Here is a 99210-nt window from a genome sequence, read left to right as displayed (position 1 = left end):
ACGGCGCTTCAAAGGTCGGGAATCCCGCTCACCTGCACGAACTTTGCGCCAGACCCAGTTTTGCGTGCCGATTGACACACCGAGCGGCTGGCCGAGGCCGGTGTCGAGCCGTCCGTGGGCAGTGTCGGTGATTCCTATGACAACGCTCTCGCCGAGACGATCAACGGCCTCTACAAGACCGAGGTGATTCACCGGCGCGGGCCGTGGCGCTCGTTCGAGGCCGTCGAGTTCGCTACCCTCGAATGGGTCGACTGGTTCAACAATCGCCGGCTACTGGAGCCCATCGGCAACATCCCGCCGGCCGAAGCCGAGGAACGCTACTACGCCATGCCGGAGCAATCCGCAGTGGCCGCCTGACTCAAACGAAACTGCCTCCGGGAAACTCGGCGCGGTTCATGTGAAGGGTAACCGCGGCCTGAGAACAGCGGAACTTCCCCACATAGGACGTTGTCGGTGAGAACAGTGTGGATCTGGTACGGCACCGCTTCGACAAGGGCATCCAGGAAGGCCGTGGCGGTCTTCGTGCTGGCTCTCTCCTCCAACCGCACGAATGCGAACTTGCTTGTTCGATCAATGGCAACGAACAGGTTCAGCTTGCCCTCTTCCGTTCGCACCTCAGCAATATCGATGTGGAAGTAGCCGATCGGATAGCTTTTGAACCGCTTCTTCGGCTCCCCCTTCGTCTCCGGCAGGCGGCTGATGCCGTGACGCTGGTAGAGCCGATGAAGGGCCGAGCGCGATAGATGCGGGATCGTCGCTTGAAGAGCATAGAGGCAGTCGTCCAGCGGCAGCAGCGTGTGGCGCCGGAACGCGACGCACATCGCTTCCTCTTCCGGCGACAGGACCGAGGATCGGACTTCCTTCGGCCCCATGCGCGCATCCTCGACGGACGTACGCTTGCGCCACTTTCGAACGGTCTTCTCATTGAGGCTGTATTGCGCCGCTGGCTCCGCGACCGAAGCTTGCGATCGCTGTATCGCTGCTCGGACCGCGTGCGTGGTCGTGGCGCTGCCGTGAAGTACTTGTCCCATAGTGCGTCCCGCTCCTCCTGCGATGGCATCATTCGATCACACCGTGGGACTAAACACCTAGCCGCGCGGCAGGGCGGCGGGGAACACGACCTCGGGCGGCGCGCCGGGCGCGGCCGGGCGCTCCGGCGGGTCGGCGGCGATGGCTTCGGCAAAGGCGGCGAGGCGTTCGGGCGAGGCGTGCTCGACGGCCGCGTGTCCGGCGGCGAGCGCGCGGAACAGGTCGCGGGCGCGCCCGGCGTGATGGCCACAGCCGGCGGCGCTGCCCTCGCGCGCCTTCACCCCGGCGGCGGCGAGCGCGATCAGGCCGCGGTAGAGCCGTTCGGCCGGGCTGTCGCGTTTCAGCCCGCGCCACAGCCCCTCCCAGGCCTCGTGCGCCTCCCAGTAATAGCCGCGGTCGAACAGATCGGCGGCATGCGTCCGCACCGCCGCGGCCGGCCGGCCGTCGAGCCCGGCGACATGGCCGTCCCCGGGATGCGGATGCCGCCCCGGCACGTAGGCATAGGGCGGTAGCGGCGGTTCGGAGTCGGGTGGTCGGGACATGCCGCCACTCTGCGCCGCCGGGAGCTTGCGGGCAACGGCGGCTGCCCCCTCACCCAGCTTCGGCTAGGCTCGCATGCGCTCGCCAAGCCTGCGCACCCCTCTCCCCCTTTCAGGGGGCGAGGGAAGAGAAGAAGCGCCGTGACAGAAAGCCCCCTCTCCCGCGTGAGTGGGAGAGGGAGGGGCCCAACCCGCAGGGTTGGGAGGGTGAGGGTGGCCGCGCCTACACCGTCACCGGCACGGTGCGGTTGAGGAATTCGATGACCGCGTCGGCGAAGATGTCGTTGCGGTCGCCGGCGACCATGTGGGCGGCGTTGTCCACGTTAACGTATTCGGCATGCGGGCACTGCTGCAGGAAGCTCTGCGCGCCCTCCTCGCTCAGCACGTTCGACAGGCCGCCGCGCACCAGCAGGGTCGGCAGGGTCAGGTTGTCGGCGGCCTCGGCCAGGCGCCGGCGATAGTCGTCGAAGGCGTTGCGGTTGGCGCGCCAGGCCGGGTCCCAGTGCCAGCGGTACTTGCCGTTCTCGGCCAGCCGCACGTTCTTGGCCAGGCCGTCCAGCTTGCGCGGCTGCGGCCGGTGCGGCTGGTAGCTGGCGATCGCCTCGGCGACCTCTTCCAGGCTGTCGAAGCCCTCGGGCTTCTGGTCCATGAAGTCCTGGATGTGCTGCGCGCCCTCGGGCTCGATGCGCGGCGCCATGTCGACCAGCACCAGCGCCGCCGCCTCCATGTGGCCCTCGCCCAGCGCCACCAGGCTGGTGCCGCCGCCCATGGAGGCGCCGACCAGCACCGGCCTGCCGCCGCCCAGCGCTGCCACCACGCGGCGCAGGTCCTCGACCATGAAGTCGGCGCCATAGGCGCCGTCCTGCCCCCAGCCGGAATCGCCATGGCCGCGGGCGTCGAAGGCGACGGCGTGATAGCCGGCCTTGCCCAGGGTCTCGCCGGCGCCCTTCCAGGCATGGCGGGTCTGGCCGCCGCCGTGCTGCAGCACCACCAGCGGGCCGTTCGGGTCGCCCCAGGTGTCGCCGGCGATCGGTACGCCGCCGGCGTCTTCCCAGACATGCTTCGGTTTCGGGGTTCCGGGCAGCCGCCGGCCTGCACTCATCGCTGCACTCCTTCATGCCTGATGGCCCGCCCGGCCCGGCCGCGACAGGGGCCCCGTATGTCCGGGGCTCGCTTTCAGCCGACATTTCCCAAGTGGCCTGCCATTTGACGGCAACATTGTCTGACGCGAGGCCCCCGGATCAAGCATTTTCACCCCCGAGCGGTGTCTGCGGTTGCGAAAACACCCCGAACCAGTCGGATGGAGCCGCGAATCTCTACTGTGGTGGCGCGGCGGACCTGTTTTTCAGCGCCCCAGACAAGCGGGTCACATGGGCCAGCAGGCGTGACTGGAGGTGGTCTGCGCCCCTGAATGGTCCTCGATTTGAGATTGGCCTGTTCCTCGAAATGCACTCCGGCTGCCTGCTGCCGCCGGATAGCGGAGTTTTTTGGCTCTGGTCGCGGTGCCGGCCGGTATCGCCACCGTGCCAGTTTCACGGACTGGACTTGCTCCGCGCCGCAAGCATGCATGGTGTCGGGATTGGCCACGCGAGACGTGCGTGGTCGGCCCGGCTCGGCGCCCGCATCGCGGTCCGGGCTTCTCCTGGTGACAGCGCCGGCATCGGGCCGGCGCGGAACGAAGCTACGGAGACCGACCATGACCAGACTCAACGACAGGCAGACTGCGGTTCTTGGTAACGCCGCGGGCCGGCCGGACGGCTATATTCTGCCGCTCCCGGAACACGTCCAGATGAAAGGCGGCGGGCTCGCCGCAATGCTGAAGGCCCTGGAGCGCAGCGGCCTAGTACAGCGCTCAGACGACGTCTGGACCATCACCGAGGACGGTCGGGCGGCCGTCGGCGGCAGCAAGGATGAGAAGACCGAGCCGCAGGTTGCGACCGAGGACCCGGATGCGAGCGGCGGCGATAGCGTCGCGGCGCCGCTCTTCCGGCCGGGCACGCGGCAGGCGCAGCTGCTGGACCTGCTGCAGCGGGAGGAGGGCGCCGACATCGACGAGATGGTGCATCTCACCGGCTGGCAGCCGCACAGCGTGCGGGCCGTGCTGACGGGCTTCCGCAAACGCGGCGTCGAGGTGACCCGCACGAAGGAAGGCAACGGCGTCAGCGTCTACCGCGCCTTCGCGCCGACGAACGCCGTCGATGCCGTCGGCTGAGGAAGCGGCGACGATGCGAGGGAAACGAGCAAAGGGGGCAGGCGGCGACGATCCGGTCGCCGCCTGTCGCATCCGAACCGGCACCGGCGACGGGGTTCCCGGCGAGATTTCACGGCCGGTCTCGGCGCCGGCGCCAGCCGTGGCGGATGTGGACGACCGGGTTCGGGAGATGACACGGGAACAGCTGGTCGTCTTCTGGCAGCGTCGCTGGCGACGGCCACCGCCGAAGGGAATCAGCCGGCGGTTGCTCGAGTGCAACGCCGCCTGGCTGATCCAGGCCGAAGGGCAGGGCGGGGTCGGCGCCGCCACGCGGCGTCGGTTGAACGAACTTGCCGAGGCCGGCGACGACGACGGGGCGAACGAGGCAGCCATGAAACCCGGCAGCAGGCCGAAGGTCCCGCGCCGGCCCCTGCGAGCGGGGAGCCGCCTGATCCGGCAGTGGCAGGGGCGAACCCACGTCGTCGACGTGGTCGACGATGGCTTCAGCTATGACGGCCGGAACTTTAGCTCGCTGACGGCGATCGCCTTCGAGATTACCGGCGCCCGTTGGTCGGGACCGCGGTTCTTCGGTCTCAATCGACGGAAGACGCAGTCCGGCGCCGAGCGAAGTACAAGAGAAACGCAAGCGGCCGCGCCGGGTGCGAACTCGGACCCTTCCGATTCCTGCGTCGAGGATGGTTCGGATGTCTGAGCGCCAGCAGAACGGCGCTACGGGCTCAAGAGCGCAGCAGATGAAAGGAAGGGCTGGCTCCGCCGCCCGCAGCGGGGCATCCGGCCGGATGGTCCGCTGCGCCATCTACACGAGGAAGTCGACGGAGGAGGGGTTGGACCAGGCCTTCAACTCGCTGGATGCCCAGCGGGAGGCCTGCGCCGCCTATATCCGCAGCCAGCAGCACGAGGGCTGGAAGGAACTCCCCGACCGCTACGACGATGGCGGCTTCTCCGGCGGTTCGATGGATCGTCCTGCACTGGTCGCATTGCTTGACGACATCCGAGCCGGCCGCATCGACACGGTGGTGGTCTACAAGGTGGACCGGCTGACCCGCTCGCTCGCCGACTTCGCCAAGATCGTCGAACTCTTCGAGGGTCAGGGCGTCTCCTTCGTCTCGGTGACCCAGCAGTTCAACACCACAACCTCCATGGGTCGGCTGACGCTGAACGTGCTGCTCTCCTTCGCCCAGTTCGAGCGCGAGGTCACCGCCGAGCGCATCCGCGACAAGATTGCCGCCTCCCGCAAGAAGGGCATGTGGATGGGCGGCAGCCTGCCGGTGGGCTACCGCGCCGAGGAGCGGCAACTGGTCGTCGACGAAGCGCAGGCACAGCTCGTTCGACGCATCTTCGCCCTCTATCTCGAACTGGGCTCGGTGAGGGACGTCCAGCAGGTCCTGGACGCGGAAGGCATCCGCACGCCGCAGCGGAAGAGCAGGGCGGGCAGGAACCATGGCGGCCGGCCCTTCAGCCGGGGCAACCTCTATTCGATCCTCGGCAATCCCGTCTACATCGGTCGGGTCCGCCATCGCGGCGAGGTCTTCGACGGCCGGCACGAGGCCATCATCGACCGCGAAACCTGGACCCGCGTCCAGAAGCAACTGGCCCATCAGGCACGGCGCAAGCGGGACACCGGCGGAGGGGCCAGCCAGCACCTGTTCGCCGGGCTTCTGTTCGATGAAGACGGCGAGCCGCTCTACGCGACCCAGGCCAGCAAACAGGGTCGGCGCTATCGCTACTACACGTCGAAGGCGCTGGTGGAGGGCAGGGAGGACGCAGCCGGGTCCGGCAAGGGCTGGCGCATTGCGGCGCCCGCCTTCGAGAAGCTGGTGGTCGAACAGCTGCAGGCCCTGCTTCGCGACCCCATCCGCCTGATGGACCTTCTGAAGGACAACTCTCGCGACAACACGCGTCTCACCGACCTCATCGACCGGGCCGCGGAGATGGCCAACCAATTCGACCCCGGGCAGCCAGAACCCGCCGGTGAACATATTCGCCAACTGGTCCGACGCATCGAAATCCGCGACGGCATACTCGGCCTGGTACTCGACCGGGCGACACTGGATGAACAGGACGAGCCTGGGCCGGAGGAGCTCTCGATCGAACTGCCGGTTCGGGTCGCCCGCCGCGGTGTCGAAAGCCGCATCGTGCTCGCTGATAACGAAACCAACACTGGGACGCCCGATGCGGCGCTGGTGCGGCTGATTACCCGCGCCCATCGCTGGAACAACATGCTGGCGACCGGCCAGGCGGGCTCGCTTCAGGAGCTATCGGCCAAGTCAGGCATCGACCGCAGCGAGATCGGTCGCGTGCTGCAACTGGCCTGGCTCGCCCCCGACATCACCGAGGCCATCCTCGATGGCCATCAGCCCTCCGAGCTCACGGCGCATCGCCTGAAACGGATGGCCGGCCTGCCGCTCGGCTGGACCGAGCAGCGGAAGGCGCTGGGCTTCGCCTGATCAAGCACCCCGGCGACCGCCTCCGGTAAAACCATCTGTCCGCGACTCCAGAACCATGTGTCCGGCTGCAACCGTCCGCCGGCAAAATGATGGTGGGGCTGCCCAAATGGCCCAAAAGAGACGCTCGCCGAAACGGGCGGGAAAAGCGCCCGAAATACTGTCTCTCGTGGCAGGCATTCGTCGCGTCAGCGCCGACAAGTCCCGGGAAGCCGGCGTTCCGGGGCCCGGCTATCGGGGCTGGCGATTTTTGAAGACTAGTTGGTCGGGGAGAGAGGATTCGAACCTCCGGCCCCCGCCTCCCGAAGACGGTGCTCTACCAGGCTGAGCTACTCCCCGACCGGTGCCTGCGCGCCCGCTTTGGCGCGCCGGGAGGCGAGCGGCTGTATAGCGGCTGCCCGCCGCCCCCGCAAGGCCTCAATACGCCCGTTCGATGGTGAAATCGATGGCGTCGATCATCGCGCTCTTCAGCGCGCCGTCGGAGAAGATTCCCAGCGCGTCGCGGGCCCTGGCGCCATAGTGGCGCGCGCGTTCGATGGTGTCGGTCAGCGCATTGTGGCGCGCCATCAGATCCAGCGCATGCTCCAGGTCGCCGTCGTCCTGCTCCAGCTTCTCCAGGCAGCGCCGCCAGAAGACCCGATCCTCCTCCGCGCCGCGGCGGAAGGCCAGCAGGACGGGCAGGGTGATCTTGCCCTCCTTGAAGTCGTCGCCGATGGACTTGCCCAGGGTCGCCTTGTGCGCCGAATAGTCGAGGGCGTCGTCGACGAGCTGGAAGGCGACGCCCAGATTGCGGCCGTAGGAATCGAGCGCCTCGACCTCCGGCCGGCCGGCATCGGCCACCACGCCGCCCACGCGCGCGGCGGCGGCGAACAGGGCCGCGGTCTTCGACGAGATCACGTCCAGATAGGCGTCTTCGGTGGTCTCCGTGTCGTTGGTGGTGATCAGCTGCATCACTTCGCCCTCGGCGATGACGGCCGATGCGCGCGAGAGGATGCCCAGCACCTCCAGCGAGCCGTCGGCGACCATCAGCTCGAAGGCGCGGGAGAACAGGAAGTCGCCGACCAGCACGCTCGCCTGGTTGCCGAAGACGGCGTTGGCGGTGGCGTTGCCGCGCCGGAGATCGCTTTCGTCCACGACATCGTCATGGAGCAGTGTGGCGGTGTGGATGAACTCGACGCAGGCGGCCAGGGCCACGTGCCGCTCCTCGCGGTAGCCGCAGAGCTGCGCCGCGGCCAGCGTCAGCATGGGCCTGAGACGCTTGCCGCCGGCGGCGATGATGTGGCTGGCGAGTTGCGGGATCAGCGCCACGTCCGACTGCATCTTGTCGAGAATGACGGCATTGACCTTTTCCATGTCGCCGCCGACGAACTGGCGCAGGGCCTCGAGACCCTTGCGCGGGTTTTCCTGATCGCCTTTCAGCGGTACGACATTCGACAAGTCGGCTGCTCCGGGTGCGGATTGCTGTTGCGCAGGGTGCCGACAATAGATTTCGCCCGGGGCCGGTCAAGCGCCCCCGGCGGGACCACTTGTCGCTTGGCCGCGGGGAAAGGGACGGGAACACCGCCATGAAGGAGATCTTCCGCAGCAACGATCCCGTGCAACTGTCCTTCGCCGAAGCGGTACTGAAGGCGGAAGGGATCGAGGCGATCATCCTGGACCAGCACATGAGCGTGATGGAAGGCTCGCTCGGCGTCCTGCCCCGGCGGCTGATGGTGGCGGATGCCGACGCGCATCCGGCGCGGCGGCTGCTGGAAGATGCCGGCGCGCTCTGATTCAGATGGACGATTGGACTGATGACCGGGTGCTGGAGGGGCGGATCGTGCTGCGCCAGCCGCGCCAGGGCTTCCGCAGCGGCGCCGACGCCCTGCTGCTCGCCGCCGCATGCGATCCGCCGGACGGGGGGCGGGCGCTGGAGCTGGGCTGCGGGACGGGTATGCCGATGCTGGCCCTTGGCTGGCGGCGGCCGGACGTGCGGGTCGTCGGCCTGGAGCGGGATCCGGCGACGGCGGCGCTGGCTGCGTTCAACGTCAGGCGCAACCTGCTCTCGCGACGGCTTTCCGTGGTCTGCGGCGACGTCGCGTCCGCGCCGTTCGCCGCCGGCGCGTTCGATCTGGTGCTGGCCAATCCGCCCTATTTCGTCGAGGGCCGACACCGCCGTTCGCCGAACGTGGAGCGGGATCGGGCGCGGGCGGAGACCACCGCCGGTCTGGCGCAATGGGTCGCCGCCGCCGCCACGGCCCTCCGTTCCGGCGGCCAGTGCGTCTTCATCCTCAGGAGCGAGCGGCTGGCGGAATACCTGGCCGCGCTGCCGGCCGGTTTCGGGGCCGAGGTGCTGCCGTTGCTTGGCCGTCCGGGCCGGCCGGCGAAGCGGGTTCTGGCACGCGCCGGCGCGGGGCTGACCGGGGTGAACCAACTCGAAGGACTGGCCCTGCACCGCGCCGACGGGTCGGAGACCGCGCTGGCGCCGGCGCTTTTTCGCCATGGCGCGCCGATCCGCTGGCATTCCGCCTTGTATCGCGGTGCCACACGGATACATAGGCCCTCATGAACGAAGAGAAGCCGAAGATATACAGAGATCCAGGCGCGTGGCTGAAGTACCAGCGCGGCCGGCCCGTGGTCTCCGTGCTGCGTCTGGAGGGCGTCATCGCCACCGGCCGCGGCGGCCCACTGCGTCCCGGTTCGCTGAACCTCGCCGCGCTCAATTCCCAGATCGAGCAGGCCTTCAAGCCGAAGCGGCTTTCGGCTGTCGCGCTGCAGATCAACAGCCCCGGCGGTTCGCCGGTGCAGTCGGCGCTGATCGCCGACGCGGTGCGCCGCAAGGCCGTGAAGAAGGGCGTGCCGGTGCTCGCCTTCGCCGAGGACGTCGCCGCCTCGGGCGGCTACTGGCTGATGACGGCGGGTGACGAGCTCTATGTCCATCCGGCGTCGATCGTCGGTTCGATCGGCGTCATCTACGCCTTCTTCGGCTTCCAGGAACTGATGCAGCGCCACGGCGTGGAGCGCCGTATTCACACCGCCGGCGAGCGCAAGGTGATGCTCGACCCCTTCAGCCCGGAGCGGGAGGAGGACGTCGAGCGGCTGGGCCGCATGCAGGAACAGATCCACCAGCAGTTCATCGACCAGGTGAAGGCGCGCCGCTCCGACAAGCTGAACCGCCGCCGCTACAAGGAAATCTTCTCCGGCGACGTCTTCGTCGGCGAGGAGGCGGTGCGTCTCGGGCTGGTGGACGGCCTTGGCGTGATGGACCAGGTGCTGCGCGAGAAGTTCGGCGAGCATCTCATCCTCAAGCGCATCTCGGTGAAGAGTTCGCCGCTGCGCCGCCTGCTGGGCGGCGCCCGGCGCGACATCGCCGCCGATGCCCTCGCCAGCATCGACGACCGGCTCGCCTGGAACCGGTTCGGGCTTTAGACCTTCTCAGCCTCGGACCAGGCCGTCGAGGCGGCGGTCGCGCCGCACCCCGGGCAGCACGCGTTCGCCGAGCGCCGCCGAGGCGTAGCCAAGATGGTCGTGCAGCAGCGCCCGGAAAAGGTTACGCAGGTCGATCGTGGGCCGCAGGTCGCGGCCCTGGATCAGGTCACGCGGGGCGAGACCCGGCCACTCGCTGACGATCCGGCCGCCGTTCACGGCGCCGCCGAACAGGAAGGCCGCGCCGCCGACGCCATGATCGGTGCCCTGATTGCCGTTGATCCGCACCGTGCGTCCGAACTCGGTGACGACCAGCACGGCGGTGTGCCGCCAGACCGGCTGCAGGCCGCCGACCAGAAGCTCCAGCCCCGCCTCCAGTTCGGCCAGCTTGCGCTCCAGGCGATTGGCCGCGTTGGTGTGGGTATCCCAGCCGGTGTCGTCCATTGCCACAATGCGTGGGCCGTCCGCCGTGCTCATCAGTTCCGCCGCGCCCTTCATCAGCGGCTCCAGCCGCCTGCGCGACTGACGCGTGCCCTCGATCCCTTGGTCGAGGCCGGCGGTCATGGGCTGCTGCTCCAGGGCGCTTGCGATGTGCGGGGCCAGCAGCGGGTCTTCCCGCCATAGCGCCGCGATCCGCGCGAGCGTGGATTCGTCGGCCTGTGGCAGGGCATTGGGCGCCCAGGAGCCGACGGTCACCCGGCCGCGCAGCACCAGCGGCGGGCGGATGCCGACGCCCATGGCGTAGCCCGCCGGCGCGCCGCGCTCGGCGACGGCCCGGTTGAGCCAGCCGTCGGCGCTGCCGCTCGGGCCGTCCAGACCCGATTCCAGTACGTTCTGCGCGTCGAAGTGCGACCGTTCCCGGTATGGCGTACCGACGGCGTGAAAGCCGATCAGTTCCTTCCGAGCCCACAACCGAGCCAGCGTCGGCAGGGCGGGGTGAAGGCGGAAGAAGCCGTCGAGCGGCAGGGTCGCCGTCTCGGGCGCACGGCGGACGGCGAAATGCGGGTCGCCCAGCGGCGGCAGCACCGCCAGTCCGTCCATGCCGCCGCGCAGGATGATCACCAGCAGCCGCCGCTCGTCGGCGCCGGCAAAGGCGGGCAGGGTGGGCGTCAGGCCCGCGGCGAGCGTGAGCCCGGACGAGGCGAGAAGGTGGCGGCGCGTGAGGTCCGTCATGCTCACCGCCTCTGGAACGCGGGCGCGGCGAACAGGATCGCCAGCGCCTGCGCCTCGCTCTCGGCCAGCGCGACGCTGACCGCCATGTCCCGGGGCAGCAGCGGTCCCAGCGCGTCGCCGGCTGTCCGCTCCGGCTTCAGCCAGCCGGTCATCCGCTCGCCAAGCGCGCCGGCGTACTCGATGCGGCGCATGGCCTGGTCGGCGCTGAGCCAGGCATCGGCGCGGTCGGGCCAGCCCTTCGGCGTCGGCGCCGACCATGGCGCCTGGCCGAAAAGTTCCAGCGCGCTGACCACCCACTTGTTGACCTTGCGGATGCCCGTGGCGCGCAGGCTGGAGATCAGCAGGTCGTTTGGCGTCTTCAGCTTGGTGAGCGGCGTCCAGGCGCTGCGCAGGCCGATCAGGCCGCGATACACGGTCGGCAGGTCGCCGCCGCTTTCTGACCAGACGCGGACGAGGTAGTCGAGGTCGGCCGGATCCGGCCGATCCGCGACGAAATGACGGAGCAGCCGGGCGCAGACATGGCGCGCGGTCGCCGGATGCCGGGCCAGATCGCGCAGCGCCGCTTCGGCCTGACCGGCGCCGTCGTCGGCATAGCGCCGTCCGAGCAGCGTCTTCGCGCCCGGCTGATGGGCGCGGGCATAGAACCAGAACGCGCCGGGTTGCCGTTCCCGGTCGGGCCGGCCGACGCTCCAGCCGGTCAGCATCAACGCCAGCGCTTCGACGTCGGCCTGGCTGTAGCCGCCGTCCGCGCCCAGGGTGTGAAGCTCCAGGATTTCGCGAGCCAGGTTCTCGTTCATGCCCTTGCCAAGGCGGCGGCCGGCCTCGGAGCGCGGACCGATCGAGAGCACATTGTCGAGGTAGAAGATCATGCCCGGATGACGCACCGCCGCCACCAGCAGATCCTCGAACCGGCCCATGATGTGAGGCCGGATCGCTTCCCGTTCGAAACCGCCGGCCAGGCCCAACAGGACCGCCTTGCGCGCCGAGACGGTGAAATGGTTCGACCAGAAATGGACCAGCCGTTCGCGGAAGGGCGTGTCCGTCAGTACCGCCGCACGGGTGCGCAGCATCGCCTCCTGCAGGAACAGCATGCGGAAATCGTTCTTGAACAGGCGGATGACGCCTGGGTTGCCGCCGCTGCGCCGGGCGCGCATGAAACGGCTCAGCATCGCCGCGCTCTGCGGCAGGCCGGTGAGCGGCTCCGGCGTTGCGGAATCCGGCGCGAGTTCGGCCAGCAGGCTGCCCTGAGGGTCGCCCGCGCGCCGTTCGATCTCGCCGGGCCGCGGGCCGTATCCGAACCGGATGGCCGCGACCGCGCCCATGGGCATTGTCATGGATTCAACCCCTCACGCCTGCGGGCGATTGAATCCCAACGGCTTTGCGATGTCGACAGTGCGATGCCTGCCGACGAGGCGGTGGAATCGAAACGGGGCGGCAACCTTCCGGCTGCCGCCCCCGATCACATCCATTGCAGCCGCCGCGGTTCGCCTCAGGCCGCGTCGCCGGAGCGGTTCACCTCGACCTGCGGTTTCGAGGCCCGGACCGGCGGAATCTGGTCGTCGGCCAGTTCCGGCATGTATTTCTTCCGCTTCATCGCGGCCTCGATGTAAGGCTTCAGTTCCTCGGCCTTCCGGGCCAGACGTTCCGACGCCTGGTCCTTGAAGTCCGGCAGCACCTCGTCGGCGAACATGTTCAGCGACCGGCAGATCTCGTCGTGGGTGTTCCGGCCGGCCTGCTGCAGGAAGATGATCTGGTCGACGCCCGCATCCTCGTAGTTGCGGATGTGGGCGCGGAAGTCGTCCGGCGTGCCGATGCCCGGCGCGTGCATCAGGTCGCGGCCCTTCTTCGCGGCGTCGATCATCTCCTCGCTGCCGACCTTGCGCTCGGCCTGGAAGTCCTCCCAGATCCGGGTGCGGCCGGGGATCGTGTCCTCGGCGATCAGCTTGCGCATGGCGTAGGAGAAGAACTCGAAACCCTCCTGGCCCTTGCGGATCGCCTCGCCGCGGTCATGGTCCAGCGAGAAGGCGCTGACCATCGCGATGTTGGCGTTGACCGCGTGGCCCAGCGGCACGCACTGATCGGACTTGATGATGTCGTAGTAGATGTCGGCCCAGGTCTTCGCTTCGTCCGGATCGACGAAGGAGAATGCCAGCGCGCCGATACCGTTCTGCGCCGCGACCTTGATGGTGTCGCGGTTGGTGCAGGCCATCCACATGGGCGGATGCGGCTTCTGCAGCGGCTTCGGCACCACATTGCGGCAGGGGAAGGAGAAGTTCTCGCTCTCGTAGCCGGGATAGGGCGTCATCACCATCATGTTGGCGACCTGCTCGGCGGCCTCCAGCGACATGGCGCGCTTCTTCTTGGCCGGAATGCCGAAGCCGTGCAGTTCCAGCCGCGTGGCGCCCTCGCCGATGCCGAACTGCGCGCGCCCGCTGGAGACCAGATCCAGCGAGGCGATGCCTTCGGCCGTGCGGGCCGGATGATTGTAGTTCGGGATCACCTGGCGGATGCCGTGGCCCAGCTTGATGTTCTTTGTCCGCCCCGCGGCGGCGGTCAGGAAGACCTCCGGCGAAGCGCAGTGGGAATACTCCTCCAGGAAGTGATGCTCGACGGCCCACGCGTAGTCGATGCCCAGCCGGTCGGCGAGTTCGACCTGCTCCAGCGCTTCCTGGAACAGCCTGTGCTCGTCGCCCTCGTTCCATGGCTTGGGCAGTTGCAGTTCGTAGAAAACCCCGAATTCCATTGTCTCTCCTCCCGGTACGTTTGAATGCGTTGGACGCGAGGGTATCAATCTTGACCCGACGGTAGAAGCGCGTGCTTGCAGTCGCGTCCGGCGGGAACCAATCTTGGCCAAACGGGAGGGACGCAAATGACCGATCGACCCAGGGCGCTGCTCTTCGATGTCTTCGGCACGGTGGTGGACTGGCGCGGCTCGATCGCTGCGGAAATCGACCTGATGACGGCGGCGCGGGGCTGGGGCGTCAGCGGCCACGACTTCGCGCTCGCCTGGCGCAATCTCTATCAGCCGGCCATGGCGCGCATCCGCGACGGCGGCCGCGGCTTCGTGAAGCTTGATGTGCTCCACCGCGAGAACTTGGAGCAGGTGCTGAAGGATTTCGGCATCGACGACATGACCGGGGCGGAGAAGGCCGAACTGAACCGGGTCTGGCACCGGCTCGACCCCTGGCCCGACGCCGTGGGCGGGCTGAACCGCCTCAAGAGCCGCTTCATCCTGGCGACCTGTTCCAACGGCAACATTTCCCTGATGGTGAACATGGCCAGGCGCGCCGGGCTGCCATGGGACGTGATCCTGGGCGCGGAGGTTGCGCGAGCCTACAAGCCGCAGCGCGAGGCCTATCTGAACTCCGCCGCCGCTCTGGATCTGGAGCCGGGCGAATGCTGCATGGTTGCCGCCCATAACGACGATCTCGCCGCGGCGCAGTCCTTCGGGCTGAAGACCGCCTATGTCGAAAGGCGCAGCGAGTTCGATGCCGGCGGCACCGAGCCCCGGCCGGCCACCGGCGACTGGGACTGGATCGCTGCCGACTTCCGCGACCTGGCCGATCAGCTCGACTGCTGAGCGCTCAGCCGCCGCTCTCGGCGATCACCGCGCAGGCAATGCGGGCCCCCGCGGCGCCCGATGGCTGGCTCTCGTAATCATCGGGACCTGAATGGATCATCAGGGCCGAACCGTCCCGGTCGAGCAGTGCGCCGTCGCCGGATTCCGTCAGTTGCACGCGGCTGTTCAGGACCTCGACGTTCAGGACGCCGTCGCTGCCGACATGCACGTTCGGCATGTCGCCCGGGTGCGGGCCGTCGTCGGCGTGAAAACCGTGGCTGGCGCCGTCGGCCAGATGGCCGCCGGCGGTCTTGAAGCCAGCGGCGGGCTCGCACTTGCCGGTCTCGTGAATGTGGAAGCCATGGGCGCCGGCCGGCAGCCGCTGGGCCTTCGCCGTCAACAGGACGCCGCCCGAGACCGGTTTCACGGTGATCTGGCCGATTCGCTGACCGTCGCCGTTCACGAGGTCGGCAGTGCGCGCCTCGTTGGCGGCCGCCGGCGACGCCGCCAGCAGGATGCCCGCCGACAGGCCGATGAGCGTGCCTTTCAGGTTCATGATTGTCGCTCCACGTCGATCTGGATCATGCAGCCGGGCCGCCGCGGCATTCGGGTGACCCGGTTCCCCGAGCACGTGGCGACGCGGTTTCCGGGCCGCAAGGCGTGACCTCAGACGACGCCGTAGACCACCGCCAGCAACACGGCGCCAAGCGCCAGTCGGTAGATCACGAAGGGGGCATAGCCCGACCGCCTGAGCCAGGCCATCATCAGAGCGATGGCGGGCAGGGCGGTCAGGAACGCCAGGCCCATGGCCATCAGCACGCCGCGGCCCAGCGACAGGTCGCCGCTCTCGTAGATCTCCTTCAGGCTGTGGCCGCCTGCGGCCAGGATCGCCGGGATCGAGAGCAGGAGCGAGAACCGTGCCGCTTCGGCCCGCTCGAAGCCGAGCAGGCGCCCCGCCATCATTGTCATGCCGGCGCGGCTGGCGCCCGGCACAAGCGCGATGACCTGAAACAGTCCGATCATGAGCGCGCTGCCCCAGCCCATGTGCTCCATCTTGCGGATGGTCATGCCGACGCCGTCGGCCAGCCAGAGCAGCAGGCCGAAGACGATGGTCGCCCAGGCGACCATTTCCAGGGAGCGGAACATCGCCGTGCGATCGAGCCACACCAGCACGCCGCCGGCCACGATGATCGGAATCGTGCCGACCAGAAGGTTCAGGAACAGGCGGCTGTTCGCGGTGTTGCGCAGCGCCAGCGCCTGGAAGAATCCGCCGATCACGCGGCCCACCTCCCGCCAGCAGTAGATGATGACCGCGGCAAGCGTGCCGACATGGACCGCCGCGTCCACCTTCACGCCCTGGTCGGGCCAGCCCAGCAGGTTCGACGTCAGATACAGGTGGCCCGAAGAGCTGATCGGCAGGAACTCGGTGATCCCCTGGACCAGGGCGATGATGATGAGTTGAAGGTCGGTCAACGCTTCGATCCCGCGGTCGATTGCCTGAGATGGCCGGAACGTGTCTTATCAGAGCGCCACTGAATGGCGAAGGTCTTTGCGCGGCGGAATCGGCGATCCTGGATGACGACCCTCTATCACTACTGGCTGTCGCAGGGGAGCCGGTTCATCCGGCTGCTGCTGGCGGAGAAGGGAATCGGATTCGATCTCGCCCTGACGAAGCCGTGGGCGCCGGGCGAGAGCTTCCTGTCGCTGAATCCGTCGGGCTGGCCGCCGGTGCTGGCTCCGGGGGGCGGCGTACCGGCGCTGGCGGACGCCCGCGCCATCGCCGAGTATATCGACGAACGTCACCCTCAGCCGGTCATGCTCGGCCAGAACGCCGTCGCCCGCGCCGAAGTGCGCCGGCTGGTGGGCTGGTTCGACTACAAGTTCGCCGTCGAGGTTTCCGACACGCTGCTGTTCGAGCGGCACTACCGCGGGATGATCCGCGCCGGGGCGCCGGATCCGACGGCGATCCGGACCGCGCGCACGAACATCCGTTTCCATCTCGACTATATCGGCCACCTCTCGGAGCGGCGGCGCTGGCTTGCCGGCGACGAGATGAGTCTTGCGGACCTCATGGCGGCGGCACATCTGTCGGTCGTCGACTATCTGGGCGAGGCGCCCTGGGACGAATTTCAGGAGGCGCGGCAGTGGTACAGCCGAATGAAGTCCCGGCCGTCGTTCCGTCCGCTGCTGGCGGACCGCGTCGCGGGGCTGGCGCCGCCGGCGCATTATGACGATCTCGATTTCTGATCCGGCTGGCCTGAAGGCGGCGATCCGGACGCGCGCGCTCGACCTGGGCTTTGCCGAGACCGGCGTCACCGCGCCCGCCGGAATCGCCCTGGCGGGCGAGCGCCTGGACGCGTTCCTGGCGGCCGGCCGGCAGGGCGACATGGACTGGATGGCCGAGCGCGCCGCCTGGCGCCGCGACCCGGCGGCGCTGTGGCCGGCGGCGCGGTCGATCGTGATGCTGGCGACGAACTACGGACCCGACCACGATCCGCTGGCCTTGCTGGACCATCCCGGGCGCGGCGCGGTTTCGGCCTATGCCGCGCGCCGGGACTATCACGATGTGGTCAAAAAGCGCCTGAAGGCCCTCGGCCGCTGGCTTGTCGATGAAACAGGTTGCGAAATCAAGGTGTTCGTGGATACGGCGCCCGTGATGGAGAAGCCCCTGGCCGCCGCGGCAGGCCTCGGCTGGCAGGGCAAGCACACCAATCTGGTCAGCCGCAGCGCCGGCTCCTGGACCTTTCTCGGCGCCATCTTCACGACCATCGACCTGCCGCCGGACGAAGCAGGGGGAGACCATTGCGGCGCCTGCCGGCGGTGCCTCGACGTCTGCCCGACCGACGCCTTTCCCGCGCCCTATCAACTCGACGCGAACCGCTGCATCGCCTATCTGACCGTGGAGCACCGCGGGCCGATCCCGCATGAATTCCGTGCGGCGATCGGTAACCGGATCTTCGGCTGCGACGACTGCCTGGCCATCTGTCCGTGGAACAAGTTCGCGAAGGTTTCCCGAGACGACCGGCTGGCGATGCGGGAGGAGATCCTGAATGCGCCGCTGGCGGAGCTGCTGGAACTCGACGACGCCGCCTTCCGGCGCATGTTCGCGCAGACGCCTGTCAAGCGGCTCGGGCGGGACCGCTTCCTGCGCAATGTCCTGATCGCAGCGGGCAATGCCGGCGACGAGTCGCTGTCGACACGTGTAGAGGTTCTGCTGGACGACGCTTCGCCGCTGGTGCGCGGCGCGGCGGTCTGGGCGCTGTCCCGTATCGGCGGTCCGGGTCGCCTGGCCGCCGCCCGCGCCCGTTGCGAACCCGTCGAGCGTGACGCCGACGTTCTGGCGGAGTGGTCGCGGCTCTAGTCGCCGTGTTCCAGCTCGAGTTCTTCGAGCAGGCGGCGCGCTGACTCGGCCCAGGAGGCTTCGGGATCGCGGGCGACCAGGCCGGTCAGGTCGTCGCGCGCCCCGTCCATGTCGCCGCCGCGGGCCCGCGCCCGAGCGCGCTCCATGATGGCGTGCGGATTGTCCGGCGCCAGCGCCAGGGCGGTGGCGGTGTCCTCCTCGGCGCCGGCGAAATTGCCGCTGCTCCGCCGGATCATGGCGCGCACGGCATAGGCCTCGACCATCAGGTCGTTGAGCTGGATGGCGCGGCTCGCCGACTGCTCTGCGGGCCCGAAGCGGTCCTGTCCGGCCAGCAGCAGCGCGCGGTCCAGATGGAGCGCAGGGTTCTCGGGCTGCCATGCCAGCGCCTGCTCCAGCGCCCTGAGCGCCTTGTCCTCGGCCTGGCCCAGCGTCCACATGGCCGCAGCCTGGCCCATGACCTCCGCAGCGGCGCGGCTGTCGGATTTGGCCAGTTCGTCGGCCAGCGTCTGCAGCTGGGCGCCGGCGATCCGGTGCTGGCCATTGGCGGCATAGGCCACCGCGGTGCAGTGCCTTGCGGGAACCCCGCCGCCGACGTCGCGCCATTGTAATGCGGACTGGAGCCCCTTCTCGGCGTCGGCCCTGACGGCTTCGAGGCAGCGGGTGTAGCTGTCGACCTGCTGCGCCAGTGAGGACGCGAAGGGCAGGGCGAGTGCGGCGAGGATGGCGATTGTGCGAAGCATCGGAAACCGATAGCGAAGAGGGGAACCCCTCGCAACAACCGGCGGAGGCCGCCTTGCACATATTTTCCTTCGGCCACGGCTATTCGGCGCGCGCCTTGCGCCGGCGTCTGCCCGGTGTGCGCTGGAGCGCGACGGCGCGGACGGCGGAAAGCCGCAAGGAACTGGAAGCCGAGGGCATCGCGGCATGGGACTTCGACGGCGCCGCGCCGCTGGCCGGCGACGCCCTGGACGGCGTCACGCACATCCTGGCCTCGGTTCCGCCCGACGGGGAAGGCGACCCGGTCGTTCGCTGTTGCGCCGAACAGATCAGGGCCTGCGCCGGGCTGCGCTGGATCGGCTATCTGTCGACCACCGGCGTCTATGGCGATCGCCAGGGCGGCTGGGTCGACGAGCGCAGCGAACTGCGTCCGGCAGGTGAGCGCGGCGCGCGGCGGGTGCAGGCGGAACTGGACTGGCTGGGCCTTTCGGGCGGCATCGACGGGCCGGCGGTGCAGATCTTCCGGCTGGCCGGCATCTACGGGCCGGGCCGGAGCCAGTTCAATGCCCTGCGCGATGGCAGCTCGCGCCGGATCGTCAAGCCGGGTCAGGTGTTTTCGCGCATACATATCGATGACATAGCGGCCGTTCTTGAGGCATCGATTGAACAACCGCGCGATGGCGGCGTCTACAATGTCTGCGATGACATGGCCGCCCCGCCCCAGGACGTGGTGGCATTCGCGGCGGAACTTCTGGGGATGGATCCGCCGCCCGAAGTGCCTTTCGAAGAGGCGGAGATGAGCCCGATGGTGCGCAGCTTCTACGGGGAAAGCAAGAAGGTCCGCAATGACCTGATCAAGCAGGAGCTTGGCGTGAAGCTTCGTTATCCGACCTACCGCGAGGGGTTGCCGGCGGTACTGGCTGCGGAGCAGCGATCAGACTGAGATCGCGGCCGCCAGCTCGTCGACCGTGGCGCAGAGCAGGGCGATGTCGCCCGGCTCGGACAGGCGGTGATCGCCCGATTTCGAGAAGCTGATGCGGACATCCTGGCTGCGGATCTGCCGCGCGATGTCCAGCGAGCGCTGCCAGGGCACGTCCGGGTCGGCCATGCCGTGCAGCAGCCGCACGGGCTGGGCGATCTCGACCGGTTCTTCGGCCATCACGAAATTCGCCTCGCCATCCTCGATCAGGCGCCGGGTGATGACATAGCCCGTCGGGTCGTAGTCGGAAGCAATGCGGACCCGGCCGGTCTCGCGGCATTCGGCCTGCTGTTCCGGGGTAAGTTTGTCCCACATGCCGGGCGTGAAGTCGGGCGCGGCGGCAATGCCGACCATGGCCGCGACCCGTTCGGGCTGCGCGAGGGCGAGCTTCATCGCGATCCATCCGCCCATGGAGGAGCCGACGACGATCTGCGGTCCGCTGGTCAGTTCGTCCAGCACGGCGGCGGCATCCTCGGCCCAGCGGGTGATGCAGCCCTTTGCGGCGAAGTCTCCGCTGCTTTCGCCGTGGCCGAGATAGTCGAAGCGTACGAAAGCCCGGCCGCGGGCCCGGCAATGCGCTTCGAGGGCCGTCGCCTTGGTGCCAGTCATGTCCGACATGAAACCCCCGCAGAACAACACGCCGGGGTTATTCCCATTCAGTTTGTGATAGGCGATGCTCTCGCCGTCGGGCCTCGCCAGTCGACCGGGCGCGCGTTCGTTCATCGGATTGGGGCCGTTGTCATGTTGCTGTCAGAGTGCCGGGACCGAAGCATGTCCGGGAATCCGCCGCAAGGCCCGAGCGATGACTGACCCCGGCCTGACGGTCCTCCAGGTGCTGCCGGCGTTGGAGACCGGCGGCGTCGAGCGCGGCACAGTGGACATGGCTGAGGCGCTGGTCGCTGCGGGTCACCGTGCGCTGGTCGTGTCCACAGGCGGCTCGATGGTCCGCCAGTTGACGCGCGTGGGCGCCGAGCACGTGGAACTGCCCGTGCGCTCCAAGAACCCGCTGGCGATATGGCGCAACATCGAACGGCTGGCCCGCCTGATCGAGACCGAGAACGTGGATCTGGTGCACGCCCGCTCCCGCGCGCCGGCCTGGAGCGCGATGTACGCGGCGCGGCGCACGAACAGACGCTTCGTGACCACGGTCCATGGCGCCTATGGTGTCGGCAACCGTTTCAAGCGCGCCTACAACAGCGTGATGGTGCGCGGCGACCGGGTCATCGCGATTTCGGAGTTCATCCGCGACTATGTCATCGAACGGTACCCGGAATCGAAACCCGCGCGCGTCGTGGTGATCCCGCGTGGCGTCGATCTGGACCTGTTTCATCCGGGCGACGTGCCGGCGGCGCGGCTGATCCAGCTCTCGGAACTGTGGTCCCTGCCCGACGGGGCGCCAGTGATCCTGCTGCCGGGCCGGCTGACCCGGCTGAAGGGACAGCCCGTGCTGATCGAGGCCCTGTCGCTGATCGCCAACCGGGACGCGGTGGCGGTCTTCGTCGGCGGCGATCTGGGCCGCGACGCCTACAAGGCGGAGCTGCGGCAGATGGCGGAACGCTTCGGGGTTGCCGACCGGGTCTGGTTCGTCGGCGCCTGCCGCGACATGCCCGCGGCCTATTCGATCGCCAGCGTGGTGGTCTCGGCCTCGACCCAGCCCGAGGGCTTCGGCCGCATCGCCGTCGAGGCGCAGGCCATGGGGCGGCCGGTGATCGTCACCGATCATGGCGGCAGCCGAGAGACCGTGGCGCCCGGCGAGACCGGCTGGCGCGTGCCGCCGGGCGACGCGCGCGCCATGGCCACCGCCCTGGACGAGGCGCTGGCGATGAACCAGCCCGAACGGGACGCACTGGCCGCACGCGCAGTCGCGCACGTCAAGGCCAACTACACCAAGGAACTGATGTGCCGCCGGACCCTGGACCTCTACCGGGACCTGCTCGCGCAGCGGGATTAGGCGCCGCATCGCCGGCGAGAAGGGAGCACTCGATGAGCGTGAACAGGCAGGTGGTCATCCGTGAACTGCCGCAGGGCGAGTTGAAGCCGGAGCATTTCGAACGCCGCGAAGGCGAAATGCCCTCCATCGCCGAGGGCGAGGTCCTGGTGAAGACGATCCTGATGTCGATCGACGCCGCGAACCGGGCCTGGATGCAGGGCGCGACCTACCGCGATGCGGTGAAGGCAGGCGATGTCATGCACACCTACGCCATCGGCGAGGTGGTCGAATCGAAGGCGGACTCGCTCGCCGCCGGCGATATCGTGGCGACGGAATCCGGCTGGGCCGAATACGCCGCGGTCCGCGCCGGCGCAGCCGAGAAGCTGCCGGCCCTGCGGCCGCTCTCGCATCTGCTGTCGGTCTACGGGATAGCGGGCAAGACCGCCTATCACGGGCTGGTGGGCGTCGGCCGGCCGAAGGCGGGCGAGACCGTTGTCGTCTCCGCCGCCGCCGGATCGGTCGGCATCTTTGTGGGCCAGATCGCGAAGGCGCTCGGGTGCCGGGCGGTGGGCATCGCCGGCGGCAGGGAGAAATGCGACTGGGTGGTCGACGAATTGGGCTTCGACGCCTGCGTCGACTACCGCGCCGGCAACCTGTTCCGCGAGTTGAAGGCGGCCTGTCCGGATGGCGTGGACATCTATTTCGACAATGTCGGCGGACAGATCCTGGAGACCGTCCTGTTCCAGATGAACGAAAAGGGCAGGGTGGTCTGCTGCGGCGCGGTGAGCCAGTACGACACCACGTCGCCCAGCGGGCCGCGCAACCTGCCCGGCCTGGTTGTGGTGAAGCGCCTGCGCATGGAGGGCTTCATCGTCATGGACTTCGCCGACGATGACGACAGCGCGCTGGCCGATCTCCGCCGGTGGGTCGAGGCGGGGAAGGTGAAGGTGGTCGAGGACGTCGTCGACGGCCTGGAGAACGCACCGGGCGCGCTCATCGGCCTGCTGGCCGGCGAGAACCGCGGCAAGCGCATGGTGCGGGTCGCGCCGGACCCGGTCTAGATTCAGTCGTCGCGGCGGATATGCCGCGTCAGCCGCCGCTCCAGCCGGTCCCAGACAAGACGCAGCGCCTCGACGATCGCCAGGTAGAACAGCGCCGCCCAGATATAGGTCTGGAAGTCGTAGGTGCGCGAGAAGGCGCGCCGGGTTTCCCCCATCAGGTCCAGCACGGTGATGATGGCGACGATGGCGGAGCCCTTGATCATCAGGATGATCTCGTTGCCATAGGGCCGGAGGGCCACGATCAGCGCCTGGGGCAGGATGATCTTGCGGAAGGTCGTCCAGCGCCGCAGGCCCAAGGACTGCGCCGCTTCCCACTGGCCCTTCGGCACGCTCTCGATGGCGCCGCGCAGGATCTCCGCCTGATAGGCGGCCGTGTTCAGCGTGAAGGTGAAGACCGCGCAGTTCCAGGGCTCGCGGAAAAATGTCCACAGACCGGCCTGCCGCAACTCGTCCACGAAGACGCCGGCGCCGTAGTAGACGAGGAAGATCTGCGCCAGCAGCGGCGTGCCGCGGAAGAAGTAGACATAGGCGAAGGCCGCCCAGCCGGCGGCGCGGTTCGGTGACATGCGCCCGAGCGCGACCGGCAGCGAAAGCATCGCACCCAGAACCACCGACAGGCCGACGAGCTGGACCGTCACCCAGAGGCCCGAGAGGTACTTCGGCGCATATCTGGCGAAAAAGTCCGTGTCCCAGCTGTCGACCAGAAACGCAATGATTCCAAGGCCCAGCAAGCCGAGCAGCGTGATGACGGCGTAGCCCAGAGCGCGTTCGCCGCGCGCTTGGCGTCGCCGGGGCGGCGGCGCAGGCCGGGGCGCGATGGTGTCGTTCGTCCAGGCGCCGCTCATGTCCGCTGCTCCGACCGCGTTGCCCAGCGGTGGATTCCGCCGATGGCGACGGAAGAGAGCAGCGCGAGAACGAGGTAGAGCAGGCACGCCGTGCCGAAGAACAGGAAGGCGTCCTTGGTCACGCGGGCCGCTATTCCCGTCTGGCGGATGATGTCGGAAAGCCCGATGACCGAGACCAGGGCGGTTTCCTTCAACAGAATCATCCACAGGTTCGTCAGGCCGGGCAGCGCAATCCGGATCAGTTGCGGCAGGATCACCAGCCGCATCGTCGTGACGCGCCCCAGGCCCAGCGCATAGGCCCCTTCGTACTGTCCCCGGGGTATGGCGCGAAAGGCCGACAGGAAGACTTCGGAGGCGAAGGCGGAAAAGACCATGCCCAGCGCCGCCATGCCGGCGACGAAACTGTTGATCTCGATCGCCGTCTCGGCGCCGAACAGGCGGGCCAGTTCCTGGATGCCGATCTGGGCGCCGTAGTAGACGAGGAACAGCGTCAGCAGCTCCGGCAGGCCGCGGAAGACGGTGGTGTAGATTCCGCCGGCCAGGCGGAGCGTCGCCTCGCTCGACTGACGCGCAAGGGCGACCAGGAATCCGAGCGCGAGGCCCAGAGGCAGCGTCGCCAGCGCGAGCGAGACAGTGACGCCGACACCGGAAAGGATCTCGTCGCCCCAGCCGTCGGCGCCGAAGGCGAGAAGCTCGAGCTTCTCAGGCATTCAGTCGAATGGCAGCGGGGAAAGGGAGGCGGGTCGGCCGGCCATGCCAGCCCCGACCCGCCTGCTCCGGTCTAACCGCCATAGGCGTCGAAGGTGAAGTACTTGTCGTTGATTTCCTTGTACCTGCCATTGGCTCGGATCGCCTTGATAGCGGCGTTGAAGCGCTCGGCCAGGTCGGTCTCGCCCTTGCGCACGGCGATGCCTGCGCCCTCGCCGTGGATCTCCGGTACCGGCTTGATGGTGCCCACGATCCTGCAGCAGGCGCCGTCCTCGCTGTTGACCCACTCCTCCAGCACCGTGACGTCGTCGGTCACGGCGTCGAGCCGGCCATTGGCGAGGTCCAGCTTGTACTCGTCGGCGGTCGGGTACATGCGCAGGTCGGAATCGGTGTAGGTCGCCTCGGCGTAGTTGGAATGCGTCGTCGAGGACTGGGCGCCGACGGTCTTGCCGGCAAGGGCCCGGGCGTCGACGCCGGTGATGTCGGAATCCTTCGGCACCGCGATGGCGGGCGGCGTGTTGTAGTACTTCTCGGTGAAGTCGACCTTCTTCCTGCGCTCGTCGGTGATCGACATGGAGGCGATAATGGCGTCGAACTTGCCTGCCTGCAGGGCCGGGATGATGCCGTCCCAGTCCTGGGTGACGAAGACGCATTCGACCTTCATCTCGTCACAGAGCGCATTGGCGATGTCGATGTCGAAGCCGACAAGCTTGCCGTCGGCAGTGAGGTTGTTGAACGGGGGGTAGGCGCCCTCCGTGCCGATGCGCAGGGGTTCGGCCTGGGACGCGCCGGCGGCGACCGTCATGGCGACGGCGGCGGCGGTGAGGGTCAGGAACCTTCTCATGTCTCGCAATTCCTTCGGGTTCGGGGTTGTCGGCGCGAGCCTCGGCGGTGCGCGCCATTGGCGGCTATCCCATGAACTTTCCGGCCCGTTGACAACCGAAATCCGCGATGACCTTGCGTCAGTGCCGGATCGCCCGGTCGATCAGGGCGATGAGCGCTTCGGCAAGGTCTGCGGCGTCGCGGTCGGTGACCAGCTTCAGGTTGCCCTCCGCGCCCAGCGAGAAGATGCCGTGCAGTCCCGCCCAGATCACGCGGGCGACCACCGCGGGCGGGTAGGGGAAGTCGCCGGGCAGCCGCGCGACCGCGCGCTCCACCACCGCCAGGCCGTCGTTGAGCTTGGCGACGTACCAGTCGGGCGCCGCCCCCGGGTCGGAAAGGGAGTAGTCGAAGACCGCCTGCCAGCGGTGCCGGTTCTGTTCCACGAAATCTCGGTAGATGGCCAGCAGGGCGCGAAGGTCGGGCTCGGCGCCGTTCCGTTCGGCCGCGGATAGGGCGGCCACCAGGTCGTCGATGGTGCCGGCGTTGACCCGCATCATCAGTTCGTCGGCGCTGTCGAAGACATTGTAGAGCGTGCCCGGCGAATAGCCGATGTCCCGGGCGATGCCCCGCAGCGTGACCTTGTCCAGCCCGGCGTTCTCGATCTTCGCGCGGGCGGCGGCGACCGCCATCGCCCGGATTTCGTCGTGGGTATGGTCGGACCTGCGCGCCATGGCGTGCCTCCGTTTCGGTTCCGGGGCGTTGTGTGCCACGCGCGGCGGAAAATTTCACGGAAAAAATATACAGTGTTCAAAAATATTATTGAACGTCGTTCAAAAATGCCTATCCTGTGTTTTGAACGCTGTTAAATATCCGGGGGGATATGATGAACCTTCAGCCGAACGACACCACGGGCCAGGCCGGTAGCACCGGTTCGGCCGAGACCTTCGAAGCCGGGCTGCGCAAGGCCGCCCGGCAGCCCGAGACCGCACAGGCCGACGTTCTGCGCCGGATCCTTGCGCGCAACGCGGAGACCGTCATGGGCCGCCGTCATGGCTTTGCCGGGATCGAGGACGCCGAGTCCTACCGCCGTGCGGTGCCGGTGCACGAGTTCCACGCCCTGCGTCCGATGATCGAGATGCAGCGCGCCTCCGGTCAGCCCGTGCTTTCGGCGGACCGCCCGGTCACCCACCTGCCGGCGTCCGGCGCCGTCCGGCGCTGCGACCGTGTTCCGCTTGTCGCCGGCGATCTGGCGTACAGGGCGCAGGCCCGCGAGGTGGCGCAACGGGCGCTGGCGCGGGAAAGCGGGTTCGCCACCGGCCGCGTGCTGGATCTCGGCGCACTCGCGGGGACGACGGGGGCGGATCACCTACCGGGCCTGAGTCAGATCCTCGACCTGGAAGCGCGCGCTTATATCCTCGCCTTGCTCTGGCTCGGCCATCGCGACGTCACCGGCATCGACGCCGGCCGTCTGGAGAGTCTGGACCTGCTGCAGGGTGTTCTCGGGCGCCATGGCGAGCGGCTGCTGGCGGATCTGGAAACCGGGGAGGTGAGCATCGCCGACCGTTTGCCGTCGGGCCTCGCCGCCGCCGCGCGCGATGCGATCGCGCCGGACGACGGGCGTATCGAAGAGCTGTCTCTGGTGATGGCGCAGGAAGGCGTTTTGAGCGTGGCGTCGGTCTGGCCGTCGCTGACGGTCGTCGCCGCCGATCTCACGGCCGACGATTCCGGGCGGCCGGCCTGGCTGCCCATCCGGGTGCGCATCGTCGACACCGGCTGCGAGCTGAGCGAGGTCCGGGCCACTGTCGCCATGGGCCTGGGCGAGACCTTCCTGCCCCTGCTCACCGAAGCCTATTTCGAGTTCGCCGAGGCCGATGCCGTGCACCCGACGCCGGCGGCGTTCCTGGGTCTCTACGAGATCCGCCCCGGGCAGGATTATCAGGTCTTCGTCACGACCATGTCCGGGCTATATCGTTACCGCCTGAAGGCCACGGTGCGGGTCGACGGCCATGTCGGCCGCTGCCCGACGCTGCGGGTGCGCCGTCACGATCTGCAGGCGAAGCTGGCGGAACAGGCGCGGCTGCAGGCATCACAGGCCAACGCCGCAGCCGGCGAGGCGCTGGACGCCGCCTTCGCCGATCCGCCGCGTTTCACCCTGCTGGGCGGGCCACGCAAGGGAACCTTCCGGCTGCTGCTGGAGCATCGCGCCGACGTAGAGCCGCGTCTGGCGGAGATCGCGGCCGCTGTCGACCGGCGGCTGCGCCGGGCGAGCCTGGCCTATGACACGGCGCGGGCGGGCGGGGCCGAGGCAGCCGTGACCGTCGGCTTCCGTGAGCGCCGGCCGGCATCGGCCCGCCAGAGCGCGCAGATGGACTGCAGCGCGGCCTAGAAATTCTCGACGAACGGCCTGAGTTCCACCTCCCAGGACCAGGCATTGCGCGGCTGGTCAAGCACGGCCAGGTAGGTTTGCGCGATCGCGTCGGGATCGAGGAAGGAGTCGGGTTTGCCCTCCGGCTCCTTCCGCGTGTCGGAGCGCACGCCGCCGTCGATGACGAAGTGGGCGACGTGGATGTTCTTCGGCGACAGTTCCCGCGCCAGCGACTGGCAGAGGCCGCGCAGGGCGAACTTGCCCATGGCGAAGCTCGACGAGTTGGGATAGCCTTTCACACTGGCTGAGGCGCCGGTGAAGAAGATCGCGCCATGCCCCTGATCCAGCATGCGTTTCGCCGCCTGCTGCGCCACCAGAAAGCCGCCGAAGCCGGAGATGCGGATGGCCTTTTCAACGTCGGCCGGGTCGAGCTCCGCGATGCCGCCGCGCGCCCGGCTGGAGGCGTTGTAGAGCACGAGATCGACACCGCCCATCTCCCGGTCCGCGGCCTGGAACAGCGCCGCGACCGAGGCCGGATCGCCGGCGTCGCAGCTTTCCGTCAGCGCCCCGGTTTCCCCGGCGAGGTCCGCCAGCTTGTCGGTATTCCGCGCCGCCAGCATGACCTGCGCCCCGCGCGCCGCGAGACCCTTTGCGAAGCTGGCCGAGATGCCCTTGCCCGCGCCGACGATCAGCGCCCGTTTCACATCCATGATTCCATCCCCTCGGAATTGCCGTCGGTTCGATGTATGGCACTGGCGCGGATAGTCACGCGCAGCCCGCCACTTGATCGCCCGCGCGGCCGGCGTAGGTTGAACGAAAGGCGTTCGGGAGGGCTTCGATGAACGACATGGCGAACCGCTGGCAGTTCTGGATCGACCGGGGCGGCACCTTCACCGACATCGTCGGCCGCAGGCCCGACGGCTCGGTGGTGACCCACAAGGTGCTCTCCGAGAATCCCGACCGCTACAAGGACGCCGCGCTGCAGGGCATCCGCGACCTGCTGGGCCTGGAGGCCGGCGATCCGATACCCGACGCCGGGATCGAGGCGGTGAAGATGGGCACTACGGTCGCCACCAACGCGCTGCTGGAGCGCAAGGGCGACCGCTGTCTGTTCATTACGAACAAGGGTTTCGCCGATGTTCTTCGCATCGGATATCAGAACAGGCCGAAGCTTTTCGCGCTGAAGATCGAGCTGCCGGAAATGCTCTACGAACGCGTCGCCGAGGTGCCGGGCCGCGTCGACACCAACGGCGAGGAACTGGAGCCGCTGGACGAGACGGCGGCGCGCCAGGCGCTGCAGGCCGCCTTCGACGACGGCATCCGCGCCGTCGCCATCGTCTTCATGCACGGCTTCCGCTTCACCGCCCACGAGGAACGGGTGGCCGAGATCGCCCGCGAGACCGGCTTCACCCAGGTCTCCACCAGCCACGGCACCAGCCCGCTGATGAAGATCGTCAGCCGCGGCGACACCACGGTGGTCGACGCCTATCTCTCGCCGATCCTGCGCCGCTATGTCGACCAGGTGGCGGGCGAACTGGGGGACGCGCGGCTGATGATCATGCAGTCCAACGGCGGGCTGACCGATGCGCGCCTGTTCCAGGGCAAGGACGCGATTCTGTCGGGCCCCGCGGGCGGGGTGGTGGGCATGGTCCGCACCGCGGCGATGGCCGGCTTCGACAAGGTCATCGGCTTCGACATGGGCGGCACCTCGACCGACGTCAGCCACTACAACGGCGAGTTCGAGCGCGCCTTCGAGACCGAGGTCGCGGGCGTTCGCATGCGCGCGCCGATGATGCTGATCCACACGGTCGCGGCCGGTGGCGGGTCGATCCTGCATTTCGAGGCCGGACGCTACCAGGTCGGCCCCGATTCGGCCGGCGCCCATCCCGGTCCCGCCTGCTACCGCAATGGCGGCCCGCTGGCGGTCACCGACTGCAATGTCATGCTGGGCAAGCTGCAGCCGGAGCAGTTCCCCGCCGTCTTCGGCCCGAACGGCGACGCGCCGCTGGACGCGGATGTCGTGCAGGAGAAGTTCGCCGCGCTGGCCGACCGCATCGCCCACGAGACCGGCGACCGGCGCAGCCCCGAACAGGTCGCCGCCGGTTTCCTCGACATCGCCGTCGAGAACATGGCCAACGCCATCAAGAAGATCTCGATCCAGCGCGGCTATGACGTCTCGAAATACGTCCTCAACTGCTTCGGCGGCGCGGGCGGGCAGCATGCCTGCCTGGTGGCCGACAAGCTGGGCATCGAGACCGTGCTGCTGCACCCCCATGCGGGCGTGCTTTCCGCCTATGGCATGGGCCTCGCCGACACCCGCGCGCTGCGCGAGAAGACGGTCGAGAAGCCGCTCGCGGCGGAGAACATGGAGGCCATCAAGGCGGTCCATGACGAACTGGCCGGGCAGGCGCGGCGGGAACTGCTGGACCAGGACGTGCCCGAGGCGAAGATCGAGGTCCATCTGGGCGCCCTGATCCGTTACGAGGGCTCCGACACGGCGCTCGCCATCGCCTTCGGCGGGCTGGAGGAGGTGCAGCGGCGCTTCGCCGAGGCCCACCGCCAGCAGTTCGGCTTCGAGAGCCCCGAGAAGACCGTCATCGTCGAGGCCGCCACCGTCGAGGCCGTGGCGCCGGGCGAGGTGATCGAGGACGCGGAATCGGAGACGGGCGAGGGCGCGCCCCAGGCGCTGGCCGAGATGCAGGCCTGGATGGACGGCGACTGGCGCCCAACCGGCGTCTTCGACCGGGAGGCGATGCAGCCGGGCGAGGCCATTGACGGCCCGGCGATCGTCACCGAGGCCACGGCGACCACCATCGTCGAGCCCGGCTGGCGGGCGGAGATGACCGGCAAGCGTCATCTGGTGCTGCGCCGCGTCGAGGCCCGCTCCGGTGCGCGCGCCATCGGCACCGAGGCCGACCCGGTGATGCTGGAGATCTTCAACAACCTGTTCATGAACATCGCCGAGCAGATGGGCGTGGTGCTGGAGCGCACGGCCTATTCGGTCAACATCAAGGAGCGGCTGGACTTCTCCTGCGCCCTGTTCGACGCGGACGGCGAGCTGATCGCCAACGCGCCCCACATGCCGGTCCACCTCGGCTCCATGTCCCAGAGCATCAAGACGGTGATCCGGGAGAACGCGGCCACCATGAAGCCCGGCGACGTCTACATGCTGAACGCGCCCTACAATGGCGGCACGCACCTGCCCGACGTGACCGTGATCGCCCCGGTCTACGACGAGGCGGAGACCGAGGTGCTGTTCTACACCGCCAGCCGCGGCCACCACGCCGACATCGGCGGCAAGACGCCGGGCTCCATGCCGCCGGATTCGAAGACGGTGGAGGAGGAGGGCGTGCTGCTGGACAACGTCCTGCTGGTCGACGGCGGCCGCTTCCGCGAAAGCGAAGTCGTCGAGATCCTGACCTCGGGCAGGTACCCCGCGCGCAACCCGAAGCAGAACCTGGCCGACCTCTCGGCGCAGATCGCCGCCTGCGAGAAGGGCGCGCGGGAGCTGAAAAGGATGGTCGACGATTTCGGCCTCGACGTCGTCCGCGCCTATATGGGCCACGTCCAGGACAACGCCGAGGAATCCGTCCGCCGCGTCATCGACGTGCTGACCGACGGCGCGTTCGAGTATCCGATGGACGACGGTTACGTCATCCGGGTGAAGGTGACCATCGACCGCGAAGACCGCTCGGCGGAGATCGACTTCGCCGGCACCTCGGAGATGCACCCGACCAACTACAACGCCCCCACCTCGGTCGCCATGGCGGCGGTGCTCTACGTCTTCCGCTGTCTGGTGGACTCCGATATCCCGCTGAACGGCGGCTGCCTGAAGCCGCTGCACGTGAAGATCCCGCAGAAGTCCATGCTGCGGCCCGAATACCCGGCCGCCGTGGTCGCCGGCAATGTCGAGACCAGCCAGTGCATCACCGACGCGCTGTTCGGCGCGCTGGGCGTCATGGCGGCGGCGCAGGGGACGATGAACAACTTCACCTTCGGCAATGACCGCTATCAGTACTACGAGACCATCTGCGGCGGCTCCGGCGCCGGTGCGGACTTCGACGGCACCGACGCGGTCCACACCCACATGACCAACACCCGCCTGACGGACCCGGAGGTGCTGGAGTTCCGCTTCCCCGTGATCCTGGAGGACTTCCACATCCGCCGCGGCTCCGGCGGCAAGGGCCGGCACAGGGGCGGCGACGGCACCTTCCGCCGGATGCGCTTCCGGGAGGCGATGACCGCCTCGCTGCTCGGCTCCCACCGCGTCGTGCCGCCCTTCGGCCTGGAAGGCGGCGACAACGGCGAGACGGGGCGCAACTGGGTCGAGCGCAAGGACGGCTCAACGGAGGAACTGGAAGGCCGCGCCATCGCCGAGCTCGAACCCGGCGACGCGATTGTCATCTCGACGCCGAGTGGGGGTGGGTTTGGCAAGCCGGCGTAGCCACATGGCCCGCTGGGGTTGGCTGGGCCGGCCAGCGGGCCTGCTGAATTCTTGCCGACCGCTGAAGTTTCTCCTCGCACCCCGGATCGGGGGTCGGGGCAGGCCCTGGACGGGGGTGACAGCCGGGGGCGTCGAGAGTACCTAATCGCGGACGCGACCAACGGACAGAGCCGCCATGAAATCCTTCGAACGTATCGTCGAGACCCTGCTCTATCAGAGCCGCTGGCTGCTGGCGCCGATCTATCTCGGTCTGTCGGTGCTGATGATCTTCCTTGTCGTGGTCTTCGTGAAGGACCTGATCCACATGGTCCCGCGCCTGCTGGAGATGTCGGAGACGGACGCCATCCTGGCGGCGCTGACCCTGATCGACCTGGCGCTGGTCGCCAGCCTGGTCGTCATGGTGGTGATCTCCGGCTACGAGAACTTCGTCAGCCGCATCGACATCGGGGAGGGCGGCGAACGTCTCGCCTGGGTCGGCAAGCTGGACGCCGGCACGCTGAAGCTGAAGGTCGCGTCGTCCATCGTTGCCATTTCCTCGATCCACCTGCTGAAGGCCTTCATGAACGTGAAGGAGACGCCGTCGGACAAGCTCATGTGGCTGGTGGTCATCCATCTGACCTTCGTCGTCTCGGCCCTGCTGATGGCCTTCATCGAGCGCTACCTCACCGTCCGCAAGGCGGAAGAGCCGCCGAAGACGCCCTGACGCCCGCGGCGCGACGCCGCCCTGCCTGAACGGAGCCGGCGGCGCTGCGGCCGATGTTCTTCGCCGGGCGTCTATTCCACAGGACAGAAGCGGCAAATCGTCCCTTCCATCGGCCTGACACATTCCTATGTCTGATTTCGGGCGTGGCGATGACGCGCCCGGGCGCGTCCGCAGGCACAAAGAAGAACCACGAGGGACACCATGCCAGACGATGCCACGGCCTTGCCGCACGGGGGTCCTGACCCGGAAACGGCGGCCATGACCCCTGAGCGCTACCGGGCCGTGCGGCAGCGGAGCGAGGCGCTGGCCGCGCCGCTCTCGCCGGAGGACCAGGTGGTGCAGGCGATGGAAGACGCCAGCCCCACCAAGTGGCATCTGGGCCATGTGAGCTGGTTCTTCGAGACCTTCGTGCTGCGCCCGCACGCGGCGGACTACCGCCCCTTTGACGAGCGCTATCACTACATCTTCAATTCCTATTACGAGGCCGAGGGCCCCCGGCAGCCCCGGCCGCAGCGGGGCATGCTGACGCGGCCGCCGCTGGACGAGGTCATGGCCTACCGCGCCCATGTGGACGAAGCCATGACGGCGCTGCTGGACCGTGCCAACGATCCGTCGGGCGCCGTCGCGGGACTGACGGAACTCGGCCTCAATCACGAGCAGCAGCATCAGGAGCTGTTGCTGACCGACGCGCTGAACCTGCTGTCGCGCAATCCGCTCAGGCCGGCCTATGCCGACGAGGGCGCGCCGCCCCTCGCCGATGCCGCCGCGCCGCCCGTGCGCTGGATCGCCTTCGACGGCGGCATCCGGGAGATCGGCCATGCGGGCGCCGGCTTCGCCTTCGACAATGAGGGGCCGCGCCACGAGGTGTTGCTGCGGCCCTTCCGCCTGGCCGACCGGCCGGTGACCTGCGGCGAGTGGCTCGATTTCATTGAGGACGGGGGCTACCGGCGGCCGGAACTGTGGCTGGCCGACGGCTGGGCCACGGTACAGGCCCAGGGCTGGAGCGCGCCGCTCTACTGGGAGCGTGACGCCGAGGGCGGCATCGGGGTCATGGGCCTTTACGGGCCGCGCCCCGTCGAACCCGCCGCGCCCGTGGCCCATCTCAGCTATTACGAGGCGGACGCTTTCGCCCGCTGGGCCGGCAAGCGCCTGCCCACCGAGGCCGAATGGGAGGTCGCGGCGGAAGGGCTCGTCCCGTCCAGGTCCGAACCCGGGGCCCTGCTGCCGCGTCCCGCCGCGGCGGGGGAGGGGCTCGTGCAGATGTTCGGCGGGGTCTGGGAATGGACCGCCAGCCCCTACAGCGCCTATCCCGGCTTCCGCCCGCCCGCCGGCGCGGTGGGCGAATACAACGGCAAGTTCATGGCCAACCAGTTCGTGCTGCGCGGCGGCTCCTGCATCACGCCGCCGGGGCATGTCCGCGCCAGCTACCGCAATTTCTTCTATCCCCATCAGCGCTGGCAGTTCTCCGGCCTGCGCCTCGCGGAGGACCTGCCATGAACATCGCCGCCGACACGCACCTTCGGGGTTTCCTCGACCTGGAGCCGGAACTGGAGGACTTCCGCACCGCCATCCTGGAGGGGCTGGCGGAACCGCGGAAGGCGACGGCCGCCAAGTTCTTCTACGACGAGGAAGGCTCGCGCCTGTTCGAGCGTATCTGCGAGCTGCAGGAATACTATCCGACCCGCACAGAGTGCGGCATCCTGCGCGACCATGCCGCCGAACTGCGCCGCCTGCTGCCCGAAGGCGCGACGGTGATCGAGTTCGGCAGCGGTTCCGCCGACAAGATCCGCCTGTTCGTGCAGGCGCTCGGGCGGCCGCAATGCTACGTGCCGATCGACATCTCGCGCGATCACCTGCTGGACAATGCCGGCGCCTTCGCGGCGGAGAACCCGGCGATCGAGGTGGTCGCGGTCTGCGCCGACTTCACCGATCCGGTGCGCCTGGACGAGGTCGTGCCGAAGGGCCCGCGCATCGGCTTCTTTCCCGGCTCCACCATCGGCAATCTGGAGCGCGAGGAGGCGGCCGAGTTCCTCCGGGGCGCGCGCCGGACTGTCGGGCAGGGCGGCTTCCTGGTGATCGGCGTCGACCTGAAGAAGGACCCGGCGATCCTGGAGGCGGCCTATGACGACGCCGAGGGCGTGACGGCGGCCTTCAACCTCAACCTGCTCCGGCGCATCAACCGGGAACTGGACGGCGATTTCGAACTCAACGCCTTCAGCCACCGTGCGCTCTGGAACGACGCCGAGGGCCGGATCGAGATGCATCTGGTCAGCGAACGCGACCAGGCCGTGGCCGTCGCCGGCCGGCGCTTCGACTTCCGCGAGGGCGAGACCCTGCACACGGAGAACTCCCACAAGTACGGGCTGGACGAATTCCGCACCATGGCGGAGGACGCCGGCTTACACGCGCGGCGCAGCCTGACGGACGCCAACGACCTGTTCAGCGTGCACGTCCTGGAAGCGGTGTAGCTGGAGCGTTCCAGAGATCGAATTCAATTACCTGACGCCCTTGGACTCGATCCAAGGGCCCAGCGGATTGAAGGACTGGGTCCTGGGGTCAAGCCCCCGGACGCCGGTCAGAACTCGGATGGATCGGAATCCGCCAGCAGGTGGCGAAGTTCCGCGGCGCAGTCCTCCAGCGGGGCGGGGGAGGCGGCGACGCGGGCGTGAATCTGCGCGCCGCCGATAGTCATCAGGATCGTCCGGGCCGTGGCCGGCGCGCGGTCCCCGGGCCAGCCATGGCGCAGGAGCATGGTCTCGACTTCCCGGCGCCAGCGCTCATGCGCTTCCCGGCCGACCGCGGTGATCGCCGCCGAGCCGGGCGCGTTCTCCAGCAGCACCGTGGTAATGGGACAGCCGTCGCGCCAGCCGGACTTCGCCATCCAGCCGGTCAGCTTCGCTACATAGCGGTCGACAAAATCCGCCGGATCCGCGGATTCCTCGGCGAGCGCCCTCAGCGTGAGCGTCACCCGCTTTGCCGCGGCCTCGATGGCGCGCGTGCCGATCTCTTCCTTGCCGCCCGGGAAGTAGTAGTAGAGCGAGCCGCGCGGCGCGCCGGCGGCGGCGAGTATCTCGTTCGTGCCGGTCGCGGCGTAGCCCTGGCGCCGGAACAGCTTCGCCGCTTCCGTCAGCAGGGCCATCTCGTGCTGCGCTCTCTTGCCCACTGCCTTGCTCCATCATTGCCGCGCGGACGCTAGCACTCTTCACATTTTATGTAGACCTGTCTAATAAATCTCTGCATCCTCCGGCTCGAACGGGAGGACAGAATGACCGATGTACCAGCGGGCTTTGCGCCGAACACGAGACGAAGCGGACTGACCGATCCGTGGGAGCCGATCTACATCCGCGAGACGTCCGAGGCGCTGATCATCGGGCTGCGGGCAACGGCGGCTCATTGCAATGCCCGGGGCTTTGTCCATGGCGGTCTGATCAGCGCGCTGGCCGACAACGCCATGGGCCACTCCATGCGGCTGCATCTGCCCGAAGGCGCGCGGCTGGTGACGGTGAACCTCTACCTCGACTATCTCGCCAGCGGCCAGCAGGGCCAGTGGCTCAGCTTCGAGACCGAATTCGTCCGGCCCGGCCGCACCCTGGCCTTTGCACAGTGCTTCGTCCGCGCCGACGGCGAGACGATCGCACGCGGCAACGCGACCTTCCGCGCCACGCGGCCGCGCACCGAAACGGCGGTCGCCTGATATGAATCTTTCGCCCTACAGCACCGGATTCCGCCCCGCGCTGGCCGCCGGCATCCACGCCATGCCGAGTTCGGCCTGGCTCGGCCTGCGCTGCATCGGCTTTGCCGACGGGCGGTCGGCCATCGAGATGCCGATCCGCTCCGACATCACCTTCGACGGGCGGATCGTGCAGGGCGCGGTTGTCGGCGTGCTGGCGGATTATGCTGCGGTCAGCGCCGCGACCGCGGCCTGTCCGGACGGCTGGCGGGCGTCGACGACGGGCTACAACGTCCACAATATCGCGCCGGCTGCGGGCGAGCGGCTGGTCGCCTTCGGACAGATCGCCGGCCGGTCGCGGACCAGCGCATCCAGCCGCGCGGACGTCTACGCTGTCACCGGCGACAAGTGGACACTGGCTGCGACCTGCCTCGCCACGTGCCGCCTGATCGAGCCGGCCTGATCAGCCAGTCCGTATCGGCTGCTGGCCGTAGGTCCTGAACTTTTCCAGCACCGCGTCCATCTCCCTGTCGGAGAGGATGGCCGGGCCGCCGAGCTGGCGGGCCAGGATGTACTGGGCGGCCAGGTTCTCGACCTCCCGGGCGAGCTTCAGCGCCTTGTCTACCGTCTCCCCCAGGGCGATGACGCCGTGATTGCCGAGCAGGCAGGCGCGGCGATCCTCAAGGGCCTTCAGCGCCGCGTCGGACAGTTCCTGCGTGCCGAAGGTACGGTATGGGGCACAGCGGATGTCGCGGCCGCCGGCGGCGGCGACCATGTAGTGGAAGGCGGGGATGCCCTCCCGCCGCGTCGCCAGCGCCGTCGCGTTCAGCGAATGGGTGTGGCAGATGCCGCCGGCGTCCGGCCGCGCCCGGTAGATGTCCAGGTGGAAGCGCCATTCGCTGGAAGGCTTCAGATCGCCCTTCCAGCGGCCGTCGAGATCCATGAAGACCATCATGCTCTCGTCCAGCGCATCGTAGGCCACGCCCGAGGGCGTGATCCGGAAGCCGTCGCCGTCGCGGGCCGAGAGATTGCCCGAGGTGCCGGGCGAGAGCCGCGCGGCTTCCATGGCCCGGCAGGCGGCCAGCAGCGCCCTGGCGGCGTCAGCCATTGTTCTTTTCCGGATAGAGCGAAAGCAGGCCTTCCTCGGTTGCCGGGGCGACGCCGCGCTCCGTGATAAGGCCGGTGACCAGCCGCGCGGGTGTCACGTCGAAGGCCGGATTGCCGGCCTTCGCGTTCTCCGGCAGCACGTCGATGGTGACGATTTCGCCCGATTCCGTCCGCCCCGAGATGCGGCCGACCTCGTCGGCGTGGCGCTCCTCGATCGGGATCTCGGCGACGCCGTCTGCGACCTGCCAGTCGATGGTGGGACCGGGCAGGGCGACGTAGAAGGGCACGCCGTTGTCCTTCGCCGCCAGCGCCTTCAGATAGGTCCCGATCTTGTTGCAGACATCGCCCCGGCGCGTCGTCCTGTCGGTCCCGGTGATCACCATGTCGACCTGGCCGTGCTGCATCAGGTGCCCGCCGGCATTGTCGACCACGACCGTCAGCGGCACGCCGTGGGCGCCCAGTTCCCAGGCCGTCAGCGACGCGCCCTGGTTGCGCGGCCGGGTCTCGTCCACCCAGACATGGACGTCGATGCCGTCGTCATGGGCCTTGTAGATCGGGCTCAGCGCCGTGCCCCAGTCGACGGTGGCCAGCCAGCCGGCATTGCAGTGGGTCAGGATGTTGACCGTCTCGCCGGGCTTCTTCGCCGCAATGCCGCGGATGATCTCCAGCCCGTGTTCGCCGATGGCCTCGTTCATCGCCGCATCCTCGTCGGCGAGATCGGCGGCGGCCGCGTAGGCGGCCCCGGCGCGTTCCTCGACGGAGCGGTTGTGCAGCGCGGCCCGCATGCGCTCCAGCGCCCAGAACAGGTTCACCGCCGTGGGGCGCGTCTTTCGCAGCATCTCGATGGCGGCGGCAAGATTGTCGTCCGAAGGGTCGGCGCGCATGGCCAGGGCGACGCCATAGGCGGCAGTCGCCCCGATCAGCGGCGCGCCGCGCACCAGCATGGCGCGGATGGCGTGCGCGGCTTCCTCGACGGTCGTCAGGTCCACGGTCTCGAAGGCGTGGGGCAGCTTCGTCTGGTCGATGATCGTCACCGCCCAGCCATTTCCGGCCAGCTGCACCGGCCGCCACGGAACGCCATTCACCAGCATGATCTCACCTGTCGGGTTCGAGCAGCACCTTGACCTGCGTGTTCGGCGTCTTGAGCGCCTCGAAGGCCTCGGAGAAGCCGTCGAAGCCGACCCGGTCGGTGATCAGCCCCGCCGCTTCGATCCGGCCCTGGTCCAGCATGTCGATGCACAGGCCGAATTCCTGGCGCAGATAGCAATAGGCGAAGATCAGGTCCAGTTCCTTGGTCACCGGCTTGACCGGCAGGATGTGGTCCAGGTGCATGCAGACGCCGACGACGACGACCTTCGCGTCGAAGGCGGCGTAGTCGATGGCGAGTTGCATGGAGCCCTTCACGCCGACGCAGTCGAAGACCACTTCGGGGCGGCCGCCGGCGATCGTCTTGTAGCGCTCGATCACGTTCTCCTTCGAGGCGTCGATGGCATCGGTCGCGCCGTACTTTGCGGCCATCTCCGCGCGGTTGGGGTTGAGGTCGGAGACGACGACGTGACGCGCGCCGAAATGCCGGCACCAGATCGCGGTGGCGAGACCGACGGGGCCCGCGCCGATGATCAGCACGCTCTCGCCCGGTTGCAGGCGGGCGCGCACCGCGGCGCGCAGGCCGACGGCCAGCGGTTCGATCAGTGCGCCGTCGCCCTTGCCGAAATGACCCGGCAGACGAAGGCTCTCCCTGGCGCCTACGCGGACATAGTCGGCGTAACCGCCCGGCACGTCCCCCAGGCCGATGCCGCGCGCGGTGCGGCAGCGCTTGACGTCGCCGGTCAGGCACTTGTCGCAGGTCCCGCAGCCGATGGTGGGCAGCGAGGCGACGCGGTCGCCTTCCTTCAGCGTGGTCTCGGTGCCCGGGCCGATGGCGACGATCTCGCCGCAGAACTCGTGGCCCATCACGGAATCGGGCTTCAGCGGCGGCATGCCGCCGGAGCCGTCATGATTGTCGGAGATGTGCAGGTCGGAGCCACAGATGCCGCAGGCCTCCACTTTCAGGATCAGTTCGCCAGCCTGCGGCGTCGGATCCTCGATGGCGCCGACCTCCAGTGGCCGGCCGGGTTCGCGGAAGATGGCTGCGCGCATGTACTTGTCCTCCCCAGGATGCGGGCGGCGAGTCTGCCGCCCGGCCGGGGTTCGCGCAACTCGGACCGTCAGGCCAGCAGGTTTTCGCCGCCGCGCGGCGTTGCCTCCGGCATGCCCCATTCGCGGCCCGCATGGGCCAGGGCGCAGAACAGGTAGTCCGCGTGCGACCAGCGCACGATCAGATCGAAGGACGGCCCGCCGTTCGTCTCGTCGTCCGCGCGCTGCAGGATCCAGGCGTTGCAGTGCCCGAAGACCGTGCCCCGGGCGTCGCCCTGAACGAAGCTGCGGGCGTGCATGTCCAGGGTCGTCAGCTTCATCAGCGCCTCGCGCGCCTTCGGCCCGGCGAACGCCAGCGTCGTATAGTAATCGGTGACGTTCGCCACCTGGTGATGCCGCCAGTCGAGCGCTGACGCGAGGCTTTCCGCCAGTTCGTGTTCCTTCCCCACCGCGCCGAGAACCAGAAACTCGTCCGGTGAGAGCCAGGCGGCCGTGATTCCGTCGGTATCGAGGAAACGGCAATTGCCGGGCGTATCGAGGCCGGCCACCGCTCTCAACGCCAGTTCGGCGTCGCCGGCGTGGGCGCGGAGGATCAGCTTCGCCTCGAAGGGCCGCTCCCGCAGACGGAGCAGTTGGTCGGCGGCCTCGAGCGGTTCGCGGTGGGCGAGGGGGGAGCGGCGGACCGGCGCGTTCATTGGCTGCTCTCCTTCTGCGCCAGGAAGTCGTGCCCGACGATCCTCGCCGGCATGGGTCTGTCGCCATCGCGAGAGATATAGACCGTCTCTCCCATGCGCCGGGAACCGGCCCTGACCACGGCGAGGGCGATCGAGCGTTTCAGGTTGGGGCTCATGTAGCTCGAGGTGACATGGCCGATCATCGGAATGGGCCGGGATTTCGGTTCCTCCGGCGTTTCGATGATCTGGGAGCCTTCCATGGCGACGAAGGCCGGGTCGTCCGTGAACAGACCGACGAGCTGCCGGCGGTCGTCGCGCGCCGTGTCCGGCCGGCTGAGCGAGCGCTTGCCGATGAAGTCGCCCTTCTTCCAGGCGATCGCCCAGGGCATGGCGAGATCCTGCGGCGTGTTCGTGCCGTCGGTTTCCTGGCCGACGATGATGAAGCCCTTTTCGGCGCGCAGCAGGTGCATCGTCTCCGTGCCGTAGGGGACGAGACCGTGGGGCTGGCCGGCCTCGATCAGCCGCTCCCACAGCCAGAGCCCGTATGTCGCCGGGATGTTGATCTCATAGGAGAGTTCGCCCGAGAACGAGATGCGGAAGACCCGGACCGGCACGCCCGCGGCGTTCCCCTCGCGCCAGGTCATGAAGGGGAAGGTCTCCGGATCGAGGTCGACGCCGTCGACCACCTGCCCGACGATCTTCTTCGCGTTCGGGCCGCAGACGGCGCACACCGCCCATTGCTCGGTGGTCGTCGTCAGCCAGACCTTCAGGTCCGGCCACTCGGTCTGCAGGTAATCCTCCAGCGTGCGCAGCACGCCGGCCGCGCCGCCCGTGGTCGTGGTCATGTGGAAATGATCGTCGGCGAGACAGGCCGTGACGCCGTCATCGACGATCATGCCGTCCTCGCCCAGCATCAGGCCATAGCGGCACGCGCCCACCGGCAGCTTCTTCCAGGCGTTGGTGTAGATGCGGTTGAGAAAGGTCCGGGCGTCCGGTCCCTTGATGTCGATCTTGCCCAGCGTCGAGGCGTCGAGCATGCCGGCGGTGGTCCGCGCGGCCAGCGCCTCCCGCTGTACAGCATCGTGGAAGCTCTCGCCCGTCTTCGGGTAGGCTCGGGCGCGCAGCCAGTCGCCGACCGGCTCGAACACCGCCTTGCGCTTGACGTGCCAGTCGTGCATCGGCGTCGTCCGCCGCGGCACGAAATGCGGGCCGACATGCTGGCCGGCCAGCGCGCCGATCGTCACCGGCCGATAGGGCTGGCGGAAGGTGGTGGTGCCGACCTCCGGAATGGTGATGCCGCGCGCCTCGGCCATGATCCCGAAGGCGTTGACGTTGGAGATCTTGCCCTGGTCGGTGCCCATGCCCTGGGTGGTGTAGCGCTTGGCATGCTCGACGCTGTCATAGCCTTCGGCAATGGCGAGCTTCAGGTCGGAGGCTTTCACGTCATCCTGCAGGTCGACGAAGGCCTCGGCCTTCACGCCCGACTTCAATCCCGGCACCTCCCAGAACGCCCTGACATTCAGGCTCTGGACATTGGTGGTTTCCACCTCCGGCTGCTTCTTCGGACGCACGGTGAAGCCGGCAGCGCGGGCCGCGTCGAGGCCGGCGCGTGCGCCTTCCGCCATCGCGTCCGCCAGGTCGAAGACACCGTTGCAGCCCCCGGCGGAGCGTTCCGCCTGCCAGGACCGGCCCGGCCGGAAGGACGTCAGCGTCTCGTCCCAGCGGAGCTGTCCGCGCGACTGGGCGAAGAGCGCCACATTGGGGTTCCAGCCGCCGGAGACCGCGACAAGGTCGCAGTCGATGCGGGAGACGGAGCCGCGTATCCGCCGCTGGCCGTCCAGTCCCGCGAGGCACGCGGCGTTGACACGATGGCGGCCGGTCGTCCCAACCACGGCGGTCGATGGATGGACGGCGATGCCCTTCTTCAGCGCGCCCAGCGCCAGCCGCTCATCGAGATCCCGCCGGAGGTCGACGATCCCGGCGATCTCCGCGCCGGCGTCATGCATGTCGAAGGCGGTCTGCCAGGCCGTGTCGTTGTTGGCGAAGATCAGAACGCGCTTGCCGGCCAGGACGCCATAGCGGTTGAGGAAGGTCCGCGCCGCGCCGGCCAGCATGATTCCGGGCCGGTCGTTCTCGTGGAACACCAGCGGGCGCTCCAGCGCGCCGGTGGCCAGCACGACCTGTTTCGCCCGCACCCGCCAGACCCGCTGACGGGGCAGGCGGCCGTCCCGTTCGCGGCGGGGCAGGTGGTCCTGCACCTTCTCGAGCAGGCCGACGAAATTCTGTGCGTAGTAGCCGAAGGCCGTGGTCCGCGTGAGGATGGTCACTTCCGGGTGGCTGCGAAGCTCCTCCAGGGCCGCCGACAGCCATTGGGACACGGGCCGGCCGTCGATCGCGACGCTCTCCGGCGCCGCCGACAGCAGGCTGCCGCCGGGATGGGGCGTGCTTTCGGCCAGAATTACCCGCGCGCCGGAGCGGGCGGCCGACAGCGCCGCCATCAGCCCCGCCGGTCCCGCGCCCGCGATCAGCACGTCGCAATGACGGTTCACCGCCTCGTAGCGGTCCGGATCGGGTCCCTCCGGCGCCCGGCCCAGGCCCGCGGCGCGGCGAATGAAGGGCTCGAAGCGCATCCAGCCCGGCCCGCCCATGAAGGTCTTGTAGTAGAATCCGGCCGGGAAGAAGCGGCTCAGCGCATCGTTGGCGGCGCCGATGTCGTATTTCAGGCTGGGCCAGGCGTTCTGCGCATCGGCGACCAGTCCGTCGTGAATCTCCTGGTCGGCGACCAGGACGTTCGGATCGGTCGCCGCGCCCTCGCCGAGCTGGACCATGGCCGCCGGGTCCTCGACGCCGGCGGCGACGATGCCGCGCGGGCGGTGATACTTGAAGCTTCGGGCGACCATGATCTCGCCATTGGCGAGCAGCGCCGACGCCATGGTATCGCCCTGATGGCCCAGATAGTCCTTGCCGGCGAAGCGGAAGCCGACATGGCGGGCGCGGTCGATCAGGCCGCGGCCATCGATGCGGTGCGACTGGCTCATGCGTCACCCGCACCGGTATCGCGCACCAGCTTCACTGCGTCGTTGCCGGACCCGATGGAAGCCTCCCCCGACGGCGTCCGCGGCAGGTCGGCCTTCACCTCGGGCGGTCGTTCTCCAATGCGATAGACGGCGTGGATCTGGTCGGTCGCCGTGTTGCGCAGCATGTTGAAGAACTTGCGGCATCCGGCCGCGTGCCACCAGCGCTCGGCGTAGAGGCCCTTGCCGTTCCTCCGCATGAAGACGTAGCCGGCCCATTCCGCGTCGGTGAGTTCGTCAGCGTTGGCGGGGCGCGCGATATGGGCTTCGCCGGCATAGGCGAATTCCGCCTGATCGCGCGGGCCGCAGTGGGGGCAATCGATCACGAACATGGGCGGTCGGGCTCCCTCAGTGCGCCACGGCGGCGGCGCCGTGCTCGGCGACAAGCGCGCCGGTGACGAAACGCTCCATGGCAAATGGTGCGGCGATGGCGTTGGGTTCGTCGCGGGCGATCAGGTCGGCGAAGACGTGGCCCGATCCGGGCGTCGCCTTCCAGCCGCCGGTGCCCCAGCCGCCGTTGACGTAGAACCCCTTCACCGGCGTCTTCGAGATGATCGGACTGGCGTCCGGGCAGACGTCGACGATCCCGCCCCATTGCCTCATCATCCGCAGGCGCGAGAACATCGGGAACAGCTCCATCAGCGAGGCCATCTGGTGCTCGATGATGTCGAGATTGCCGCGTTGGGTGTAGGAGAGCTGGGCGTCGATGCCGGCGCCGATGACCAGTTCGCCCTTGTCGGACTGGCTGCAGTAGACATGGACGGCGTTGGACATCACCACGCAGTTCAGTACCGGCTTGACGGGCTCCGAAACCAGCGCCTGCAGGGGGTGGCTTTCGATCGGCAGTCTCAGGTCGACCATCTTTGCGATCACCGAGGTATGGCCGGCGGTAACGGAGGCGACCTTGGGCGTGCGGATGGTCCCGCGCGTGGTCTCCACGCCCGTGACTTCGCCGCTCTCGGTCAGGATGTTCGTGACCTCGGTCTGCTGGATGATGTCCACGCCCATGGCGTCCGCGGCGCGGGCGTAGCCCCAGACCACGGCGTCATGACGGTTGACGCCGCCCGATCGCTGCAGGGTCGCGCCGAGCACGGGATAGCGGATGTCGGGGGAGATATTGATCGCCGGGCAGAAGCCCTTGACTTCCTTCGCGTCCAGCCATTCGGCCTCGACGCCGTTCAGCCGGTTGGACTCGACGCGGCGCTTGAGCTGCCGCATCTCGCCATCGTCATGGGCGAGGTTCAGAACGCCGCGATGGCTCATCATGATGTTGAAGTTCAGCTCCCGACCAAGCGTCTTCCACAGTCCGAAGGCGTGGTTGTAGAGCGCCGCACTCTCGTCGAAGAGATAGTTGGAACGGATGATCGTGGTGTTGCGCCCGGCGTTGCCGCCGCCGATCCAGCCCTTCTCGATCACGGCGATGTTCGTCATGCCATGCTCTCTGGCCAGATAGTAGGCGGTCGCCAGGCCGTGACCGCCGCCGCCGATGATGACGGCGTCATAGGACGGCTTCGGTTCCGGATGACGCCAGACCTTCCGCCAGCCGGTATGGCCGCGCAGACCCTCGCGCAGCAGCTCCAGGGCAGAATAGCGTTTCATGCGGCGCCCCCCGAACGCATTTGACCTTGTCCCAGCGAAACCGGTTCGGACGGTCCGCGCAAGGGCCGGCCGCGGCCCCGCGGACCCCGGAAGTCGCGGAGTTTCGCGGATCGGCCGCGAAGCGGGAGCGCGCGCCGCGACGCCGTCTTTTCCAGCCGCGACACCGGCCCTTCGCGCGGCCCTGAAGTGACGGTCGATATGGTTTTGTCACATGGCTGAAAAAAATGGGGAGACGCCGCCTTGAATTCTGAGCAAGATGCCCCGAATCCGAGGGCGCGGTATGCGGTTCTATGCCCTTGACGGTAAAACCATATCCCAGCCGCGCATGGCCGACGGTAGGACGCGAGTCGCCCGAATGGACCTGTCGATAATCCCCCACCGGATCGTCTTTTTCCTGGTCCCCAACTTCTCGATGATCGCCTTCGCCTCGGCGCTCGAGCCGCTGAGACTGACCAACCGAACCCTGGGCAAGACGGTCTATGAGTGGACCGTGGTTTCGGCGGACGGCGAGCCCGTCAAGGCGTCGAACGGGCTGGCGGTTGGTGTCGACCTGTCACTGGACCAGGCCCGTCACCGCCTGCTGGACGAGATCAAGCCGGAGATGGTTCTGGTCTGCTCCGGCGTGAAGGTGGAGAACTTCCGCAATGCGCAGTTCGAGGGCTGGCTCAGATCCATGCACCGTCGCGGCATCGCCGTGGGGGGCCTGTGCACCGGCGCCTGGCTGCTCGCCCAGGCGGACCTGCTCGAGGGAAAACGCTGCTCGATCCACTGGGAGACCCTGCCGGCCTTCGCGGAGAAATTTCCCATGGCGGAGGTGCACGCCGACCTCTGCGAGATCGACGATGGCATCTACACCTGCGCCGGCGGCACCGCCGCGCTCGACATGATGCTGCACGTGATCGAAGAGCATTTCGGCCAGTCAGTGATGACCAAGGTCTGCGAATACTGCCTGATCGACCGCATCCGGAACCAGCGCGACCGCCAGCGCCTGCCGCTGCAGGCGCGGCTGGGCCTGCATCACGCCAAGCTGCTGCTGATCATCGAACTGATGGAGGCGAACGTCTCCGAACCGCTGTCGCTGGCGGAGATCTCGGAATATGTCGGCCTCTCCCGGCGACAGGTCGAACGTCTGTTCCGCCGCCATCTCGGCCGCTCGCCCGCGCGCTACTATCTGGAAATCCGCATCGACCGGGCGCGGCACCTGCTGCTGCAGTCGAACATGCCGATCGTGGACGTCGCCATCGCCTGCGGCTTCGTCTCGGCGTCGCACTTCTCCAAGTGCTATCGCGAGATGTACGGGCGCTCGCCGCAGATGGAGCGGGCGCAGGCCGAGGCCTATCTCTGAGTGTGACGCAGGGTCGGTGCGCAGGCGCCAGGGGGGGTATTGCCATGGAACTCAGTCTCCAGAACCCGGTATTCGCGACATACGCTGTCGCCGCGGCACTGATGATCCTGAAGGCGGTGGCCATGTCCTGGCTGACTGTCGCGCGGATGATGCAGGTCAAGGGCGGTTTCCGCGCACCTGAAGACATCAGGAAGACCCCGCTCAATCCCGACCCGGATCCGAAGCAGATCGAGCCCGACGAGCGGGTCGAGCGCATCCGGCGGATCCACCAGAACGACCTGGAAAACCTTCCGTTCTTCCTGGCGGCGGGGTTCCTCTACGTGCTCAGCGGACCGCCGCTGCTGCTCGCCCAGCTCCTGCTCTATGGCTATGTCGTCTCCAGGCTGCTGCATTTCGCGGCCTATCTGACGGCGCAGACCCATGACATGCGGGCGACGCTCTGGACGGTCGGCTCGCTGATCCTGATCTACATGACCGTGAGCGCCCTGCTGGCGGCGCTGGGAATCTGAGGCGGCGGTCTATCGCCGGAAGAGACGGCGCGAGACCACCGTGACCAGGGCCCATGCGGCATTGACTGCGAGACCGGTGACCAGCCCCGCGACCGGATCGCCGGTTGGTTGCATGTCCTTGAGCGGCAGGACGACGGCCACTGCGACCAGCGTCGGCGCCACCGCTCCGAACAGGGCGGTCAGCAGCCAGTAGCGCAGGCCCTTGCCGAACAGCGGCGAAACCAACCCAAGGACAATGCCCCAGACACCGCCCCAGAAGGCGGTCGAGACGAGTTGCGGGACGCCCAGAGGCTGGACCGGCTGCATCTGCCATGGCGCGAAGGGCGCGAAGCCGATGCCGTGCAGAACAGTGAGCAGTATCTGGTGTCCCAGTAGCGTGCCGATGACGCCGGCGACGAACCAGGCCGCAGTGAAGCCGATCAATGCCATTGTCTCTACGCGCCCTCATCACCTTTCGAGATCCAGTCGGGAAACCGGCCCGATGCCTCGTCGAACAGGGTATTCATGCGGCGCAATTGCTCCAGCGGCGCGAGCGTCGCGCGGATCATCGGATCCTCGGGCGCGGCCTGCGCCAGCTTCGAGCCGCCGATGTCGTCCGCCAGGCGTTGCAGCGCGCCGTCGATCTCGCCGCCGTCCAGGACGCCCTTGCGGCGGATCTCGCCAATCAGCGCCGCCACTGCCAGCAGCAGCCCCGCAATCTGTGCGTCGGTCACGTCGGTATCGCTCGTCATGCCGTTCTCCGCTTTGCAGCTCCTGGCACCGTATAGCCCGAATCGGCCCCCGGACCGAAAACTTCCCGTCGTTCACAGGCGCAGCATTTCCAGGTGCGGCACGCGTTCGCCGAACTTCTCCTCGTAGCCTTCGCCGGTGACGCGGAAGCCCAGACCCTCGTAGAAACCCCGCGCGTTCAGGGTAGAGCCGAGGCGTGCGATCTTGCCGCCGCCGTCCGCCGCATCGCGGTCGCAGGCGTCGAACAGCCTGCGCCCGATCCCGTTGCCCTGATGGTCGGGATCGACGAAGAGCGCCATCAGCCATTCGCCGCGCCAGCTTGCGAAGCCGGCCCGCAAACCTCTGTATTCCGCGACCCAGAACCGCTCGCCGCGCTCGTCGCGAGCGCGCAGATAGCCCTCCGGCGTGCGGTCCCTGAGCCAGGCTTCCACCACCGTCCCGGGCAATAACGGCGCGCAGGTCATCGAGACCGCGCGTTCGTGAATCGCATGCAGCACCGGGACATCCTCGTCGCGCATGGGACGGATGACGATTTGGCTCACTGGCATTGCTTGGCGTCCTCCGCTCGCGGCCCCTATTATCCAGCCATCGGACATTTAGGGGAGGGTTCGATGCCATTCGTTTCGAAAACCGTTATCCGGAGGCAGCGGCGATGATCGCCAATCTGGATGTTCGCCGGGTCGCCGGCGCGCTGGGCGCGGAGATCACCGGCGTCGACCTCAGGGAACCGCTGGACGAGGCGACCGTGCGCGCCATCCGTCAGGCCTGGCTCGACAATCTGGTCATCTTCTTTCGTGACCAGGACCTTACCGCCGAGCAGTTCCTGCGCTTCGCGAAGGCCTTCGGGGAAGCCGACCGCTATCCCTTCGTGAAGGGCCTGGACGATCACCCCGAGATCATCGAGGTGATGAAGCTGGCGCACGAGAAGACCAATTTCGGCGGCGTATGGCACTCCGACACGGTCTATCTCGAAGAGCCGCCGATGGCTTCGATGCTGCTCGCCCGGGAGATCCCGCCCTATGGCGGCGACACACTGTTCGCCAACCAGTATCTTGCCTACGAGGCGCTGTCGGAACGGTTCAGGGACATCCTCGACGGGCTGGTTGCGGTGCACTCGTCGGCCCGGGCCGACGTCTCCAAGACCCGTGAGGACCGAATCGGCACGTCGGGCACGCCGGAAGCCGGCAAGGAATATCTCTCGCATCATCCGGCGGTGCGGACGCATCCGGAGACAGGGCGCAAGGCGCTCTACGTCAACACCGCCCACACCGTCCGCTTCGACGGCATGACCGAAGCCGAGAGCCAGCCGATCCTGCAGTACCTGCATCAACACCAGGTCAGGCCGGAGTTCACCTGCCGCCTGGTCTGGCAGCCGGGCACCATCGCCTTCTGGGACAACCGCTGCGCGATGCACAACCCGATCAACGACTATCACGGCTTCCGGCGGGTCATGCACCGGATCACGCTCAAGGGCGACCGGCCGCGATAGCGTCGCCGTCGTCGCGGGCGCGGAATATCTCGCCCTCCTCCGGCCGGGCCTCGGAGATCTTCAGGGAATCGGGCGGCGCGATTTCGTCGGTGAAGGTCTGGCCGACCAGAATCTTGTCGACGGTCCGGCCATCGCTCGCCAGCGGCAGGAACAGCCGCCTGGTCTCCGCCGCCCGGCCCACATCCCAGCGGAAACGGCCGGTCGAGAAGATCGGCAGGGCATCCCGCGCCGTCTCGAGGAACAGTTCCTCAAGATAGGTCCGGTAGTCGCCGAACATGATCTCGTCGAGATGGCGGCCCGTGAAGTCGCTGCCCCAGCGGTCGACCATGTTGGTGCCCACCAGCCGGAAGCGGATGCGTTCGCCATCGATCAGGTCCGCCAGAACCACGTAGCGCAGGAGGTCGCGCATCTCGACGGGATCGATGTCGCGGCGGCCCGGCAGCCGCACCGCCGAGCGCTTTCCGGACCAGTAGTCATAGAGCCGCTCCAGGACCGGATCCTGAACGCGGGACCGGAATTGCGCGGACATGAGCGCGTTTCTCCGCCTTATCTTGTGTCTTTCACACTCTTCCTCGCCCAGCGCCTGCCGGAATGCAAGAAAGCCCGGCGAACGCCGCCTATTCCGCGGCCGGATCGCCCGCCGGTCCCGTTTCCATCGGAAGGTCGGGGTCGGCGGACCATTCCAGCAGGGAATCGTCATAGAGGCGGAGGTCGCCGTGTCCCGCCACGCGCAGCGCGAACAGCGCCGCCGCCGCCGCGATGCCGCCGCCGCAATAGGTGATCACGGGCCGGTCCGGGTCGATGCCGGCCAGCAGTTCGCGCATCCGCTCCGGGCTGGCGAAGGCCCCCGTCGCCGGGTCCAGCAGTTCGTTGGCGGGCAGGCTGACGCTGCCGGGGATGCGGCCGGGCCGGCCGTAATGGGTGCCGCCCGTGCCCTCGAACTGCGGGCGGGAGAGGGCATTGAGCAGCAGGGCGTCGCCGGTCTCCATGGCCTGCCGGACCTGCGCCCGGCCGGCGACCGCCGCCTCGTCGCGCACACCCCGGAAGCGGGATGGCGTGAAGCGTTCCTCGCCAGTGCCGACCGGCCGGCCCTCGGCGATCCAGCGCTGCCAGCCGCCGTCCATGATGCGGACGTCGTCCAGCCCGGAGACCGTCAGCACCCACCAGGCCCGCGTCACCGCGACCGGCGTGCCGGCGCCGTAGAGCACCACCGTGTCGCCGCGCTCGATCCCGATTTCCGAGAGGACGCGGTCGATCCGGTCCTGCGGCGCGATGGCGAAGGGATAGGCGCCCGCCGGGTCGGAGAGGTCGTCGACCATGTGCAGATAGGCGGCGCCGGGAATGTGGCCCCGGAGCCAGTGATCGCGGCCGCCATGAATGGTGGAGGCGCCGACGGGTTTCGTTTCGAACCAGACCGAGCAGTCAATGACGCGGATCCGGTCCAGATTGGCTTCGACGAATTCGGGCGTGACGATCAGGTCGTCGGTCATGGCGTCCTCCCCAGGCTGCGCCGGCGCATCATAGCGGCGGGAGGCGCGCTGGCGACCCCTGCAGGACTCGAACCTGCGACCTACAGATTAGGAATCTGTCGCTCTATCCGGCTGAGCTAAGGGGCCGCTGGGACCGACGATATATCAGCCCCGCCGCGGATTCCCAAGCTTCAGGAAGGCGTTTTCAGCGCGTCGTCGAGGATCTGCGCGTGGTCGAACGCCAGGTCCAGTTCCCGCCAGTCTGCGTGGAAGGCGGCGGCGGCCGCGTCGCCGCCCCCCCGGGGCGCCGGCGCGTCCGGCGGCAGGCGGAACAGAAAGGCCACCGAGACCACGTGGCCGCGCGGATCGCGCGCGGGGTCCGAATAGACCCCGATCAGGCGCTCCGGCCGGGCCTCGATGCCGGTTTCCTCGGCCAGTTCTCGGGCGGCCGCCTCCTCGGCGCGCTCGCCCAGGTCGACGAAGCCGCCGGGCAGGGCGTGCATGCCTTCGAACGGTGGCTTGCCGCGGCGGATGAGAAGCAGCCGCTCTTCGGCGTCGAAGACGACGCAGTCGACGGTCAGCGCCGGGCCCTGGCGTGACATGGAATCAGGCCGGGCCGTCAGGCGCCGGGGCCGTATTTGAGCTTCTTCAGCGCCTCGGTGACGGCGCCGACATGGGCCTTCTCGCCGCCGCCCATGTTCTCGGCCACGGCCGAGGAGAGCTGTTCGGCCTCGTCCAGCCAGTTCTCCAGCACCTGGCGCTTCTCGTCGTCGTTCAGGTCGCCGTCGGTGAGCACATCCGCCGGCGCGTCATAGACCGCGCCCGGCTCCTTCATGGCTTCATCGAGCTTCTTGTTCATTTGTTTGCTCCTTGTTCCCTCAGCGGGTCCGGCGCGCGCCGGTACCCGCCTGCGACATGGTGACGGCCATCGGGCATTTGAACCCGCCGCTAACGAGCTGTTTACCGTCACCGTCCAGGATCGCAGCGACCATTCGTGAACAATCGTTCGGAAATTGCGGCGGCCATTGCATGGCGCATCTGGAAGTCAATCTCGAGCACGTCACCATCCTCGTGGCCGATCCCCACGACGGATCGCGCCGCATCGTCGGCGAGATGCTGCACGCGCTGGGCGCCAGGAACGTCATCGCCGTGACGACGGTGGAGGCGGCCCGGGAAGTGCTGGGTGGCGAATGCGTCGACCTGATGATCTGCGACTACCGGCTGAGCGAGGGCAAGGGCGCGGCATTCATCAGCGAACTCAGGGCGGACCGCACCAATCTCGCGCGCAGCATTCCGGTGCTGATCACCTGCAGTCATACGCGCCTGCGCGACGTTCAGGCCGCCCGCGACTGCGGCGCCAACATGGTGCTGGTCAAGCCGCACAGCGTCACGTCCCTGTACGACCGTCTCGCCTGGGTGGCGCACAGGCCCCGGCCGTTCGTCAGCTCCAGCGGTTACAATGGTCCCAGCCGGCGCTTCCGCGACGACGCGAGCGAGAATCGCCCGGCGCGCCGCAAGGACGATGACCCGATCGGCGACGAGGCCGGCGACGCCGCGGTCGAACCCGCCCGCGCGTCGGTCGGCTGAACATGGCAAAGGAACCTTGCAGTGACCGATGACGCCATTGTCGAGCACCTGCCCACGCGCTTCTCGCAGCTCGCGCGCCAGAAGCCGCGCATCGGCCGCGACGAGGCGCTGCGGCGCGGCGCCTCTGCGATCGAGAACCTGCGTGAGGATTTCGAAGCCTGGCTGGCCGACGACCTCGCTTCGCTGGCCGACCTGATGCGCCAGGTCCACGAACAGGGCGGTTTGGCTGGCGAACGCTACCGGACGGTCTACGCCCGAGCGCAGTCGATCCGGGATCTCGCCGGCACTTTCGGCCGCCAGGATCTCACCGACGTCGCCGACAATTTCTGCGAGCTGGTGTTCCGCATGGGGGAGGCGCGGGCATACGAACCCGGCCCGCTGACAATCCATTTCGATGCGCTGCGCATGGTCTGCCATTCGCCGGGCATGGCGGCGGGGGATCTGGCGGTGCTGCTCGACAGTCTGCGGCAGCTGGTCAACAGGTTCCCCGATCCGGACGCCCGCCTGCGCCAGCGGCTGGCCCAGGAGGATGCGCAGCGGGCGCGCAAGCAGGCGGCGGCGGAGCGCGGCTGAACTTCGGGCCGCCCGAGGCTTGCGTCGGCGGGACCGGTGGCGACAATGGCCGCGTCGCCAACCGCCTCGTCTGGACCCCCCTCATGAAACGCTTTCTGGTACTCGGCGTCATCGTCGCCGCGGTCGCGGCCGCCGGCGTCTGGTTCGGCCTGCCCCTCTATGCCGAGGAGCAGTTCCGTTCCGCGCTGGATTCCTATGGCGCCGGGCGGGGGGACGACCGGGTGAGCCACGAGGATGCGCGCGTCGACTACTGGAACGACCGGGCGACGCTGGCGCGGTTCACCGACCGTCTTGATCTGCCCTTGCCGGGCGGCCGGTCGGCGCCGCTGCTGGTGTCCTTCGAGGACGTCGAGATCCGGGACTATGACCTGGGCGCCCTGGATGCCGCGCTGGCCGGCAATGGATCGCCGGAACAGCCTCTTGTCGAGCGCCTTTCCTGGCAGCGGATCAGCGTCGCCCGGGCGAGCGACGGCGTTGTCGTGCTGACAGGCGGAGCCGGCGCGCTGGAGCGCGTGTCCGCGGCGCGTCTCGCGCCGCCCGTGCTGGTGAACGCGGCCGGACTGGAGGTCGCCGGATTCGTGCAGAAGGACCTGGCGCTCGATCTGACGAGCGAGGGGTTCGTGGCCACGGGCAGACTCAAGTCCGTGATGCTCGAGGGCGCAACGGCCGGAAGCGTCGCGCGCGCCGAGACCGGGTCTCTGGAAATGCGCCTTTGGGCGCGGCATCCGGACTGGGAGCGGTCGATCGACGCCTCTGTGATCTCGGGCCGCCTTGCGGTCGGCGATATCGCATATGGCGCGGAGGGCGTGGTCAGCTTCGCCGAAGTGGCGCACGAGGGTTTCCTGGTCGATTACGACCTGCCGCCCGCGGCATCCGGCGAAGCCGCCGGCGACGAAGCCGAGGCGCCGCTGAAGGGCCAGGTCGGCTACGAAAGCTACGAGATTGCCGGCGGCCGTTTCGATCCGATGTCGTTTGCGCTCTATCCGGCCATGCTCCGCGCCGCGCCGCAGGAGGATGCGCCGCGCGACAGGGAGGCGCTGGCGGCGCTGGTCGAGCTGGCGGTGACTGTCCTCGAGCGCGCCGTCCGCCTGGAGACAGGTATGGAACGGGCGGTCATGCGTGGCGTGCTGGTGGATCTGGGCGACCTGCAGAAGCAGAGCATCGCCAGCGTCGAGATCGGTCCGCTGCGTGGCCTGAAGCTCGAAACGGCGGTCATGCTGGACCAGACGCAGGTGGACCGTTTCGGCAACCGCTCCACGGTCGCGCGGTCGGTGGTCTCGGGAATCGATCTGAGCGCCTTGCCCGCCTATCTGCGTCGGGTGCTGGGCGATCCGGTCACGCTTGAAAAACTGGACGCGGCGGGCGGCTACTACCGCGAGGCGAGTATTGCGGAGGCGGTGCCGCCGTTCGACCTGGGCCGCTGGCTGGTCGAGGACCAGCGGATCCAGCTCGCCAACGGCGGCGAGGTGACCGTGGCCCGCTACGAGCAGTCCGCCTTTCGCGCCGACGCCGAGGGCCGCGTGGATTTCGCCTTCGCCGTCGACGGCATGACGGTCGGGCTGGAAGACGTGGCGACGGTGCGGCCCGCCTCCCGGCCCCTGATCGAGACGCTGAGGGCCGAGGGCTTCGAACGCCTCGATCTGGACATGGGCTTCGACCTGGGAATCGATCTCGCCGGCGGCGTCATCGACCTGCGCCGGCTCGGGCTTTCGGCGGACCGGCTGGCCGAGACGGGGTTCTCGGCGCGCCTGTCGGAACTGGACTTCGAGGCAATGCGCAACCAGCCGGAGGCGCAGCGCAACGCCCAGATGATGCAGGGGGCCCTGAGCGGTCTCCGGTTCAGGCTGGCCGACGGCGGCGCACGGCGGATCGCCTTCCGCATGATGGGGGGCAGCGATCCCGAATCCGCCGCGCAGGTGCGCGAAGGACTGGCTGCGCAGGCGGCCCAGATGGGCCTCGCCTTCGGGACGCCGCGGACCGCGCGGATCGGTGAGGCGGTGGCCGCCTTCCTTCGCGAGGGCGGCGCGCTGCAGATCGGCACGGATGCGGAGGCGCCGGTCCCCATCCTCGAATTGATGATCCTGTCACAGCGCGACGGGCCGGGGGCCGCAGCCGAGGCGCTGGAGCTGGAGGCCAGCCACACCGCCCCGGAATAGGCCGGCCGGTCAGGCCGCCTGCAGCTCCTTGATGGCCTCGGCCATGGCGAGCCGCTTCTTGGCCTGCTCGACATGCAGGTTCTCGATCATGCGGCCGTCGACGGTGACGACGCCCTTGCCTTCGCGCTGGGCTTCCTCGAAGCCGGCGACGATGCGCGCCGCGCTCTCCAGCTGCGCCTCGGTCGGCGAGAAGACCTCGTTGCAGGGCCCGACCTGGGAAGGATGGATCAGGGTCTTGCCGTCGAAACCGAGTTCCAGGCCCTGGCGGCAGATCGCCCTGAAGCCTTCCTCGTCCTTGATGTCGTTGTAGACGCCATCGAGTATCTGGATGCCATAGGCGCGCGCCGCCAGCATGCACAGACCCAGCGAGGTGATCATCGGCAGACGGTCGGCCGTGTGCTGTGCGCCGGTGTCCTTGGCGATATCGTTGGTGCCCATGACCCAGACCGCAACGCGGTTGGAGGCGGCGGCGATCTCCTTCGCATTCAGGATGCCGATCGGCGTCTCCATCATGCACCACAGCGCCGTGGCCGCCGGCGCGCCGGCCTCGTCCATGGCCTCCACCAGCTTCTCGACGGTCGCCGCGTCGTTGATCTTCGGCACCAGGATCGCGTCGGGGCCGGCCTTGGCGACTGCGTCCATGTCGTCGGCGCCCCAGGGCGTGTCGAGACCGTTGATGCGGATGATCATCTCCCGCTTGCCATAGCCGCCGTCGGCGATCGCCTTGCAGACCTGCTCGCGCGCCTGGGCCTTCGCGTCCGGGGAGACTGCATCCTCCAGGTCGAGGATCAGCGCATCGGCGGGAATGGATTTCGCCTTCTCCAGCGCGCGGGCGTTGGAGCCCGGCATGTAGAGGACCGAGCGGCGGGGACGGACGTTGGCAGCCATGTTCGAAATCTCCCTCAATGAAGCCGGCGGCACTATAAAGGCCGGAATCGGTTCTGCAACGAGGGGGCGCGGGTGGCGATCCTGTCCATCTCCAGCCAGGTCGCGAAGGGCCATGTGGGCAATTCGGCAACCGCGTTCGCGCTCCGCCGGCTGGGCCACGAGGTCTGGGACGTGCCGACGGTGGTCCTGAGCCACCATCCCGGCCACGCGAAGCCGGAAGGCCTGGCCGTGCCGCCGGATACCCTGGCTGCGATGGTCCGTTCCGTGCTGGCGCGCGGACGGCCTTCGGCGGTCTTCTCCGGCTATCTGGCGGAGGCGGCGAACGGCGAGACAATGGCGGAGGCGGTCGAGGCCCTGCGCCGCGATGGCCCGATCCCCTATGTGATCGATCCGATCCTCGGGGATGCCGATACCGGTGTCTATGTCCGCGATGGCGTGGAGGCCGTGATCCGCGACCGGCTCCTGCCGCTGGCGGACATCGTGCTGCCGAATTGCTTCGAACTCGGCCTGCTGGCGGAGATGGAAATCGCCCGCACGGAAGACGCGCTGGCCGCCGCGCGGTCGCTGATCGCCAAGGGCGCAAAGGCGGTGATCTGCACTTCGGCGCCGGCGGGGGCGGACCGCATCGCCGTGCTGATGGTGACATCGGACCGGGCGTGGCGTCTGGAAATGCCGGTCGTGCCGGATGCGCCCAACGGCACCGGCGATCTGTTCGCCGGCGTCTTCATGGCGCGCTGGCTGGAGGGGATGAAGCTGCAGGAAGCGGCGGGTCACGCCGCCGGCGCTGTCCATGCGGTCGTTGCCTGGTCGAAGGCGGTCGGCGACGAGGATCTCGCCCTCGTGGTCGCCCAGTCGGCGCTGGCCGACCCGCCGTCATTGCCGGGCATCGAGCTGTTGTGATCCGATTGGAATCCGCCGCTGCCCGGCTCGTCCGGGCAGCCCATTCACTGTGCCGATCTGATGGAAAGCCCGGCTGAACCGGGCGATGACGAAGATGGGCGCTCCCGCTACGCGTCCTTCGGCGCGCGGGAGAACACCAGCATGACCACCGCGCCGGTCTTGCTGCCGGCGATGTGCTGCGTGCCGGGCGCGCGTATGGCGAAATCGCCCGCCCTGTAGGTCGTGTCGGCGTCGTAGAACTCGCCTTCCAGGACGTAGATCTCCTCGTATTCCTGATGCGCGTGCAGGGGCGCGTAAGCGCCGGGCTCCACCTTCATCAGCCAGGTCCTGTGGCCGCTGTCCGGGTCCTCGTGCAGCGGCTTGACCAGAAAGCCTTCAGTGTCGCTTTCCTGCCAGGACGTGCCCGCGGTGCGCTGCACCAGCGTGCCTTCGGTGGGTTTCGGCAGGGCGCCGTCCTGGCTGTGGAAGATCTCGTTCATGGCGTACTCCCGTCCGCGTTCAGGGCCTCGGCCCAGCGCTCCGCCCATTCTGACAGACCGCGCAGCTGCCGGCCAAGCTCCTCACCCATCGCCGTCATTTCATAGCCGTCATCGCCCAGGCGGATGATCCCCACTTCGCGCAACGACTTCAGGCGGCCGTTCAGCACCGTGGGCGAAACATCGTCGCAACTGGCGCGGAGCGCCCGGAAGGTCAAAGGGCCGCGCCGCAGTTCCCACAGGATGCGCAGCATCCAGCGCTGGCCCAGCAGGTCCAGCAGGGCCATGACCGGTCTGCCGGTGGTCGAGCCGCGTACGGGCGTTCCGGGTCTTGGGGTCACGGGTAGCTCTCCGATTGACGCTACTAAAAATGTAGCATATACATTTGCTACCAAAAACGTAGCGAAAGGCCGTTGCCATGTCCAATCCGCTCGCCCCGGTCGCCCGGCCCTATGCGCCCGAGGTCGCCGATCTGCTGTCCCGCTATCCGCAACGCGACGGCTATGTCCTGAAGCTGTTCCGCAGCTTCGCCAACAGCACCCGTTTCCTCAGGAAGGGCGTGGCGAACCTGCTGGACCCGGAGAGTCCTTTGCCGATGCGGCAGCGCGAGATCGTCATCCTCCGGGTCACCGCCAATCTGCGCTGCGAGTACGAGTGGGGCGTGCATGTCGCGGCCTTCGGCAGTCATGTCGGGTTCGCCGAGGCGCAGGTCCGGGCGACGGCGGGCGAGGGCGGGTCGGCCGATTGCTGGGAAGACGCGACGGAGCGGCTGTTGCTGGATGTGGTTGACGACATCTGCCGCGAAGGCGCGCCGGCGCCGGCGCGTCGCGAGTCCTTCCGCGCCGCCTGGAACGCCGAACAGCAGCTCGAGATCCTGGCGCTCTGCGGCAACTATCACACGATCAGCTTCGTCGCGAAAACGGCGGAGCTGGAACCGGAGGACTTCGCCGCACGCTTCCCCGGCTGATCAGCCGGTGCGCCGGCGCCGGCCGCCGCGGCGCCGGGGCGGATCGCCCGCCGCCGGTCCCGAGCGGACGGGCAGGGCGACCGCTTCGGCCAGGCGCGGGAAGGGCTCGGTCTTGTTGGGAAAGGCCATGGCGCTGACGAAATGCGCCTGGAATTTCGGCTCCATCGCCGTCTCGATCTTTTCGACGTCGCGCACCAGCTTCTCGACCTCGCGGCGGTGGCCGCGGTTGAGCAGCGCCATGCGCGCGCCCGTACCGGCGGCGTTGCCCACGGCGGCCACCTGATCCAGCGCGCAGTCCGGGATCAGTCCCAGCACCATGGCGTATTTCGGGTCGATATAGCTGCCGAAGGCGCCGGCCAGGCGGATGCGGTCCACGTTCTCCACGCCGAGGCGGTCCATCAGCAGCCGCACGCCGGCGTAGAGCGCGGCCTTGGCGAGTTGGATGGCGCGGACGTCTGTCTGGGTCACGCGCACCGCCACGCTGCCTTCGCGCCAGAGCACGTAGCTGAAGGTGCGGCCGTCCGAGACGACGCGGTCGGAGCGTTCGAGCATTGTCCCGTCGACCACGCCGTCCTCGTCGATGATGCCGGCAAGGAACATCTCGGCGATGGTTTCCACGATGCCGGAGCCGCAGATGCCGGTCACGCCGACCGCCGGGCTCTCCACGGCGAACTCCGGCTCGTCGGACCAGCGGTCGCAGCCGATGACCTTGATCTTCGGCTCCAGGGTCTCCGGGTCGATGCGGACCCGCTCGATGGCGCCTGGCGCCGCACGCTGGCCGCACGATATCTCCGCGCCCTCAAAGGCCGGCCCGGTGGGCGAAGAGGCCGCCAGCAGCCGGTCGCGGCTGCCGAGTACGATCTCGGCGTTGGTGCCGACATCGACCAGCAGGGTGATCGCCTCGCCCCGGTGCGGCGCCTCGGCCAGGGTCGCGGCGGCGGCGTCGGCGCCGACATGGCCGGCGATGCAGGGCAGGACGTAGACGCGCGCGCCGGGGTGGATCTCCACGCCGATCTCCCGCGCCGGCACGGCGACGGGGCCCGAGACGGCCAGCGCGAAAGGCGCGCCGCCGAGTTCGGTCGGATCGAGGCCGAGGAAGATGTGGTGCATCACCGGATTGCCGACGAAGGTGGCGTCCATGATGTCGTCGCGGCCCGCATTCGCCTCTGCCGCGACCTTGTCGATCAGCCCGGAGACAGCCCCGCGCACCGCCTCGGTCAGCGCCGGCAGGCCATCCGGGTTCATCAGCACGTAGGACACGCGGCTCATCAGATCCTCGCCGAAGCGCACTTGCGGGTTGGCGGTGCCGGCGGAAGCGACGGTACGGCCGCTCATCAGGTCGACCAGATGTGCGGCGATGGTGGTGGAGCCGATATCCACGGCGAGCCCGAAGGCGCGCTGGCGCAGTTCCGGCCAGAGCCCGATGATCACCGGTCCGGCGCTGTCATCGTGGATCGCCGCGGTGACCTTCCAGCCGCCCGCCCGCAATACCTTCTGCAGATGCGGCAACAGCGGCGGGTCGAGGCGCGCGCCATCGACCATCCACTCGCGGGCCAGCGCCTGCTGCAGGCGGTCGAGATCGCCGCTGGGATTGGCCATGTCGGGTTCGGCCACCTCGACATACATCAGCCGCACCGCCGGGTCGCGGTCTATATGGCGGGTCTCCGCGCGCTTGCGCACGATCTGCTTGTTGACCGCCGAATCCGTCGGCACGTCGACCACCAGATCGCCCCCGATCCTGGCCTGACAGGAGAGCCGGCGGTCGGCGGGCAGCGCACGGCGCCGGGTGTAGCGCGCCTCGACGTCGCCCACGGCGCTGAGAGTCTCCGGGCTGGAGGTGATCTTGTGCTTCGCGAAACGCCCGGCGGTCGGCGTCACCTGGCAGCGGCCGCAGAGCCCCCGTCCGCCGCAGACGCTTTCGACATAGACGCCAAGGGACCGCGCGGCGTCGAGCAGCGGCGTGCCGTGCGCGAACCGGCCCCGCCGGCCCGAGGGCATGAACACGACCAGCGCGTCCTTCGTCTCGCTCATCTCGCGCGCCTCGCCGTTCGCTTGTCCATGTCCGGCGATTAGACCACGTTCGGCCCCGAGGCGGGCGTCAAAGCGACAGCGGCTTGATTTTGCGCGCCTCCGTTCCATTCTTCGGTGCTCCGCGGCCAATCCCACAGGACTCGTTCCTCATGACAGACGACCAGCAGCCGAGGCTGCGCGCCAGCATGGCCGAAGGCGCGCGCGAATCGCTGGGCTTCGCCATCGGCGCCCTGATGTTCGGCGTGGTCTTCGGATCTGCCGCGGTGGCGGTCGGCATGCCCGTGGAGCAAGGCCTGGTCATGAGCGCGACGGCCTTCGCCGGCGCGGCCCAGTTCGCCGTGCTGCCGCTCTGGGAGCATCCGCTGTCCTTCCTCGCGATCGCCATTTCCGCGGCGCTGGTTTCCACGCGCAACATCCTGATGGGGCTCAGCCTTTCCAGGGATCTCAGGCGGGCCGGCTGGCCGCTGCGGCTGCTGGCGATCTTCACCCTGGTCGATGCGAGCTGGGCGCTCGCCATGCGTCATCGCGGACGACCGGATCTCGCCGCCTTCTTCTGCGGCAGTTCGCTGACCCTTTATGTGGCATGGATGGCGGGCGTCGCGGCGGGGGGCATGCTGCCGGGTCTGCTGGGACCGGCAACGATCGCGGCGCTGGGCTTCGGCGGCGTGATCTTTCTCGGCCTGATCATCGTCCTGCTGGTCCGGGACAGGGTGGGGCCGCGGCTGCCATGGCTCGTCTCCGCCGTCGTGGCGGTTGCGATCTCGCCCTTCGCGCCGCCCAGCCTGACCCTTCTGGCCGCCGTCGGCGCCGGCGCGGCATCGGCTCTGGTCCTGCCGGGGCGGCCCTCATGAGCACCGGGACAGAAGCATGGCTGGCGATCGGTCTGGTCGCGCTTGTAGTTTTTGCATCAAGAGCTTCCGGGTACTTTCTCGGATCGAAGGTGAGGGAAGATGGACGCCTCCGGCGGCTTTTCGACGTGTTGCCGGGCTGTGCGATCGCGGCCGTGATCGCGCCGGTCATCGTCCGGGCCGGTGCGGTCGAGATTGTGGCCCTGGCCGCCGCCGCATCGCTGCTCTGGTTCACCCACAATCTGGGCCTGGCGCTGGCGTCCGGACTGGTGGTGCTGATCGCCGGAGCCAATCTCGGGCTGGTTCTCTGATCACGCGTGAGTGAAGCGGATATGGACGAATAATCGCCGTCCAAGCCTTGTTAACCACGCGGCCGGTCATGACAATGCGCACGTCGCCGGTCATCGGCCGGCAGGCGGGGAAAAATGGGAGTGACAGTTCAATGCGCAAGGTTCTGATGATTGGCGCGGCGGTGGTCTTTGCAGCGGGTGCTGCCTGGGCGGGCGCACACGGATCCATGTCGGATCAGCGGGTCGAGGACATGAAGACGATCGGCGGCGCCATGAAGGCGATCGGCGACGGCGAAGGCGATGCGGTGGCGCACGCCAAGACGGTCAACATGCTGGCCAAGGGGTTGCACGCCAAGTTCCCCGAAGGCTCGATGGAGTACCGCGCCAAGGCCGAAATCTGGAGCGATCCGGAAGGCTTCAAGAAGTCCATGGACGAGATGGTCGCCGCCAGTGAGAACCTGGTCGATGCCGCAATGACCGGCGACCGGAGCAAGACCCTTGCGGCGCTCGGCGCCACGGGCAAGACCTGCAAGAGCTGCCACGAGACCTATCGCGGTCCGAAGCCCGGCGAATGATGACGGGGCTTCGCGCCCGAGCGATCGGCTGGGCGGCCGGGGCGATGGCCCTGGCCGCCTGCTCGTCCGCGCTGGCGCAGGATCTGGTACAGAAAGGCGCCTATCTGGTCCGGGCCGGCGGCTGCGTCGCCTGCCACACGGCGAAGGACGGGGCGCCGCTGGCCGGCGGGCATGCATTGAAGACTCCGTTCGGCACCTTCTACAGCCCCAACATCACGCCGGATCCGGAGACCGGCATCGGCGAATGGAGCGACGATGATTTCGTCCGCGCTCTTCACGAGGGCGTCGCCCCGGACGGCGCACGCTATTTTCCGGTCTTTCCCTACACCAGCTACACGAAGATGAGCCGGGAGGACGCGCTGGCCATCAAGGCCTATCTGTTCTCCCTCGAGCCGGTTTCGCAGGTCAGGCGCGAACATGACGTGGGCTTTCCCTTCTCCTGGCGGTTCCTGCAGCGCGGCTGGCGGCTGCTGAACTTCGACGAGGGCCGCTTCGAGCCCGATCCGGCGCGGGAGGCCAGCTGGAACCGCGGCGCCTATCTGGTCGAGGCCCTGGCCCATTGCAGCGAGTGCCACACGCCGCGCAACGTCATGGGGGGGCTGGACGGCGACATGTATCTCGCCGGCACGCCGGACGGACCCGAGGGGCAACTGGCGCCCAATATCACGCCGCACGAGACCGGGATCGGCGACTGGAGCCGGAACGACCTGGTGACGCTGATGAAGACCGCGATGCTGCCGGACTTCGACAGTGTCCAGGGCACGATGGAAGAAGCCATCGAGGATGGCCTGAAATACCTCAGCGACGAGGATCTCGCAGCCATCGCCGACTACATCATGTCGGTCAGGCCGATCGAGAACGAGGTCCGCGCGGCCCGCTGACCGGCGCTCTTGCGCTTCGCTCCCGCCTTCGGGCCCATGAGCGGAGGCGATGGGTGTCATGTGTCCGCGACTACTGGTGAGTAGCGTCAGGCGACGCTATGTTCCGGTCATGTTTCACGCAATGGTGCCCAAGTACGGCCTGACCCAACGAATTCGACGTGTCTGACATTCACAAGAACCTGCCTTCCGGCGATCACGACCATCACGCGGTGATCGAGGCGCGCGACCATGGCGTCGTCGACGCGCCGGTGGAGTCCCCGCGCCGTCGCCGGCGGTTTCTGCGTTTCTTCCTGCTGTTCGCGGTGCCGCTGGCCGCGCTGGTCGTGGGCGGCTATTTCTACGCCAAGTCCGGGCGCTACGTGACCACCGAGAACGCCTATGTGAAGTCGACCAAGGTCGCGGTTTCGGCCGATATCGACGGCCGCGTCGCGGCGGTGCACGTGGATCAGAACGACCGCGTTCAGGCCGGCGACGTACTGATCGAACTCGATGGCCGCGACTGGGAGATCGCCTTCCGGGAGGCCGAGGCGGAGATCAACCGCGTGCGCAGCCAGATCGCGCAGCTCCGGGCCAACTTCCGTGCCGAACAGGCGCTGCTGGACGAGGAGCGTTCGCGTATCGACCAGCTCAACAAGCAATATCAGCGCTTCAAGAACCTTTCCGAGCGCGGCATTGCGCCATCGCAGAAATTCGAGGAAGTCGAGGCCGAGCTGGTCGCCGCCGAACGGCGCGTCGCCACCCAGCGCGAGCGCGTGAACCAGGCACTGCTCGCCATCGGCGGCGATGTCGACAAGCCGGTCGAGGAACACCCGCTGTTCCTCAAGGCCGAGGCGGCGCGCGACGAGGCGCTGCTGGCGCTTGAGCGTACGCGGCTGATTGCGCCGGTCAGTGGCGTCGTCGCCGTCATGGACCTGGAAGTCGGCGAGTATGTCGAGGAAGGCCGGCCGGTCTTCGCCATTGTCGACGACAGCGAACCCTGGATCGTCGCCAATCTGAAGGAAACGCAGCTCACCCACATCACGGTCGGTCAGAATGTCGAGATCGAGCTCGACGCCTATCCGGGCGTGAGCTGGCACGCGGTGGTCGACAGCATCGCGCCGTCGACCGGGGCCGAGTTCTCGATCCTGCCGCCGCAGAACGCCTCGGGCAACTGGGTGAAGGTGGTCCAGCGTATTCCGGTAAAGCTGCGCCTGGATCCGGACCAGGACCGGCCCGCCCTGCGCGCCGGCATGACCGCCTCCATCGCCATCGACACGGGCCGGGAGCGCAAGCTTCTGACCGTCGCCCGCGCCGCGATCGCCCGCATCCGCGACTGAGGCCGGCGCCGCCGGGGCGCGGCCATCCGCCCATTGTGACCCTCGCGAAAGCCTGATATCCGGTCGGCTCACCATCCGGAGAGTCCCCCGATGATCCCCCGCTATTCGCGTCCCGAGATGACCGCCATCTGGTCGCCGGAGAACAAGTTCCGAATCTGGTTCGAGATCGAGGCCCACGCGACCGACGCTCAGGCCGAGCTCGGTATCGTGCCGAAGGAAGCCGCGAAGGCGGTGTGGGAGCGGGGCGGCTTCGAGGTCGAGCGCATCGACGAGATCGAACGCGAGGTCAAGCACGACGTCATCGCGTTTCTGACGTCGCTCGCCGAGCATGTCGGCGACGAGGCACGGTTCGTCCACCAGGGCATGACATCTTCGGACGTGCTCGACACCTGCCTGGCGGTCCAGCTCACCCAGGCGGCGGACATTCTCCTGGCCGACATCGATGCGCTGCTCGCCGCACTGAAGCAGCGTGCGCTGGAGCACAAGATGACGGTCAAGGTCGGCCGCAGCCACGGCATCCATGCCGAGCCGACCACCTTCGGCGTCACCCTGGCGACCTTCTATGCCGAGTTCGCCCGCAACCGGGAACGGCTGGTCCAGGCGCGCCGGGACGTCGGCACCTGCGCCATTTCCGGCGCCGTGGGCACCTTCGCCAATATCGATCCGCGGGTCGAGGAACACGTGGCGGAGAAGCTGGGGCTGACGGTCGAGCCGGTTTCGACGCAGGTGATCCCGCGCGACCGCCACGCCATGTTCTTCGCCACCCTCGGCGTCATCGCTTCGTCGGTGGAGCGGCTGGCGACCGAGATTCGCCATCTGCAGCGGACCGAGGTGCTGGAGGCCGAGGAATACTTCTCGCCGGGGCAGAAGGGCTCGTCGGCCATGCCGCACAAGCGCAATCCGGTGCTGACCGAGAACCTGACCGGTCTCGCGCGCTATGTCCGCGCCCAGGTCATTCCGGCGATGGAGAACGTGGCGCTCTGGCACGAACGCGATATCTCGCATTCCTCGGTCGAGCGCATGATCGGTCCCGACGTTACCGTTACCCTCGACTTCGCCCTGATGCGCCTGGCCAACGTGGTTGGGAATCTCGTGGTCTATCCGGAGCGGATGAAGGCGAACCTGGAGCGTCTGGGCGGGCTGATCCATTCGCAGCGCGTGCTGCTGGCCCTGACCCAGGGCGGGGTCAGCCGCGAAGACGCCTATCGCCTGGTGCAGCGAAACGCGATGAAAGTCTGGGAAGCCGACGGCAAGGCCGATCTGCTGGCCCTGCTGAAGGCCGACCCGGAAGTCTCGGCGGCCGTGTCGGCGGAAAGGCTGGAGGCCATGTTCGACCTCGAATACCACCTGAAGCACGTCGACACGATCTTCGCGCGGGTCTTCGGCGAAAGCTGACTGACAGGCCGCGCCGCCGGCCCGGACCCGTCAGCCAGATTCACAGGCTTCGATCAGCCATCGCGGCGCGGCCGCCGGCCCGGAAGCCCGCCATTGGTGCGGCCGGGGCGGGCGCTCGTCTCGCCGCCACGCGGCGGCAGAGTCGAGCCCGGATGGTCCGCACGATGACGAACGGTGCGGGAGGCCTCGAAAATTGACATGGCGAAGACGTCGTACATCATTGATCTCCTCTGGTTCGGCGTCGTTTCTCGAAGGGGAAGATGGTTCGGACCGTAGCCGGAGGCGAGCCAGCAATTATTCTCGTTCTGTAAGATGAATTGACATATGCCGACCCGATGGGATCTGCCCTCGCTGACCTCGGTCAAGGCCTTCGAGGCGGCGGCGCGCAACCTGAACATGAGCCGCGCCGCCGATGAACTGAACGTGACCCACGCCGCGGTGAGCCAGCAGGTGCGCGCGCTGGAGCGTTGGCTTGGCGTGCGGCTGTTCACGCGCCAGGGCAAGGGGATCATGCTCACGCCGGAAGGGACCCGCTACGCCGAGCAGCTCAGCCGGTCCTTCGAGGTGATGGAGCAGGCCTCCCGCGAGGCCCGGCGCCAGTCCACGACACGGCCGCTGGAGGTGAACACGACCACGTCCTTCGCCTCGCGCTGGCTGGTGCCGCGCCTCGGCCGTTTCCAGATGGCCGCGCCGGAAGTTGAGCTTCGCATCTCGCCCAGCCGGCAGCTTGTCGACTTCGACCGCGACCCCGTCGACGTGGCGATCCGCTATGGCGGGGGCGGCTGGCCGGGCGTCATCTCGGAGCGCTTCATGGCCGGCCGCATGGTCGCGGTCTGCCATCCCGATCTGCTGCCGGCGGGCACGAAGGGCCTCACGCCCGCGCATCTCGCCAATCTCACACTGCTCCACGACGCCGACTACTCCGAGTGGGAGCAATGGGTGCTGGAGAACGGCTGGGACATCGATGTCCGCCAGGGCCTTGTTTTCGGGATGAGCACGCTGGTCGTCGAGGCGGCGCTGAGCGGCCAGGGCGTCGCCCTGACGGTGGAGTCGCTGGTGCGCCGCGATGTCGAGGCGGGGCGGCTGACCGCGCTCCACGATGCGGGGCGGGAATACGCCAGCGGCTATTACCTGGTCTATCGCGAACAGGATGCGGCGCGTCCCAATCTTGCCGCATTTCTGGCGTGGATGCGGGCGGAGGCGGCGCGGGAGGCCGGGGACGATCCGGTCAGATGACGCCCTGTTCGACGATCCGACGTCCTTCCGCAATCCGGTCGTAGCGGAAGCGGTCGAGATCCAGCGAATGGCTGCGCCCGTCCATGATCCATTCGGCCAGCGCGCGGCCGACCGCTGGCGCCTGCTACAGGCCGTGCCCCGAAAACCCGTTGGCGAAGTAGAGGTTCGCAATCTCCGGATGCGGTCCCAGGATCGCGTTCTGGTCGAAGCTGTTGAAGTCGTAGAAACCGGCCCAGGCGCCGGTCATGCGCAGCCGCTCGAAGCAGGGCGCGCGGCGGGCGAGCGACGGCCAGATGAGATCGTCGAACGCGCTGTAGTCCGGTTCCAGTTCGCCGCCGTCCGGGTCCGGCTGGCCGGGCAGGGGCGAGGAGCCGGTGAGGAACTGTGCGCCCTCGGGCCTCAGATAGACCCCCGACGGATCGATCAGCAGGACCGGATCGGCGGGCGGATCCGGCGTTGTCACGGTGAAGACGGTGCGCCGGCGGGGCCGCACCGGGAGATCGATTCCTGCCGTCGCGGCCAGTTCGCCCGCCCAGGGTCCGGCGGCGTTGATCACGATACCGGCGCCAAGTTCGCCGCCGTCGCTCAACGCCACGCCCGTCAACCGGCGGCCGTCCCGCATCAGACCGTCGGCCCGATCGTTCAGGTACTCCGCGCCAGCGTGGATCGCGCCGGCGCGGAACGCCCGCAGCAGGGCGTAGGCGTCCAGCCAGCCCTCGTCGCGCTCCCCCAGCGCCGCCGCTGCGACGCCTTCGGTGCTGATCCAGGGCAGCCGGTCCGCCAGTTCCGCGGGCGTCAGCATTGCGACCGCGGCGCCCGTGGCCCGCTGGACGCGAACATTCGCGGCCAGGGCTTCCGCGCCCGCCTCGGTGGCGATGAACAGATAGTGCCCCTCGCGGAACTGCACGTTGGGCCGGTCCTCGCCATCGACGCCCAGCCGCTCGCCGGCCTGCCGGATGAAGTCGATCCCGAAGCGCGAGATCAGGATGTTCTCGGGCGTGGAAAACTGCTGGCGGATCGAGCCGAGCGATCGTCCCGTGGCGCCCTGCGCATAAGCTGGGTCCGGTTCGATGACAGTGATGCGGGCGTCGCAGCCGCGCGCCGCCTTGAGCCACCAGGCGATGGCCGAGCCGATGACGCCGCCGCCGACGATCACGATGTCCGTCCGCTTCATGGCGGCCAGCATGGAACGCGGTCTGCTGACCCGCAAGCCGGGTGACGCGGGACGCGCGAGAGAGTAGAACCCGTGCCATGGCTAGAACATTCGATCTGATCGTTTCGGGCGGCACGCTGGTCAATCACGAAGGTGAGGGCGCGGCCGATATCGGCATTACCGGCGGCGTGATCCGGGAAATCGGCGACCTCGGCAGGGCCGATGCGGGCGAACGCATCGACGCCGCGGGCCTGCACGTGCTGCCCGGGGTGATCGACAGCCAGGTGCATTTCCGCGAACCGGGGCTTGAGCACAAGGAAGACCTGCAGGCCGGGATGGACGGCGCGGCGCTGGGGGGTGTCACGGCGATCTTCGAGATGCCCAACACGACGCCGTCGACGACGACCGCCGAGGCCATCCGCGACAAGCTGGAGCGCGCCAGGGGCCGGGCGGCGGTCGATCACGCCTTCTATGTCGGCGCGGCGGTGGAGAATGTCGACGACCTCGCCGAACTGGAGCGACTGCCCGGCGTCTGCGGCGTGAAGATCTTCATGGGGGCATCGACGGGCAACCTGCTGGTGCCTGACGACATGAACCTGCTGCGCGCGCTCAGGGTGGGGCGCCGGCGCGTCGCCGTGCATGCCGAGGACGAGCCGCGGATGAACGCGCGCCAGCACTTCCGCACCCATGACGACCCGTCGAGCCATCCCGTCTGGCGCGACGCGCAGAGCGCGCTCAAGGCTACGCGGCGCCTGATCCGCCTCGCCCGGATCGCCGGACGGCGGGTGCACGTGCTCCACGTGACGACCGCCGACGAGATGGGTTTCCTGGCGGCCAACAAGGACATCGCCACGGTGGAGGTGACGCCGCAGCACCTGACGCTGAAGGCGGAGACGGCCTATGCCCGCCTCGGCACGCGGGCGCAGATGAACCCGCCGATCCGTTCGGCGGCGCACCGGGCGGGCCTGTGGTGGGCGCTGAACCAGGGTGTCGTGGACGTCATCGGGTCCGATCACGCGCCCCATACGCTGGAGGAGAAGGCGCGCCCCTATCCGCTGAGCCCCGCCGGCATGCCAGGTGTCCAGACCCTCGTTCCCGTTCTGCTGAACCACGTGGCCAGGGGCCGGTTGAGCCTGGCGCGCTTCGTCGACCTGACGAGCGCCGGGCCGAACCGCGTCTTCGGTATCGCCGGCAAGGGGCGCATGGCCCGCGGCTATGACGGCGACCTGACCCTGGTCGATCTCAAGCGAAAGGAAACGATCCGCAACGCCGACATGGCCAACCGCTCCGGCTGGACGCCCTTCGACGGCATGCGCGTGACCGGCTGGCCCGTCATGACGATCGTGCGGGGGCAGGTCGCGATGCGCGATGGCGAATTGACGAGCCGGGATATTGGCCGGCCCGTCCGCTTTCAGGAGACGCTGTAGCGGCGTCGGGACTCACCCGCTCCACCATCCGATGATGCTGCGGCGGAGAAGCTCCGTGAGACCCGTTTCCGAAGGCGGGCCGGGTTTCGTCGCGCGCCCGGCGGCGGCGGCGCGGAAGCGTTCGGGATATGCCGGGTGTTCGGTATTCATCCAGCGGTCCCACCAGGTGAAGTAGAGACCGTAGTTCCATCGCCCCAGTTCATGATGGATGTCGTGATGGGTGGGCGTGGTCAGCCAGCGTGTCAGCGGCCAGTTCACCCAGCGCCGCGGCAGGAATTCGTGGCCGCAATGGCCCATGACATTGCGCGCCATCATGTGCACGATAAAGATCGAGATGCTGACCGTTTCAAGGCCGCCTGCCGCGAGCAGCGCGATTGGCAGGAAGGCTGCTTCGAGCAAGGCCTCCAGGGGCGCGAAGGCATAGGCGGCCCAGGGCGAGGGCGTGCGCGAGCGATGATGGGTGACATGGGCCGCGCGAAACAGCGGTCGCCAGTGCAACGCGCGGTGCATCCAGTAGAAATAGGCGTCGTGGAGCACGATGAGAACCACGGTCTCGATCGTGATCGTGAGGGCGCAGTTGCCGCTGCGAAGCTCCGCGAGGCCCAGCCAATCAAGACCGTAGACGAGAAAGAAGCCGTTGAGCGAGAAGACGATTGCGGTGAGCAATGAAAAGCCGATTTCGCGACGGCGATCACGCAGGCCGGGGCGCCGGTTCTGGATGCGCCAACGGCTGGCGCGCCCGCCGGCCAGTGCAATCAGCAGCGCCGCCGGCGCGGCGAAGACGAAGTACCGGGCCGTGTCGGTCAGAAGTATCCGCGGCCATATCTCGGGGAATCGGGTCAGCAGGCCCACGATCGGTTCGAGCCATTCCATGGCGATCTCCTGTTCATTGGATCGCCCACGCTCTGGCCCATTCACGCCGGCAGGTCTGGCCGAATTCGGAAACCAACCGGTCCTTTCGTCAATCGGACAGCTTTTTCAGGAATCGGCGGACCGGCGACTGGCGATCTGACGGCGGAAGGCGGACGGTGTCTGCCCGGTCAGTTCGCGGAATGCACGGTTGAAGGGACCAACCGATCCGTAACCGAGATCCATCGCGATCGTCAGGATCGGCAGCCGGTCATTGGCTGGATCGGCGAATCGGCGTCTTGCCTCCTCGATCCGGTAGTGGTTGAGAAAGGCCGGGAAGTTGCGGTAGCCGAGATGGCGGTTGATCGCACGGCGCAATCGGTATTCCGGCGCACCCAGTTCCGTGGCCAATGCTGTGATGGAAAGCTCCGGCTTGAACAACTCGCCGGCCGCCGCGTGCGCTTCGATACGCCGGGCCAGCTCGGCATCTTCGTCGGGGGCGGATGCGTCGCCCGCAACTGTCTTGTGTGGCCGCGTCGATATGGTCTGATTGACAAACAGTTCTCCGCGCGGACGCAGCAGCACCATCGCGGACAGCGTACTCATGACGAGTATGGCCACCGCCGCAATGGGTTCCAGTGGCGCGCGCGCGACGGCGTCCGAAAGGATCAGTTCCACGGCGAGAACGACGGCGGTGATTCCGACGGAGGCTGCTGCGAATGTGAGGCGGAGCCCACGGCGCAGCGCGACGAGATCGTCCGGTCGTCCCTGCAGCGCGCGCCGCGCGACGTCAATCAGAGCGCCGAGCCCGGCAATGCGAACCCCGTCGCGCAGGGCGGTCTGCCACTCGCCGGAATGATCGATGAGCCACACGGCGAGCCAGGCGACGAACAGACCCGGTATCCAGATCCAGCCAGGGCGGAAACCGTCTTCGAGGTGCATGCGCGCAATGACCCAGACCAGGAAAGGAATCAGCGCCGTCCAGGCGCCCACTGCGCCGCGGAGCGCCGCCGGGACTTCCGTGGCGTTCCAGGGCCCCGAAAGCCAGAGATACCCGACCACGGAAACGGCGAGCAGCGCCATCAGCCATGCGCCGATCCGACGCGGATGGACGGCAAGAAACACCGCCGCAATGACAGTATTGACCCCGATCGCGAGCAAGCGGGCAACGATTTCAATATCTTCGTTCATAGACCTTCTTGAACCTGCGGCTGAGCGACGCTCGGTCTTCACGGCTATGAGATCGTAGAGCGCCGGCCATCACCCATCCGTGTGCCGCCAAAATGCCTTAATTCGGCCCTTGGCGGACCGCGAAGCAAGACACATATCGGGTTCAAGGCAGCGTTCCGCGGACGTTCCGATCATAGTCAGGTGCCCCCCTCCACCTGCCCGGACCGTCCAAGGAAACTGCCAGGAAACGACATAAAAGGGTTTCACATCAGGAACCGGTGGACAATCACCCCTCCTGCGACCCGATCCACCGGGACCGACCTGAGACCCGTCGTTTCCACCAAATACTGGCCCGTCGTCCGGTCCTGAAAGTCCCCCCTCTCTTTCAGCCGGACGGCGGGCTTTGTTTTTTCCTACCACCTGCCGAACAGATAGCCTCGTTCCCACGCCTTGCCGGTGCTTTGGCGGATGGCTTCGTCGGTGATGCCCACGCGGTTGAGCCGCGCCTGCATCCAGTCCAGCAGCCGGTGCTGCATATCACTGCGAACGTCCTCGTGGCCGGGATCGGCGCCGAGATCGATCTGCTCGGAGGGGTCGTTCTCCAGATCGTAGAGCTCCGGACGAAAGCGGGGATGGCGGACGAATTTCCAGCGTTCCGTCCGCACCATCCATGACTTCGCCTCCTGCGGTTCCAACCCCAGCGCCGGCCGGGCGTGGCGCAGGGAATAGTCATGCTCGGCGAAGACGGCGTCGCGCCAGCCGGCAGCGCCATCGCCGCGGATGAAGGGCAGGAGGGAACGGCCCTCCAGGCGGTGCCAGGCGGGCGCTCCACCGACCAGCTCAATCAGCGTCGGGATCAGGTCTATGGCTTCCGCCATGGCTTCGATCACCCGCCCGCGGCTCCCTTCGGCGGCCGGGGAGGGGTCGACGACGATCAGCGGAATGCGCAGCGCCTCCTCGAAATGGAGTTCCTTCTCGCCCAGGCCATGGTCGCCGAGATAGTCGCCATGATCGCTGGTGACGACGATGACCGTGTCCGCCAGACGTCCGCGATCGTCCAGGAAATCGATCAGCCGCCCCAGATGGTCGTCGATCTGCTCGATCAGGCCCATGTACGTCGGAATCACGGTGTCGCGGCATTCGTCGCGCCGGAATTCGATGGATTCCGGGTGATCGCGGAAGGCGGCCACCACGGGATGAGTCTCGCCTTCGCCTTCGCTCCGATTGCCCGGCAGGACATGCTCGCGCCCGTATTTCCGGTGATAGGGATCCGGTGCGACATAGGGCCAGTGCGGCTTGATGTAGGAGAGGTGCAGGCACCAGGGCCGCTCCCCGGCGTCGTCGATGAAGTCCATGGCGCGGCGCGTCATGTAGGCGGTCTCGCTGTCCTCCTCCGCGGCCACTGTCGGGAAGCGGGCGTTGCGCATCAGCCAGCCCGACGGGTCGCCACCGTCGCCGCGGCGCACCGAATTGGCGACCTCGTGCCACAGGTTCACGCCCTCGTAGCCGCGGCCGCGAAGCCAGGCTTCGTACTGCGTGTCGGGGACGAACGGCGCCAGTTTCTGCAGCCCGTCGTCGCGGTCCCAAGGCTCGAAGCCGCACTCGGCCAGGAACCGCCCCGGTCCTTCGGCAGGATCTAGACCGAGGCGGCGGATAGCGGCCTCGTCCGCCTTCATGTGCGTCTTGCCGGCCAGCGCCGTCCGCAGTCCCAGCGGGTTCAGATAGTCACCCAGCGTCCATTCGTCCGGCCGGAGCGGATAATTGTTGTAGCTGGCCCCGTGACTGAGGACGTAGCGGCCCGTGTAGAAGGACATGCGCGACGGTCCGCAGACCGCGCCCTGCACGAAGGCGTTGGCGAACCGCACCCCCCGGGCGGCCAGCGCGTCGATGGTCGGCGTCCGCATCCAGGGATGGCCCGTGCAGCCCAGGAAATCGAAGCGGAGCTGGTCCGCCATCACGAAGAGGATATTGCGTGGTTCGCCCAAGGCTTCCGTTCCCGATGCACTGTCCGCCGACATCCTAGTCGCGTGTGGCGCCGCCTCCAATCGCCTCGGGCCGCTGCAATTCCGTTTGATATATTCTTGAGAATGTGTATATATATTCCATAGAATATTTCTATGGAGAACGGCGATGGTCTCGCGGCGGAAGTTCATCAGGATCATGGGTGTGGGCGGTGGGGTTGCCGCGCTGACGGCGGGGGGCGGCTACTGGGCGATGACCCGGGGCGCGATGCCCGACAGCGCGGTCGCCCCATGGCGGGCGCCGGGGCAGGGGATCGACGATCCCCGTATCCGCGCGGCTGCTCACGCCCTGCTGGCGCCGAATCCGCACAACATGCAGCCTTGGCTGCTGCGCCTGGAAGGCGATAACGCGCTGACGCTGCATGTCGACCTCGATCGCCTGCTGCCGGAAACCGATCCGCCGGGCCGGCAGATCCTGATCGGCCACGGGACATTTCTGGAAATATACCGTATGGCCGCGGCCGAGAGCGGCCACCGCGCCGAAATCGAACTGCTGCCCGAAGGCTCCTTCGCGCCGGAGCGTCTGGACGGCCGGCCGGTGGCCCGCCTTCGCCTCGTTCGCGACCCGGTGGTCATCCGCGATCCGCTGTTCGCGGCGGTCGGTACTCGCCGCAGCAACAAGGAAACCTACGATATCGCCCGCCCGGTGACGGACGGCGAACTGGCGGCGCTGACCGGTCCGGGTCTGCATGGCGCGCGGGTGATGGGCAGCAACGATCCGGCGCTGCGGCCGGTGCTGCGCGACCTCATGGAGGCCGGGCTCCGCCGTGAGATCGAGACGCCCCGCACGTTCAGGGAAAGCATCGACCTGATGCGGCTGGGACCGGAGGAGATCGCCCGCAACCCGGACGGCATCGAACTCGCCGGTCCGATGATCTGGTGGGGTACCCGGCTGGGGTTCGTCAGCCGGGAAGCCATCGCCACGCCCGGCACCCAGTCGTTCCAGATCGGCCTGGACATGGCCCGCGACCAGGCGCAGACGGCGATGGGTTTCGCCTGGGTGGTGAGCCCCGACAACAGCCGCGCGAGCCAGATCCGCGCCGGCATGGACTATGTGCGCCTCAATCTGCAGGCGACCGTATCCGGCGTCGCGCTGCACCCCATGAGCCAGCTTCTGCAGGAATATCCGGAAATGGCGGACCTGCAGGCGCGGCTGCTGGATGCGCTTGCGGCCGAACCGCCGGCGCATGTCCAGATGCTGGTCCGTCTGGGTCACGCGGCGGCGCCGGGACCGACGCCGCGCCGGCCGGTCGCTGCTATAGTCAGGGCATGAGCGAATCCGCGAATACCTTTGCCCATAAGGGGCTGAGCGACCGCGAGCGGCTGCAGTGGGAATTGCTGACCAGCATCGGCATCTGCAACCAGCTCGCGTCGGAACGGGCGCGGCAGGTCCTGGGTGAGGATCTGCCGCTGCCGCTGTTCAGCATTCTCAACCATCTCGTCCGGCTGGGCGACGACCGCACGGTCACCGACCTTGCGCGCGCCTTCCAGGTGCAACAGCCCGGCATGACCAAGTCCGTGCAGAAGCTGCTGGCGAAGGGCTATCTCCGGGCCGAGGCTGATCCGGACGATGCGCGCCGCAAGCGTCTCTTCCTGACGGCCGAGGGACGCGCGGCCCACGATGCGGCCCTCAGGCGTCTGGCTCCCGACGCCGCCCGGATTTTCGCCGACTGGCCGACCGATGAACTGGCGGCGTTGCAGAAGCCGCTGTTCCGTCTGCGCCGCTGGCTCGATTCGCACCGCAATGACGCCGCAGCTGGCGAGATGTGAAGATCGCCGTCGTTGTCCGCCCTTCCGTCCGTCACCACCTGAACGGCAATGCAACGGACAACGGGAGGCGTGGCATGCGCCGCACAGCAGTGACCGTCGCCGCCGCCGTGATCGCCCTTGCCGGCGGCGCGGCCGCCGCCGCCGAACCGGCCGACGAGGTCAGGACCATACCGCTTGAAGTGAAGCTGGACTGGCAGAGCTTCGACCAGCGCGTGAACGGCGTCCATCTCGACTGCCGCATCTTCGACGGACAGGGCGAACGTGTCGGCCACGGCACGCGCGCGGGCCGGATCGATCCCGCCTTCCTGTCGCGGCGCGGGCGCGTGGAGACGACCATGACCGGTTTCCTTGTGATGGAAACGGCGCCAGCTGCGGATCTGACCTGCTCCTGCGAGGCTCGGTTCGATACCCGCAGCATCTTCTTCCGCTCCGGCGACGACGATTTCGGGCGGCGTCCGTTCATGTTCTACCGCCCGCTGCATCGCGCGCGGACGCAGTGCGAGCCCGCGATGGCGCAGCAGCGCGACGAGTCTTCCTGACAGAGCGGTTGAACACCGGCTAGAATCCTCAAGCGAAGTCCGAACGGGGGCCGGGGATGACCGAGAAATTCGTGCCGGCGTACAGGACCGGAGAGCCGCTGCCCGGCTGGAAGGGTGCGGCGGGGCCCGGCGATGCGCCGATGACGGGCCGCTACTGCACGCTTGAGCCGGCGGGCCGGCCGGCGCAGGCGGACGAGCTCTACGAAGTCTTCCAGACGGGCGGCGAAGCGCAGGACTGGCTCTACCTGCCCTATGGCCCCTTTCCCGATATCGAGACCTTCAGGGCCTGGTATCAGGCCACCTGCACGGGCAAGGATCCGCTTTTCGTTCTGATCCGCGACGCTGCGAGCCGCCGCGCGCTCGGACTCGCAAGCTTTCTCAACATCGAACGCGGCGTGGGACGGGTCGAGGTCGGCCATATCCATTTCTCCCCGGACCTGCAGCAGAGCGCCGCCGCGACCGAAGCGATGTACCTGATGATGAAGCGCGTCTTCGAGTGCGGCTTCCGCCGCTACGAGTGGAAGTGCGACAGCCTCAACGAACGCTCCCGGCGCGCGGCGCAGCGCTTCGGCTTTTCCTTCGAGGGCGTCTTCCGCCAGCACTATGTCGTCAAGGGACGCAACCGCGACACCGCCTGGTACGCCTGCATCGACCAGGAGTGGCCCCGGCTGCGCGAAGCCTACGAGACGTGGCTGGCGCCGGACAACTTCGACGCAGAAGGACGGCAGAAACGCCGCCTTTCGGCGCTTACGGGTCCCGTGCTCGTCCAGCGGGGATAGACCGGACGAACATTGCCATGCCCGCCCTGTGCGGGCATCCGGTTCAACTTGCGGACTCGCGGCGCAGCCGTTCCGGATCCCCGCACCAAGGCGGGGATGACAAGGAAGGCGCCGCGCTGGTCGTGAAACGAGGGCCTTGCGCTATTCGGCGGCCTCGGAGGCGTCCGCCGGGTTGCGGAACGCGGCCAGCAGTTCGGCCTCTTTCCGCTTCGCCTGGGCCAGGTTGCGCTCCTTGATGTGGCCGTACCCCTTGATCTGTTCGGGCAGCTTGGCGAGCTCCAGCGCGGTCATGTAGTTGGCGCTGCCGAGCTTCGCGGCGACCTCCTCCATCAGCGCTTCGTAGTCGGCGATGAGCTGGCGCTCGTGACGGCGCTCCTCGGTGCGTCCGAAGATATCGAACCGGGTGCCGCGCAGACCCTTCATCTTCGCCAGCACGCGGAACAGCGGCATGACCCAGGGGCCGAACTCCTTCTTCCCGATCTCGCCGGTCTCCGGGTCGGGCCGGCTGACGATCGGCGGGGCGAGGTGGAACTTCAGCTTGTAGTCGCCCTCGAACTGCTCGCGGATGCGGCGCATGAAGGTGCCGTCGGTGTAGAGCCGGGCGACCTCGTACTCGTCCTTGTAGGCCATCAGCTTCGCGAAGTTCCGCGCCACCGCCTCGGCGAGGCCGGTGAAGCCGCCGCCGGCGGCCTTGTCGGCCTTCTCGATCCTGCGCACCAGCGCCTCGTAGCGGTCCGCATAGGCCGCGTCCTGGTACTTCGTCAGCAGATCGCGGCGATGGGCGACGATGTCCTCCAGATCCGTGAGCGGCTTGTGGAACGGCACCACGGTGCCGGTCGGCTCGGCCGCCTTCTCGACCCGGTCGATGTCGTGAGCGGCCAGACGGCCCCAGTTGAAGGTTTCCTTGTTCATGGCCACGGCCACGCCGTTCAGCTCGATGGCGCGCATGATCGCCTCCAGGCCGACGGGAAGCTGTCCCCGCTGGTAGGCGTAGCCCAGCATGAACAGGTTGGTGGCGATGCTGTCGCCCATCAGCGCCGTGGCGATCCGCGTGGCGTCCAGGAACTCGGTCTGGTTGTCGCCGGCAGCCTGGCGGATGGCATCCTGCATGGCGTTCGGGCCGTACTGCAGATCCGGGTTGAGCGTGAACGCCGCCGTTGGCGCCAGGTGGCTGTTCACGATCGCGCGCGTGCCGCCATTGTCCATGGTCTGCAGCGCTGCTTCCGAGGCGGCAACGACCATGTCGCAGCCCAGCACGAGATCGGAGCCGCCGGACGCGATGCGGACCGCCTGGATGTCCTCGGGGCGTTTCGCGATGCGGACATGGCTCATCACCGCGCCGTTCTTCTGGGCGAGGCCGGTATAGTCCAGCACCGACGAGCCCTTGCCCTCCAGATGCGCCGCCATGCCGAGCAGGGCGCCGACGGTCAGCACGCCGGTGCCGCCGATGCCGGTGACCAGAATGCCGACCGGCTCGTCGAGGGGTGCGGTCTCGGGCGTCGGAAGGCCGGCGACGATATCGTCGATGGCGTTGCCGGATTTCGCCGGCGCCGATGCCCGCTTCGGCTTGCGCAGGCCGCCGCCATGGACGGTCACGAAGCTGGGGCAGAAGCCGTTGACGCAGGAAAAATCCTTGTTGCAGCTCGACTGGTTGATCTTGCGCTTGCGGCCGAGCTCGGTCTCGTCGGGTTCGACGGAGACGCAGTTCGACTTCACCGAACAGTCGCCGCAGCCCTCGCAGACCTCGGTGTTGATGAAGGCGCGCTTCGGCGGATCGGGATAGAGGCCGCGCTTGCGCCGGCGGCGCTTCTCGGCGGCGCAGGTCTGGTCGTAGATCAGCACCGTGCAGCCCGGCGTGTCGCGCAGATCCTTCTGCACCTGATCCAGCTCGGAGCGGTGATGGATCGGGGTGCCGGGGGGGAAGGCGTCCGCGGGGTACTTGTCGGGTTCGTCCGTGACGACCACCAGCCTGGTGATGTTCTCGGCGCTCACCTGGGCGGCGATGTCCATCGGCGTGAGCTGGCCGTCATGCCGCTGCCCGCCGGTCATGGCGACCGCGTCGTTGTAGAGGATCTTGTAGGTGATGTTGACGCCCGCGGCGGCCGAGGCGCGGATCGCCAGCAGGCCGGAATGGAAGTACGTGCCGTCGCCGAGGTTGGCGAAGACATGCTTGTCCTCGGTGAACGGCGCCTGGCCGATCCAGGGCGTGCCTTCGCCGCCCATCTGGGTATAGGTCGAGGTTTCCCGGTTCATCCACACGGCCATGAAGTGGCAGCCGATGCCTGCGGTGGCGCGGCTGCCCTCGGGCACGCGGGTGGAGGTGTTGTGCGGGCACCCGGAGCAGAAGTACGGCATCCGCTCCAGCTTCTGCTCGCCCTCCTTCGCCTGTGTCGCCATCGCCGCCATGCGCTGCTTGCGCTCCAGGAAATCGAGGCGATCCTCGATCTGCGGGCTGGTGTGCACCGGACGCAGCCGCTGGGCGATGGCCCGGGCGATCTCGGTCGGGCCCAGCTCGCCGTGGCTCGGGAACAGCCACTCGCGGTTCTCGTCGAACTTGCCGACGACGCGCGGACGGACATCCTCGCGCCAGTTGTAGAGCTGTTCCTTGATCTGGTTCTCGATAAGGGCGCGCTTCTCCTCGACCACCAGAACTTCTTCCAGACCCTCGGCGAAGTGGCGGGCGCCTTCCGGCTCCAGCGGCCAGGGCATGCCGACCTTGTAGACGCGCAGGCCGATATCGGCGGCCATCTTCTCGTCGATGCCGAGATCTTCCAGCGCCTGCATGACGTCCAGATAGGACTTTCCGGTGGTAATGATTCCCAGCCTCGGCTTCGGGCTGTCGATCACGATGCGGTCGATGCCGTTGGCGCGGGCGAACGCAATGGCGGCGTAGGTCTTGTAGCGGTGGAGGCGTTCCTCCTCCTTGAAGCGGTCGTCGGGCCAGCGGATGGACAGGCCGCCCTCGGGCAGTTCGATGTCAGGCAGGGTGACGTTCACCCGATGGGGATCGATGTAGACGCTGGCCGCGCTTTCCACCGTCTCCGAGACGCACTTGAAGCCGACCGCCACGCCGGCGAAGCGGCTCATGGCCCAGCCGAGCAGGCCGAAGTCCAGGTACTCCTGCACGTTCGCCGGATGCAGTACCGGTATCATCGCCGAGGCGAAGACGTGCTCCGACTGATGCAGCAGCGTGGACGAGACGCCGCCATGGTCGTCGCCGGCCAGCAGCAGCACGCCGCCATGCTTCGACATGCCGGCCGAGTTCATGTGCTTGAGCACGTCCAGCGAGCGGTCGACGCCCGGACCCTTGCCGTACCAGATGGAGAAGACGCCGTCGTACTTGGCGCTGGGATAGAGATTGGTCTGCTGCGAACCCCAGACGGCCGTGGCCGCCAGATCCTCGTTCACCCCGGGCTGGAAGTGGATGTGGTTCTTTTCCAGGAATTTCTTCGCCTGCCAGAGCTGCTGGTCATAGGCGCCGAGCGGTGAGCCGCGATAGCCGGAGATGAAGCAGCCCGTGTTCAGGCCCGCCGCGACGTCGCGCTGGCGCTGCATCATGGGCAGGCGGATCAGCGCCTGGATGCCGGTCAGGAATACGCGGCCTTCTTCCAGCTCGTATTTGTCGTCGAGAGTGACCTCGGCAAGACTCATCGGAAGATCCTCTGGACCAGTGGCATGGATATATTGGAAGGTACTTCGGAGCGGACTGAAAGTCAATATTAGGTCAGTTTTACTGACCTAATCGAGAGGCCGCCGCAAAACGATCCGCGCCCCGCCGAGGTGTCCGGCGCGAACCAGACCGACAAAGACCTCGTAACCGGCCATGTAGCGATCGTGCGCGTCGCCGCCATGCACATCCAGCGTCGCCTGGCGCAGGCTCCGGTACATCTCCATCCGCTCCGTCAGGATGCCCACCCAGTCCGCCGAAAGGTCGTCGACCTGGACGACCTCGAAGCCCGCGGCAACGGACATCTTCCGGTACTGGGCGGTGCTCTGGATGTTGACCATCTGCATGCCGCCGGTGGCGATGGCTTGGCGCTCGCTCTCGGTCAGCGCCGGGGCGGCCACCAGGTCGGTGAAGGCGAACCGGCCCCCGGGCTTCAGCGCCGCCAGGACGGAGCGCATCACGGCCAGCTTGTCGGGAATGTGGAGCATCGCTTCCTGGCTGATCGCCACGTCGATGCCCGAAGCCGAAAGCGGCACGCGCTGTGCGTCGGCGCGCACCACGCTGACCCGTCCGTCGAGGCCGACCAGCCGGTTCAGCCACCGGGCGTCGCGGCAGCGTCCCTCGTTCAGGTCCAGGGCCACGACACGGACGCCTGGCCAGCGCTCCGCGATCAGGCGTGCAGGCCCGCCGATGCCCGCGCAGATGTCGGCGATCGTCTGGCCGTCCGCGATGCCGGCCGCGGCCGCGAGAGCCAGCACCGCCTCGACGCCGCCATAGTGATCCTGATCGTGCGGCCGCAGGTCCGCCGCGCCCGGGCGTTGCGGGTCGCCGCCCGCGGCGGCGACCGCCGCCAGCACCTGCTCGGCGTTGATCGGATGGCGGTCGTAGAGATCGACCTCCGCGCCGCTCACCACGCCAGTTCCAGTATCTCGCGGACCTGTTCCGGGTCGTTGATCGGCCGGGGATTGGTGCGCACCCACATGTTCTGCATCGCGCCGGCTATGATGTCGTCGAACTGTTCGCGCCGCACGTCCATCGCCCTGAGGCTGCCCGGCTGATCCAGCGAGCGCACCAGATCGGCGACAGCGCGGGCGGCGTCACCATCCTCGCGTCCCATGGCGCTCGCGATCCATTTCTGCCGCGCCTCGGTGTGGCTGAGATTGTAGCGCAGCACCGGCGTCAGCATGACGCAGGACGTGTGGCCATGGCTCATGCCGGTCACCGCTCCCAGGCTGTGGCCGATGCCGTGGCTCGCGCCGTACTGCACCCTGAGAATGCCGGAGCCGGAGAGCCAGGCCGCCTGCTGGCAGGCCAGCCGGGCGCCCATGTCGGACGGGTTGCGCTTGGTGGCGGGCAGGGCGTCGTTGAACAGGCGCAGCGCCTGCAGGCTGCAGCCGTCGACCATCGGCGAGGGCTCGATCGCGCAGATGCCCTCGACGGCATGGTCGACGCCGCGGACGCCAGTGGAGAGCCAGAGCCAGTCCGGCGTGTGGATGGTCACCGCCGGGTCCAGGATGACGGTCATCGGATTGATCCCCGGCGCGGTATAGCCGTCCTTGATCTTGCGAGCCGGATCGGTACAGCCGCCCAGATTGGAGAATTCCGCCGCCGACAGGGTCGTCGGCACCGCGACGTGGGGGCAGGGGGGCGGGCCGATCTTCGGGATGTGGCGGCTGCCGTCCGCCAGCACCTTCATGTGCAGATCGCCCATGCCTTCGACCGTGTCGACGCCTTCGGCCATGCAGACGAGCATCACCTTCACCGCGTCGATCGGCGTGCCGCCGCCGACTGAAAGCAGCAGGTCCGGCTCCGCAGCCCTGGCCGCCCTGACCGCCTCGATGACGCAATCGCGTGGCGTGTGCTCGCGGATCTCGTCGAAGACGCCGGCGAAGCGGCCACCGAGCGCTTTCCTGATTCCTTCGATCACGTCGGTCTGGCGGTTCAGCGTCTTGCTGGCGACGACAAAGACCCGCCGCGCATTGCGCTTTTCGGCCTCGTCGGAGACGGCCTCGGCCGCCGGACGGCCCCACACCACGCGGTCCTGGGGCAGGAATTCGTGCTGTCCTGGCTTCATGCTACCTTTTCAGTCCCCGCGATCCTTCAGTGCCAGCTTGCCGGCATTGTAGGCCTCAAGATTGTTCAAAGCCTCGTCCCGGACAAGCAGATCGAGGAAAAGCGTGCGTTCCAGACCGAGTGCGTCGGCGTCGCCGGGCTCGTTGGCGGCGCGTGCAATGCGCTTGATGTGGCCGACGGCCAGCGGCGGGTGCGCGGCGATCCGTTCGGCCACGCCGACCGCATGGGCGACGACATCGCCCTTCACGACCCCGTTCAGCAGACCGAGTCCGAGGGCCTGAGCCGGGCCGAAGGCTTCGCCCAGCAGGCAGAGCTCCATGGCCTTCGCCGCACCGATCATGCGCGCGGTCCGCACAACGCCGCCGGCGCCGGGGAGAATGCCGAGCGCGATCTCGATCTGGCCCATGCGATAGTCGCCCTCGGCCGCGAAACGCATGTCGCAGGCCAGCGCCAGTTCCAGCCCGCCGCCCATGCAGGTGCCGTTGATCGCGGCGATGTGTGGCTTCGGGCTCGCTGCGATGGCATCGAAGACCCGGTCGATGTTGCGCGGGGGCAGGCGGCGCTCGGCGCTGAAGCCCAGCCCCTTCTCCCGGAGCGAACGGGACATCCCAGCCAGCACGTCGGTGTCGAAATGGCGGATGAAGACGCCGTCGGCGGCGCCGGTGTAGACCACGGCGCGCACCGCCGCATCGGCGTCGAGTTCCGGCGTCAGCGCCTCGAGGTCGGCCAGCGTGTCGTTGTCCATATAGCCGTGCGGCGGATTGTCGAACCGGACCAGCGCCACGGCGCCGCGGCGCTCCAACTTGAGTTGCTTCATCGGATTCCTCCCGGAGAATCTGGCATCATTCTGAAATACGCGCGGATCAGAATCATCCCCTTGCGGCGGGACGGGGTGTCCCGTCCGCGGCAGGACGACAGGGATCGTCGGAGGAAAGGGGCCGGGAACGCCACATGACAGTCAAGGCCGAAGATCAGCATGATGCGGCGCGGCCGCCGTTTCTGCCCTTTCCCGTGCGGGCGGTAAGGCAGGGTCTGCTGATCGCCGCGCCGACGGCCGCGTTGTTCGGCGGTTTCGCGGCCAACACCGATGTCTCGCCGGCGACGGCGCTGTTCTGCTGGCTCGGCGTCAACGCGCTGGCGCTGGCGCTGATCCAGCGCCAGATGCGGCAGCTCTGGCGGATGCGCCAGGCGGTCCGCCGCCTCAGCCGCGACCAGGCCCGGGGCGTAGCGGAGACCGAGGCGGGCTCGGAAAGTTCCAATCTGGCTGCAGAGATCGACCGGTTGAGCGCCGACCTCGTCGGCGAGCGCGCCCGCGCCGTGGCCGGGGAGGCCGCGCTGCGCGCGGTGCTCGACAGCCTGCAGCTTCCGGTTCTGATCTTCGACGCGGGCCGCCAGCTACGGTTTCTCAATCTCTCTGCGCGTGATCTGCTGGGCCAGGTGCCGGAGGGGCGGGACTTCGCTGCCGCACTGCGCAACCCCGACGTCCTGGCCGCCGTCGACCGCGTCATCCGGGGCGGGGCTTCGGAGGACGCGGAATTCCGGATCTATCAGCCGGTGCCTCGCCGGCTCAGGGTCCGCATCGAGGCTCTGCCCGCGCTGTCGGGCGCCAGCCGGTCCTTCATCGCCATGATCGACGATCTCACCGATTCCGAGCGCATGCGCGAAATGCGCTCGGACTTCGTCGCCGACGTCAGCCACGAACTGCGCACGCCGCTCGCTTCGGTGCTCAGCATCGTCGAGACGCTGAACGGCGCGGCGCGTGACGATCCGAAGGCGCAGCAGCGATTCCTCAAGATGCTGGAGGAGCAGGCGCGGCGCATGGCGCGGATCGTGGAGGATCTGCTGTCGCTCAGCCGCATCGAAATGCACGAACACCAGGCCCCGACGGGGGTTACCCAGCTCAACGATGTTCTGCGCAATGTTGCCGAGGTCTGCCAGTTCGCCGCCCGCGAACGCGACATGCGCCTGGAGATCGACCTGCCTGAGCGGCTGGACGTGGTGGGCGATTCGCACGAGCTGACTCGCCTGTTCCAGAATCTGGTCGACAACGCCCTGAAATACGGGGACCGCGGCACTGCCGTCCGGATTCACGCTTCGGTCGCGCGGAACATGGCCCGTGTCGCCGTGAGCGATCGCGGCCCCGGCATTCCGCGCGAACACATCCCGCGCCTGACGGAGCGGTTCTACCGCGTCGACAAGGGCCGCAGCCGGGCGGCGGGCGGCACCGGGCTCGGCCTCGCCATCGTCAAGCATGTCGTCAACCGCCACCGCGGCGAGCTCAAGATCAGTTCGGTGGAGAATGAGGGCTCCACCTTCACCGTGGAGCTGCCCCTGGCCCCCGGCTAAATCCATGCTGCAACTGCGAAAATAATTGTGGCACAAATCTGTAATATGACTGTCACAAAGCCCCGCTACGTCCGGCCCTGCTGTTTCCGACATGGAGGAACAAGGTGCTCAGGAAACTCGTACTGACGGCCGGCATGGCCGTGACATTCGCCGGCGTGGCCGAAGCCCGCGACCGCATCAGCATCGTCGGCTCGTCGACGGTGTTCCCCTACACCCAGGCTGTGGCCGAGGAGTTCGCCAACAAGACCGGAAATCCGGCCCCGGTCGTCGAATCGACCGGCACGGGCGGCGGCATGAAGATCTTCTGCGGCGGCATTGGTGAGGGCCATCCGGACATCACCGGCGCTTCCCGCGCCATGAAGAAGTCCGAGTGGGAGAACTGCCAGAAGAACGGCGTCACCGACGTCTCCGAGGCGATGATCGGCTTCGACGGCCTGTCCTTCGCCAGCTCGCGCAAGGGCCCTGACCTGGACGTGACCAAGGACCAGCTCTACCTGGCCCTGGCCGCGCAGGTTCCGGTCGACGGCAAGATCGTCGACAACCCCTACATGAAGTGGAGCCAGATCGACTCCTCGCTGCCCGACACCGAGATCACCGTCTACGGGCCGCCCCCGACGTCGGGCACTCGTGACGCCTGGGTCGAGCTGGTCATGGAAGAGGGCTGCGAGTCCTTCGACGCCGTCAAGGCTCTGTCCAAGGACGAACACAAGTCGGTCTGCTCGCGCATGCGCCAGGACGGCCCGTTCATCGAGGCCGGCGAGAACGACAACCTGATCGTGCAGCGCCTCGAGGCTGATCCGAACGCCTTCGGCATCTTCGGCTTCTCGTTCCTCTACGAGAACCAGGACAAGCTCAAGGGCGCCCAGATCGGCGGCGTGGCTCCCAGCTTCGAGACCATCGAGTCGGGCGACTACGGCGTCTCGCGGCCGCTGTTCTTCTACGTCAAGAACGCGCACCGCGGGGTCATCCCGGGTCTCAGCGAGTTCATCGAGGAGTACATGAGCGATGCGGCCCTGACCTCGGGCGGCTATCTCAACGAGCGTGGCCTTGTCCCGCTCAATGACGCGCGTCGTGAGGAACTTCAGGACGCGGTTCTGAACGGCAAGCAGTTCACGCGCTTCCAGGGTTCGTGATATTCGGCAACGGGGGAGGGAGTTGCGGCTCCCTTCCCTTCGCTGCCGTCTTGCATGACACCGACTATTCTTTGGAACATACCGACGATGTATGAATACGCCTTCCTCGCGATCGTCGTCATTGCCGCGGCCGGCTATTTTCTGGGCCGCTCCCGGGCGGTCGCCGTCAGCCCCCAGGGCCGGGGCGTAGGACTGCACTCCCTGCCCGCCTATTACGGCGCCTATGTCGCGCTCTGGGTCGGCCTGCCGGTCCTCGTGCTGGTCCTGATCTGGCTGTCGCTGCAGGGGCCGGCCGTGGATCAGCTGCTTCTGGCCTCGCTGCCGGAAGAACTGCTCGCCGGCAAGGGCGAGGGCGAGATCGACCTGATCGTCAGTGAGATCAAGTCCATCGCCGGCGGCCGCATCTTCGGCGAACCGGACCGGGCGGTGCTCGACGCCGCCGAGAGCTACAACCGCTGGCACGACATTGCCGACATGGCGATGCTGGTGGTCGTGCTGGCGGGCGCGCTCGGCGCGCTTGTCCTCACGCGGTCGCGGATCGCAGCGGGCTTTCGCGCGCGCCATGGCGTCGAGCGTATCCTGACCTGGCTGATGATCTTCTGCTCGGTGGTCGCCATCCTGACGACGCTGGGCATCATCTTCTCGCTGCTGTTCGAGAGCTTCCGCTTCTTCGCGCGGGTGCCCTTCTACGAGTTCCTGTTCGGACTGAACTGGGAGCCGCAAATTCCGATCCGCAAGGATCAGGTCGCCGGCCTGGGCGCATTCGGCGCCATTCCGGTCTTCCTGGGCACGATCCTGATCGCCTTCATCGCGATGCTGGTTGCCGGTCCGGTCGGCCTGCTCAGCGCCATCTACCTGGCGGAATACGCGAGTCCCCGGTTCCGCGGCGCGGTCAAGCCGATCCTGGAGATTCTCGCCGGCATCCCCACTGTCGTCTACGGCTTCTTCGCCGTCCTGACCGTCGCGCCTGCACTCCGCGACTTCGGCGACATGATCGGTCTCGACATCGCGCCTAACAGCGCGCTGGTCGCAGGCGCGGTCATGGGCATCATGATCATTCCCTTCATCTCCTCGCTGTCCGATGACGCCTTCGCGGCGGTGCCGCAGGCCATGCGCGATGCGTCGTACGGGCTCGGTGCGACCCAGTCCGAAACCATTCTCTCGGTTCTCATTCCTGCGGCGCTGCCCGGCATAGTCGGTGGCTTCCTGCTTGCCGTGAGCCGCGCCATCGGGGAGACCATGATCGTGGTCATGGCCGCGGGCCTGATCGCGAACCTGACGGCCAATCCGTTCGAGGCGGTCACCACAGTGACCGTGCAGATCGTCACCCTGCTGATCGGGGACACGGAGTTCGACAGCCCCAAGACACTCGCGGCCTTCGCGCTCGGTCTGGTGCTGTTCACCGCCACCCTGATTCTGAACATCGTCGCCCTTCGGATTGTCCGCAAATACCGGGAAAAATATGAGTAATCAGACCATGGACGTACGGGCCGGCAGCCTGCTGGACAAGACCGACGCCGCCAGCCGGCGGGTCCGCCGGCGTCATGCCGCCAACCGCCGGATGCAGGCCTATGGACTGGGCGCTATCGGTTTCGCGGTGCTGCTGCTGGGTATCCTGATCGGATCGCTCATCTGGTCGGGCGGGCAGGCGTTCTTCCAGACGCGTATCGACTTCACGGTTCATGTCGATCCGGCGAAGATCAATCGCGACGACCTCTACCGCAGCAACTGGCGGGCCATCGTCCAGGACAGCTTCATGGAGCTGTTCCCGGACGTCGACAATCCGCGGGAGCGCCGCGCGGCGGCGGGCATACTGAGTTCCGGCGCGCCCTATGTCCTGCGGGACCGCGTGATCTCCGATCCGGAACTGATCGGACAGACCATCCGGGTCTCCCTGCCGGCATCGGACCCGATCGACCAGTTCAACAAGGGCGTCATCACCCGCGACGTGCCCGAGGATCAGCGCATCGTCACCGACCAGGTCATCGCATGGTACGACCGCCTGGAGGCCGAGGGCCGTTTCTCGACCCCGGTCAACTGGTCGCTGATCACGGAGGCGGACAGCCGCTTCCCCGAGATGGCGGGCCTGTCCGGGGCGATCACGGGCTCGTTCTACGCCCTCCTCGTGTGCTTTCTGATCTCCTTCCCCGTCGGCATCGCGTCCGCCGTCTACCTGGAGGAGTTCGCGCCGAAGAACCGGTTCACCGATCTGATCGAGGTCAACATCAACAATCTCGCTGCAGTGCCGTCGGTGGTCTTCGGTCTGCTCGGCCTTGCGGTGTTCCTGCAGTTCTTCGGTCTGCCACGGTCGGCGCCGCTGGTGGGCGGCATGGTGCTGTCGCTGATGACCCTGCCGACGATCATCATCGCGACGCGTTCGGCGCTGAAGGCGGTGCCGCCGTCGATCCGCGAGGCCGCTTTCGGCGTCGGAGCCTCACGCCACCAGGTCGTGATCCACCACGTCATTCCCCTGGCCATGCCGGGTGCGATGACCGGCACTATCATCGGCCTTGCTCAGGCGCTGGGCGAGACCGCGCCGCTGCTGTTGATCGGCATGAACGCGTTCATTACCTCGGACCCGGGCGGTCTGATGGACCCCGCGACGGCGCTGCCGACGCAGATCTTCATCTGGGCGGACAGTCCCGAGCGCGGGTTCGTCGCCCGGACCTCGGCCGCGATTCTGGTGCTGATCGGCTTCCTGATCTCCATGAACCTGATCGCCGTGCTGCTGCGCCAGCGCTTCCAACGGAAATGGTAGAAGAAGGCAATGGACATGAATGAAGCGGCTCCCAGGGCTGACATCGGCGCAGCCGACGCCGAAATGACGGATGACGCACGGATCGCCGTCCGCGCCCGCGACGTCAATGTCTTCTACGGCGAAAAGCAGGCGCTGTTCGACGTCAGTGTCGACATCCGCGAACACCAGGTCACATCGCTGATCGGGCCGTCCGGTTGCGGCAAGTCCACCTTCCTGCGCTGCATCAACCGGATGAACGACGTCATCGAGGGATGCCGCGTCGAAGGCTTGATCGAGTTGCACGGTGAGGACATCCATGATCCCCGCATGGACGTCGTGCAGCTTCGCGCGCGCGTCGGCATGGTGTTCCAGAAGCCGAACCCGTTCCCGAAGTCGATCTTCGAGAACGTCTCCTACGGCCCGCGCATCCACGGCCTGACTTCCAGCAAGAGCGAGATGAGGGATCTGGTCGAGGATTCGCTTCGCCGCGCCGGCCTCTGGAACGAGGTCGCCGAACGCCTCGACGAGCCTGGCACCGGTCTTTCCGGCGGCCAGCAGCAGCGCCTCTGCATCGCCCGCGCCATCGCGGTCCGGCCGGAGGTGATCCTGATGGACGAGCCCTGCTCGGCGCTCGATCCGATCGCGACGGCCCGCATCGAGGAACTGATCGACGATCTGCGCGAGAACTACACCATCGTCATCGTGACCCATTCGATGCAGCAGGCCGCCCGCGTTTCGCAGCGCACCGCCTTCTTCCATCTGGGCAATCTGGTCGAGGTCGGGCCGACGGATGCGATCTTCACCGCGCCATCGGACAAGCGCACCGAGGACTACATCACCGGTCGCTTCGGCTGACCCGGGCAACGGATTCATTGGAGGCGCGTCACATGGCCAGCCACGAACCCAGCACGCCGCATACAGTTTCCTCCTACGAGGAGGAACTGACCAGGCTCAACAACCTGATCCTCGAACTGGGGGGGCTGGTGGAAGCGCAGCTCTCCGGTGCCATCCGCGCGATGACGAAACGCGACAGCGATGCCGCCGAGCGCCTGATCGTTCAGGACCTTCGCATCGACGAACTGGAGGAGACGGTCAACGATCTGGCCGTCAACATCCTGGCCCGCCGCCAGCCGGTGGCCGGCGACCTGCGCCTCGTGGTCTCCGTGATCAAGATCGCCGGCGATCTGGAGCGCCTGGGCGACTACGCCAAGAACATCGCCAAGCGCACCCTGGTCATCAACCAGTCGCCGCCGATCGCGCCGCTGACCACCGTGCCGCGCATGTCCGAACGGGTGCAGCGGATGCTGGACCAGGCGCTGACGGCCTTCGTCCAGGGCGACGACGAACTGGCGGAGAAGGTCTGGGCCGCGGACGAGGAAGTCGACGAACTCTACAACAGCTTCTTCCGCGAACTGCTGACCTACATGATGGAGGATCCGCGCAATATCTCGGCCGCGGCGCACCTGCTGTTCGTCGCCAAGAACATCGAGCGTATGGGCGATCTGGTGACCAACATCGCCGAGCGCATCTACTTCACCGCCACCGGCCACCAGATCGAGGCCGAACGGCCGAAGCGCGATGTCACCAGCCTGACGGATGTTTCCGACGACGGGGCGGTGACCACGGAGACGCCATGAACCCCTATGTTCTCATCGCGGAGGACGAGGAAAGCCTCGTCGAGCTTCTGGAATACAACCTCCGCGCCGCCGGCTTCCGGGTCGATACGGTCCTCGATGGCGGCGAGGTCATGAATCGCCTCGACGAGGAACTGCCCGACATCCTTCTGCTGGACTGGATGCTGCCCAACGTCTCGGGTCTGGAGGTCTGCCGCCAGATCCGGCGCAAGGTGGAGTTCCGCAACCTGCCGGTGGTGATGCTGACCGCCCGAGGCGCAGAGGAGGACCGTATCCGCGGCCTCGACGCCGGCGCCGACGACTATGTGCCCAAGCCCTTCTCCATCAACGAACTGATTGCCCGACTGCGCGCCGTGCTGCGCCGCGTGCGGCCGATCCTGGCCGATCAGCGCATCGTGCATGGCTCCATCGAGCTGGACCTGACCGCGCACAAGGTCATGCGCGAGGGCGAGGCGGTCCATCTCGGCCCCACCGAGTTCCGTCTGCTGCGGCATTTCATGGAGCATCCGGGCCGTGTGCTCTCCCGCGCCCAGCTTCTGGATGCCGTATGGGGACGGGACGCGGAGGTCGAGGAGCGGACGGTCGACGTCCATATCCGTCGCCTGCGCAAGGCGGTGAACGCCGGCGACGCGCCGGATGTCATCCGCACAGTACGCTCGGCCGGCTATGCCTTCGAGCCGCCACGGGCCGAAGGGTAGGGGGCCGTGCCGGTCACTCCGGCGCGGCAGGTGGCTCGATCAGCCAGCGGGCATGGACCGTGACGGGCTGGCGGTCATAACCCAGCGCCCGGTAGAACGCTGCGGCGTCGTCATTGCCGTTGCGGACCATCAGTTCCGCCTTCGGGCAGCCGCGCACCCGCAGCCAGTCTTCCGCCGCCGTCATCAGCCGGCCGCCGAGGCCGCGGCGGCGTTGGTCGGACGCCACGGCAAGATAGTAGATCCAGCCCCTGTGGCCGTCGAAGCCGCACATGACCGTGCCGGCCAGCGCGCCGGCGCGCTCGGCGACCAGAAGGGTCGCGGTCTCCTGGCCGAGGACGCGGTCGATGTCGGCGGAAGGATCGTTCCAGGGACGGGTGAGCCCGACCGCATGCCATAGCGCGACGACGGCGGCGCGGTCCGTTTCGGCGAAGGGGCGCAGCGCGACCTCCACGCTCAGTTGACGCCCACGGCATCGCCCAGGGTCGGGCCGATTTCCGCATGCATGACCAGATCGGCAATGGGGTCCTGATCCGTCGGCTCCCGGTTCAGGATCACGAGGCCGGCGCCGTTCTGCTGCGCGATGCGGGGAAAGCCGGCGGCCGGGTAGACCACAAGCGAGGAACCCAGGACGATGAACAGGTCCGCGGCCAGCGTTTCCTGCTCGGCGCGCCGCATCTCGTCGACCGGCATGCTCTGCCCGAAGGAGATCGTCGCCGTCTTGACCACTCCTGCGCAGAAGGTGCAGGCCGGCAGGGTCTCGTCCTTCAGGAAGGCTTCCCGGATCGGATCCAGTTCGTGGCGCGCGCCGCAGTCCAGGCATTTGGCATAGGTCGAATTGCCATGCAGTTCGATCACCTTGTCGTCGGGCACGCCCGAGGCCTGGTGCAGGCCGTCAACGTTCTGGGTGATCACGGCGCTGGCCTTGCCGGCGCGGACCAGCTTCTCGACGGCGCGGTGGCCGCGGTTGGGCTCGGCGGCCGAGAATGAGCTTTCCATGGCGAACTTGCGCCGCCAGGATTCGCGGCGCATTTCCTCGGAGCGGACGAAATCCTGGAAGTCGATCGGCTGATATTTCGTCCAGAGCCCGCCGGGCGAGCGGAAGTCGGGAATGCCCGATTCGGTGGAGATTCCGGCGCCGGTGAAGAAGACGATGCGCCGGGCGTCGTCGATCAGGCGCTGCAGCGCCTCCACCCGGCGGCGATCGGGGAAGGGCTCGACCATCAGCCTTGCCCGGTCTGGGCCCTCAGCCGTTCCAGCAGGGCCTCGACATTGCCTGTCTTGCTGATGACGGAGCCGAACTCGGAACGGTGAGTGATCGCCATGCTGACGCCCTCGACGATGACGTCCACGATGCGCGCTTCGCCCTCGCGGGTGAGCACCCGCCAGTCGACCTTCAGCGCCGGGCCGCCCGGTTCCTTGATCAGCGATTTGACCAGCACTTCGTCGTCGCCAAGCGGCTGCTGGCCGACGACCTCGAAGGTCTGGCCGGAATAGGCGTTCAGCCGGGCGGTGTAGGTGTCGACGATGTAGCGGTAGAACAGGTCGACATACTCCTCCTGCTGCTCGGGCGTGGCCGCGCGCCAGTAGCGGCCGAGCACGATGCGCGCCACCAGGGGCACATCGAAGCCTTCCTGGAACAGCGCTTCGAAACGTGCCTGTCTCTGCTCTTCCGAGGCGTCCTCGTTGGCGAGAACGCGGATGGCCTCGCCGCCCAGTTCCTCGATCAGTTCCCGCGGCTCCTGGGCCGCGGCGGGGGACAGGAATGCGGCTACAACGACGAGAACCGCCGCAACAGGTGAAACAAGACGCCCGATCATTCGGCATTGCTCCCATTTTTGCTGGATGCGTCGCCGTCCGCCGCCGGATCGTCGAGCGGAGGCAGGTTGTAGAGGTCGGTCTGCGGGTCAGCCTGACCGTTATTTATGGCGATCTCGCGGCGCTGGCGATAGCTGCTGCGCACGGCGGAGTAGAAATCCAGCGAGGTGCGTTCCAACTCCTCGAACTTGCCGAGCACGCGCGATCGCTGGTCGATCATGTCGATGCCGGTGCGGGCGTAGACGGCCTCGCCATGGTCCTGGCCGCGCATGTATCGGTTGAACGGATCGGCCACGCTGTCGACGGCGAACCCGGCCAGGTCGCGCGGCGGGCGGGGGCCCAGCAGCGGCAGCACAAGGTAGGGCCCTTCCGGCACGCCCCATACCGCCAGGGTCTGGCCGAAGTCCTCCGAATGTCCCTCCATGCCGCCTTCTGCCATGAAGTCGACCAGGCCACCCATGCCGAGCGTGCTGTTGAAGGCGAAGCGGGTCAGGGTCACAACTGCGCGCTCCAGTTCGCCCTGCAACAGGTCGTTCATGAAGACGATAGGCGCATTGAGGTTGTCCAGGGCGTTGCGGATGCCGGTCCGCGCCGGACGCGGGATCACCGCGACATAGCCTTCGGCAACCGGTTTCAGCAGATAGGAATCGAGAGACCGGTTGAAGCTGAACATGGCGCGGTTGAACGGCTCGAGCGGATCGTTCGCCTCGATCCGGGCCTCCCGTCCGTCACCTTCCTCCGGCAGACTGGCGCACCCGACCGCCGCGGCGAGCAGCGCCGCGGCGATCCCGATCCGCGGCAGGCGCCAGGCCAACATCCCGACCATCGATCCCAACTCCATACGCTGTTGCGACCGCTTGGCAGGGGGGGCGGTCACGCCAGTACCAGGCGGTTGTTTAGCACGACACAACTTGCCGTCGCTACGGGGGACCGACGGGCGCCGACACGGGTCGGGCGCTGTTGTGTTCCTGCAACTAAGATCAGGCTTGATGATATAAAGATATTTTTATATAAGTCTGACCATGGCATTGAGCTGGCAATATGAGGCCCCGGACGAGGCCGAGACGACGGCGGGAAAGCTGTCCTCGGCCGAGTTGATCGAGGCCCTGAAGGCGGCCGGAGACCCCACGCGGCTCCGCCTGCTGATGCTTTGCCGGCGCTGCGAACTGTCCGTTTCGGAACTGACCTGGATCATCGGACAGAGCCAGCCCCGGGTCTCCCGCCATCTGAAAGTGCTGTGCGACGCCGGCCTCCTCAACCGTTATGCGGAGGGGACATGGGTCATGTACCGGCTGGCGCTGCAGGGCGGCGTGGCGCCGCTCGGCCGTCTGATCGACGAACTTCTCGACGTCGAGGAGGGCGAGACCTCCGAGATTCTGGAACGGCTGGAGGAGGTCAGGAACCGCCGCCGCGCCGTCGCCCAGAGCTATTTCTCCCGCAACGCCGAGCACTGGTCGGAGATGACCCGGCTTCAGGTCTCGGAGCGGGAGGTGGAGACGGCGCTGCACGCGATACTGGGCTGGGGCCGGCTGGGCGACATGCTGGATCTCGGCACCGGTACGGGGCGTTTGCTGGCGATCCTGGCCGGCCGCGCGGAAACCGCCATCGGCGTCGACATCAACAGCGAGATGCTTGGTGTCGCCCGTCAGGCGATCGACCGTCCGGATTTCGAGCACGTCCAGGTGCGGCAGGCGGACATCCGCCGGCTGCCGTATGGCAAGGCCAGCTTCGATCTGATCACGGCGCATCAGGTGCTGCACTACCTGGACGATCCCGACGTCGTGGTGCGGGAGGCCGCGCGTGTGCTGCGGCCCGGCGGGCGGCTGGTCATCGCGGACCTGCTGCCGCACGACATGGAGCAGTTGAAGACGGAGCAGGCGCATCGCCGGCTCGGCTTCAGCGACGAGGAAATAGAAAGCTGGTTCGAAACGGCAGGGCTGGAAACCGGCGAGAGCGTCAAGCTCTCCGGCCGCCCGCTGCCGGTCGGCATCTGGTCGGCCGTGAAACCAGGCAATCAGGGAAAGCAGGGGCAATGAAGATGAACGTCATGCCGACCGGCCTCGACCGGCTCGATTTCTCGTTCGAGTTCTTCCCGCCGAAGACCGAAGCGGGCTGGCGGGGTATCTCCCGTGCGGCCGCGGCCTTCAAGCCGCTGGATCCGGAGTTCTGCTCGGTCACCTACGGTGCCGGGGGCTCCAACCAGACCGGCACGCTGGACGCTGTGCTGGCGGTACAGAAGGCGAGCGGCTCGCCGGGCGCGGCGCACCTGACCGCGGCGGGACAGAGCCGCGAGGCCGTCGATGCGGCGGCGCAGACCTTTCTGGACCATGGCATCGGCCGCATCGTCGCCCTGCGCGGCGATTCCCGCGATGAAGGCCCCTACAGGCCGCACGCGGAGGGCTATGCCAACGCCGCCGAACTCGTGGCGGGCCTGAAGAAGATCCACGATTTCGACATCTCGGTGGCGGCCTATCCCGAGAAGCATCCGGATTCGCCGACGCCGGAGGCCGATCTGGAGAACCTGAAGGCGAAGCTGGACGCCGGCGCCGACCGCGCCATCACCCAGTTCTTCTTCGACGCGGATTCCTTCCTGCGCTACCGCGACAGGCTGGCCGCCGCCGGCGTCTACAAGCCGGTCATTCCCGGCATTCTGCCGATCCGGGACATCGAGCAGGTGCAGCGATTCGCGGCCCAGTGCGAGGCGGTCGTGCCGCCCATGGTCGTGGCCGCCTATGAGGGGCTCGAGCAGGTCGAGGATCGCCGCAAACGCTCCGTCGATCTGGCCCACGAACTCTGCGCGCGCCTGGTGCGCCACGGCGTCCGCTCCTTCCACTTCTACACGCTGAACAAGTCGGATCTGACGGTGGAGATCTGCAAGCGTCTGGCCGGCACCGCCGAGTCCGAGGCCGCCGTCGCCGCCGCCTCGGCAGCGCGCTGAATATCCGACCCCGCAAGGAACACAATCCACATGAATGAATTTATGGAAGCCCTTCGGGGCGAGGTCTTGCTGTGCGACGGCGCCATGGGCAGCCGGGTTCAGGCGATGGATCTGGACATCGACAGGGACTACGACGGTCAGGAAAACTGTACCGAGATACTGAATCTGACCCGGCCCGATGTGGTCCGCGATATCCACCGCGGCTATTACGAGGCCGGCTCCGACATCGTCCAGACCAACTCCTTCGGCGGCTCCGCCATCACCCTGGCCGAGTTCGGCCTCCAGGACCGGGCCGAGGAGATCAACCGCCGCGCGGCCGAACTGGCGCGCGAGGTGGCGCGTGAGATGACGACGAAGGAGCAGAAGCGCTATGTGCTGGGCTCCATCGGGCCGGGCACGAAGCTGCCCAGCCTCGGTCACATCGGCTATGACGATCTGGAGGACGCGCTGACGGTGCAGGCGGCAGGCCTGCTGGCCGGCGGCGTCGACGGCCTGCTGATCGAGACCTGCCAGGATCCGCTGCAGGTCAAGGCTGCCGTCAACGGCGCCAAGACCGCGCGGGAGCGCGCCGGCAAGGACGTGCCGATCATGGTTCAGGTGACGGTGGAGACGACCGGCACCATGCTCGTCGGCGCCGATATCGCGGCTGCGGCGACGATCCTGAAGGCCATGTCGGTCGACGCCATCGGGCTGAACTGCGCGACCGGCCCGAAGGAAATGGCCGAGCATGTCCGCTATCTGACCTCCAGCATGGATATCCCCGTCACCGTGCAGCCCAACGCGGGGCTGCCCGAGCTGGTGAACGGCCAGACGAGCTATCCGCTCAGCCCCGACGAACTGGCGCGCTGGCTGAAGCGTTTCGTCGACGAGGAGGGCGTCAACATGGTCGGCGGCTGCTGCGGCACCACGCCCGAGCACATCGCCGCCCTGGACCGGATGCTGCGCGAACTGGGCCGCAACCGCCGCCGTCCGGCGCCGAAGCCGCGCCAGCCGGAGTGGACGCCGTCCATCGCCTCCCTGTTCAGTCAGACGGCGCTGCGCCAGGAGAATGCCGTGCTCGCCATCGGCGAGCGCTGCAACGCCAACGGTTCGAAGAAGTTCCGCGAACTGCAGGCGGAAGAGAACTACGACGCCTGCGTCGCCATGGGCCGGGATCAGGAGCGCGAGGGCAGCCACGCCATCGATCTCTGCACCGCCTTCGTGGGCCGCGACGAATCCAGGGACATGACCGAAATCATGACCCGGATGCGCGGCGGGGTGACCGTGCCCATCGTGGTCGATTCCACCGAGCTCAACGTCCTCGGCGACGCCCTGAAGCTCTATGGCGGCAAGGCGGTCATCAACTCGTTCAACTTCGAGGATGGCGAGGAGCCGGCGGCCGAGCGCCTGAAGCTGGCGCGGAAGTTCGGCGCGGCGATCATCGCGCTCACCATCGACGAAGAGGGCATGGCCAAGACCGTCGATGAAAAGCTGCGCATCGCGAAGCGTCTCTACGACTTCGCGGTCAACAAACACGGCCTGCCGCCCTCCGACCTGATCATCGATCCGCTGACCTTCACCATCTGCACCGGCAACGAGGACGACCGGAAGCTGGGCGTCTGGACGCTCGACGGCATCGAGCGGATCGCGAAGGAGCTGCCCGAAGTCCAGATCGTGCTCGGGCTTTCCAACATCTCCTTCGGCCTGAACGCCGTCGCCCGGCACGTGCTCAATTCCGTCTTCCTGGAGCACGCGCAGAAGCGCGGCATGAGCGCGGCCATCGTTCACGCCTCGAAGATCACGCCGCTGCACAAGATCCCGGAGGAGGAGGTGCAGGCCGCCGAGGACCTGATCTTCGATCGGCGCGAAAAGGGCAAGACCGACCCGCTGGAAGCCTTCATGGCCCTGTTCCAGGACCGCAAGGCCGCCAGGGAAGTACGCGAGCGCCCCGCCGAGGTCGAGGAGCGGCTGAAACTGCGCATCGTCGACGGCGACGCCGAGGGGCTGGCCGAGGATCTCGACGAGGCCATGGCGAAGCACCCGCCGCTGGAGATCATCAACAACTTCCTGCTGGACGGCATGAAGGTCGTCGGCGAACTGTTCGGCGCCGGCAAGATGCAGTTGCCGTTCGTGCTCCGCTCCGCCGAGGTGATGAAGGCCTCCGTGGCCCATCTCGAGCCGCACATGGAGAAGATCGAGGGCCAGGAGAAGGGCATCATCGTCCTGGCCACCGTGAAGGGCGACGTCCACGACATCGGCAAGAACCTGGTCGACATCATCCTGACCAACAACGGCTACAAGGTGGTCAATCTGGGCATCAAGCAGCCGCTCGAGAGTATCCTGGAAGCCGCCGAACGGGAGAAGGCCGACGCCATCGGCATGTCCGGCCTGCTGGTGAAATCGACCGTGATCATGCGCGAGAACCTGGAGGAAATGACCCGCCGGGAGCTGTCCCTGCCGGTCATCCTGGGCGGGGCCGCGCTCACTCGGAAATATGTCGAGGAAGACTGCAATGAAGCCTATGGCGGCGCCGGCGTCGCCTACGCCCGCGACGCCTTCGACGGGCTGAAGCTGATGGACGATGTCCGCCACGGCCGCTTCAGGGAGCATGTGGAGCAGGCGAAGGAGACGCGTGCCAAGAGGCCGTCGTCCAGCAAATCCGTGGGCCGTCCGTCGGAAGGCGCCGAGCGGCCGATCGACTATGAAGAGATCCGCGTGCGGCGGAGCGAACTGCATGCCGGGCACACGCCGCCGGAGCCGCCGTTCTGGGGCGCGCGCACCATCGAGAAGGTCTCGCCGAAGACGCTCCTGCCCTTCCTGAACGAGACCATGCTGTTCCAGTTCCAGTGGGGCTTCCGCAAGGCCGGCCGGGACCGCGAGGAATATCGTCAATGGGCGGCGAAGGAAGTGCGGCCGATCCTGCACCGCGTGCTGGAGCAGACCATCGAGGAGGACATCCTTCAGCCGAGGGCGGTCTATGGCTACTGGCCGGCGGCGAGCGAGAAGGACGACCTGCTGATGTTCGAACCCGGCGGCAACCGGGAGGTGGCGCGTTTCAGCCTGCCCCGGCAGCGCCGCGAGGGCGGACTCTGCATCGCCGACTTCTTCCCCGACGTCGACACCGGCAAGCGCGACGTCATTGGCCTGCAGCTCGTCACCATGGGCTCCAGGGCCTCCGACGTGGCGCGCCAGTGGTTCGCGGACGACCGCTACCAGGACTATCTCTACCTGCACGGTCTGTCGGTAGAGATGGCGGAGGCCATGGCCGAGTACGTCCACACCCGCATCCGGGGCGAGCTCGGCTATGCGGACGAGGACGATCCGGACCCTGTCAAGCTGCTGAAACAGGGCTATCGCGGCTCGCGCTATTCCTTCGGCTATCCGGCTTGTCCGAATCTGGAGGACCAGTCCCAGATTCTCGACCTGCTGCACGCCGAGGACATTGGCGTGGAGATGGCCGAGGAGGGCCAGCTGCACCCCGAGCAGTCGACTTCGGCCATCGTCGTTCTGCATCCGCAGGCGAAGTACTTCTCGGTCTAGGCTGGTGTGCCCGGCGGCGGGGCGAGCAGGCGCGCGGCAGCCATCCGGGCGAAGCGCAGCGTGACCGCCTTTCGCCGCGCCGCCGACAGCCGCTCGGCCGGGGCGTGGCGCACGATCTCGCCGCCGAAGGCGTCGGCGACGATCAGGCCGCATTCGGCCGGGATCAGCTCCGCCGGGAAATCCGGCGGCACGGCGAAGAAATAGCGGTCGCAGAATTCGAGATAGTCGCCCCACTTGGAATCGGACCGGTAGTCAGCGACCGAGGACTTGACCTCGACGATCCAGATCTCGCCGTCCCTGGCGAGGGCCATGACATCGGCGCGGCGGCCGTTCTTCAGCCGCACCTCGGTGATCGAGGGGAGGTCGCGCTCGGCGAGCAGGCGTACCACGCCGCGGGCGAGGGCGATGCCGTCGGGCCGCTCGCCGCCGTTACGCATCGGGCGTCCAGTCAGCGAGGGCTTCGAAGAACCGCGCCAATGGGGCGAGAAGGGGGTCCTCCGCGGCCCAGCGGCCGGCGCGCCCGGCGGTGCGGCGGAAGGCGAGCGCGGTGCTGCCGACCTTGTCGAGCTTCAGACAGGTCTCCCAGTCCCGCCAGCCGCCATGACTTTCCCGCTTCTCCAGGATCAGGGCCAGGCGCACGGACATGTGGAGCACGGTCATGGCCAGCAGGTAGTTCCGCGCGCCGCCGGCGTTGCCTGCGATCCGCTCGACGGCATGTTCCAGCAG

98 protein-coding genes, 2 tRNA genes and 2 pseudogenes (1 of these 102 cut by a window edge) are annotated in these 99210 nt (G+C 67.8%); 50 read left to right on the top strand and 52 right to left on the bottom strand.

Annotated elements, in window-relative coordinates:
- Positions 1–75: 75 nt before the first annotated feature.
- Positions 76–357 (top strand): annotated as a pseudogene (locus CWC60_RS05585) (integrase core domain-containing protein); the annotation flags it as partial.
- A gap of 89 nt (positions 358–446) precedes the next feature.
- Here the strand turns inward: CWC60_RS05585 and CWC60_RS05580 are convergent.
- From CWC60_RS05580 to CWC60_RS05570, 3 genes and pseudogenes are all read right to left on the bottom strand, one after another.
- Positions 447–1031 (bottom strand): annotated as a pseudogene (locus tag CWC60_RS05580) (transposase family protein); the annotation flags it as partial.
- Between the two features lie 57 nt (positions 1032–1088).
- Entirely contained in the window at positions 1089–1571 is a 483-nt protein-coding gene (locus CWC60_RS05575; protein ID WP_109793000.1) for a DUF309 domain-containing protein, read from the bottom strand.
- 220 nt (positions 1572–1791) lie between these two features.
- Positions 1792–2670, bottom strand: coding sequence for an alpha/beta fold hydrolase (locus CWC60_RS05570; RefSeq protein ID WP_109792999.1), 879 nt, complete (start codon positions 2668–2670; stop codon positions 1792–1794).
- Positions 2671–3264: 594 nt separating this feature from the next.
- On the opposite strand from CWC60_RS05570, the gene CWC60_RS23495 reads away from it, so the two are divergent.
- Genes CWC60_RS23495 through CWC60_RS05555 form a run of 3 tightly spaced genes read left to right on the top strand, consistent with a single transcriptional unit; the run spans position 3265 to position 6227 of the window.
- Positions 3265–3780, top strand: coding sequence for a DUF3489 domain-containing protein (locus tag CWC60_RS23495; RefSeq protein WP_164516387.1), 516 nt, complete (start codon positions 3265–3267; stop codon positions 3778–3780).
- Between the two features lie 13 nt (positions 3781–3793).
- Positions 3794–4471: a DUF2924 domain-containing protein gene (locus CWC60_RS05560; protein WP_206419784.1), complete on the top strand. Its 678-nt coding sequence runs from the start codon at positions 3794–3796 to the stop codon at positions 4469–4471.
- Between the two features lie 40 nt (positions 4472–4511).
- Positions 4512–6227 (top strand): recombinase family protein, encoded by a 1716-nt coding sequence (locus tag CWC60_RS05555; protein WP_206419783.1) that lies wholly within the window; start codon positions 4512–4514, stop codon positions 6225–6227.
- A gap of 259 nt (positions 6228–6486) precedes the next feature.
- Here the strand turns inward: CWC60_RS05555 and CWC60_RS05550 are convergent.
- Both CWC60_RS05550 and CWC60_RS05545 read right to left on the bottom strand, forming a co-directional pair.
- A tRNA-Pro gene (locus tag CWC60_RS05550) sits at positions 6487–6563 on the bottom strand.
- A gap of 78 nt (positions 6564–6641) precedes the next feature.
- The gene (locus CWC60_RS05545; RefSeq protein WP_206419782.1) at positions 6642–7661 is read right to left on the bottom strand and encodes a polyprenyl synthetase family protein; all 1020 of its coding nucleotides are present in this window, start codon (positions 7659–7661) and stop codon (positions 6642–6644) included.
- Positions 7662–7789: 128 nt separating this feature from the next.
- On the opposite strand from CWC60_RS05545, the gene CWC60_RS05540 reads away from it, so the two are divergent.
- The 3 genes from CWC60_RS05540 to CWC60_RS05530 are packed head-to-tail and all read left to right on the top strand — an operon-like array spanning position 7790 to position 9632.
- The gene (locus CWC60_RS05540; RefSeq protein WP_109793010.1) at positions 7790–7996 is read left to right on the top strand and encodes a putative signal transducing protein; all 207 of its coding nucleotides are present in this window, start codon (positions 7790–7792) and stop codon (positions 7994–7996) included.
- A gap of 5 nt (positions 7997–8001) precedes the next feature.
- The gene (locus tag CWC60_RS05535; RefSeq protein WP_109792996.1) at positions 8002–8772 is read left to right on the top strand and encodes a tRNA1(Val) (adenine(37)-N6)-methyltransferase; all 771 of its coding nucleotides are present in this window, start codon (positions 8002–8004) and stop codon (positions 8770–8772) included.
- Positions 8769–9632 (top strand): S49 family peptidase, encoded by an 864-nt coding sequence (locus CWC60_RS05530; protein WP_109792995.1) that lies wholly within the window; start codon positions 8769–8771, stop codon positions 9630–9632. The genes CWC60_RS05535 and CWC60_RS05530 overlap by 4 nt, the downstream gene beginning before the upstream one ends.
- 6 nt (positions 9633–9638) lie before the next feature.
- Here CWC60_RS05530 and CWC60_RS05525 read toward each other — a convergent pair whose 3' ends face one another.
- The 3 genes from CWC60_RS05525 to CWC60_RS05515 form a co-directional block, all read right to left on the bottom strand.
- A complete protein-coding gene (locus CWC60_RS05525; protein WP_109792994.1) occupies positions 9639–10802 on the bottom strand; it encodes a DUF1501 domain-containing protein in 1164 nt (387 codons plus the stop codon).
- 2 nt (positions 10803–10804) lie between these two features.
- A complete protein-coding gene (locus tag CWC60_RS05520; RefSeq protein WP_109792993.1) occupies positions 10805–12136 on the bottom strand; it encodes a DUF1800 domain-containing protein in 1332 nt (443 codons plus the stop codon).
- Positions 12137–12291: 155 nt separating this feature from the next.
- Positions 12292–13545, bottom strand: coding sequence for an LLM class flavin-dependent oxidoreductase (locus CWC60_RS05515; RefSeq protein ID WP_109792992.1), 1254 nt, complete (start codon positions 13543–13545; stop codon positions 12292–12294).
- A gap of 126 nt (positions 13546–13671) precedes the next feature.
- Between CWC60_RS05515 and CWC60_RS05510 the strand changes: the two genes are divergently transcribed.
- The gene (locus CWC60_RS05510; RefSeq protein ID WP_109792991.1) at positions 13672–14382 is read left to right on the top strand and encodes a haloacid dehalogenase type II; all 711 of its coding nucleotides are present in this window, start codon (positions 13672–13674) and stop codon (positions 14380–14382) included.
- A gap of 4 nt (positions 14383–14386) precedes the next feature.
- Here the strand turns inward: CWC60_RS05510 and CWC60_RS05505 are convergent, their stop codons facing one another.
- Positions 14387–14917 carry a superoxide dismutase family protein gene (locus CWC60_RS05505; RefSeq protein ID WP_206419781.1) on the bottom strand — a complete coding sequence of 177 codons (531 nt, stop codon included), beginning with the start codon at positions 14915–14917 and terminating at the stop codon, positions 14387–14389.
- A 110-nt stretch (positions 14918–15027) separates the two neighbouring features.
- On the bottom strand, positions 15028–15834 hold the full coding sequence (locus CWC60_RS05500) for an undecaprenyl-diphosphate phosphatase (RefSeq protein ID WP_109792990.1): 807 nt from the start codon (positions 15832–15834) through the stop codon (positions 15028–15030).
- Positions 15835–15936: 102 nt separating this feature from the next.
- On the opposite strand from CWC60_RS05500, the gene CWC60_RS05495 reads away from it, so the two are divergent.
- Positions 15937–16608 carry a glutathione S-transferase family protein gene (locus tag CWC60_RS05495; RefSeq protein WP_109793008.1) on the top strand — a complete coding sequence of 224 codons (672 nt, stop codon included), beginning with the start codon at positions 15937–15939 and terminating at the stop codon, positions 16606–16608.
- Positions 16589–17722, top strand: coding sequence for a tRNA epoxyqueuosine(34) reductase QueG (gene queG, locus CWC60_RS05490; RefSeq protein WP_109792989.1), 1134 nt, complete (start codon positions 16589–16591; stop codon positions 17720–17722). Before CWC60_RS05495 ends, queG begins: the two co-directional genes overlap by 20 nt.
- On the opposite strand, the gene CWC60_RS05485 is transcribed toward queG, so the two are convergent.
- A complete protein-coding gene (locus tag CWC60_RS05485) occupies positions 17719–18462 on the bottom strand; it encodes a tetratricopeptide repeat protein (RefSeq protein ID WP_109792988.1) in 744 nt (247 codons plus the stop codon). The two genes, queG and CWC60_RS05485, sit on opposite strands and share 4 nt — an antisense overlap.
- 53 nt (positions 18463–18515) lie before the next feature.
- Here CWC60_RS05485 and CWC60_RS05480 point away from each other — a divergent pair, with 53 nt between their 5' ends.
- Positions 18516–19382 (top strand): SDR family oxidoreductase, encoded by an 867-nt coding sequence (locus tag CWC60_RS05480; RefSeq protein ID WP_109792987.1) that lies wholly within the window; start codon positions 18516–18518, stop codon positions 19380–19382.
- Here CWC60_RS05480 and CWC60_RS05475 read toward each other — a convergent pair.
- Positions 19374–20036, bottom strand: coding sequence for an alpha/beta hydrolase (locus CWC60_RS05475; protein ID WP_206419780.1), 663 nt, complete (start codon positions 20034–20036; stop codon positions 19374–19376). The two genes, CWC60_RS05480 and CWC60_RS05475, sit on opposite strands and share 9 nt — an antisense overlap.
- A 184-nt stretch (positions 20037–20220) precedes the next feature.
- Between CWC60_RS05475 and CWC60_RS05470 the strand changes: the two genes are divergently transcribed.
- Positions 20221–21369 carry a glycosyltransferase family 4 protein gene (locus CWC60_RS05470; protein WP_109792985.1) on the top strand — a complete coding sequence of 383 codons (1149 nt, stop codon included), beginning with the start codon at positions 20221–20223 and terminating at the stop codon, positions 21367–21369.
- 32 nt (positions 21370–21401) lie between these two features.
- Positions 21402–22409, top strand: coding sequence for an NADP-dependent oxidoreductase (locus CWC60_RS05465; RefSeq protein ID WP_109792984.1), 1008 nt, complete (start codon positions 21402–21404; stop codon positions 22407–22409).
- A 2-nt stretch (positions 22410–22411) separates the two neighbouring features.
- Here the strand turns inward: CWC60_RS05465 and CWC60_RS05460 are convergent, their stop codons facing one another.
- The 4 genes from CWC60_RS05460 to CWC60_RS05445 form a co-directional block, all read right to left on the bottom strand.
- Positions 22412–23254, bottom strand: coding sequence for an ABC transporter permease (locus tag CWC60_RS05460; RefSeq protein WP_109792983.1), 843 nt, complete (start codon positions 23252–23254; stop codon positions 22412–22414).
- Positions 23251–23964: an ABC transporter permease gene (locus CWC60_RS05455; RefSeq protein WP_109792982.1), complete on the bottom strand. Its 714-nt coding sequence runs from the start codon at positions 23962–23964 to the stop codon at positions 23251–23253. Before CWC60_RS05455 ends, CWC60_RS05460 begins: the two co-directional genes overlap by 4 nt.
- Before the next feature lie 71 nt (positions 23965–24035).
- Complete coding sequence (locus CWC60_RS05450) at positions 24036–24806, bottom strand: ABC transporter substrate-binding protein (RefSeq protein WP_109792981.1); 771 nt, start codon at positions 24804–24806, stop codon at positions 24036–24038.
- 118 nt (positions 24807–24924) lie between these two features.
- Positions 24925–25515: a TetR/AcrR family transcriptional regulator gene (locus tag CWC60_RS05445; RefSeq protein WP_109792980.1), complete on the bottom strand. Its 591-nt coding sequence runs from the start codon at positions 25513–25515 to the stop codon at positions 24925–24927.
- Positions 25516–25667: 152 nt separating this feature from the next.
- On the opposite strand from CWC60_RS05445, the gene CWC60_RS05440 reads away from it, so the two are divergent.
- Positions 25668–27170, top strand: a complete 1503-nt coding sequence (locus CWC60_RS05440) for a GH3 family acyl-acid amido synthetase (RefSeq protein WP_164516386.1) — start codon at positions 25668–25670, stop codon at positions 27168–27170.
- Here CWC60_RS05440 and CWC60_RS05435 read toward each other — a convergent pair.
- Positions 27167–27859: an SDR family NAD(P)-dependent oxidoreductase gene (locus tag CWC60_RS05435; protein ID WP_109792978.1), complete on the bottom strand. Its 693-nt coding sequence runs from the start codon at positions 27857–27859 to the stop codon at positions 27167–27169. The genes CWC60_RS05440 and CWC60_RS05435 overlap by 4 nt on opposite strands.
- 128 nt (positions 27860–27987) lie before the next feature.
- Between CWC60_RS05435 and CWC60_RS05430 the strand changes: the two genes are divergently transcribed.
- The 4 genes from CWC60_RS05430 to egtD all read left to right on the top strand — a co-directional run bounded on the left by CWC60_RS05430 (position 27988) and on the right by egtD (position 34764).
- Entirely contained in the window at positions 27988–31593 is a 3606-nt protein-coding gene (locus CWC60_RS05430) for a hydantoinase B/oxoprolinase family protein (RefSeq protein ID WP_109792977.1), read from the top strand.
- 175 nt (positions 31594–31768) lie between these two features.
- A complete protein-coding gene (locus CWC60_RS05425) occupies positions 31769–32296 on the top strand; it encodes a TIGR00645 family protein (RefSeq protein WP_109792976.1) in 528 nt (175 codons plus the stop codon).
- A 258-nt stretch (positions 32297–32554) separates the two neighbouring features.
- Positions 32555–33793 carry an ergothioneine biosynthesis protein EgtB gene (egtB, locus tag CWC60_RS05420; protein ID WP_109792975.1) on the top strand — a complete coding sequence of 413 codons (1239 nt, stop codon included), beginning with the start codon at positions 32555–32557 and terminating at the stop codon, positions 33791–33793.
- Positions 33790–34764, top strand: a complete 975-nt coding sequence (egtD, locus tag CWC60_RS05415; RefSeq protein WP_109792974.1) for an L-histidine N(alpha)-methyltransferase — start codon at positions 33790–33792, stop codon at positions 34762–34764. The genes egtB and egtD overlap by 4 nt, the downstream gene beginning before the upstream one ends.
- A gap of 107 nt (positions 34765–34871) precedes the next feature.
- On the opposite strand, the gene CWC60_RS05410 is transcribed toward egtD, so the two are convergent.
- On the bottom strand, positions 34872–35459 hold the full coding sequence (locus CWC60_RS05410; RefSeq protein WP_125182726.1) for a TetR/AcrR family transcriptional regulator: 588 nt from the start codon (positions 35457–35459) through the stop codon (positions 34872–34874).
- Between the two features lie 102 nt (positions 35460–35561).
- On the opposite strand from CWC60_RS05410, the gene CWC60_RS05405 reads away from it, so the two are divergent.
- Together CWC60_RS05405 and CWC60_RS05400 are read left to right on the top strand one after the other, a co-directional pair.
- Entirely contained in the window at positions 35562–35990 is a 429-nt protein-coding gene (locus tag CWC60_RS05405) for a PaaI family thioesterase (protein WP_109792972.1), read from the top strand.
- A 1-nt stretch (position 35991) separates the two neighbouring features.
- On the top strand, positions 35992–36429 hold the full coding sequence (locus tag CWC60_RS05400; RefSeq protein WP_109792971.1) for a PaaI family thioesterase: 438 nt from the start codon (positions 35992–35994) through the stop codon (positions 36427–36429).
- On the opposite strand, the gene CWC60_RS05395 is transcribed toward CWC60_RS05400, so the two are convergent.
- From CWC60_RS05395 to CWC60_RS05365, 7 genes are all read right to left on the bottom strand, one after another.
- Positions 36430–37074, bottom strand: coding sequence for a class II aldolase/adducin family protein (locus tag CWC60_RS05395; protein WP_109792970.1), 645 nt, complete (start codon positions 37072–37074; stop codon positions 36430–36432).
- Entirely contained in the window at positions 37067–38164 is a 1098-nt protein-coding gene (gene mtnA, locus CWC60_RS05390; protein ID WP_109792969.1) for an S-methyl-5-thioribose-1-phosphate isomerase, read from the bottom strand. Before mtnA ends, CWC60_RS05395 begins: the two co-directional genes overlap by 8 nt.
- Positions 38165–38168: 4 nt before the next feature.
- Entirely contained in the window at positions 38169–39212 is a 1044-nt protein-coding gene (locus CWC60_RS05385) for an alcohol dehydrogenase catalytic domain-containing protein (protein ID WP_164516385.1), read from the bottom strand.
- Positions 39213–39280: 68 nt separating this feature from the next.
- Complete coding sequence (locus tag CWC60_RS05380; RefSeq protein WP_109792967.1) at positions 39281–39904, bottom strand: sarcosine oxidase subunit gamma; 624 nt, start codon at positions 39902–39904, stop codon at positions 39281–39283.
- A complete protein-coding gene (locus CWC60_RS05375) occupies positions 39901–42921 on the bottom strand; it encodes a sarcosine oxidase subunit alpha family protein (RefSeq protein WP_109792966.1) in 3021 nt (1006 codons plus the stop codon). Before CWC60_RS05375 ends, CWC60_RS05380 begins: the two co-directional genes overlap by 4 nt.
- Positions 42918–43289: a sarcosine oxidase subunit delta gene (locus CWC60_RS05370; protein WP_109792965.1), complete on the bottom strand. Its 372-nt coding sequence runs from the start codon at positions 43287–43289 to the stop codon at positions 42918–42920. Before CWC60_RS05370 ends, CWC60_RS05375 begins: the two co-directional genes overlap by 4 nt.
- A gap of 16 nt (positions 43290–43305) precedes the next feature.
- Positions 43306–44556 carry a sarcosine oxidase subunit beta family protein gene (locus CWC60_RS05365; protein ID WP_109792964.1) on the bottom strand — a complete coding sequence of 417 codons (1251 nt, stop codon included), beginning with the start codon at positions 44554–44556 and terminating at the stop codon, positions 43306–43308.
- A gap of 355 nt (positions 44557–44911) precedes the next feature.
- On the opposite strand from CWC60_RS05365, the gene CWC60_RS05360 reads away from it, so the two are divergent.
- Both CWC60_RS05360 and CWC60_RS05355 read left to right on the top strand, forming a co-directional pair.
- Positions 44912–45901, top strand: a complete 990-nt coding sequence (locus tag CWC60_RS05360) for a GlxA family transcriptional regulator (RefSeq protein ID WP_109792963.1) — start codon at positions 44912–44914, stop codon at positions 45899–45901.
- A gap of 44 nt (positions 45902–45945) precedes the next feature.
- A complete protein-coding gene (locus CWC60_RS05355; RefSeq protein ID WP_109792962.1) occupies positions 45946–46410 on the top strand; it encodes an MAPEG family protein in 465 nt (154 codons plus the stop codon).
- A gap of 9 nt (positions 46411–46419) precedes the next feature.
- Here the strand turns inward: CWC60_RS05355 and CWC60_RS05350 are convergent, their stop codons facing one another.
- The 3 genes from CWC60_RS05350 to CWC60_RS05340 form a co-directional block, all read right to left on the bottom strand.
- Positions 46420–46839, bottom strand: coding sequence for a hypothetical protein (locus CWC60_RS05350; RefSeq protein ID WP_109792961.1), 420 nt, complete (start codon positions 46837–46839; stop codon positions 46420–46422).
- Positions 46840–46844: 5 nt separating this feature from the next.
- Positions 46845–47141 (bottom strand): hypothetical protein, encoded by a 297-nt coding sequence (locus CWC60_RS05345; RefSeq protein ID WP_109792960.1) that lies wholly within the window; start codon positions 47139–47141, stop codon positions 46845–46847.
- Between the two features lie 72 nt (positions 47142–47213).
- Entirely contained in the window at positions 47214–47687 is a 474-nt protein-coding gene (locus CWC60_RS05340; RefSeq protein ID WP_164516384.1) for a GNAT family N-acetyltransferase, read from the bottom strand.
- Between the two features lie 104 nt (positions 47688–47791).
- On the opposite strand from CWC60_RS05340, the gene CWC60_RS05335 reads away from it, so the two are divergent.
- Positions 47792–48628, top strand: a complete 837-nt coding sequence (locus tag CWC60_RS05335) for a TauD/TfdA dioxygenase family protein (RefSeq protein ID WP_109792958.1) — start codon at positions 47792–47794, stop codon at positions 48626–48628.
- Here the strand turns inward: CWC60_RS05335 and CWC60_RS05330 are convergent.
- From CWC60_RS05330 to CWC60_RS05310, 5 genes are all read right to left on the bottom strand, one after another.
- Complete coding sequence (locus CWC60_RS05330; RefSeq protein WP_164516383.1) at positions 48606–49157, bottom strand: PAS domain-containing protein; 552 nt, start codon at positions 49155–49157, stop codon at positions 48606–48608. The two genes, CWC60_RS05335 and CWC60_RS05330, sit on opposite strands and share 23 nt — an antisense overlap.
- Positions 49158–49245: 88 nt before the next feature.
- A complete protein-coding gene (locus CWC60_RS05325; protein ID WP_109792956.1) occupies positions 49246–50118 on the bottom strand; it encodes a sulfurtransferase in 873 nt (290 codons plus the stop codon).
- A gap of 49 nt (positions 50119–50167) precedes the next feature.
- Positions 50168–50244 (bottom strand) — tRNA-Arg (locus tag CWC60_RS05320).
- Positions 50245–50288: 44 nt separating this feature from the next.
- Positions 50289–50699, bottom strand: coding sequence for an NUDIX domain-containing protein (locus CWC60_RS05315; RefSeq protein ID WP_109792955.1), 411 nt, complete (start codon positions 50697–50699; stop codon positions 50289–50291).
- 17 nt (positions 50700–50716) lie between these two features.
- Positions 50717–50956, bottom strand: coding sequence for a hypothetical protein (locus tag CWC60_RS05310; RefSeq protein WP_109792954.1), 240 nt, complete (start codon positions 50954–50956; stop codon positions 50717–50719).
- Between the two features lie 170 nt (positions 50957–51126).
- On the opposite strand from CWC60_RS05310, the gene CWC60_RS05305 reads away from it, so the two are divergent.
- From CWC60_RS05305 to CWC60_RS05295, 3 genes are all read left to right on the top strand, one after another.
- The gene (locus tag CWC60_RS05305; RefSeq protein ID WP_164516382.1) at positions 51127–51684 is read left to right on the top strand and encodes a response regulator; all 558 of its coding nucleotides are present in this window, start codon (positions 51127–51129) and stop codon (positions 51682–51684) included.
- Between the two features lie 21 nt (positions 51685–51705).
- Entirely contained in the window at positions 51706–52257 is a 552-nt protein-coding gene (locus CWC60_RS05300) for a hypothetical protein (RefSeq protein WP_109792952.1), read from the top strand.
- Between the two features lie 83 nt (positions 52258–52340).
- Positions 52341–54413, top strand: a complete 2073-nt coding sequence (locus tag CWC60_RS05295; protein WP_109792951.1) for a hypothetical protein — start codon at positions 52341–52343, stop codon at positions 54411–54413.
- Between the two features lie 9 nt (positions 54414–54422).
- On the opposite strand, the gene CWC60_RS05290 is transcribed toward CWC60_RS05295, so the two are convergent.
- Complete coding sequence (locus CWC60_RS05290) at positions 54423–55301, bottom strand: HpcH/HpaI aldolase/citrate lyase family protein (protein ID WP_109792950.1); 879 nt, start codon at positions 55299–55301, stop codon at positions 54423–54425.
- A gap of 72 nt (positions 55302–55373) precedes the next feature.
- Here CWC60_RS05290 and pdxY point away from each other — a divergent pair, with 72 nt between their 5' ends.
- On the top strand, positions 55374–56201 hold the full coding sequence (pdxY, locus tag CWC60_RS05285; protein ID WP_109792949.1) for a pyridoxal kinase: 828 nt from the start codon (positions 55374–55376) through the stop codon (positions 56199–56201).
- A 107-nt stretch (positions 56202–56308) separates the two neighbouring features.
- Here the strand turns inward: pdxY and CWC60_RS05280 are convergent, their stop codons facing one another.
- Together CWC60_RS05280 and CWC60_RS05275 are read right to left on the bottom strand one after the other, a co-directional pair.
- A complete protein-coding gene (locus CWC60_RS05280) occupies positions 56309–56680 on the bottom strand; it encodes a cupin domain-containing protein (protein ID WP_164516381.1) in 372 nt (123 codons plus the stop codon).
- A complete protein-coding gene (locus CWC60_RS05275; RefSeq protein WP_109792947.1) occupies positions 56677–56964 on the bottom strand; it encodes a winged helix-turn-helix transcriptional regulator in 288 nt (95 codons plus the stop codon). Before CWC60_RS05275 ends, CWC60_RS05280 begins: the two co-directional genes overlap by 4 nt.
- A 131-nt stretch (positions 56965–57095) precedes the next feature.
- Here CWC60_RS05275 and CWC60_RS05270 point away from each other — a divergent pair, with 131 nt between their 5' ends.
- The gene (locus CWC60_RS05270) at positions 57096–57644 is read left to right on the top strand and encodes a carboxymuconolactone decarboxylase family protein (protein WP_109792946.1); all 549 of its coding nucleotides are present in this window, start codon (positions 57096–57098) and stop codon (positions 57642–57644) included.
- Here CWC60_RS05270 and CWC60_RS05265 read toward each other — a convergent pair whose 3' ends face one another.
- Complete coding sequence (locus CWC60_RS05265; protein ID WP_109792945.1) at positions 57645–59675, bottom strand: ASKHA domain-containing protein; 2031 nt, start codon at positions 59673–59675, stop codon at positions 57645–57647.
- Positions 59676–59824: 149 nt separating this feature from the next.
- Here CWC60_RS05265 and CWC60_RS05260 point away from each other — a divergent pair, with 149 nt between their 5' ends.
- The 6 genes from CWC60_RS05260 to purB all read left to right on the top strand — a co-directional run bounded on the left by CWC60_RS05260 (position 59825) and on the right by purB (position 64980).
- A complete protein-coding gene (locus CWC60_RS05260) occupies positions 59825–60526 on the top strand; it encodes an AzlC family ABC transporter permease (RefSeq protein WP_109792944.1) in 702 nt (233 codons plus the stop codon).
- On the top strand, positions 60523–60834 hold the full coding sequence (locus CWC60_RS23490; protein WP_164516380.1) for an AzlD family protein: 312 nt from the start codon (positions 60523–60525) through the stop codon (positions 60832–60834). The genes CWC60_RS05260 and CWC60_RS23490 overlap by 4 nt, the downstream gene beginning before the upstream one ends.
- 131 nt (positions 60835–60965) lie before the next feature.
- Positions 60966–61388 (top strand): c-type cytochrome, encoded by a 423-nt coding sequence (locus tag CWC60_RS05250; protein WP_164516379.1) that lies wholly within the window; start codon positions 60966–60968, stop codon positions 61386–61388.
- Positions 61385–62269, top strand: coding sequence for a c-type cytochrome (locus CWC60_RS05245; RefSeq protein ID WP_206419779.1), 885 nt, complete (start codon positions 61385–61387; stop codon positions 62267–62269). Before CWC60_RS05250 ends, CWC60_RS05245 begins: the two co-directional genes overlap by 4 nt.
- A gap of 158 nt (positions 62270–62427) precedes the next feature.
- Positions 62428–63585 carry an HlyD family secretion protein gene (locus tag CWC60_RS05240; protein WP_109792941.1) on the top strand — a complete coding sequence of 386 codons (1158 nt, stop codon included), beginning with the start codon at positions 62428–62430 and terminating at the stop codon, positions 63583–63585.
- 90 nt (positions 63586–63675) lie between these two features.
- Positions 63676–64980: an adenylosuccinate lyase gene (gene purB / locus CWC60_RS05235; protein ID WP_109792940.1), complete on the top strand. Its 1305-nt coding sequence runs from the start codon at positions 63676–63678 to the stop codon at positions 64978–64980.
- Positions 64981–65033: 53 nt separating this feature from the next.
- On the opposite strand, the gene CWC60_RS23485 is transcribed toward purB, so the two are convergent.
- Positions 65034–65198 carry a hypothetical protein gene (locus CWC60_RS23485; RefSeq protein ID WP_164516378.1) on the bottom strand — a complete coding sequence of 55 codons (165 nt, stop codon included), beginning with the start codon at positions 65196–65198 and terminating at the stop codon, positions 65034–65036.
- A 106-nt stretch (positions 65199–65304) separates the two neighbouring features.
- Between CWC60_RS23485 and gcvA the strand changes: the two genes are divergently transcribed.
- Entirely contained in the window at positions 65305–66216 is a 912-nt protein-coding gene (gene gcvA, locus CWC60_RS05230) for a transcriptional regulator GcvA (protein ID WP_109792939.1), read from the top strand.
- 124 nt (positions 66217–66340) lie between these two features.
- On the opposite strand, the gene CWC60_RS05225 is transcribed toward gcvA, so the two are convergent.
- A complete protein-coding gene (locus CWC60_RS05225) occupies positions 66341–67402 on the bottom strand; it encodes an NAD(P)/FAD-dependent oxidoreductase (RefSeq protein ID WP_206419778.1) in 1062 nt (353 codons plus the stop codon).
- 65 nt (positions 67403–67467) lie between these two features.
- Between CWC60_RS05225 and CWC60_RS05220 the strand changes: the two genes are divergently transcribed.
- Positions 67468–68796: a dihydroorotase gene (locus CWC60_RS05220; protein ID WP_109792938.1), complete on the top strand. Its 1329-nt coding sequence runs from the start codon at positions 67468–67470 to the stop codon at positions 68794–68796.
- A gap of 12 nt (positions 68797–68808) precedes the next feature.
- Here CWC60_RS05220 and CWC60_RS05215 read toward each other — a convergent pair whose 3' ends face one another.
- The 3 genes from CWC60_RS05215 to CWC60_RS05205 all read right to left on the bottom strand — a co-directional run bounded on the left by CWC60_RS05215 (position 68809) and on the right by CWC60_RS05205 (position 72800).
- Positions 68809–69669, bottom strand: a complete 861-nt coding sequence (locus CWC60_RS05215) for a sterol desaturase family protein (RefSeq protein ID WP_109792937.1) — start codon at positions 69667–69669, stop codon at positions 68809–68811.
- A gap of 105 nt (positions 69670–69774) precedes the next feature.
- Positions 69775–70836 carry an AraC family transcriptional regulator gene (locus CWC60_RS05210; protein WP_109792936.1) on the bottom strand — a complete coding sequence of 354 codons (1062 nt, stop codon included), beginning with the start codon at positions 70834–70836 and terminating at the stop codon, positions 69775–69777.
- A gap of 392 nt (positions 70837–71228) precedes the next feature.
- Positions 71229–72800, bottom strand: coding sequence for a sulfatase-like hydrolase/transferase (locus CWC60_RS05205; protein ID WP_109792935.1), 1572 nt, complete (start codon positions 72798–72800; stop codon positions 71229–71231).
- Between the two features lie 145 nt (positions 72801–72945).
- On the opposite strand from CWC60_RS05205, the gene CWC60_RS05200 reads away from it, so the two are divergent.
- The 4 genes from CWC60_RS05200 to CWC60_RS05185 all read left to right on the top strand — a co-directional run bounded on the left by CWC60_RS05200 (position 72946) and on the right by CWC60_RS05185 (position 75924).
- Positions 72946–74109: an Acg family FMN-binding oxidoreductase gene (locus CWC60_RS05200; RefSeq protein ID WP_109792934.1), complete on the top strand. Its 1164-nt coding sequence runs from the start codon at positions 72946–72948 to the stop codon at positions 74107–74109.
- A complete protein-coding gene (locus tag CWC60_RS05195) occupies positions 74106–74606 on the top strand; it encodes a MarR family winged helix-turn-helix transcriptional regulator (protein ID WP_109792933.1) in 501 nt (166 codons plus the stop codon). The genes CWC60_RS05200 and CWC60_RS05195 overlap by 4 nt, the downstream gene beginning before the upstream one ends.
- Positions 74607–74680: 74 nt before the next feature.
- Positions 74681–75145 (top strand): hypothetical protein, encoded by a 465-nt coding sequence (locus tag CWC60_RS05190; RefSeq protein ID WP_109796411.1) that lies wholly within the window; start codon positions 74681–74683, stop codon positions 75143–75145.
- Between the two features lie 56 nt (positions 75146–75201).
- Positions 75202–75924 (top strand): GNAT family N-acetyltransferase, encoded by a 723-nt coding sequence (locus CWC60_RS05185; RefSeq protein WP_109792931.1) that lies wholly within the window; start codon positions 75202–75204, stop codon positions 75922–75924.
- Positions 75925–76065: 141 nt separating this feature from the next.
- Here CWC60_RS05185 and CWC60_RS05180 read toward each other — a convergent pair whose 3' ends face one another.
- The 4 genes from CWC60_RS05180 to CWC60_RS05165 all read right to left on the bottom strand — a co-directional run bounded on the left by CWC60_RS05180 (position 76066) and on the right by CWC60_RS05165 (position 82481).
- Complete coding sequence (locus CWC60_RS05180) at positions 76066–79575, bottom strand: indolepyruvate ferredoxin oxidoreductase family protein (protein ID WP_109792930.1); 3510 nt, start codon at positions 79573–79575, stop codon at positions 76066–76068.
- An 87-nt stretch (positions 79576–79662) separates the two neighbouring features.
- Positions 79663–80502 (bottom strand): class I SAM-dependent methyltransferase, encoded by an 840-nt coding sequence (locus tag CWC60_RS05175; RefSeq protein WP_164516377.1) that lies wholly within the window; start codon positions 80500–80502, stop codon positions 79663–79665.
- A complete protein-coding gene (locus CWC60_RS05170) occupies positions 80499–81665 on the bottom strand; it encodes an iron-containing alcohol dehydrogenase (protein WP_109792928.1) in 1167 nt (388 codons plus the stop codon). Before CWC60_RS05170 ends, CWC60_RS05175 begins: the two co-directional genes overlap by 4 nt.
- Before the next feature lie 9 nt (positions 81666–81674).
- On the bottom strand, positions 81675–82481 hold the full coding sequence (locus tag CWC60_RS05165; protein ID WP_109792927.1) for an enoyl-CoA hydratase/isomerase family protein: 807 nt from the start codon (positions 82479–82481) through the stop codon (positions 81675–81677).
- Positions 82482–82615: 134 nt separating this feature from the next.
- Between CWC60_RS05165 and CWC60_RS05160 the strand changes: the two genes are divergently transcribed.
- The 7 genes from CWC60_RS05160 (at position 82616) to phoB (ending at position 90212) form a co-directional block, all read left to right on the top strand.
- Positions 82616–84010 (top strand): sensor histidine kinase, encoded by a 1395-nt coding sequence (locus tag CWC60_RS05160; RefSeq protein WP_109792926.1) that lies wholly within the window; start codon positions 82616–82618, stop codon positions 84008–84010.
- Between the two features lie 104 nt (positions 84011–84114).
- Complete coding sequence (locus tag CWC60_RS05155) at positions 84115–85143, top strand: substrate-binding domain-containing protein (RefSeq protein ID WP_206419777.1); 1029 nt, start codon at positions 84115–84117, stop codon at positions 85141–85143.
- An 87-nt stretch (positions 85144–85230) separates the two neighbouring features.
- On the top strand, positions 85231–86613 hold the full coding sequence (gene pstC / locus CWC60_RS05150) for a phosphate ABC transporter permease subunit PstC (protein ID WP_109792925.1): 1383 nt from the start codon (positions 85231–85233) through the stop codon (positions 86611–86613).
- A complete protein-coding gene (gene pstA, locus CWC60_RS05145) occupies positions 86606–87901 on the top strand; it encodes a phosphate ABC transporter permease PstA (protein WP_109792924.1) in 1296 nt (431 codons plus the stop codon). Before pstC ends, pstA begins: the two co-directional genes overlap by 8 nt.
- A 63-nt stretch (positions 87902–87964) precedes the next feature.
- Complete coding sequence (gene pstB / locus CWC60_RS05140; protein WP_241147898.1) at positions 87965–88735, top strand: phosphate ABC transporter ATP-binding protein PstB; 771 nt, start codon at positions 87965–87967, stop codon at positions 88733–88735.
- A gap of 32 nt (positions 88736–88767) precedes the next feature.
- Entirely contained in the window at positions 88768–89517 is a 750-nt protein-coding gene (gene phoU, locus CWC60_RS05135; protein ID WP_109792923.1) for a phosphate signaling complex protein PhoU, read from the top strand.
- Positions 89514–90212 carry a phosphate regulon transcriptional regulator PhoB gene (phoB, locus tag CWC60_RS05130; protein WP_109792922.1) on the top strand — a complete coding sequence of 233 codons (699 nt, stop codon included), beginning with the start codon at positions 89514–89516 and terminating at the stop codon, positions 90210–90212. Before phoU ends, phoB begins: the two co-directional genes overlap by 4 nt.
- Positions 90213–90225: 13 nt before the next feature.
- Here phoB and CWC60_RS05125 read toward each other — a convergent pair whose 3' ends face one another.
- The 4 genes from CWC60_RS05125 to CWC60_RS05110 are packed head-to-tail and all read right to left on the bottom strand — an operon-like array spanning position 90226 to position 92853.
- Positions 90226–90663, bottom strand: a complete 438-nt coding sequence (locus tag CWC60_RS05125; RefSeq protein WP_109792921.1) for a GNAT family acetyltransferase — start codon at positions 90661–90663, stop codon at positions 90226–90228.
- A 2-nt stretch (positions 90664–90665) separates the two neighbouring features.
- Positions 90666–91433 carry an SIR2 family NAD-dependent protein deacylase gene (locus tag CWC60_RS05120; RefSeq protein ID WP_109792920.1) on the bottom strand — a complete coding sequence of 256 codons (768 nt, stop codon included), beginning with the start codon at positions 91431–91433 and terminating at the stop codon, positions 90666–90668.
- Positions 91433–92029: an MlaC/ttg2D family ABC transporter substrate-binding protein gene (locus tag CWC60_RS05115; protein WP_109792919.1), complete on the bottom strand. Its 597-nt coding sequence runs from the start codon at positions 92027–92029 to the stop codon at positions 91433–91435. The genes CWC60_RS05120 and CWC60_RS05115 overlap by 1 nt, the downstream gene beginning before the upstream one ends.
- Entirely contained in the window at positions 92026–92853 is an 828-nt protein-coding gene (locus CWC60_RS05110; protein ID WP_206419776.1) for an MlaA family lipoprotein, read from the bottom strand. Before CWC60_RS05110 ends, CWC60_RS05115 begins: the two co-directional genes overlap by 4 nt.
- A 196-nt stretch (positions 92854–93049) precedes the next feature.
- Between CWC60_RS05110 and CWC60_RS05105 the strand changes: the two genes are divergently transcribed.
- From CWC60_RS05105 to metH, 3 genes are read left to right on the top strand one after another with little or no spacing between them, the layout of a single operon-like run.
- A complete protein-coding gene (locus CWC60_RS05105; RefSeq protein WP_109792917.1) occupies positions 93050–94063 on the top strand; it encodes an ArsR/SmtB family transcription factor in 1014 nt (337 codons plus the stop codon).
- A complete protein-coding gene (gene metF / locus CWC60_RS05100; protein WP_206419775.1) occupies positions 94060–94965 on the top strand; it encodes a methylenetetrahydrofolate reductase [NAD(P)H] in 906 nt (301 codons plus the stop codon). The genes CWC60_RS05105 and metF overlap by 4 nt, the downstream gene beginning before the upstream one ends.
- Positions 94966–94995: 30 nt before the next feature.
- Positions 94996–98484: a methionine synthase gene (gene metH, locus CWC60_RS05095; protein ID WP_109792916.1), complete on the top strand. Its 3489-nt coding sequence runs from the start codon at positions 94996–94998 to the stop codon at positions 98482–98484.
- Here metH and CWC60_RS05090 read toward each other — a convergent pair.
- Together CWC60_RS05090 and CWC60_RS05085 are read right to left on the bottom strand one after the other, a co-directional pair.
- Positions 98481–98921, bottom strand: a complete 441-nt coding sequence (locus CWC60_RS05090) for an MmcB family DNA repair protein (protein WP_109792915.1) — start codon at positions 98919–98921, stop codon at positions 98481–98483. The two genes, metH and CWC60_RS05090, sit on opposite strands and share 4 nt — an antisense overlap.
- On the bottom strand, positions 98914–99210 hold the 3' portion of the coding sequence (locus tag CWC60_RS05085; RefSeq protein WP_109792914.1) for a protein kinase family protein. The gene runs 684 nt beyond the window's last position; the window shows 297 of its 981 coding nt (coding positions 685–981); its start codon lies off the right edge, out of view — the gene reads right to left on this strand; its stop codon occupies positions 98914–98916. The genes CWC60_RS05090 and CWC60_RS05085 overlap by 8 nt, the downstream gene beginning before the upstream one ends.

Source organism: Minwuia thermotolerans (assembly GCF_002924445.1).
Taxonomy (GTDB): Bacteria; Pseudomonadota; Alphaproteobacteria; order Minwuiales; family Minwuiaceae; genus Minwuia; species Minwuia thermotolerans.
Note: the sequence above shows the minus strand (reverse complement) of the source record. Positions and strands in the feature narration are given on the sequence as shown.

Coding starts and splice junctions, on each gene's coding strand:
- CWC60_RS05575 (WP_109793000.1), bottom strand. CDS start 1,571: ATGTCCCGACCACCCGACTCCGAACCGCCGCTACCGCCCTATGCCTAC.
- CWC60_RS05570 (WP_109792999.1), bottom strand. CDS start 2,670: ATGAGTGCAGGCCGGCGGCTGCCCGGAACCCCGAAACCGAAGCATGTC.
- CWC60_RS23495 (WP_164516387.1), top strand. CDS start 3,265: ATGACCAGACTCAACGACAGGCAGACTGCGGTTCTTGGTAACGCCGCG.
- CWC60_RS05560 (WP_206419784.1), top strand. CDS start 3,794: ATGCGAGGGAAACGAGCAAAGGGGGCAGGCGGCGACGATCCGGTCGCC.
- CWC60_RS05555 (WP_206419783.1), top strand. CDS start 4,512: ATGAAAGGAAGGGCTGGCTCCGCCGCCCGCAGCGGGGCATCCGGCCGG.
- CWC60_RS05540 (WP_109793010.1), top strand. CDS start 7,790: ATGAAGGAGATCTTCCGCAGCAACGATCCCGTGCAACTGTCCTTCGCC.
- CWC60_RS05535 (WP_109792996.1), top strand. CDS start 8,002: ATGGACGATTGGACTGATGACCGGGTGCTGGAGGGGCGGATCGTGCTG.
- CWC60_RS05530 (WP_109792995.1), top strand. CDS start 8,769: ATGAACGAAGAGAAGCCGAAGATATACAGAGATCCAGGCGCGTGGCTG.
- CWC60_RS05525 (WP_109792994.1), bottom strand. CDS start 10,802: ATGACGGACCTCACGCGCCGCCACCTTCTCGCCTCGTCCGGGCTCACG.
- CWC60_RS05520 (WP_109792993.1), bottom strand. CDS start 12,136: ATGACAATGCCCATGGGCGCGGTCGCGGCCATCCGGTTCGGATACGGC.
- CWC60_RS05515 (WP_109792992.1), bottom strand. CDS start 13,545: ATGGAATTCGGGGTTTTCTACGAACTGCAACTGCCCAAGCCATGGAAC.
- CWC60_RS05510 (WP_109792991.1), top strand. CDS start 13,672: ATGACCGATCGACCCAGGGCGCTGCTCTTCGATGTCTTCGGCACGGTG.
- CWC60_RS05505 (WP_206419781.1), bottom strand. CDS start 14,917: ATGAACCTGAAAGGCACGCTCATCGGCCTGTCGGCGGGCATCCTGCTG.
- CWC60_RS05495 (WP_109793008.1), top strand. CDS start 15,937: ATGACGACCCTCTATCACTACTGGCTGTCGCAGGGGAGCCGGTTCATC.
- queG (WP_109792989.1), top strand. CDS start 16,589: ATGACGATCTCGATTTCTGATCCGGCTGGCCTGAAGGCGGCGATCCGG.
- CWC60_RS05485 (WP_109792988.1), bottom strand. CDS start 18,462: ATGCTTCGCACAATCGCCATCCTCGCCGCACTCGCCCTGCCCTTCGCG.
- CWC60_RS05475 (WP_206419780.1), bottom strand. CDS start 20,036: ATGTCGGACATGACTGGCACCAAGGCGACGGCCCTCGAAGCGCATTGC.
- CWC60_RS05470 (WP_109792985.1), top strand. CDS start 20,221: ATGACTGACCCCGGCCTGACGGTCCTCCAGGTGCTGCCGGCGTTGGAG.
- CWC60_RS05465 (WP_109792984.1), top strand. CDS start 21,402: ATGAGCGTGAACAGGCAGGTGGTCATCCGTGAACTGCCGCAGGGCGAG.
- CWC60_RS05460 (WP_109792983.1), bottom strand. CDS start 23,254: ATGAGCGGCGCCTGGACGAACGACACCATCGCGCCCCGGCCTGCGCCG.
- CWC60_RS05455 (WP_109792982.1), bottom strand. CDS start 23,964: ATGCCTGAGAAGCTCGAGCTTCTCGCCTTCGGCGCCGACGGCTGGGGC.
- CWC60_RS05450 (WP_109792981.1), bottom strand. CDS start 24,806: ATGAGAAGGTTCCTGACCCTCACCGCCGCCGCCGTCGCCATGACGGTC.
- CWC60_RS05445 (WP_109792980.1), bottom strand. CDS start 25,515: ATGGCGCGCAGGTCCGACCATACCCACGACGAAATCCGGGCGATGGCG.
- CWC60_RS05440 (WP_164516386.1), top strand. CDS start 25,668: ATGAACCTTCAGCCGAACGACACCACGGGCCAGGCCGGTAGCACCGGT.
- CWC60_RS05435 (WP_109792978.1), bottom strand. CDS start 27,859: ATGGATGTGAAACGGGCGCTGATCGTCGGCGCGGGCAAGGGCATCTCG.
- CWC60_RS05430 (WP_109792977.1), top strand. CDS start 27,988: ATGAACGACATGGCGAACCGCTGGCAGTTCTGGATCGACCGGGGCGGC.
- CWC60_RS05425 (WP_109792976.1), top strand. CDS start 31,769: ATGAAATCCTTCGAACGTATCGTCGAGACCCTGCTCTATCAGAGCCGC.
- egtB (WP_109792975.1), top strand. CDS start 32,555: ATGACCCCTGAGCGCTACCGGGCCGTGCGGCAGCGGAGCGAGGCGCTG.
- egtD (WP_109792974.1), top strand. CDS start 33,790: ATGAACATCGCCGCCGACACGCACCTTCGGGGTTTCCTCGACCTGGAG.
- CWC60_RS05405 (WP_109792972.1), top strand. CDS start 35,562: ATGACCGATGTACCAGCGGGCTTTGCGCCGAACACGAGACGAAGCGGA.
- CWC60_RS05400 (WP_109792971.1), top strand. CDS start 35,992: ATGAATCTTTCGCCCTACAGCACCGGATTCCGCCCCGCGCTGGCCGCC.
- CWC60_RS05395 (WP_109792970.1), bottom strand. CDS start 37,074: ATGGCTGACGCCGCCAGGGCGCTGCTGGCCGCCTGCCGGGCCATGGAA.
- mtnA (WP_109792969.1), bottom strand. CDS start 38,164: ATGCTGGTGAATGGCGTTCCGTGGCGGCCGGTGCAGCTGGCCGGAAAT.
- CWC60_RS05385 (WP_164516385.1), bottom strand. CDS start 39,212: ATGCGCGCAGCCATCTTCCGCGAACCCGGCCGGCCACTGGAGGTCGGC.
- CWC60_RS05380 (WP_109792967.1), bottom strand. CDS start 39,904: ATGAACGCGCCGGTCCGCCGCTCCCCCCTCGCCCACCGCGAACCGCTC.
- CWC60_RS05375 (WP_109792966.1), bottom strand. CDS start 42,921: ATGAGCCAGTCGCACCGCATCGATGGCCGCGGCCTGATCGACCGCGCC.
- CWC60_RS05370 (WP_109792965.1), bottom strand. CDS start 43,289: ATGTTCGTGATCGATTGCCCCCACTGCGGCCCGCGCGATCAGGCGGAA.
- CWC60_RS05365 (WP_109792964.1), bottom strand. CDS start 44,556: ATGAAACGCTATTCTGCCCTGGAGCTGCTGCGCGAGGGTCTGCGCGGC.
- CWC60_RS05360 (WP_109792963.1), top strand. CDS start 44,912: ATGGACCTGTCGATAATCCCCCACCGGATCGTCTTTTTCCTGGTCCCC.
- CWC60_RS05355 (WP_109792962.1), top strand. CDS start 45,946: ATGGAACTCAGTCTCCAGAACCCGGTATTCGCGACATACGCTGTCGCC.
- CWC60_RS05350 (WP_109792961.1), bottom strand. CDS start 46,839: ATGGCATTGATCGGCTTCACTGCGGCCTGGTTCGTCGCCGGCGTCATC.
- CWC60_RS05345 (WP_109792960.1), bottom strand. CDS start 47,141: ATGACGAGCGATACCGACGTGACCGACGCACAGATTGCGGGGCTGCTG.
- CWC60_RS05340 (WP_164516384.1), bottom strand. CDS start 47,687: ATGCCAGTGAGCCAAATCGTCATCCGTCCCATGCGCGACGAGGATGTC.
- CWC60_RS05335 (WP_109792958.1), top strand. CDS start 47,792: ATGATCGCCAATCTGGATGTTCGCCGGGTCGCCGGCGCGCTGGGCGCG.
- CWC60_RS05330 (WP_164516383.1), bottom strand. CDS start 49,157: ATGTCCGCGCAATTCCGGTCCCGCGTTCAGGATCCGGTCCTGGAGCGG.
- CWC60_RS05325 (WP_109792956.1), bottom strand. CDS start 50,118: ATGACCGACGACCTGATCGTCACGCCCGAATTCGTCGAAGCCAATCTG.
- CWC60_RS05315 (WP_109792955.1), bottom strand. CDS start 50,699: ATGTCACGCCAGGGCCCGGCGCTGACCGTCGACTGCGTCGTCTTCGAC.
- CWC60_RS05310 (WP_109792954.1), bottom strand. CDS start 50,956: ATGAACAAGAAGCTCGATGAAGCCATGAAGGAGCCGGGCGCGGTCTAT.
- CWC60_RS05305 (WP_164516382.1), top strand. CDS start 51,127: ATGGCGCATCTGGAAGTCAATCTCGAGCACGTCACCATCCTCGTGGCC.
- CWC60_RS05295 (WP_109792951.1), top strand. CDS start 52,341: ATGAAACGCTTTCTGGTACTCGGCGTCATCGTCGCCGCGGTCGCGGCC.
- CWC60_RS05290 (WP_109792950.1), bottom strand. CDS start 55,301: ATGGCTGCCAACGTCCGTCCCCGCCGCTCGGTCCTCTACATGCCGGGC.
- CWC60_RS05280 (WP_164516381.1), bottom strand. CDS start 56,680: ATGAACGAGATCTTCCACAGCCAGGACGGCGCCCTGCCGAAACCCACC.
- CWC60_RS05275 (WP_109792947.1), bottom strand. CDS start 56,964: ATGGCCCTGCTGGACCTGCTGGGCCAGCGCTGGATGCTGCGCATCCTG.
- CWC60_RS05270 (WP_109792946.1), top strand. CDS start 57,096: ATGTCCAATCCGCTCGCCCCGGTCGCCCGGCCCTATGCGCCCGAGGTC.
- CWC60_RS05265 (WP_109792945.1), bottom strand. CDS start 59,675: ATGAGCGAGACGAAGGACGCGCTGGTCGTGTTCATGCCCTCGGGCCGG.
- CWC60_RS05260 (WP_109792944.1), top strand. CDS start 59,825: ATGACAGACGACCAGCAGCCGAGGCTGCGCGCCAGCATGGCCGAAGGC.
- CWC60_RS23490 (WP_164516380.1), top strand. CDS start 60,523: ATGAGCACCGGGACAGAAGCATGGCTGGCGATCGGTCTGGTCGCGCTT.
- CWC60_RS05250 (WP_164516379.1), top strand. CDS start 60,966: ATGCGCAAGGTTCTGATGATTGGCGCGGCGGTGGTCTTTGCAGCGGGT.
- CWC60_RS05245 (WP_206419779.1), top strand. CDS start 61,385: ATGATGACGGGGCTTCGCGCCCGAGCGATCGGCTGGGCGGCCGGGGCG.
- purB (WP_109792940.1), top strand. CDS start 63,676: ATGATCCCCCGCTATTCGCGTCCCGAGATGACCGCCATCTGGTCGCCG.
- CWC60_RS23485 (WP_164516378.1), bottom strand. CDS start 65,198: ATGTACGACGTCTTCGCCATGTCAATTTTCGAGGCCTCCCGCACCGTT.
- gcvA (WP_109792939.1), top strand. CDS start 65,305: ATGCCGACCCGATGGGATCTGCCCTCGCTGACCTCGGTCAAGGCCTTC.
- CWC60_RS05225 (WP_206419778.1), bottom strand. CDS start 67,402: ATGCTGGCCGCCATGAAGCGGACGGACATCGTGATCGTCGGCGGCGGC.
- CWC60_RS05220 (WP_109792938.1), top strand. CDS start 67,468: ATGGCTAGAACATTCGATCTGATCGTTTCGGGCGGCACGCTGGTCAAT.
- CWC60_RS05215 (WP_109792937.1), bottom strand. CDS start 69,669: ATGGAATGGCTCGAACCGATCGTGGGCCTGCTGACCCGATTCCCCGAG.
- CWC60_RS05210 (WP_109792936.1), bottom strand. CDS start 70,836: ATGAACGAAGATATTGAAATCGTTGCCCGCTTGCTCGCGATCGGGGTC.
- CWC60_RS05200 (WP_109792934.1), top strand. CDS start 72,946: ATGGTCTCGCGGCGGAAGTTCATCAGGATCATGGGTGTGGGCGGTGGG.
- CWC60_RS05195 (WP_109792933.1), top strand. CDS start 74,106: ATGAGCGAATCCGCGAATACCTTTGCCCATAAGGGGCTGAGCGACCGC.
- CWC60_RS05190 (WP_109796411.1), top strand. CDS start 74,681: ATGCGCCGCACAGCAGTGACCGTCGCCGCCGCCGTGATCGCCCTTGCC.
- CWC60_RS05185 (WP_109792931.1), top strand. CDS start 75,202: ATGACCGAGAAATTCGTGCCGGCGTACAGGACCGGAGAGCCGCTGCCC.
- CWC60_RS05180 (WP_109792930.1), bottom strand. CDS start 79,575: ATGAGTCTTGCCGAGGTCACTCTCGACGACAAATACGAGCTGGAAGAA.
- CWC60_RS05170 (WP_109792928.1), bottom strand. CDS start 81,665: ATGAAGCCAGGACAGCACGAATTCCTGCCCCAGGACCGCGTGGTGTGG.
- CWC60_RS05165 (WP_109792927.1), bottom strand. CDS start 82,481: ATGAAGCAACTCAAGTTGGAGCGCCGCGGCGCCGTGGCGCTGGTCCGG.
- CWC60_RS05160 (WP_109792926.1), top strand. CDS start 82,616: ATGACAGTCAAGGCCGAAGATCAGCATGATGCGGCGCGGCCGCCGTTT.
- pstC (WP_109792925.1), top strand. CDS start 85,231: ATGTATGAATACGCCTTCCTCGCGATCGTCGTCATTGCCGCGGCCGGC.
- pstA (WP_109792924.1), top strand. CDS start 86,606: ATGAGTAATCAGACCATGGACGTACGGGCCGGCAGCCTGCTGGACAAG.
- pstB (WP_241147898.1), top strand. CDS start 87,965: ATGACGGATGACGCACGGATCGCCGTCCGCGCCCGCGACGTCAATGTC.
- phoU (WP_109792923.1), top strand. CDS start 88,768: ATGGCCAGCCACGAACCCAGCACGCCGCATACAGTTTCCTCCTACGAG.
- phoB (WP_109792922.1), top strand. CDS start 89,514: ATGAACCCCTATGTTCTCATCGCGGAGGACGAGGAAAGCCTCGTCGAG.
- CWC60_RS05120 (WP_109792920.1), bottom strand. CDS start 91,433: ATGGTCGAGCCCTTCCCCGATCGCCGCCGGGTGGAGGCGCTGCAGCGC.
- CWC60_RS05115 (WP_109792919.1), bottom strand. CDS start 92,029: ATGATCGGGCGTCTTGTTTCACCTGTTGCGGCGGTTCTCGTCGTTGTA.
- CWC60_RS05110 (WP_206419776.1), bottom strand. CDS start 92,853: ATGGTCGGGATGTTGGCCTGGCGCCTGCCGCGGATCGGGATCGCCGCG.
- CWC60_RS05105 (WP_109792917.1), top strand. CDS start 93,050: ATGGCATTGAGCTGGCAATATGAGGCCCCGGACGAGGCCGAGACGACG.
- metF (WP_206419775.1), top strand. CDS start 94,060: ATGAAGATGAACGTCATGCCGACCGGCCTCGACCGGCTCGATTTCTCG.
- metH (WP_109792916.1), top strand. CDS start 94,996: ATGAATGAATTTATGGAAGCCCTTCGGGGCGAGGTCTTGCTGTGCGAC.
- CWC60_RS05090 (WP_109792915.1), bottom strand. CDS start 98,921: ATGCGTAACGGCGGCGAGCGGCCCGACGGCATCGCCCTCGCCCGCGGC.